Origin of the sequence: Nesterenkonia lacusekhoensis (genome assembly GCF_017876395.1) — a bacterium.
GTDB lineage: Bacteria > Actinomycetota > Actinomycetes > Actinomycetales > Micrococcaceae > Nesterenkonia > Nesterenkonia lacusekhoensis.
In genome coordinates this window covers 1,781,148-1,894,485 of sequence record NZ_JAGINX010000001.1, presented here as the reverse complement: position 1 = coordinate 1,894,485, position 113,338 = coordinate 1,781,148, and the positions used below count along the sequence as shown (strand labels likewise).

Below are 113,338 nucleotides of genomic sequence, written 5' to 3'. Positions count from 1 at the left end.
TGAGGCGTTGGAGGGATATTTCGACGACGACGGCCTGGCCGCCCAGAAGGTTCCGTTCTTCTGGGGCCGCGATCAGGAGGACCCGATCATCCCCGGGGAGAACATCGACTACACCCACCAGTGGGCCAATCAGACGGTGAGGCTCACCAAGGTGCTCTACGCCGGGGCCGGCCACGGTGTGGTGCCCCAGGAGATCGGGCATATCAACGAGTTCCTGACCCACGTGGTGCTCCAAGGTCGCGGCTGAGCGGGCCCCTGCGGCTCCGCCGCGGCTGAGCTCTCAGGCTCAGCTCAGGGCTGGTCTCCGGTGGCCACGGGCCGCTCGGGGTTGTTGGACCATTCGCTGAAGGAGCCGGGGTAGAGGACTGTCTCGAACCCGGCCAGCTCCAGGGCCAGTGAGTTGTGGGTGCCGTGGATGCCCGAGCCGCAGTAGCTGGCCACCGGCTTCTCCGGGTCCACGCCCAGGGCCAGGAACCTCTCGCGCAGCAGCTGCGGATCCAGGAAGCGGCCCTGTTCGTCCACATTCTGCGGGGTCGGGGCATTGATCGCCCCGGGGATGTGTCCGGCCCGCGGGTCATAGGGCTCATGCTCACCGGTGTAGCGGTTGTAGGCGCGCACATCCAGCAGCGTGCCGTACTCGGTGAACGCCTCGACCTCCTCGATGCCCAGCGCGGGCAGGCCGCTCAGATCCAGGGTGACGGTGCCCGGCGTCGGGGTGACCTCACCTGATTCAGTGGGGTGGCCGGCGTCGGTCCATCCGCGCAGCGAGCCGTCCAACACGCGCACATCCTCGACGCCGCCATGGCGCAGCAGCCACCAGGCGCGGGTGGCCGAGGTGGACTTGATGTCGTCGTAGACGACCACCGTGTCGCCCGGGTGCAGACCCCAGCGGCGCGCGGCCTGCTGGAGGGTCTCCGTGCTGGGCAGAGGGTGCCGTCCGGCTGTGGCGGTCTGACCGGGCTCGGCCAGCTCGCGCTCCAGGTCCACATAGACGGCCCCGGGGATATGGGCTGACACGTAGTCCTCATGGCCGTCGGGGCGGTCCAGCCTCCACCGGACGTCGAGGACCTTCGGGGGAGCGCCGCTGTCCACCAGCTCGCGCAGCTCATCCGGGGTGATCAGAGTGCCCATCTCTCTCCTCCTGAACTGTCGCCCTCACCGTGGGTGATCAATGAAACCCACCTTTCGGCCTCAAACATCGGCGTGTCGGCCCTCAGCATGGATTTTATCGATCACCCGCGGGAAAAGGGTCCGGACCTCACTCCTGGACGGGGGTGAGCTCCACGGCGGGGAGGCCGAACTCCTCGCCGTCGAAGAGCACCGTCTCCCCCGGAGCGACCTGGCGGCCGCGCCGGTTCTCAACCTCTCCGCCGACGTTCACCGCGCCCGCCTCGATCACCTCGCGGGCCAGGGCGCCGTTCTCCACGACGCCGGCCAGCTTCAGCAGCTGGCCCAGACGGATGGACTCGTCACGGATGGGGACCTCAAGCGTCTCGTCTGCACTCACCCCTTCAGTCTTGCAGAGAATCCGGCCGAGGACAGGGCCTGACCCACGCGGATATCCGGTCCGCCATATGGACATCAGTGCCGATGCCCGAGTCCGGCGGAGCTAAGGTGATGCCCATGAACGCCGCAGCCCCTGCTCAGCCGCAACGATCCCCGCTCTTCTGGGCGGGGATGTTCCTGTTCATGATCCTGTCGGGGATCGCCATCCCCGCGCAGGGGCGCGTGAACGCTGAGCTCTCTTCCACGGTCGGCGACGCCTACCTCGCGGCTTTCATCAGCTTCTTCGTGGGTCTGCTGGTCCTGGCCGTGATCGTCTTTCTCACGGCTCCCGGTCGGAGGGCTATGCGGCAGGTGCCTCCGGCCTTCCGGCGGGGCGAAGTCCGCTGGTGGTACCTGCTCGCCGGCGCTGTGGGTGGTTATTTCGTGCTGGCGCAGACCCTGACCATCGGGATGATCGGCGTCGCGGTGTTCACTGTGGTTGTGGTGACCGGCCAGACGATCGGTGGGCTTCTCTGGGACCGGATCGGGCTCGGCCCCGGCGGTCGTCGCCAGATCACGCTGATGCGTTGCGTCGGAGCTCTGCTGACGGTCTGTGCCGTCATATGGGGCGTCTCTCCGCAGCTGACGGTGGCTGACCGTGGCCTGGCGTGGCTGCTTCTGGTGCTGCTGCCCTTCTCCGGCGGCTTCCTGCAGGCCGGCCAGCAGGCTCTGAACGGCAGGCAGTCGGCTGCATATGGCAGTGCTCTGCCGGGTGCCTTCTTCAACTTCGCCTCCGGCAGTGCTGTGCTTCTGCTCACGTGGGTGACCGTCTCGCTGCTCCAAGGTGGTCTCGGTGTTCCTCAGCTCTCGACCACCTGGTGGCACTATCTGGGTGGGCCGTTGGGCATCGTGTTCATCGTCCTCGGTGCTCTGTTGGTCACCCGTGTGGGCGTCCTGCTGGCTGCGATGGGCATGATCGCAGGTCAGCTGATCGGCTCACTGCTGCTGGACCTGGTGGTCCCGGCGCCCGGAAGTCTGGTCACCACGGCGACGGTGTTGGGCACAGCGCTGACTCTGGTGGCCGTTCTCATCGCCTCTCTGCCGGACATGAGGCGCGCTGGGCGGTAAGCTTGCCTGCGGCGTCGGGAACCTCGGCGCCGCAGGATTCGAAGACCACCGCATACCGTCACCTTGGAGCACCGCCCTATGGCCAAAGAGACCGCACTCGACAAAGTGATCGCCCTGGCGAAGCGCCGCGGCTTCGTCTTCCAGTCCGGTGAGATCTACGGGGGATCGCGGTCGGCCTGGGACTACGGCCCGCTGGGCACCGAGCTCAAGGAGAACATCAAGTCTGAGTGGTGGCAGTCCTTCGTGCGCGGCCGCGGCGATATGGTCGGCCTGGATTCTGCGATCATCCTTCCCCAGCAGGTCTGGCACGCCTCCGGCCACGTCAAGACCTTCTCCGACCCGCTGGTCGAGTGCACCCAGTGCCACCGGCGTCACCGCCAGGATCACCTGGAGGAGGCGTTCGAGGAGAAGAAGGGTCGCGCGCCATCCGGTATGGAAGAGATCGTCTGCCCCGACTGCGGCACCCGCGGCTCCTGGACCGAGCCTCAGCAGTTCTCCGGGCTGATGAAGACCTATCTGGGACCGGTGGACGATGAGAAGGGCCTGCACTACATGCGCCCGGAGACCGCTCAGGGCATCTTCGTGAACTTCTCCAACGTGGTGACCTCCGCGCGTCAGAAGCCGCCCTTCGGCATCGGCCAGATCGGTAAGGCGTTCCGCAACGAGATCACCCCCGGCAACTTCATCTTCCGGACCCGCGAGTTCGAACAGATGGAGATCGAGTACTTCACCCACCCCGAGGAGGCCGCCCAGTGGTTCGATCACTGGGTGGAGGCCTGCTACACCTGGTTCACCGATCTGGGCCTGAACCCGGACCACCTGCGCAAGTTTGATGTCCCGGAGGAGGAGCGCGCCCACTACTCGGCCGCCACCATCGACCTGGAGTACCGCTTCGACTTCCAAGGCTCCGAGTGGGGCGAGCTGATGGGCATCGCCAACCGCACCGACTACGACCTGGGCTCCCACATGGAGGCCTCCGGCGCGAAGCTGCAGTACTTCGACCCGAAGACCGAAGAGCACTACACGCCCTACGTCATCGAGCCCTCCTTCGGTCTGACCCGCGCGATGATGGCCTTCCTCATCGACTCCTACACCGAGGATGAGGCCCCCAACGCCAAGGGCGGCGTGGACACCCGCACCGTGCTGAAGCTCCACCCCAAGCTGGCACCGGTCAAGGCGGCCGTGCTGCCGCTGTCGAAGAAGGCGGAGCTGGCTGAGCCGTCGCAGCGGCTGGCGGATCAGCTGCGCAAGCACTGGAACATCGACTACGACGACGCCGGTGCCATCGGCCGCCGCTACCGCCGCCAGGACGAGATCGGCACCCCGTTCTGCATCACCGTGGACTTCGACACCCTCGAGGACCAGGCGGTGACCATCCGCGACCGCGACGAGATGACCCAGGAACGTGTGGCCCTGGATCAGGTGCAGAGCTACTTGGCGGCCCGGCTTCTGGGCTGAGGCTGACAGAGGCGAGACAGGGGCCCGGGCGGCGCGGAGCGGCTGTACCGGGTGATCGCCGAACGAGCCCGCTGTGCCGGGGTTCAGCGCCGGCACAGCGCGAGCGGCGAACGCTTTGCGTCATGTTACGCACAGGTTTAGACTCGCTGAGCTGTTAGAGAACTGTCGCACCCAAAGGACCCGCGATGAGCACCACGCCCGAGGAGACATCCTCCCGCCTCGCCCTCGATTCCGGACTGACCGTCCGCCCCTGGGCAGAGGGCGATGACCTCAGGCTCCTCGAAGTCTGGGGAGACCCGGAGAACCCGATGCATCATGCCGACCGCGGCCTGCTGCGTCCTTCGTCCAACGAGCCCTGGTCACGCTGCATCGTCGCCGAGCATGAAGGCGTCCCGGTGGCCGCCGCCACGATCTTCCGCTCCTCGCTGCACCCGGACCGGCTCTCCTTCTACGCGGAGGTCGCCCCTGAGCACCGCCGCCGGGGTGTGGCCGCTCAGCTGCTCGAGATCCTCGAGGCCGAGCTGCCCAACTGCGGCACGCAGAACCTCAAGGCCCGGGTGGCCAAACACTCGGCCGCCCAGTGCTTCCTGAAGGACAACGGCTTCCAGAAAGTCCAGCGCTCCCGCCGCGTCACCGTCCAGCCCGGAGCCCTGAAGCTGCCGGACCTGGATGCGGCTCAGCTGGACCTCGAGGACCTGGCCACCGGCTCGGTGGAGCTGTCCCAGCTGGTCGCAGAGTTCTACAACGCCGTCCACGAGTGGGACCGCGCGGAGATGACGGTGGGCAAGGCGCAGCAGCTGCTGCTTGCTCCCGAGACCGGCGCCTCGGGCGCCGTCGTGCTGCGCGATGTCTCGGCCCAGGGCGCCAAGCCGATCCTGGCCTTCGCGGTCAGCTACACCGCTGAGCGTACGGAGGATCCGGCCGATGTCCTGCTGGGGTGGAACCCGGAGCTGGACGAGGAGCAGGCCGGCTCGGCCGCCCGCGCGCTGTTGGCCCTGGTCTCTGCCCGCTACCCGGTCACTGTGGAGGTGGACGACTCCATGGGGCCGCTGAAGCAGGTCATCGACGAGCTGACCGACAACGGGCTGGCCGATTCTGACTTCGATGCCCTGATCTACGTCCGGGATCTCAGCACCTCCTGAAGCGGCGGTCTCGGGCACACGCGTGTTCCTCAGGGAACGACGGCGACTGCTCGTCTACTCTGAAGTTCCAAGCCCGTTACCTTCCCCGGAGGCGATGACCTGTGTCCCGCAGCACGAAGAAAGAGCAGCGTGCCGCCTCTCGTGCCCGGCAGAAGCAGGCCCGCAGGTTCGAAGAGCGTGAGCAGGTCTCCGGCGAGATCAGGACTCCTGCCGACATCACCGCCAAGCGGGCCAGGCGCAGTGCGGTGGCTCCTGCCGTCCAGGCCAAGCCCGCGCCCAAGACCCCTGCCAGCAGCAGGACCCTGGTCCCGGAGAGGACCTTCTCCGGGCGACTGATCGTGCTGACCCTGGTCACCCTGGTGGTCATCTCCTTCCTGGTGCCCACCGTCCGCACCTATTTCCAGCAGCGCGCCGAGATCTCCGAGCTGGAGGCCGACATCGCCGAGGAGCAGGAGCTCCAGGCCGAGCTGGAGACGGACCTGGCCCGCTGGGAGGATCCCGACTACGTGCGGCAGCAGGCCCGTGAGCGCATCAACCTGGTCATGCCGGGGGAGCGGCAGTACCACGTGATCGGCGAGCCGGAGATCTCTTCCGACATCCCCGAACACCATGAACCCGGCGAGGTCCGCACCGACCTGCCCTGGGGAGACGCCCTGTGGGACTCGCTGGTCCGAGCCGCCTCCGAGGATGAGCCCGCGGACGATGAACCCGCAGAGGAGCCAGCGGCTGAGGATGCCCCGCAGGACACCGCCGATGCCGCCCAAGACCCCAGCGCAGGAGAGACACATGACTGATCGCACCCCCACCCAGGAGGACTTGGACGCCCTCTCTCTGCAGCTGGGACGACCGGTGCGCGACGTCGTCGAGATCCCCGCCCGCTGCCGCTGCGGCAACCCGCTGGTCGCAGCCACCGCACCACGGCTGAGCAACGGGATCCCGTTCCCCACCACCTTCTACCTCACCCACCCCACCATCACGGCGGCGGTCTCCCGTCAGGAGGCCGAGGGGGTCATGGCCGAGATGTCACAGCGTCTGCAGGAGGACGAGGAGCTGGCGGGACGGCATCGTCAGGCCCATGAGAACTATCTGCAGGAGCGCGAGCGCATCCGCGAGGCCGCTCAGCTGGAGCCGGTCTGGGAGATCGAGGGAATCAGCGCAGGAGGCTACCCCGAGCGGGTCAAATGCCTGCACGTGCTGGTCGGCCACTCTCTGGCCGTAGGCCGGGGCATCACGCCGCTGGGGGATGAGGGCCTGGACCTGATCGCCGAGGAATGGGCCCCGCAGGTGTGCACGTGTGCCACCGCCTGGGACCACGAGGCAGAGATCCCCACCCGCGACCTCAGCCGCCACGTCCGTCGTCTGGAGCAGGAGAGCACAGATGGTTGAAGCAGGTGTTGCCCAGGCAGCGGCCCGGAGGACTGCCGCCATCGACTGCGGAACCAACTCCATCCGCCTGCTGATCGCCGACGTCGTCGACGGGGTGCTGACCGATGTGGTCCGCGAGATGACAGTGGTCCGCCTGGGCGAGGGCGTGGACCGCACCGGAGAGTTCTCCGCCGCCGCCCTCCAGCGCACCTTCGCCGCCGTGGACCGCTACGCCGAGCTGATCCGGCACCACGGTGTGGCGGCCCAGAACATCCGCTTCGTGGCGACCTCCGCCTCCCGCGACGTGGAGAACCGCGACGAGTTCGTCGCCGGCGTCTCCGCGCGGCTCAGCAGCGAGGAGCATACGGTCGTCCCTGAGGTCATCCCGGGCAGCGAGGAGGCCGAGCTCTCCTTCTCCGGAGCGGCCGCCACCCTGGCCACACATCTGGAGGGTCGTCGCGTGCTCGTGGTGGACCTCGGCGGAGGATCCACCGAATTCGTCCTGGGCACCATCGCCCGCGACGACTCCGGACGGCTCAGCGCAGAGGCCGGCCCGGCGCTCTCGACCGACATGGGCTGCGTGCGCTTCACCGAGCGCCACCTGCATTCGGACCCTCCCACGCAGGAGGAGATCTCCGCAGCGCGGGCCGAGATCCGCCGGTTCCTCGAGGAGGTGGGCCGGCACGTCCCTCTGGAGCAGGCCGAGGCGGTGGTCGGCGTCGCCGGGACTGTCACCACCATCACCGCCCACGCGCTGGGCCTGGAGAGCTACGATCCCGACCGCATTGACTCCACCGAGCTCAGCATCGATGATGTCCGGAATGCGTCGCTGAGCCTGCTGCACGCCCCCCGGGATGAGCGCGCGCAGCTGCCCTTCATGCACCCCGGCAGAGTGGACGTGATCGGCTCGGGCGCGCTGATCTGGAGCACAGTACTGGAACACATCCATGAGATGACCAGCGGCCGTGTGACCGCTGCAGCGGCGTCGGAGCATGACATCTTGGACGGGATCGCGCTGTCCGCGGGCAAGGGAGAAGGATGAACGGAAAGATCAAGCAGACCGCCGGTCTGGCTGCAGCGGCGGCTCTGCTGACTCCGCTGGCCTCGGCGCCCTCGGTGGTCAACGCTCCGGAAGCCTCTGCCGATGCCTGGCGCGACACCCAGTACTACCTCGAGGACTACGGGATCGAGGACGCCTGGGAGACCACCCGTGGTGAGGACGTGACCATCGCGGTGCTGGACACCGGCGTGGACAGCGACCACCCCACTCTGGAAGGCGCAGTGGTCGACGGCACCGACATCTCGGGAGCCGGCGACGGCGACGGCGGACCGGTCGAGGACCAGATGGCGGCATGGCACGGCACCTCTGTCGCCTCGCTGGCGGCCGGACGCGGCCATGAGCCCACTGACGACGAGGTCGAGGAGGCGCCCGGAGAGGGCGGCACCGGCGAGTACGAAGACCTCAGTGACGAGGAGTGGGAGGAGGTCCTCGACGAGCTCGAGGAGGACTTCCAGGAGATCTACGGCGACGACTGGGAAGACATCGTCCAAGACATCTACGGTGAGGACTGGCGCGAGGAGATCCGTGATGACCTCGAGCAGATGGGGACCTCCGGCCTCAAGCAGATGGGGGCCTCCGGCCTGACCGCCGAGGGCCTCGCCCCGGCCACCTCCGGCGCGGTCGCGTCGCAGGCACCGGCCCCGGCCGATGAGGAGGACGAGGAGTCCGGTGGCGACGGCGATTCCAGCGATGAGGGCGGCGATGACGACGACTCCGGTGGGCTCATCGGAGTGGCTCCGGAGGCCGATGTCCTCAGCGCCTCCCTGCTGCTGGCCGACTCCAACCCGCACGGTCCCAACGCTGATGACCAGATCGCCGAGGCCGTGGTCTGGGCCGTGGACAATGGGGCCGACATCATCAACATGTCCGTCGGCTCGGGCACCCAGGAGTGGCCCGAGTCCTGGGATGAAGCCTTCCTGCACGCCGCGGAGAACGACGTGCTGGTGGTCGCCTCGGCCGGAAACCGCGGCTCCGGCCATATGTCGGCCGGCGCGCCCGCCACCATCCCCGGCGTGCTGACCGTGGCCGGGCTGGACGAGGACCGAAACATCTCCCAGGACGCCTCCACGCAGGGCATCGCGGTGGACATCGCGGCCGCCGGTGAGCGCGTCCCCGGCGGTGACCTCGACGGCGGCTACCACCTGTGGGACGGCACGTCGGCCGCAGCGCCGATCGTCTCCGGAGCCGCGGCCCTGGTGATGGCCGCCCACCCGGACCTCAGCGCTCCGGAGGTCATGCACCGTCTGGTGGAGACCGCCGATCCGGAGGACGGGGACGACGGCATCGACCCCGAATACGGCCACGGTGTGCTCAACGTGGACCAGGCGGTCAACGGTGAAGACGTCCCGGAGTTCGACGAGAGCGACTACGGCACGCTCGAGGAGTGGATCCGCGTGCACCGCCGCGATGATGACGCCGCCGGCGGCCACGAGGACATCCCGGAAGGCTCCAGCGTGGAGGCGGGGCCGGCGGGCGATCCGCGCGAGCGTCCCCAGGCCGCCGACGCACAGACCGTCCAGGACTGGGCCGGGCCCGCTGTGCTGGGCGTGGCAGGCCTGCTCGCCGTCGCGGTCATCGCCGTGGCTGCCGTGCACCTGAGCTCACGCCGTAAGGGGTGAGTTGGGGTGCGGCCGTCTGTATTAGGATGGCGCACATGGCAATCTCGCAGAAGCTCTCAGAGAAACCTCGTGTCCTGATCGTCGGCGGCGGCTACGTCGGCCTGACCGCAGCCAAGCTGCTGCAGAAGAAGGTGAAGGCCGAAGGCGGTGTGGTCACCATGGTGGACCCGCTGCCGTACATGACCTACCAGCCCTTCCTGCCGGAGGTCGTCGGTGGCCACATCGAGGCGCGCCATGCTGTGGTCAACCACCGCAAGCACCTGAAGGACACTGAGATCCTCACCGGCAAGGTCACCTCTGTGGACCCTGAGGCCAAGGTGGCCGTGGTCGGCATCGGTGACCCGGAGCAGGGCGAGGTCGAGAGCGTCGAGGTTCCCTACCAGGACATCATCATGGCCGCCGGTGCGACCACCCGCACCTTCCCGATCGAAGGGCTGGCCGAGCAGGGCATCGGTCTGAAGACCATCGAAGAGGCGCTGAGCCTGCGCAACCACATCCTGGAGCGCATCGAGACAGCCTCCACGATGACCGACGAGAAGGCCAAGTCCCGTGCTCTGAGCTTCACCGTGGTCGGCGGCGGATTCGCCGGCGTCGAGGCCATCGCTGAGATGGAGGACATCGTCCGTGCCGCGGTTGACCACAACCCGCGCCTGAGCCAGTCGGATGTGCGGATCGTGATGGTCGAGGCCATGGGTCGGATCATGCCCGAGGTCTCTGAGGAGCAGGCCGAGGGCGTGGTGGAGCACCTGCGCAGCCGCGGCGTCGAGGTCCTGCTCAACACCTCCCTGGGCTCCGCCGTCGACGGCGAGCTGCAGCTGATCAACATGGCGGACAAGTCCGAGATCGACCGGTTCGAGGCAGACACCCTGGTCTGGACCGCCGGCGTGGCCGCCAATGCAGTGGCCAAGTCCTCCGGCTTCCCGGTCGACGAGCGCGGCCGCATCAAGGGCTCTGTCACTCTGCAGATCACCGATGACGAGGGCAAGGCTGTCGAGGGGGCTTGGGCCGCCGGCGACATCGCTGCGACTCCGGACCTCACCGGCAAGGGGCCGGGCGGGTTCTGCGTCCCCAACGCCCAGCACGCCGTGCGTCAGACCAAGCAGCTGGTCAAGAACCTGCTGGCGGCACGCTATGGCGAGGGCACAGTCGAGGAGTACAAGCACGAGTCTCTCGGCGCCGTCGCAGGCCTGGGTCTCTACAAGGGCGTGGGCAACCCCATGGGCATCAAGCTCAAGGGCTTTCCCGCATGGCTGGCTCACCGCGGCTACCACGGCTACGCGATTCCCACTGTGGAGCGCACTGTCCGTGTGGCCGGCGGGTGGATCAACGAGATGCTCTTCGGCCGCGACTTCACTGCTCTGCGGGATCTGGAGACCCCGCGCCGACAGTTCGAGGAGGCCGCAGGCGGCGGTAAGAAGAAGGACAAGGCCGCCAAGTAGGTCCGCTCAGCGGGAGCTGATACACAGAACATCCAGGGAAGCGGGTCGTCTCCGGGCGGCCCGCTTTCTGCCCCTATAGCCCAACTGGCAGAGGCGGCGGACTTAAAATCCGTTCAGTCCGGGTTCGAACCCCGGTGGGGGCACGATCAAGCCGAAGGCAGTGCCTGACAGAGCGGGACACCTGGCACATATAGACTGCGGCCTGTGCCACGCCCCTCGCTCCGCGACGTCGCCGCACAGGCCGGCGTCTCCGTCTCTCTGGTCAGCTACGCCCTGAACGGGAACGGGCGGGTCTCCGAGGAGACCCGCGGCAGAATCCTGCAGGTGGCCGACGAGCTGGGCTACCGCGGCAACCGGCATGCCAGGATGCTGCGCACCGGACGGGGCGTGGACATCGGGGTCATCATCAGGAACCTCCGCAACCCGTTTTTTCTGGACGGCCTGGCTGCGATGGAGGAGCAGGCCCGGGACGAAGGGCGTGCGGTCCTGGTCACCAACTCCCAGTACGACCTGCAGGAGCAGCAGGACCTGCTGGCCCATTTCGCCCAGCTGGGTGTGGGCGGCATCGTGATCGCTCCCATCGGCGGGGCTGAGCCTCTGCGCGAGTGGATGCAGACTCATCCGCAGATCGGCGTGGTGGCGCTGAACCTGGATATGGGAGACGAGGAGTCGGCCGCGCCGGAGGGCCTGTCGACCATCAATCCGGACCACGTCGCGGTGGTCTGTGAGGCCCTCGCCCATTTCCAGGAGCGCGGCCACCGGAGGATCGACTTCATCGCCGCTCCGGCCGAGGCGGCCGCAGATGCGGTGCGGGAGAAGGTCTTCCAGCAGGAGTGCGGCCGACGCCGCCTCACCGGGCGGATCCTGCGCTCAGCTCTGCGGCCGGAGGTGGTGGAGGAGCTGGTGGTGGAGGAGCTGCGCAGGCGCGTCCTGGACTCTTCGCACCCGGAGCACCCTTGTTATCTGCTGAACAGCGATCACCTCGCCGTCGCCGTCTATGGGGCGGCGGCCCGTCTGGGTCTGCGAGTGGGGAGGGATGTGAGCGTCATCGGACATGACGACCTCCCGACGTCGGCCCTGCTCGCACCGGCGCTGACCACCGTCGCCTTCGACCGCGCCCGCATCGGGGTTGAGGCCCTGCGCCTGCTCCGCGAGGAGCTGGTGGAGCGCCTGGTGTTGCCGGTGACCCTGCGGCGGCGGGACTCCGTGGCCGATCTGGCCTGAGCCGCCCTCCTGCGGGGCAAGCTTCATCTCTGCGACCCGTGCCGTTCGCTTTCTCTTCACTCTGTGCTGAAACGTTTGAACTCGCGCAGGACGACTGCGCAGGAGCCTTCTGCTCCGACCCGACATTCTGATCACCGCACAGGAGACAGCTATGCGCCGCCCAGCCACCACTGTCAGAACCGCAACCGTCGCCTCTACCTCTTTCGCAGCCCTTCTGCTCCTTTCCGCATGCGGGGGAGGGGAGGACGATTCGGTCTCCGCAGAGCTGGAGCACGAGTCCGACGGCAGCACCGTCATCACCTACAACAGCCCCGCCGAGTGGGCGAACTTCGGCGAGGTTCTCACCGAGTTCTCCGCCGCCTCCGGGATCGAGGCGCCCAACGATCCGAAGAACTCCGGCCAGGCTCTCTCCGCGCTCCAGACCGAGGCCGCCAATCCGGTGGCCGACGTCGTCTATGTGGGCATCGCCTTCGCCGGACAGCTGGAGGAGGCCGACCTCCTCCAGTCCTACACCCCCGCCGGCACCGAGGACCTCGACGAGGACAGCAGATCCGAGGACGAGTTGTGGCACACGGTCCACTCCGGGACCGTGGCCTTCCTGGTCAACACCGATGCACTGGGCGATGTCCCCGTCCCCGAGTCCTGGGAGGATCTGCTCGACCCGCAGTACGAGGGCATGGTCGGTTATCTGGACCCCTCCCAGGCGGCCGTGGGCTACTCCGTGGCCACTGCGGTCAATCTGGCTCTCGGCGGAGACCTCGACGACTGGCAGCCCGGCCTGGACTACCTGGAGGAGCTCTCCGAGAACGGTGCCGTGACCCCGGCGCAGACCGCCACTGCCTCGCTCTCCCAGGGAGAGATCCCCATCCTGATCGACGCCGACTTCAACGGCTATAACCTTCAGGAGGAGGGCAGCAACATCGAGGTCGTCATCCCTGCCGAAGGCAGCCTCGAGATCCCCTATGTGGTCGGCCTGGTCAACGAGGCTCCGCAGCCGAACAACGGGAAGAACCTGCTGGACTTCTATTTCTCCGAGGACGGCCAACGGCTCTTCTCCGAAGGCTTCATGCGCCCGGCCGGCGGCGAGTTCCCGGAGGAGCTTGAAGGGCAGGTGCTGCCGCCTGAGGAATACGAGCGCGCAGAAACCGTGGACTACGCGCAGATGGGCGAGGTCCAAGAGGAGTTCACCGAGATGTATGACCAGCAGGCGCGCTGAGCCGTGACGGTCTCACCACGATCCCTGGGAGCCGGTCGCCGGCGCGGGCTCAGAGGGAGTCCGGACGCCCGCTTCGCCTCTCTGCCGGCGGCGCTGCCCGGCATCCTGGTGCTTCTGGTCTTCGGAGCGGTTCCGCTGGGCATCCTCACGCTGACCGCACTGGGCCTCGGAGCCGCCGGGAGCGGTGAGGAGCCGGGGTTCACGCTGGGACACCTCCTGCAGGTCTTCGCCGACCCCGGGCTGCGCACCGAGCTGTGGAACTCTGCGTTGGTGGGCATCGGCTCGGTGATCATCATGCTGGTGGTGGGGGTCCCGCTGACCCTGGCCATGTCCCGGCATGAGCAGAACCGTCCGGTCTCGGTGCTGGTCAACGTGATCTTCACGCTGCCGATCGCCCTGCCCGGGATTGTGGTCGGCTTCTTCACCATCCTCATGCTGGGTCGGACCGGGTTGTTCGCGCAGGCCGGTCCGGCCTTCGGAGGGATGGCCTATGCTCTGCCGGGCATCTTCGCGGCCTACATCTACTTCTCCTTCCCTCGGGTCATCGGTCCGTTGCGGGCCGTGATGACCTCCTTCGACCACTCCCTGCTGGAGACCGCCCGCACTCTGGGCGCCTCCAGGGTGAGGACCTTCTTCACCGTCTCCCTACCGATCGTCCTGCCCGCGGTGGTCGAGGTTCTCGGCACCGCCGCGGCGGTCACCATCGGCGGCTACGGCACCATCGCGACGCTCTCGCAGGGGGAGCGGCTGCTGGCGCTCTCCGTTGCCGACGAGCTGTCCAACCACTACCAGGTGGCCTCGGCCTCGGGCCTGGCCATCGTGCTTGCCCTGCTGGCCGCAGGGACACTTGGGCTGTCCCGCTCCCTGGCCCATCTCCTGGAGAGGAGCAGACGATGAACACCGTCGGCATCCGTATCGCCGTGACCCTGTGTGTGGTCTTCGTGCTCTTCCCGGTGCTGCTCTCCTTCGCAGCGGCCACCAGCGTGAACTCCGCCCAGGGGCTCTGGGGCGACGGATTCACCGGCGAATGGTTGGCGACTGCCTGGGAACAGATCCGTCCCACGCTGGGGCGCAGCGCCGTCGTCGCGGCGGCAGTGGTGGCGGCCAACCTGGTGATCGGCGGGCCGTTGGCCATGTGGATCGCCCGCAGCGGCTCCGGCCTGAGGCATGCGGTGTCCTTCCTGGCCACGTTGCCTCTGGCGGTGCCCGGCATTGCGCTGAGCATCGGGCTGATCACGGTCTACCCTGAGCTTCGGCCCTCGGGGCTGCTGCTCTTCGCCGGGCATGTGCTGCTGACCCTGCCCTTCACGCTGGCCGCCCTGGTGCCGATCTTCGCCGACCGGGAGCTGCGTGCCTGCGAGGATGTGGCCCTGAGCTTGGGGTCCTCCTCTGCTCGGGTGCTGGCCACGGTGACGGTACCGGTCAGCGCCGCCGCCCTGGCGCAGGCGGTGATCACGACCTTTGCGCTCTCCTTCGGCGAGTTCAACATCAGCTTCTTCATCAACCCGCCCGCGACGCCGATGGTCCCCTTCGCGTTGTTCGACGCCTACTCCACCCAGCGGCTGGAGCTCGCCTCTGCGAAGACCATGCTGTTCATCCTGTGCATCGTGCCGGTGCTGCTGGCCGTCATGCTCTTCCAACGCTCCAGTCGATCCCAGAAAGGGCCCACACCGTGACCGAAGAGACCTCCGCCGGACTTGTGATCGAGGGCCTGTGCGTCGACTACGACGGCATACGTGCGGTCCATGATCTGAACCTCCACGTCCCCGCCGGCGCCACTCTGGCGATCGTCGGCCCCTCCGGCTGTGGCAAGAGCACCGTGCTGCGCGCCATCGCCGGACTGATCGGGTCCTCGCAGGGGAGCATCCGGCTCGGCGGCCGAGAGCTGACCGACATCCCGGCCACCCGCCGGAACATCGGGTTGGTGCCGCAGAGCTACGCGCTGTTCCCCCACCTGAGCGTGCGCGGGAACATCGAATACGGGCTCCGGGCCAGGGGCGCGGACAAGGAAGCCCGCCGGCGTCGTGTGGACGAGCTGCTGGCCTTCACCGAGCTGGAGCGGTTCGAGCACCGCAAGCCTGCCCACCTCTCCGGAGGTCAGCGGCAGCGCGTCGCCCTGGCACGGGCCATGGCCATCGACCCGGACGTCCTCCTGCTTGATGAGCCGCTGGCGGCCCTGGATCCGCAGCTGCGCAGCGGCATGCGGCGGCAGCTCATCGAGCTGCTGGACGCCACCCGGAGCGTGAACGTGATCGTCACCCATGACCGTCATGAGGCCTTCGCCATGGCTGACACGGTTGCGGTGATGAGGGAGGGCCGCCTGGTGCAAGCCGGGGGTCCGCGGGAGCTGTGGGATCGTCCCGCCGACGGCTTCGTCGCCGACTTCCTGTGTGATGCCGCCATGTTCGAGGCCACGCTCACCGAGCACGGTGTGGAGGCGCTCGGCGGATCCTGGCGCATCCCCTACACCAGCTTCGACGACGTCACGCCGGACGCCGTCGGTCAGCAGGCCCGCCTGCTCGTCAGGCCCACCTCGGTCACTCTGACGCCGGCCGCCGGCACGGAGGTACTGCCGGCCGGCAGTGCTGAGGCGAGGGTCCGCCAGGTGGAGTTCACCGGAGAGGCCACTCTGGCTCAGCTGGAGCTGGACGGCCGGAGCATCACAGTCCAGACCGAGCTGCCCGTCACCAAGGGGGAGCACGTGCACATGACGATCAGCCGACGCGAGGGCGTCGTGCTGGTGGGTGAGGAGAAGTAGATGACGCTGACCGTGGAGATCCTGGGGAGCAACGCGACGGCCCCCAGTGCGGCAGGACCGGCCTCGGGCTACCTGCTGCGCACTGAGGCCGGGATGGTCTTGGTGGACGCGGGTCCCGGGGTGATGGCCGAGTACGTCTCCCGGCACAGCCTCTCCGACCTCCGAGCCATCGTGGTGACGCACCTGCACGCGGACCACTCCCTGGACCTGATGGCATTCGCCTACCGCTGGACCTTCCCGGAGCGGCTGCCCCGGATCCCGCTGTACCTGCCGGAGGAGGACCTCCCGCGGCTGCGCGCCTTCGACGCCGTCTTCGGGATCGACACCCTGCCGGGCATGGAGAGCCCGACCCATGCAGCCTGGGACGTCCGCGGCCTCCGTCTCGACGGCAGCGCGGAGGAGGGCTGGGAGGAGCTGGGCCTGCAGCTGCGCTCCTACCGGGCGCATCACCCGGTGCCCGCCGCCTGTCTGCGCTTCAGCTCCGTCGCTGAGGAGGCCGTGGTGGCCTTCTCCGGGGACACCGGCCATTGCGAGGGTCTGCTGCAGGCCGCGCAGGACGCGGACGTGTTCATCTGTGAGGCCACTTATCTGAAGGCGGATCCGCAGGCCACCGACGGCCATGGGCACCTGACGGCCCGCATGGCCGGGGAGGCCGCAGCCCAAGCCGGGGCAGGGCATCTGGTGCTCAGCCACTTTGGGCTGGACGAGATGCGAGCCGTCGCAGGGGAGCACGTCGCGGAGGTCTTCGACGGAACGGTCTCCGCGGCCGAGCGGGGTGCGGTCTACGGCCCCGGACGCGTCACAGTTTCGTAAATTCTTCTCGCCCAGGGCGATCGGAGGCCCCTCTGCGGCATAGATCACCTGCTGTGGGCGTTAGACTCTGCAGAAACGCGAGCTGTATCCGCCATCCGGTGGGTACTCCGCAGTACGAGGCCTTCTCAACAGCCCCGACAAGGAGTACGGTCACACGATGTCCAACCCGATCTTCAACTCTCAGGCGTTCCCTGATCAGTTCAACGAGCAGAAGCGCGACCGTCGCCGCTTCTACATGGACGATCAGGGTGTGCGGGAGCAGCAGCAGCCCTCCCAGGGCCAGCCCTTCGCTCAGCAGTACGGCATGCCCGGCCAGGCACAGACTGCCGGCCAGCGCGGTGGTGCCGATCCGCTCGAGCAGCAGTACGGTCTTCCGGACGCCGCCGGATCTCAGGGCGCCCCGATGACCTATGACGATGTCATCCGCAAGACAGTGACCTCCTTCGCCGTCCTGCTGGTCGGCGTCGGCCTGGTCGTGACCCTGGGGGCCTTCAGCCCGGGAGCCATGATGCCTCTGATGCTTCCGGCTCTGATCGCCGGCATCGTGCTGGGCTTCGTCAACGCCTTCAAGAAGGAGCCGAATCCCGGCCTGATCCTGGCCTACAGCTTCACCCAGGGCGTGGTGCTCGGCGCCCTCACCATGGTGCTGGAGATGCAGTTCCCCGGCATCGCCCTGCAGGCCGTGCTGGCCACGCTGGCGGTCTTCGGCACAGTGCTGGCCCTGTTCAAGTCCGGCAAGGTCCGTGCCACCCCCAAGCTGAACAAGATGTTCATGGTGGCAGCTATGGCCTACCTGGTCTTCAGCCTGATGAACCTCGGCCTGATGATCTTCACCGACGTCGGCGGCATGTTCGGCCTGCGTGAGGGCTGGCTGGGTCTGGCCATCGGCGCTCTAGCCATTCTGCTGGCCACCTACTCGCTGGTCCTGGACTTCACCAACATCCAGGAGGGTGTGCAGGCCGGCGTCGCACAGAAGTACGGCTGGGCCGCAGCCTTCGGTCTGACGGTCTCCCTGGTCTGGCTCTACATCGAGATTCTGCGCATCATCGCGATCGTACGTTCGATGGCGGACTGACCACGTACACTGCTCAGCTGATCGACGGCGGGTCCGCCTCACGCACCACCGGTGCGGGGCGGGCCCGCCGTTGTCTGTATCGAGATCCATGTCAGGATAGGAACTATGAGCGAGAACACCGTCTCGGATACCGCGCCCGACAGGACCGCCGCCCAGGAAGATCTCCAGAACGGCCTCCAGCAGGGGCCCCCGCAGAAGAGCGATGAGGAGCGTCTCCAGGAAGACATTCCCTGGGGCGTACGCATCGCCGCGGAGTGGTCCTGGCGTGCCATCGTCGTCCTCATCTTCGCCGGTGTGCTGATCTGGCTGCTCAGCTATGTCTCGCTGCTGCTGATTCCGCTGATGGTGGCGGCTCTGTTGGCGACGCTGCTCAAGCCGCTGCACTCGCTGCTGCGCAGGATGAAGATCCCTGAGGTCTTCTCCGCGATCACCACGATCCTGCTCTTCCTGACCTTCGTGTTCGGCCTGCTCTGGCTGGTGGGCCAGGAGATCGCGCAAGGCTTCGCCGATATGGCCGATCAGGTCACCGAGGGTGCGATCGAGCTGGTCAACATGGCCGATGACGTCGCTCAGGGCTTCGGCATCGACATCTCTCCGGACGAGTTCCAGTCCTGGCTGCGTGAGGCCCAGAGCTTCGTCAGTGAGAACTCTGACGCCATCCTCGGCGGGGCGATGGCCGTAGGCTCAGTCGCCGGCAACCTGACCATCGGCGGCATCCTCGCTCTGTTCACCCTGATCTTCTTCCTGGCCGACGGCCGTCGGATCTGGGACTTCGTGGTGAACTTCGTCCCGCGCAAGCACCGTCCGGCCATCCACGGCGCCGGCCGCAAGGGCTGGAAGGCGCTTGGGACCTATATGCGGGTCCAGGTCTTCGTGGCCGCCGTGGACGCCGTCGGCATCGCTCTGGGTGCCTTCATCCTCGGGGTGCCGCTGTGGTTCCCCATCGGTGTGTTGGTGTTCCTGGCCTCGTTCATCCCGATCGTCGGTGCCGTGGCCACCGGAATCATCGCCGTGCTGCTGGCTCTGGTGGCCAACGGGCCGGTGAACGCGCTGCTGATGCTCGGCGTCGTGCTGCTGGTCCAGCAGATCGAGTCCAACGTCCTGCAGCCGATCGTCATGGGTAAGGCAGTCAAGCTCCATCCGCTGGCCGTGGTCCTGGCAGTGACCGCCGGCTCCTCGCTGTTGGGCATCGCCGGCGCGCTCTTCGCCGTGCCGGTGCTGGCCTTCGTCAACAGGGCCACCCAGTACATCGCCAAGGAAGAATGGCGCAACGATGATCTCGCCCTGCAGATGGAGCGAGAACAGAAGGAGGCACTCGTCCTCCAGGAAGCCGCCAGGCAACAGCAGGAGGCCAAGGATGAGGAGGCTCTGACAGCGCTGAAGCGAAGGATCAAGGAGTCGGTGCCGGGGCTGGACCCGGATAAGCCGGCGTTCTCCCGGCGCGGAGGCGTCTCCGGAGCTGACCGGTCTCCGATGGCGGAGGGGCCGCTGGAGCAGGAGCTCGACCCACAGCAGAAGGCTGACCTCCCCAGCGGAGTCACCGGGGCGGAGGCGGCGGCCTCTCAAGCACGCAGCAAGCTCGAAGAGCGCGAAGACGCTCAACAGGAGGAGAAGGACAAGCATGACCGCTGAAGCACTGACAGTGCCCGGGCAGGACCTCAGCGTCCAGCTCGACGACATCCGCTCGGCGGCCGAACTCCTGGACGGCGTCATCGTCAAGACCCCCATGGACCATTCGCGCGCTCTGGGCCGGATGATGGGTGCCACCGTGCACCTGAAGGCGGAGAACCTCCAGCGGGCCGGATCCTTCAAGGTCCGGGGGGCCTACGTGCGCATGGCTCGGCTATCGGCCGAGGAGCGGACCCGCGGCGTCGTCGCGGCCTCAGCCGGCAACCATGCCCAGGGCGTGGCACTGGCAGCGAATAAGCTCGGCATCCATGCCACGATCTTCATGCCCCGCGGGGTCGCGCTGCCCAAGTTGGCGGCCACCCGCGACCACGGCGCCGAAGTGGTCCTCCACGGCTCCTCCGTGGACGAGTCGCTGGCCGAGGCGCAGCGCTATGCCACAGAGACCGGCGCAGTGTTCATCCATCCGTTCAACAGCAACGACGTGGTGGCCGGTCAGGGGACCATCGGCTTGGAGATCCTGGACCAGAACCCGGAGGTGGACACCGTCCTGATGGGGATCGGCGGGGGAGGGCTGCTGGCCGGAACCGCCGTCGCGCTCAAACAGGAGGCGGCCCGCCGCGGACGCGAGATCCGGATCATCGGTGTCCAGGCGGAGAACGCGGCCGCCTATCCGCCCTCGCTGGCCGCTGATGCCCTGGTGCCGATCAAGGGAGTCAAGCGCACCATCGCTGACGGCATCGCCGTGGGCAAGCCGGGCGAGATCCCGTTCGAGATCATCAAAGACCTGGTCGACGATGTGGTCACCGTCAGCGAGAACGCGATCGCCCGGGCGCTGATCTTCCTGCTCGAGCGCTCCAAGATGGTGGTGGAGCCGGCCGGTGCGGTCGGCGTCGCGGCCCTGATGGAAGGCAAGCTGGAGGAGCTGGGGCTCACTGGAGACCAGGCGCCGAAGGACATCGTCGCGGTGCTCTCCGGAGGCAACATCGACCCCATGCTGATGATGCGTGTCATCCAGCACGGTCTGGCCGCGGCCAGCCGTTTCCTGCGGCTCAAGATCATGCTGCAGGACCGTCCGGGTGAGCTCTCCACCATCTCCCGGCTGATCGCGGACACCGACGCCAATGTGACCGGTGTGGACCACAACCCCATCGGCAGCGATCTGTCCATGGGCGATGTCTCCATCACCATCACGATGGAGACCAAGGGGGAGGAACACTCCCAGCAGGTCCTGGAGAACCTGCGCAGCGACGGCTACGAGCCCCTGGTGATCAGCTGACAGGCGATTCGAGCGGGGTTTTGGCCCTTATGACGCCGTTTCAGCGCTCATAAGGGCCAAAACCCCGCTCGAATCGCCTGAGGAAGGCTTCCCCGGACAGACGCAGGCCCCGGATCGATACTCTGATCCGGGGCCTGCGTCTGTCTGAATGCTGTCTCAGCCGGTGAAGGGCTTCACCGAGACGATCTCCACCGGGATGTCCTTGCCGTTGGGGGCGGTGTAGGAGAGTGTGTCACCCTCCTTGGCGCCGTCGATGGCCTGGCCGATGGGAGAGTCCTTGGAGTAGACGTCCAGGTCCGAGTCGCCGGCGATCTCCCGGTTGCCGAACAGGAAGGTCATCTCATTGTCCGCGATCTTCGCGGTGACCTGCATGCCGGGCTCCACCACGCCGTCGTCGGCGGGGGCCTCGCCCACGTAGGCGTTCTCCAGGAGGTCGGTGAGGTAGCGGATGCGGGCCTCAGCCTTGCCCTGCTCCTCCTTGGCGGCGTGGTAGCCGCCGTTCTCCTTCAGATCGCCCTCTTCGCGGGCGGCTTCGATGCGGTCAACGATCTCCTGGCGGCCGGGGCCGCTCAGGTGCTCCAGCTCGGCCTTCAGGCGGTCATAGGCCTCCTGGGTCAGCCACTGCGCGTTCTCGTCAGTCTCAGGGGTGTTCGTCGACACTCTCATCGTCTCCTTGTCATCACCATGCAAAACGCCCCGCCCGGGAGGACTGGATCCGGACCCTTGGCGTCCGGATGTCTGCCCCGGCGGGGTGGTTGCTGCGTTCCACTCATGCTAGTTCGGCTGGTGAGGAACCTCAACGCGGCCGCGTTATGTTGCGGCGGTTTTCGGCCAGGAGCGAAGCCTTCAGGCCTCGTGTTCCCAGCAGCTGTCCACGATGCCGGAGACGCCGCGGGACTCGGTGCGCAGGTCGGTGCGGTAGTACTGCTCGCGCTCCGCCTGCGTCTCGCCCTCATGTGGGCCGATGGTAACGATCTGGTGGCCGACGATGGCGTAGGAGTCGTCCAGGACTTGGATGCTGCACTGGACGGTGGCGTCGAAGTCCTTGGCGACCTCATAGTCGACCGAGGCGGAGGTGTCGGAATGAATCGTGTACCCGACGTCTTTATAGGAGAGTTGGCCCACCGCATTGCCGATGGTGAAATAGAGCGCCGCGGCGAAGGACAGCACCAGCGCACCGATGATGAGCCAGCGCTGGGTTCGGGCTGACCGGCCCTTCTTCGGGGCGCCGTAGCGTGCGGTGAGGTTCTCCGGAGAGGCTGTCTGGCTCATCAAGACTATTCTAAGGGGTTATGCGAGTGACTCAGGTGCCCGAGTCGGAGGGGCTGCGGCTGCTGGCCGTCCACGCCCACCCGGATGACGAATCCTCCAAGGGTGCGGCCATGATGGCCGCCTACGCCGCTGCCGGCGCTGAGGTGATGGTGGCCACCGCCACCGGCGGTGAGCGGGGCGACCTGCTCAACCCGGCGACCGGGGAGAACCCCCACTGTCACCGGGATCTTCCGGGGGTCCGCCGCTTGGAGATGCAGGAGGCGGCCGAGGCCCTGGGCATCCAGCACGTCTGGCTCGGGTTCGCCGACTCCGGGCTCCCGGAGGGCGACCCCATGCCGCCGCTGCCCTTCGACTCCTTCGGGACCCTGCCCCTGGAGCAGGCCTCCGCCCCGCTGGTCCGCCTGGTGCGCCGCTTCAAGCCTCATGTGATCCTCGCCTACGACGAGATGGGCGGCTATCCGCACCCGGATCACATCATGAGCCACAAGATTGCCGTAGAGGCCTACCACGCCGCCGGCGACGCCGAACGCTACCCCGACTGCGGCGAGGCCTGGCAGCCCCAGAAGCTCTACTACGACCGCGCATTCAACCCCGCCCGGTTCCGCGCCATCCACGACGCCTTCCTGGCCGCGGGCCAGGAGTCCCCGTACGAGGACCGCATCGCCTGGTTCGAGGAGGCCGACTGGCGCACCAAGCACGAGGTCACCACCCAGGTGCCCATCGGGGACTTCCTGGACAGGCGCGACGCCGCCCTGCGCGCCCACCGCACGCAGGTGGAGCCGGACGGGTTCTTCTTCGCGACGCCGAATGACTTCCTGCGCGAGGTCTGGCCCTACGACGACTATGTGCTCATCGACTCCAAGGTGGAGACCCAGATCCCGGAGTACGACGTCTTCGCCGGGCTGCGCTGAGCCTGAGGCCGAATCCAGGCGGCTTCGCCGGGCGGGCCGATGGGGCGTAGAATGGGCGCGTGATGATTCTTCCAGCGCTGACACAGTGGTGGCCCGGCGGGGGCGGCGGAGAGACACCTGAGCTGCGCCCCGGGCTGGAGGAGTCGGACATCACCCCCGGCATCGCCGGCTTCCTCTTCACCGCGCTCATGGCCTTCCTGCTGGTCATCGTGGTGCGTGACCTGGTCAAGCGCATGCGCCGGATGAAGTACCGCAGTCAGATGGAGTCGGAGCTCGCGGGCGAGGAGGCCGAGTTCCCCGGTGAGCTCACCCCTGCGGAGATCAGCGAATCCCAGCAGAAGGCCCGGGACGCGGCCGCCGCACAGCGGTTCGGGACGCAGAAGACAGCCGAGGACAGCCAGGGCTGACCGGCATGGGACAGCGGCTGGCGCAGACGCAGTCCGCCTATCTGCGCCAGCATGCGGGGAATCCCGTGGACTGGTGGCCCTGGTCCGCGGAGGCCTTCGCAGAGGCCCGGCGCCGGGATGTCCCCGTCTTCATCTCCATCGGCTACGCCGCCTGCCACTGGTGCCATGTCATGGCCGGAGAGTCCTTCGAAGACCCTGAGATCGCCCGGCTGCTCGGTGAGCGGTTCGTGGCCGTGAAGGTGGACCGTGAGGAGCACCCCGACGTCGACGACGCCTATATGGCGGCCGTCCAGGCCATGACCGGCCAGGGCGGCTGGCCGATGAGCATCTTCACCACCGGCTCGGGACAGGTCTTCCACGCCGGCACCTATTTCCCTCCGCGTCGCCGCAGCCAGGTCCCCTCCTTCACCGAGGTACTCGACGCCGTCCACACCGCCTGGACCCAACGCCGGGAGGAGGTGGAGCGGTCTGCGGCGCAGATCGCGGCCTCGCTCGGCGCGCAGCGCCGCCAGCAGGCGGAGATCGCCACGGTGGTCGAGGCCGGCTCCGCAGAGAGCCCCTGGCTCGCGGCAGAGCCCTTCCGCAGGGTGCTCGACCAGGCGCTGGAGGCGCTGGCGCAGCAGGAGGACACCGTCCACGGAGGCTTCGGCGCCGCGCCCAAGTTCCCGCCTTCGCCGCTGCTGGGCTTCCTCCTGGAGGAAGGTGCGCACCGGCCGGACGGCCCCGCCGCAGGGCTGGCGATCCGGACCATGGAGGCCATGGGCCGTTCCGCCCTCTTCGACCAGGTCGAGGGCGGCTTTGCCCGCTACGCGACCGACCGGGCCTGGTCCCTGCCGCATTTCGAGAAGATGCTCTATGACAACGCCCAACTGATCGGGCACTATGCACGCCTCAGCGTCCATCCGGCCGCCGGGGAGGAGCAGCGCGACGACGCCGAGCGCATCGCCCGCAGGAGCATCAGCTGGCTGCGGCAGCGCCTGCTGCTCGGCCCTGAGGGGGAGGGGAGCCCCGGGCTGCTCGCTTCCTCCCTCGACGCCGACACGGTGGATGAGGACGGAACGCATCACGAAGGTGCCACCTACCTGTTCAGCGACGCGGAGGTGCGCGAGGCCGCGGAGGCCGAAGGATGGGGCCTCATGCGGGCCACCCTGATCGCGGAGATGAACCGCGGGGTGCCCGCCGACGAACACGCCCTGGCCTCCGGGGCGCCGCTGAACATCACCGAGCACACCCCGCGGACGCTGCACTTCGACGCCCCGCTGAGCCCTGCCGAGCGGACCCTGTGGGAGAAGGTGCTGCCGGAGCTGCGGCGCCGCCGGGCCGCCCGCCCCCAGCCCGCCCGGGATGAGAAGGTGGTCGCGGCGTGGAACGCCCAGGCGGTGGCCTCTCTGGCCCAGGCCGCCGCGCTCTGGGAGGATGCAGACCTGCTGGAGGAGGCCGAGCAGCTGGGCCGGCGGCTGTGGGCCGTCCACGTGGAGGAGGAGCCCTCCGGCAGGTCGGCCGCGGTGTACCGGACCTCCTACGGCGGGGTCCGGGGAGACCGGCTGGGCACCCTCAGCGATCACGCCCAGGTGGTCAACGCCTGCTTCGCCCTCTCCTCCGCAGGGGCGGGGGAGGCCGCCGGATGGGCGCGGCGCGGTGCGGCCGTCCTAGATTTCACCCTGGACCACTTCGTGAGGCACGGCGGGGAGGAGGGCGCCCCGCTGAGCCTCCTGGAGAGCCTGGACGAGGACGGGCTGCTGACCCAGGCCCAGCACGGCGGTGACGCCCAGGCGAGTCCTTTCGACGGTCCTGAGCCCAGCGGCGTCGCGGCCCTGGCCCAGGTGATCCAGACGGCGGAGGCCCTCCAGACCGCTGAAGGGCTCCTCCCGGCGGAGCTGCCGGTCCGGGCTGCAGAGATCCTGAACCATGTGCCCTTCGCAGCTCCCAAGGCCCCGCAGCTGGTGGGAGCCAGCATGCTGGCCGCGGCACGGGCCGCCCGCCAGTCGCCTGCCTTCTGGGTCCTCTCCGGCACGGAGCAGGATGTGGCGGAGGTCCGCCGTGCCGGCGCGCTGTACGGGATCCCGGTGGAGCCGGTGCCGGACGGCGTCGTGGGTGAGGGGGAACGGTTGCGGCTGAGCGTGTGTCTCAATGGTCAGGAGTCCATGGTGTGCCTGCCTCCGGTGGGCTCGGTCCAGGAGGCGCTGGAGAAGCTGGTCTGAGGTCTTCAGGCCGGGACCGCTTCACGGGCGGCCAAGGTTCGGCGGACCTCGGTGACCGTGCGGCGGAAGCCGTCACGGGCGCCCTGGTCGAAATGTGTGTGCCCGTCGTACTGCAGCGCCACCTTCTGGGACAGGTAGGCGGCGTCGGCCGCTGGGGAGCGGGGGTCCTGCGGATCGGCCGGGACCTGGAGCCTCAGGCTCGGGCAGGCCCGCCTGGACCAGAGCCAGGCGCATACGGGTCTCCTGGACCGAGTCTGCGCCGATGCGGACCTGCTGCAGCGCTTCGCCGGCGAGAGACCGGCCCCGGACATGCGGGTGGAGGGACAGGTGGGCGGCGATCCTCTCGAGGCTGCTGTGCGGTGTGCTGCGGTCCTCATACCGTCTCCGTGGGATCCGGACCAGGGCATCTCCCAGGCAGATCAGCTCATCGAGCCGCAGCAGGGAGGCACACTCCAAGAACGTCCGTTCCGGGCCGCCCGCGGGGAGCCCGTCCAGCACGGTGCGGAGCTCTCCGGGGAGCGGCCTGGCGCGGTGCGGGATGAGGTTCTGCCTGCGGACCGGTGAGGCACCGTGCCTGACGGAGAGATGGAGAGCTGACGCGAACCGGCGCGGCACGGGGAGTCCCAGGAGGTGCGCAGTGGTGGTGTGTGAGACCCAGGCCCCCGGGTGGTCGGCTGTGACGCCCCTGGCCCGCAGCAGCCCCGCGGAGAGGGGCCGCCCCGGAGGGATGCTGGGAGAGGAGAGGCCGGACGCATGTCCCCAGCCTGCCGGGTCCGCCGGATTTCCGCGGCGGTTCTCCACAGGTTGGGCTGTGGGGCTTTCTGCTGTGTACAGATAAACCCGGAATTCCCGCCTGAAGAGCGCGTATGGCGGGTCTACCTGTACACAGCGGTGCGCAGCAGCGGATCTGGGCCCGCGCTCACCCCAGGAGGGCGAACATGATCGCGATGTAGTGGCAGATGAAGCCGACCAGAGTGCAGGCGTGGAAGAGCTCGTGGAAGCCGAACCACTGCAGCGAGATGTTGGGCCGCTTCAGCCCGTAGAACACGGCCCCGATGATGTAGGCGGCGCCGCCAGCGCACACCAGGATGGCCGCCACCAGGTCCGCGGCGAAGAAATCACCCAGGAAGACCAGCGCGGAGAGGCCCAGCACGCAGTACAGCGGCGTGTAGAGCCACCGCGGGGCGTGGGTCCAGAACACGCGGAAGGCCACGCCGCCCAGCGCGCCCACCCACACGCTGGTCAGCAGGATGGTCCGCTGCGGATCGTCCAGCAGCGCCAGAGTCAGCGGGGTGTAGGTCCCCGCGATGATCAGCATGATGTTGGTGTGGTCCAGCCGCTTGAGCACCAGGGCAGTCTTCGGCGACCAGCGCCCCAGGTGATAGGTGGCCGAGACTGCGAAGAGCAGCAGCCCGGTGAACGCGTAGATCACCGAGGCCCAGCGCAGAGTTCCCGACGGCGCCAGCGCGATCAGCACGATGCCCGCGGCCAGTGCCAGCGGCACCATTCCGGCGTGCAGCCAGCCTCGCATGCGAGGTTTGAGCGGGATGTCGGAGTCGAAGAGGCGATCGGCCGGGGCCACACCGCCTTCGGGCTGAGCCTCCTCCGAGGCGGCGGCGTCTGTGGGCCGCTGGTGGGAGGCCGCGGCGCCGCGGCGGTGCGGGTCCTCAGCTGAGGTGAAGTCTGTCTGATCGGTGTCTGTCTGATCCGGGGAGCGCTCATCGTCGGAGCGCTGATCCTGCGGGCGGGCCATACACCGATTCTACGCCGCCCTAGTGACTGCACAGTAACAAAGGGGGCGAGCGTGACCCGCAGACTCCTCTTGTAGGGTGGGCGGCGGAGCAGCGGGCAGAGGCGAAGGAGAATCGATGGGGCTGCGGAACCTGGCCTATACGGTCTATGAGCGGCGCGTCAGCCGTGCCCTGCCCAAAGAACGGCTCCCGCAGCACATCGGCGTCGTCGTGGACGGAAACCGCAGGTGGGCCAAGATCGCCGGCACCCCGACGGCGGACGGGCATCTGGCCGGTGCGCATAAGATCGTCGAGTTCATCGACTGGTGTGCCCAGCTGCGCATTCCCACGGTGACCCTCTACATGCTCTCCACCGACAACATGAACCGCTCCGAGGCAGAGCTGGAGCAGCTCATGGAGATCATCGGCGACACCCTCGATCGGCTGGCGGAGTCCCGGCCCGGCGGCCGCAGAGTCGAAGTCCACCCGGTGGGCCAGCCGGAGCTGCTGCCCGAGCCCCTGGCCGCCAAGCTGTGGGACGTCACCACAGCCACCGGTGCCATCCCGCAGGTCAGGCCCGCCGAGCGGGGTCGCGGTCCGGCTGAGGAGACGGCGGTGCACGTCAACGTGGCCATCGGCTACGGCGGCCGGCAGGAGATCGTGGACGCGGTGAAGTCGCTGCTGCGCGACGCCGAATCCTCCGATAAGAGCCTCAGCGAAGTCGCCGAGGAGCTCACTCCCGGGGAGATCTCCGAACGGCTCTACACCCGCGGCCAGCCCGACCCGGACCTGATCATCCGCACCTCCGGCGAGCAGCGGCTCTCCGGCTTCCTGATGTGGCAGTCGGCCTACTCGGAGTTCTACTTCGCCGAGGCTCTGTGGCCCGACTTCCGCCGCACCGACTTCCTGCGCGCCCTGCGTGACTACGCCCAGCGCCAGCGCCGCTACGGCAACTGATCATCATCTGACCAGCTGCCGCAGCGACCGCTGAACCGGCCGACCAGACCGGCCCGATCAGGCCGGCAGGTGGACTCAGTCGGCCAGCAGCTCGGTGACCAGCGCGGCGATGCGGCTGCGCTCGGAGCGCGAGAGCGTCACGTGGCCGAACAGCGGATTGCCCTTGAGGATCTCGACCACGGCGGCGACGCCGTCGTGCCGGCCGACCCGCAGGTTGTCGCGCTGGGCGACGTCGTGGGTCAGCACGATCTTCGAGTTCTGCCCCATCCGGGACATCACGGTCAGCAGTACGTTCTTCTCCAGGGACTGGGCCTCGTCGACGATCACCCAGGAGTCGTGCAGGGAGCGGCCGCGGATATGGGTCAGCGGCATCACCTCCAGCAGACCGCGGGCCATGACCTCTTCGAGCACGTTCTCGCTGACCAGTGCGGAGAGCGTGTCATAGACGGCCTGGCCCCAGGGGTTCATCTTCTCGGCCTCGGTGCCCGGCAGATAGCCCAGCTCCTGGCCTCCCACGGCATAGAGCGGACGGAAGACCACGATCTTCTTGTGCTCCCGGCGCTCCAGGACAGCCTCGAGACCGGCGCAGAGGGCCAGCGCGGACTTCCCCGTTCCCGCGCGACCTCCCATGGAGACGATCCCGACCTCACGGTCCATGAGCATGTCGATGGCCAGGCGCTGCTCGGCGCTGCGTCCGTGGACGCCGAAGACGTCGCGGTCGCCGCGGACCACCTGGATGTACTTCTTGGAGCAGGAGTCTTGGTGGACCCTGCCCAGCGCTGAACCCGTCGGCCCCTGGATAACCAGGCCGGTGTTCGTCGGGAGCGACTCTGCCTCCTCGATGTCGATGCGCTCGCCGTCGTAGAGGCCGCTGATCTGCTCCTCCGTGGCAGTGACCTCGGCCAGGCCGGTCCAGCCGCTGTCGGCGACCCATTCGTTGCGGTACTCGTCGGCGTCGAGTCCCATGGCCGATGCCTTGACGCGCATGGGCAGGTCCTTGGAGACCACCGTGACGTCGCGGCCCTCATCGGCGAAGCTCTTGGCCACGGCCAGGATGCGTGAGTCGTTGTCGGCGCCGCGGAAGCCGTGGGGGAGCACCTCGAGGCTGATGTGGTTGAGCTCCACCAGCAGGTGCCCGCCCTGATCGTTCAGCGGGATGGGCTGGTTCAGAGCACCGTGGGTGGTGCGCATCTCATCCAGCAGCCGCAGCGCAGCGCGGGCGTAGTAGCCCAGCTCCGCGTCGTGGCGCTTCTTCTCCAGTTCGGAGATCACGACGACGGGCACGATGACCTCATGCTCGGCGAAGCGCAGGACCGCTTTCGGATCAGAGAGCAGTACAGAGGTGTCCAGGACATAGGACTTCTGAGCCAGTTCCTGCTCGAGGCTGGTGCGCTCGGCGCTCTTCTCAGTGGGAGTGGTGTTCAGCGGGGCCACAGTATCTCCAGACCCGGAAACAGAAGAAGGTCCCGACGGCGGGGCAGGTGCGTGGATGAGCTGCGCTCTCCAGCACCATGTCTCGCCGCGGAACCTTCATGTTCCCGCATCGAATCGTCGGGGTGTGGGCGGTTCGGCCCCAGGCCGGTCAGCGATGTGCCCTCCGACAGTCCGGGGCCGGACCGGCCCCTCCTGCGTTGTGCCACTGCCAACACTCGGGCCTCTCCGGTCAGGTATCTGACACCTTCAGACTAGGCACTCAGAGGGCGCGAGCGGGCAATTGCGCCGGAGTTTCTTGTGACGAACAGATGAACAGTTCGTAAGGGGGAGGAAGAGCGCCCAGCTCAGCCGAGTCGGCGTCGGGCCCTCTCCGCCTTCCGGACCTGCCGCTGGGCGCGCAGGGTGCGGGTCAGCCACAGCGCGACGACGACGCCGGCGCAGGCGCCGAAGAGGTGCCCGGTCCAGGAGACGTCGGGCTGGCCGGGCAGCAGGCCCGGCAGCATGGCCACGGCGTGGAAGACGGCCACGACGGCGGCGAAGAGGATGGCCAGCGGACGGCGTTTGGCCCAGCCGTAGACCAACAGGAAGGAGGCGAATCCGTAGATCACCCCGGAGGCGCCCACATGGGTGCTGGAGGTGCCGCCCACCCAGAGCAGCGCCCCGCCGAAGAGCCAGATCCCGGCGGTGACCCGGGTGAAGTCGCGGGAGATGATCGCGGTCATCGAGCCCAGGATCAGCCAGCTGATCGAGTTGCTGATCAGGTGCATCCATCCGCCGTGCAGCAGCGGCATGAACAGGATGCCCAGCAGTCCGGAGAGGGAGCGGGGCTGAAGGCCCAGCAGATCGTTGAGCCAGTGGCCGCCCAATGCGTTAACCAGATGGATCGCCCACATGGCGGCGAGCAGCACCACCACGGGGCCCAGGGTCCTGACCAGTGAGTCTCTGGCGTCCCGGCCGATGGAGGACCAGCTGTCGTTCTCGGTGGCGCTCATCCCTCCATGCTAGGCCGTCATCGGGTTAGGCTGTACCGCAGTCATTCTCCGGAGGCGGGTTCATGGGTATCGAATTCAGGGACGTCAGCAAGACCTATCCAGACGGCACCCAGGCGGTCCGCGACTTCAGCCTGACCATCCCCTCCCACACCGCCACGGTGTTCCTGGGCTCCTCGGGATGCGGGAAGACCACCCTGCTGCGGATGGTCAACCGTATGGTGGACCCCTCCTCTGGTCAGGTGCTCATCGATGACGAGGACATCGCCTCCGCCCATCCGGTGCGGCTGCGCCGGAGGATCGGCTATGTCATGCAGCACTCCGGCCTGCTGCCGCACCGGAAGGTCATCGACAACGTGGCCACTGTGCTGCGGCTCAACGGCTCCGGCCGGACCGAGGCGCGGAAGCGGGCGGAGGAGCTGCTCGACGTCGTCGGGCTGGACCCCGCCCTGGGGAAGCGATACCCGGAGCAGCTCTCCGGGGGTCAGCAGCAGCGGGTCGGGGTGGCCCGCGGTCTGGCCGGCGACCCCAACATCCTGCTGATGGACGAGCCTTTCGGCGCCGTAGACCCGCTGGTCCGCCTGGAGCTGCAGAAGGAGCTCAAACGCATCCAGACCGAGCTGCGCAAGACGATCGTCTTCGTCACCCATGACATCGATGAGGCGCTGGCCCTCGGGGACCAGATCGTGGTGCTTAAGTCAGGGGGTGAGGTCGCGCAGATGGGGACCCCGTTGGAGCTGGTCACCGCCCCGGCCGATGATTTCGTGGCGCAGTTCGTCGGTCTGGAGGACGGCCGCCGCACGCTGAAGGCCGTACCCGGAGAGGGCAGAGGATGGGTCGTGACCGACTCCCACGGCCGCCCGCTCGGGATGCTCGGCGACCTGCCCGGGGCCCCGGCTCCTGCGGAGGGTTGAGCATGGACTGGATCCTGCGCAACGCCCCGCGCATCGGGGAGCTCGCCCTGGATCATCTGGCGCTGAGCCTGCCGGCCGTGCTGACCGCGTTCCTGCTCTCGGTCCCGCTGGCGGTGCTGGCCAACCGGCTGCGCCTGCTGCGTGAGCCGATCATCTCCGGAACCGGCCTGCTCTACGCGGTGCCCTCCCTGCCGCTGTTCATCGTGCTGCCGGTCATCCTGGGCACCGGGGTCCGTGACGCCTTCAACGCGGTGGTCGCCCTGACGCTGTTCGGGATGGCGCTGATGGTCCGCTCCGCGGCCGAGGGGCTGGACGCGGTCTCCGAGGACGTCCGGCTGGCGGCCACCGCGCAGGGGTATTCGCGCTGGGGACGCTTCTGGACGGTGGACCTGCCGCTGGCCGGGCCCGCGCTGCTGGCGGGCCTGCGGGTGGTCAGCGTGAGCACCATCAGCCTGGTCACGGTCAGCGCGGTGCTGGGCGTGCAGTCGCTGGGCTCGCTGTTCACCGACGGCTTCCAGCGCGGCATCGTCCCCTCCATCCTGGCCGGCGTCGTGATGACCGCCCTGGTGGCTCTGATCCTGGACCTGTTGCTGATCCTGGTCGGCCGCACGCTGATGCCCTGGAGGCGAACCTCTGGCAGGACGGAGGGGGCTGCGGTATGAACCATCTGATCGAGGCCTTCCAGCTGCTGCTGGAGTCCGATACCTGGTCAGGGCCCTCGGGCCTGGGCGCGCGGGCTCTGGAGCACCTGCGGTACACGCTCATCGCCGTGGCGCTCTCAGCCCTGATCGCCCTGCCCGTCGGGCTGGCCGTGGGCCACTTCGGCCGTGGCAGAAACCTGGTGGTGATCAGCACCGGAGCGGTGCGGGCCCTGCCCTCCCTGGGTGTGCTGACCCTGGTGGCGCTGTTCGTGGGGATCGGCCTGACCGCGCCCATGGTCGCCCTCATCGCCCTGGCGGTGCCCTCGATCATCGCGGGCGCCTACTCGGGGGTGGAGTCGGTGGACCCCCGCGTGGTCGATGCCGCACGGGCCCAGGGGATGAACCGCTGGCAGGTCCTCCTCACCGTCCAGATCCCGCTGGGGCTGCCGCTGATCATCGGCGGCATCCGCCTGGCGGTGCTGCAGGTGGTCGGCACGGCGATCCTGGCCGCCTATGTGGGGGCAGGCGGGCTCGGAGCGCCGCTCTTCCTGGGGCTGCGCACCTACGACTATCCGCTGCTGCTGGCCGCCTCCATCGTGGTCATCGCCTTGGCGGTGGTCCTGGATATAGCCTTCGGCACTGTGCAGAGAAGCATCCGAGATCTGATGAGAGGACATGCATGATGCGAACATTCACCAAGGAGTGGGTGGGTCTGGGCATCGCAGCCCTGGCGCTGACAGCCTGCGGCAGCGACGACCCGCTGGGCGGCGGCTCGGAGGAGGACGGCAGCGCGGCAGAGGGCACGCTGGTCGTCGGCTCCCAGCAGTACTACTCCAACACCATCGTCGCCGAGCTCTATGCCCAGGTGCTCGAGGACGCCGGGTACGACGTCGAGCGGGAGTTCGAGATCGGCCAGCGCGAGGTCTATATGCCGGAGCTGGAGGCGGGGGAGATCGACGTCTTCCCCGAATACACCGGCAACCTGCTGCAGTACCTCGACGGCGACTCCGAGGCCTCCACCTCCGAGGAGGTGGAGGCTGAGCTCGAGACCGCACTGCCGGAGGGCCTCACTGTGCTGGCTCCGGCCGAGGCCACCGACCAGGACAGCTACACGGTGACCGCTGAGTTCGCGGAGGAGAACGGCCTGGAGAGCATCGCAGATCTGGCCGAGCTCGAGGATCTCACCATCGTCTCCAACTCCGAGTTCGAGACCCGGCCCTATGGTCCTCAGGGCGCCAGTGAGGTCTACGGCGCGGAGATCAGCCTGCTCGCCGTCGAGGACTCTGGCGGGCAGCTGACGCTGAACGCGCTGCTGGATGGGGAGGCTGAGATCGCCAACATCTACACCGCCGACCCGGCCATCGAGGAGAACGACCTGGTCGTGTTGGAGGATCCGGAGGAGCTGATCCTGCCGCAGAACCTCTTCCCGCTGGTCTCGGAGAACGTGGATGAGCAGGCCCAAACGCTGCTGGAGGAGCTCAGCGCCGCGCTGACTCAGGAGGAGCTGCTGGAGCTCAACGCCCGGAGTGTGGACGAGCAGGCCTCTGCCGAGGAGGTCGCCTCTGCGTGGCTTCAGGAACAGGGGCTGGTGGAGTAGTGCCTGAGCCGAAGCCAGACGCTCTGCTGTAAGGAGACTGTCTCCTCGCCGAAACGCTGATGAAACAGTCGGCCTATACCTTGAGGATCGTTTGAAACGAATGTTTCTCGAAGGGATGGCCGATGACTGCCGTGACCACTGTCAGTTCGAAGGCGCTGGGGGAGGAGTCCCTGGCGCCCCAGACGATGCGGATCATGGGGAAGCCCTCATATCTCCTGACCTGGATGGGCGGATGCGTATCCATCGGCACCTTCACCATGGGCTCCTCGCTGGTGGGGACGCTCACGCTGGTCCAGGCCGGCGTCGCCATGGCGGTCGGCCGCCTGGTGATCGCTCTGGGCCTGGCCATCAACGGTGCCGCCGGTCACCGCTACGGCATCCCCTTCATCGTCCAGGCGCGCAGTGCCTTCGGATTCGCCGGGACCAAAGTGCCCGGTCTGGTCCGGGCCCTGCCGGCGCTGCTCTGGTACGGCTTCCAGAGCTGGATCGGGGCCGCCGCGCTGAACATGGTCAGCGAGACGCTCTTCGGCTTCAGCAGCATCGTGCTGTTCTTCATCCTCTTCCAGCTGCTGCAGATCATCCTCTCGGTCACCGGCTTCCAGGGCATCAAATGGCTGGAGAACATCGGAGCGGTGTTCATCCTCTGCGCGCTGGTCTACATGTTCTTCAGCGTGGTCGACCGCTACGGCGCAGAGCTCGGTGAGGCGCTGAGCACTGAGGGGACCTGGGGCTTTCCCTTCTGGTCGGCGACCATGCTGTTCCTGGGCATCTACGCAACCATGATGCTCAACGTCTCGGACTACTCCCGCGAGCACACCCGCGGCTCCGGGCCGGGCGTGATGGTGAGCCCCTACTCGCTGGCCATCCTGCCGGTGACCCTGTTCATGGGACTGATCGGCCTGATGGTCTCTCAGGCTACCGGCGCGGTCGATCCCATCGACGTCTTCGCCGATGCCGTGGACAACCCGCCGCTGCTGGTTATCACGCTGCTGTTCATCGCCTTCGCCCAGGTGACCACCAACGTGCTCAACAACGTGGTCCCACCCACCTATGTGCTGATGGAAATGTTCGGCATGAAGTACCGAACCTCCGCGGTGCTGGTCGGCCTGCTGGCACCGGCGACCTTCCCGTGGCTGCTGGTCCGTGATGAGTCCGCCGACGGCCTCCAGGTGTTCGTCCAGACCTATTCAGCCTTCCTCGGGCCGATCTTCGCGGTGATGGTGGTGGACTACTACGTGATCCGGCGGCGCCGGCTTCACCTGGATGAGCTGTACGATCCTTCCGGGCCCCTGCGTGGAGTCAACTGGGCCGCGGTGATCGCAGTCGCAGTCGGAGTGCTCTGTGCCGCACCCTTCTCCGATGTGGGCTGGTACATCAGTCTGATGCCGGCCGCGGCGGTCTACTGGCTGCTGATGAGAAAGTGGTCCGGAGCCGCGCGGTTCCGTCCGCAGGAGACGGGCCCGCAGGAGACGGTCTCGGAGGAGGCTGGGTCGCAGGAGGTCGAGCCGCCGGCGCAGGACACTGCGCCCCGCCCACACGTCGAAGAGAGAGCAGGTTCCTGATGCGCATACTGGTGGTCAACGTCAACACCACAGACTCGATGACCCAGGCGATCGCCCAGCAGGCCCGTGGAGCCGCCGCCGAGGGAACGGAGATCGTGCCGCTGACCCCGCGCTTCGGGGCGGAGTCGGTGGAGGGCAACATGGAGAGCTACCTGGCCGCCGTCGGAGTGATGGATGCGGTGGCCAGCTATGGGCAGGACTTCGACGCCGTCATCCAGGCCGGCTTCGGCGAGCACGGCCGGGAGGGTCTCCAGGAGCTCGCACGGCACCAGTGGTGGACATCACTGAGGCCTCGGCGCATATGGCCTCCCTGCTGGGGCGGAGCTACTCCGTGGTCACCACGTTGGACCGCACCGTCCCACTGATCGAGGACCGGCTGCTGCTGGCGGGGTTGGACCGCCGTTGCGCCTCCGTGCGGGCCTCAGGGCTCTCGGTCCTGCAGCTGGAGGAGGACTCCGCTGCGGCCGTGCGCGCCATCGCCGAACAGGCGAAGCAGGCCGTGGAGCAGGACGGCGCAGAGGTGATCATCCTCGGATGCGGCGGGATGACCGGACTGGAGGAGGCCGTGCGCGAGGCCGCCGGCACTCCGGTGGTGGACGGCGTCGCCGCCGCGGTGAAGCTGGCTGAGTCTCTGGTCAGCCTGGGGCTGGAGACCTCGAAGGTGCGGACCTACGCCGCGCCGCGGTCCAAGCGGGTCACCGGCTGGCCGTTGGCCTGAGGCACCTCGGCGGGCTGGATGTGGCGCACGGCGTCCAGCCGCTCCACGTGGAAGTCTCCGGGGCGGTGGTGCCGGCAGAATCCACCGCTGGGGACCTGCCGCAGGTAGGCAGCCATCTGGGCCAGCTCGGCGGGGGAGAAGTCCTCGGCGCGGCGACGCTTGGCCGGGGCCCGGCGCTCGGAGTCCTCGGCAGCGGCCTGGTCCCGCGGAGCGATCTCCAGGCCGAAGACGTCCTCCAAAGCCTTCACGTAGTCCTCAGTGCGACCTTCGGCGGCCAGCTCCCGGGCGCGGACAGTGGGGGTATGAAGCAGCTTCCGGACGATCTTCCGGACGGCGAACTCGACCTCCTCGGAGGCGCCGGTGCAGCCGTGGTGCTTGCGGACCTTGGCCATCTCCTCATCCAGGACCTGCTGAGTGTGCTGGCGCAGGGCCACGATGGCGTCATCGGCGCTGCGCTCACGGCGCTGCGTCAGGTACTGCTGGACCGAATCGGCGACGACGGCGCGTGCCTCGTCCACAGACCCTTCGGTCTCGGCTGGGGCGGCCATCTTCACCGACTCCAGCGTGATCAGCTCGACGCCGTCGAGGTCAGCGACCTCCGGGGTGAAGTCATGGGAGAGCGCCAGGTCCACCACAGTCAGGGGAGCGGTGCGTCCACCCTGCTCGGCGGGCTGGCCCAGCCCGGCCAGAGTGCGGATCTCTCCGGCGGTGATCTGACGGTTGCCGCCGGAACAGCCGATGACCACATCGGCGCTGCGGAAGGCCTGGCCCAGATCCTCCATGGCCAGGGGGCGGATGCGGTCCTGGGCCTGGAGGGCCTCAGCGCGCTGGGCCACGAACTCTTCGGCGCGGCCGGAGCCGGAGAAGACAGCGACCTCGCCGACCCCGCGCTCCACCAGCTGGGCCAGTGACGTGCCGGCATAGGCGCCGGTGCCGATGAGCACCACTGAGGCGCCCTGGTAGAACTCAGCGGCGTCGCCGCGCATATCCCCGGCGATGTCCAGGGCCACCGAGACGATGGACCGGCCGCGGGATCCCAGCGCTGTGCGGGTGCCCACGTCCTTGGCCGTGCGGGTGGCGGTCTCGAAGAGCTTGGTCAGGTTGCCGGAGACCGTTCCTGCGCTCTGCGCCTCTGCCAGGGATTTGCGCACCTGGCCGGCGATCTCGCGCTCGCCGATGACTGCGGAGTCCAGTCCGGCCCCGACTTCGAAGAGGTGGCTGACGGCGTCGTCCTCCACCAGGGTGCGGAAGGAGGAGGCGATGGTCTCGCGGGTGAGTCCGGAGGACTCGGCCACAGCGTCGATGAGCTGCTCGCGGGCGGAGTCGACGTCATCCGGGCGGTCCGAGGGGGCCTCGGCATAGATCTCGAGCCGGTTGCAGGTCGCCAGCGTCACGGCAGGCACATCGACAGAACCGGCCACAACGGCCGCTCCTGAGCTGAGGGTTCCCACGGTCTCGAGATCGAGATCCGAATGGGTGGCGACGAGAGAGAATAGAGTCACGACGGCGTCCATTCTACGTCCGGAGGGGCTCTGCGTGGTAATGCGCGCAGGGCGTTACGTCCCCGGTGATCGCCCCCGGCGATCGGGCAGCGGTGATCGGGCGCCCGGGACCAGCGCCTCAGGGGCCAGAGCCTCAGGGGGCCAGTGCCTCAGGGACCCGCGGGTCGCCAGGTCTCGCAGGTAGGCTGGAGATATGACTCGACTTCCCGACGATCACCCGTTGGTGCGCGGAATCACCGCCGATGCCCCTCTGCTGAATCAGTACCGCGGAACCCGCACCGCCGCCGGGGAGCAGCAGGTGCCCTCCCGCCGACCCGTCTGGTTCATGCGCCAGGCCGGCCGTTCGCTCCCGGAATACCGCGCCCTGCGCGAAGGCACCACCATGCTGGACGCCTGCCTGGACCCGGAGATGGCCGCGGAGATCACGCTGCAGCCGGTCCGCCGGCACGACGTCGACGCCGCCATCTTCTTCTCCGACATCGTCATCCCGCTGCGCCTGGCCGGCATCGACGTGGAGATCAAGCCCGGTGTGGGCCCTGTGCTCGGCTCCCCGGTGCGCACCCGTGCCGATGTGGAGGCGCTGCCGGAGCTGGACGAGGCCGCCTTCGCTCCCATCGCTGAGGCGGTGCAGAAGACGACGGCCGGGCTGGAGGCGCTGGCTCAGGAGCAGGGACGCTCCGCGGTGACTCCGCTGATCGGTTTTGCCGGGGCTCCGTTCACCCTGGCCGCCTACATGGTGGAGGGCCGCCCCAGCCGTGATCACCTCGGCCCGCGGGCGATGATGCATGGGGACCCGGAGACCTGGAACGCTCTGGCGGCGTGGGCCGCCGACGTCTCCGGACGCTTCATGCGCGCCCAGGTCATGGCCGGGGCCTCGGCGGCCCAGCTCTTCGACTCCTGGGCCGGGTCGCTGGGCCGCGAGGACTATGCCGCCCATGTCCAGCCGCACTCTGCGGCCGCCTTCTCTCATGTCACTGGTCTGGGCGCTGAGCAGGGTGTGGAGGTTCCCCTGATCCACTTCGGCACCGGGACCGGAGACATCATTGATCTGATGCGCGACGCGATCACCGAGGGGGCCCCGCAGGGGTCCGGCGCGAGGCCTGCGCCCGGTGAGGAAGGCTCCGACCGAGGTGCGGCTCATCCCGTCGTCGGTGTCGACTACCGGCTGAACCTGACCGAGGCCGGACGCCGCGTGGGTGCTGAGACTCCGCTGCAGGGCAATATCGACCCGGCCCTGCTGACCGCCCCCTGGGAGGTGTTGGAGAACCACATCCGCCAGGTGGTGGCATCCGGCGCCGGTGCGGCAGGACATGTGCTGAACCTGGGCCACGGTGTGCCCCCGGAGACCGATCCGGAGGTGCTGACCCGCGTGGTGAGCCTGATCCATGACATCGGCTACGAGGGCTGAATCAGCCGCAGCGGCCCGCACGGCCGTGGTCGGCGGCGGGATCGCCGGCCTGGCCGCGGCCTGGGAGCTGGCGCGCGCCGGCGTTCCGGTGCGGCTCTATGAGGCCTCGGACCGGCTGGGCGGGGCCATCGCCCCGCATGTGCTGGCCGGAGTGGAGGTCGACGCCGGAGCGGAGGCCTTCGCCACACGCTCCACTGCGGTCCCGCAGCTGATCGAGGAGCTGGGGCTCAGCGACCAGGTGGTCGAGCCCAACCCCGACGGCGCCTGGCTGCAGCTGCCCGATCTGGCCTCCCCGCTGCCGGCCACCGGCATCCTGGGGATCCCGGCCGATCCGACGGCCGCCGAGGTGGTGGCCATCCTGGGTCAGGAGGGTGCTCGGCGCGCGGCCGAGGATCTCAGCCGACCGATGCAGGACTGGACGAGCGTCGCTGCTGGGGCAGGGGCTGGCGGCGGCGCGGCCGGCGTCGGGAGCCCCAGTGTGGGTGCGGTCGTTCGTGACCGGATGGGCCAGGCGGTCCTGGATCGACTGGTGACCCCGATCGTCTCCGGAGTGCATTCGGCCCACGCTGATGACTTGGACATGAGTAATGCCGCCCCCGGGCTCTTCGAAGCCATGCTGGAGCAGGGCTCACTGGCCCGTGCCGTGGCGCAGGTGAAGGCCGCCGCGCCGGCCGGCTCGGCGGTGAACTCGCTGGAGGGCGGGCTGAAGACCCTCGTGGCGGCACTGGAGCGCAGGCTGCGCGAACTCGGCGTGGAGATCCGCGCCGGCGTCGCCGTCACTGATCTCTCCGTCCTGGATGCTGAGCACGTGATCCTGGCTGTCGACGGCCCGCAGCTCATGCAGCTGGCCGGACCCTATGCGGATCTGCCGCAGCGCGGCACGGAGCTGGGACGCGGCGTCGCGCTGGTCTCTATGGTCCTGAAAGCCCCGGAGCTGGACGCCCGGCCGCGCGGCACCGGCATGCTGGTGGCGCCCTCGGTGGAGGGCGTCGGGGCCAAGGCGATGACCCATATCTCGGCGAAATGGGATTGGGCCTCCCGCGCACTGACGCAGGCGCTCGGGGAGGGGCATCACCTGGTCCGGCTCTCCTATGGGCGTGTGGACGATGACCTCGCCGCCGGTGCGCTGGGCTTCGCCTCCTCGGACGAGCAGCTGCTTCAGGCGGCCGCCGCCGACGTCGGAACGCTCTTCGGTCTGCCCGTCTGGAGGGGACAGATCCTGGATGCCGATGTGGTCCGCTGGCAGAAGGCCCTGCCCCAGGCCTCGGCCGGGCATCAGCAGCACGTGGCCCAGGTGCGTGACGCCTTGGCGCAGAGCTGGGGCGCGCAGAACCGCTCCGGCCCGAAGCTCTACGCCGTCGGATCCTGGTTCGCAGGAACCGGATTGGCCCGGGTGATCCCTGATGCTCGTGCCGTCGCTCGGCTTATTATGAATGACTCATAATTCGGCTAGAATCGATGAACCGGTCTTCTACTGCCCGTAGAAGACCGGTTCCCGGTAGACTCTTCCCGCCATCATCCGGACCATTTGGAGGCAGTATGAGCTACGGCAGCAACGCCGTGAGGACCGCTGAGGATGTCAATTCCTCAGGCAAGGACTGGTACACCCTGTACGCCGTCTTCAAGCGCGCCTCCTGGCGCGGCGGGCTGACCGGACAGGGCCGGATCGAGACCACCACCCCCAAGGACAAGCACGTCCGGGAGTTCGATGAGGTCATCGGCTCTCTGGTCGGAGGCGGCCTCGGTTCCGATGACGACGCCGTGGAGCTGCGCGGCGTCTATGACGTCTCCGGCATGCGCGCCGACGCTGACATCATGGTCTGGCTGACCGGGCATCGGGCCGAGAAGCTCCAGAAGGCCCTGCGCGAGGTGCATCGCACGACCCTGCTGCGCCAGACCGAGCTCGCGTTCTCCGCCATGGGGGTCCACCGCACTGCCGAGTTCGCCCGTGCCCACGTCCCCGCCTTCACCTGTGGTGTCGACGCTGAGGATTGGCTGGTGGTCTACCCCTTCAACCGCAGCTACGACTGGTACCTGATGGATCCTGCCAAGCGCGGCGCCCTGCTGCGCGAGCACGGGCTGCTGGGCCAGGAGTTCCCCTCCGTGCTGGCCAACACCACCAGCGCCTTCGCGCTGAACGACTGGGAGTGGCTGCTGGCCCTGGAGGCCCCGCAGCTGACCGACCTGGTGGACATGATGCGTAAGCTGCGCGAGTCCGAGACCCGCTATCACGTCCGTGACGAGACTCCCTTCTACACCGGGCGCCGCTTGAAGACCACGGACGAGATCATCGAGGTTCTGCACTGATGACCACTGCCTACAACTATGACGCGATCCTGCTGGCCTCCTTCGGCGGCCCGGAGGGTCAGGATGATGTCATCCCCTTCCTGCGCAATGTCACTGCCGGTCGCGGCATCCCGGACGAGCGTCTGGAGGAGGTCGCCACCCACTACCGCGCCCACGGCGGCGTCAGTCCCATCAATGAGCAGAATCGTGACCTGCTGGACGCCCTGGAGAAGGAGCTGTCCCAGCGGGAGATCGATCTTCCCCTCTACTGGGGCAACCGCAACTGGGATCCCTACTTCCCGGCGGTCTTCCAGAAGATGTACGAGGACGGCCACCGCCGCGTCCTGGTGCTGGTGACCTCGGCCTACATCGGCTACTCCAGCAACGACCAGTACCTGGAGGACTTCGACAAGGCTTTGGCCGAGACCGGTCTGGACGGCGCGCTCGAGGTGGTCAAGGTGCGCGAGTTCTTCCACGACAAGGCCTTCACCGCACCCAACGCCGAGTTCCTGGCCGCGGGCATCAACGATGTGCGCTCCCAGCTGGAGTCGGCCAACGGCGCGGGCCATAAGCCCGGCGGCAGGATCAAGGTCCACTGGGTGACCCACTCCATCCCGACGGCGACGGCGGAGAAGCAGGGTCCGGCGCGGATCCGCGAGCTCTTCGGCACCGACGTCTACACCGCTCAGCACCAGGCCATCGCTGATCACCTGATGAGCACTGTGCCTGAGGCCGAGGGCCTGGAGCACCAGATGGTATTCCAGTCCCGCTCGGGCGACCCGCGCACCCCCTGGCTGGAGCCGGACATCAACGACCAGATCGAGGAGGACGCGCAGGACGGTGTGGACGGCGTCGTCGTCATGCCCTTCGGCTTCATCTCCGATCACATGGAGGTCATCTGGGACCTGGACACTGAGGCTCAGGAGACCGCCGAGGAGAAAGGCCTGGCATTCCATCGGGCGCCGACCACCGGCATCCACCCGGCCTTCGTCTCCGGGCTGGTGGACATCATGGGCGAATACATCACCCACGACGGCGAGCCCCTGGCCTCCGGTGAGCAGACCGTTCCGGGCGACTGGTCCGACCTGACCGGCGAGGGCGGCTGGGGAACCCCGGTCGAGACCCAGCAGAGCTGAACCCGGACGGCGTCGGCGAGGGCCGGCATCGCAGCAGAACTGATCAACCCTTGTGTGGGCACTTTCAGGTGGTATGAGCTGTCTGGCACGGCTCATTCCGCCAGGAAGTGCCCACACAACGAGGAGGAGGAGAGTCCATGGAACAGTTCCGCGTAGGGACCCGCGGCAGTCGGCTGGCGCTGACCCAGACGACGACGGCGGCTGCGGCGCTCTCCGACCACGCACAGCTCGACTATGAGCTCATCACCATCCGCTCCGAAGGTGATGTCCTGACCGGTCCGCTGGCTCAGATGGGCGGCACCGGTGTCTTCGCCACCGCTCTGCGGCAGGCGCTCTTCGACGATCGCTGCGATGTGGCGGTCCATTCGCTGAAGGACCTGCCGGCCAAGGATCTGGAGGGCCTGAGCATCGCCTCGGTGCCCCCGCGCGAAGAGGTCCGCGACGCTCTCTGCGCCGCCGATGACCTCACTCTGGAACAGCTGCCCGACGGTGCGAAGGTGGGCACCGGCTCCCCGCGGCGCGCTGCTCAGCTGCTGGCCGCCCGGCCGGACCTGGACGTCGTAGACATCCGCGGCAACGTCGGCACCCGGTTGGCCCGAGTCCGTGGCCGTGAGGATGCTGCGGAGAAGTCGCCGCAGGCTCCTGAGGCGCAGCGCGGCGACCTGGACGCCGTCGTGCTGGCCGGTGCCGGACTGCTGCGCCTGGGCCTGGAGGACCACATCTCCGAGCTGCTGAGCCCTGAGGTCATGCTGCCCGCCCCAGGTCAGGGCGCTCTGGCCGTGGAGGTCCGCGAGACGGACGCGGATCTGGCCACCCCGCTGGGCCAGGCGTTGGCGCTGACCGAGGACCTGCCCGCCCGGCTGGAGACCACTGCGGAACGGGCGCTGCTGGAGCGGCTCAACGCCGGCTGCTCGGCACCGATCGGAGGACTCGCGCAGTTCACCGAGGAGCCTGACGGCGGCTCGGTGCTGCGTCTGGAGACCGTGGTCTGCGCACCCGACGGCTCGCAGGTCCAGCGCGCCGGGGCCGAGGTTCCCCTGGAGGCCGGCGCGCCGCGCGACGCCGCCATGGAGCTGGCCCGAGGCCTGGGCCGCCAGGTGGCCGAACAGCTGTTGGCTGAGGACACCGGGCTGCTGGAGCACGTGGTGGACGTATGAGCCTGAGGCTGGACCGGCAGAGCGTGAGGCCCGGGAGGCAGGGCGTGCGGCGAGACGTGTCCGGAGGGTGCTGGTGACTCGCATCCTGCTGACCCGCAGGCCCGCCCAGGCCGGCCCTCTGGAGGCTGAGCTGCGGGAGGCCGGCTTCGACGTCGGCTTCCTGCCGCTGACCGCTCAGCGGCTGCCCGAAGACCGGACCGAGCTCACTGCTGCGATCGAGCGGCTGGAGCAGGGTGATTTCACCGTGGTCATGCTCACCAGCGGAAACACTGTGCGCTCCCTGCTGACCGCCGGCTGGTCCGGGGATCTGCCGGAGGACACGGAGGCGGCGGTGACCGGCCCCGGCACTGCCCGTGTGCTGCAGGAGCTGACCGAGATCATCGACCCGTGGATGCCCACCCGTGAAGCCTCCGCCGAGGGGATCCTTGCCGAGATTCCGCACCCGCCCGAGGACGACTGTCAGCTGCTGCTGCCCCAGTCGGCTCAGGCTCGGCCCCGTCTGGCTGAGGGCCTGGCGGAGCTCGGCTGGGAAGTCACCACGGTGACCGCCTATGAGACGGTCCCGCTGGATGCCGCCCCGCTGGATGACCCGCTGGGTGCCGCCCCGCTGAGCACGGGAGCCCCCGGCGTCGGGAGCTCTGCCGAGCCGGAGGGTGACGTGCTGCTGCTGACCAGCTCCACCGCCGCCCAGGCCGCCGCTCGGCTCCGGCTCCCGGCGCATCTCCGGCTCTTGGCGATCGGGCGTCCGACGGCGAAGACCATGGAGGAGCTCGGCCTGCCCTGTGCCGGGGTCCTGCCAGAGATCAGTGCCTCCGGAGTCCGTCAGGCCCTGGCTCGCTAGCACGCACCTCCTCCTAGACTCGCCCCTCCTACTAGACTGAGGCCCATGGCTTTCCCCTCTGACCGCCCCCGCCGGCTGCGGCGGACCCCAGCTCTGCGCCGCCTGGTCGCCGAGACCCGCCTGCACCCGGCCGACTTCATCCTGCCGGTGTTCGTGCGCGAAGGGCTCAGCGAACCCGCTCCGATCAGTTCCATGCCCGGGGTCGTCCAACACACCGAAGCCTCCCTCCTCGACGCCGCCGAGGAGGCCCGGGGCCTGGGTCTCGGCGGCATCATGCTCTTCGGCATCCCGGCTCAGCGTGACCCGCAGGGCAGCGCAGGGCTGGAGCCCGAAGGCATCCTCAACCGCAGCATCCGCGCGGTGAAGCACCGCGTGGGCGACGAGCTGCCGGTCATGGCTGACCTCTGCCTGGACGAGTTCACCGACCACGGTCACTGCGGCGTGCTGGACTCCTCGGGAGCCGTGGACAATGACGCGACCCTCGAGATCTACGCGCAGATGGCCGTGGTCCAGGCAGAGTCCGGCGCCGACGTCGTCGCTCCCTCCGGGATGATGGACGGCCAGGTGGCCGTGATCCGCCAGGCTCTCGATGAGGCCGGCCACCAGGACATCCCGATCCTCGCCTATGCCGCGAAGTACGCCTCCGCCTACTACGGGCCCTTCCGTGAAGCCGTGGACTCCCAGCTGCAGGGCGACCGCCGCCAGTACCAGATGGATGCGCCCAACCGGACCGAGGCCCTGCGTGAGGTGGAGCTGGACCTGGCCGAGGGCGCCGATATGGTCATGGTCAAACCTGCCGCGGCCTATCTGGACATCCTGGGCGATGTCGCCGAGGTCAGCGACGTGCCGGTCTCGGCCTACCAGGTCTCCGGCGAGTACGCGATGATCGAGGCGGCGGCCGCCAACGGCTGGGTGGACCGGCAAGCAGTGGTCATGGAGTCGCTGATGGCGATCCGCCGCGCCGGCGCCACCAGCGTGCTGACCTACTACGCAGCTGAGGCCGCCCGCTGGCTGCGGTGATCGTCCCTGGCGGATCGCGTACCCGATTCTCAGGAATGGAGCACGCGATCCCTGCATTCCCCACATTCCGGTACGCAATCTCATGCGGTGCGTCCACTGAAAGGATCCGATGACTTCCAACGCTGAACTTCACGACGCCGCCCAGCAGCTCATGCCCGGAGGCGTGAACTCCCCGGTGCGCGCCTTCGGGTCTGTGGGCGGGACCCCGGTACAGATGGTCGCCGGTGATGGGCCCTACCTGACCGACGCTGAGGGCAGGCGCTACGTGGATCTGGTCGGATCCTGGGGACCGGCTCTGTTGGGGCACCGGCACCCCGCGGTGATCGAGGCGGTCCACACTGCCGTCGACGCTGGCCTGGGCTTCGGCACCTCGCACCCCTCTGAGGCGCAGCTGGCGGAGCTGGTCCGCGGCCGCGTGCCCGGAGCAGAGATGATCCGCATGGTCTCCACCGGCACGGAGGCCACGATGACAGCCATCCGCCTGGCCCGCGGCGCGACCGGCAGGAACCTCGTGGTGAAGTTCGCCGGCTGCTACCACGGCCACTCGGACGGGCTGCTGGCCGCCGCCGGTTCCGGTGTGGCCACCCTGGGACTGCCCGGATCCGCCGGCGTGACCCAGGCGCAGGCCTCCGAGACCATCGTCATCGACTACAACGACCGCTCGGCACTGGAGCAGGTCTTCGCCGAGCACGGTGAGAACATCGCCGCAGTGATCACCGAGGCCACCCCGGCGAATATGGGCGTGGTACCCCCTGAGGAGGGGTTCAACGCCTTCATCCGTGAGATCACCTCACGTCACGGGGCCCTGATGATCTTCGACGAGGTCATGACCGGCTTCCGCATCACCGACGCCGGCTATTGGGGCGCCTCCGGCCGCGAAGAGGGCTGGGAGCCGGATCTGTTCACCTTCGGCAAGGTCATCGGCGGGGGTCTGCCGACGGCCGCTCTGGCCGGGCGCCGCGAGGTCATGGAACACCTGGCACCGACCGGCCCGGTCTACCACGCAGGCACCCTCTCCGGTAACCCGGTGGCCATGGCCGCCGGCGTGGCGACGCTGGAATATGCCACGGCCGATGTCTACAGCCATATCGACCAGAAGGCCCAGGTGGTCGCCGACGCGCTGACCTCAGCGCTCTCCGACGCCGGGGTCGACCACACCATCCAGAAGGTGGGCTCGCTGTTCTCCGTGGCCTTCGGCACCTCGGCCACGGGAGTCCATAACTACGCGCAGGCCGGGGCCCAGGAGGCCTTCCGCTTCGGCCCGTTCTTCCACTCCATGCTGGAGCAGGGGGTCTACCTGCCGCCGAGCGTCTTCGAGGCCTGGTTCCTCTCGGGAGCCCACGACGACGCCGCCGTCGGGACGATCCTGGACGCGCTGCCCGCCGCCGCTCAAGCTGCAGCTCAGGCCCAGCCCGCCTGAGTCTCCTTGACGACAGGCGATTCGAGCGGGGTTTTGGCCCTTATGACGGAGCTGGGAGCTCCATAAGGGCCAAAACCCCGCTCGAATCTATGTCTGGGGCTCTGGCGGCGGAGTGTTCAGGCGGTGAGCTCGGAGTTGCGGTTGGGGTCCTTGCTGAGCACCAGCTGCACGGGGGCGATGACCACGGTGGCGATGACCAAGCAACACAGAGCGAAGATCCACCATGTCTCAGACACGCCGGCGAGCAGCGGGAGTACGAACATGATCAGGCCGAAGAAGGCCGCGTACATGGCGAAAGCCGGAAGGGCGGGGAATCCGCCCCGCTCCTGGAGGCCGTGGGCACGGAAGAAGTACTTCAGGGCGAACCAGAGCCCCGGCGCGAGCACGGCAAGCAGTGCGACAGGCAGCCACCACAGCTGCTCATGGGCCTCAGTCAGCAGCCGCCCTGTCCCGAAACTGAAGCAGATGATGGTGAGCGCAAGCGTCAGCAGCACCGCCGCATAGCCGTCGTGGGGCGATCCCAACGCTGGCTTGCGCGGAGGCTCCTGGACTGACTCAGCGAGAGATGGCGTCTGTTCGGGGCGGTGGTGCTGCTCCGTGGCCATATCTCCACGCTAACCTGGCACTGTTCAGAGGGGCCAGGCTCCGCTGATGACGGCGTCGGGCTTGGTCCTGCGCAGGTAGGCCTGGAAGTCGGCGGCCTGTTCGGCCTTCCACCGGATCTGCAGCTCATGTAGCTCCTCGGCGCGGATCTGCAGCTGCGGATACGCCGCCGCCATACAGTCGGCCACCTGGACAGCGGCTTTGGCGTCTGGGGCGGCCGAGTGGGCGTCATCGAGCAGCACTTCGTAGACCCCGCACAGGTCGCTGAGGGTGCGCTTGCCGCGCCGGTACTTGTCCACCTGCTTATCGATGACCAGCGGGTCGATCACCGGGCTGGGATGTGGAAACCCGACGCCGTGCCGCGCCGCCTCCTCCCGGAGAACCGTCAGGTCATAGGGGGCGTTCATGACAACCACAGGAGTGCCCTGTTCGAACTCCGTGGTCAGGGCGCCGGCCAGTTGGGCGACCGCCTCGGCGGCGGGCAGGCCCTCTGCCACGGCACGTTCGGTGCTGATGCCGTGGATCGCCGTGGTCTCGGCCGGGATCTCCACCCCTGGGTTGACCAGCCACTCGCGGGTACGAACCGTCTGCTCGCCGTCCGGGCCGGCGTCGAACTCCACCAGTGCGGCGGAGACGATCCGCGCGGTCCTGGGGTCACGGGAGGTGGTCTCCACATCGAAGCCGACTCTGCGGCCGGTGTGCCAGGAGTCGCTGCCGGAAGGGAGGTCGAAGAGGGCCTGTTCGGTCATGAAGACCACCGTAGCCTCTGGCGGGGACATGGTCCGGCGACGAGCCGAGCAGGTCTCGGATCCGGGCTGCGCCGTCGGTCACGCAGCCATGTCCGTGCCCTCTGATTGAATGGTTCCCATGACCAGCCCCGTGCAGGAACACGCCGTTCTGGACCATCGTGCCGATGCGTCTCAGCAGGAGATGCTGCGCCGTGCCGCGGACCCCGATCGTGGTCCTCTGCTCGTCTACGGCGGTCCCGGGGCCGGCAAGTCGGTGCTCGCCGTCGAGCTGGCGCTGCGCTTCCTCCGTGAAGGCCATGATTCGCGGCGGCTGCTGATCCTCTCGCCCACCCGCAGCACCTCGGCGCTGCTGCGCGACGCCGTGGAGTCGCGTTGGGCGGAGATCTCACCGGGAGCTTCGCTGAGCGAACAGCCCTCCCGGTCCTTCGCCTCCTATGCCTTCTGGATCCTGGGGGAGGCGCGCCGCCGCAGGATCCTCGACTTCTCTGCCCGGCAGCCCCGTCTGCTCTCCGGTGCGGAGCAGGACCGCATCCTCCGGGAGATCCTCGAGAACCTGCAGCAGGAGGCCGCGGGGGAGTCCTGGCCCGCTGAGCTGCGTGAAGCCGCCGAGACCGACGGGTTCCGCAAGGAGATCCGTGAGCTGCTGGACCGCGCCACGGAGTACGGGGTCTCACCGGAGCGGCTGAGCGAGCTGGCCGAGGAATGCTCACGTCCGGAATGGGGTACGGCCGCCGACATCTACGAGCGGTACCTGAACCAGCTCGACGCCGAATCCCACGCCGATGCCTTCGACCCGGCCGGACTGATCAATGAGGCCTGCCACATCCTGGAGACCAACCCCTCCTTCCTGGAGGACGAGCGGATGCGTCTGGGCTGTGTGATCGTCGATGACCTGCAGGAGGCAAGTCCCACGGTCTACCGGCTGCTGCGCCTGATCGGTGCGGGACGGCCGGTGACCGCCTTCGCCAACCCCGACGCCGTCACCCAGGGCTTCCGCGGCGCTCGCCCGGATAAGTTGGGCAGCTGGGCGGCCCGAGTCCGCCGCACTGTGGCCGGAGCCGGCGAACCGCTGAACCCGGAGCTGGACTCAGCCGTCCTGCTGGAGGACGGGACAGAGGTGGTCCGCCGCAGCGGGTCCGGCTCGATGGTCCCCGACGAACAGGGTGGCCTGCCTGGACATCCCCCCGAGATCCTGGCGCTGTTGGAGGATCACCGTGCCTCCGGCGCCGTGGGCTCGGTCTATGCGCGCACCATCCGTCGGATCGCGCCGGGGAAGTCAGCCGCGGCACGGGAACCCTGGATCGAGGTGCTCAAGGAGCACAGCGGGGAGGAGGGGAGCCCAGCCCCGCGGACTGCGGTGGACGCCGTCGTGGTGCCCAGCGACTACCAGGCGGAGCAGTTCATCCTTCAAGAGGTGCTCGACCGGCATGACCGCTGTGACGTCCCGCTGGGTCAGATCGCGGTGATCGTGCGTAACGGCACTCTGGCCCAGCGGATCGCCCGGGTGCTGCAGGCCCAGGGCGTCCCCATCCGCCAGCAGATGAGCGAGGTCATCCTGCACGAGGAAGCCGCGGTGGAGCCGCTGCTGGAGGTCCTGCACTGGGCGACGGTGAGCGCAGCGCGGCTCCCCGAGAGCAGTGTGGAGGAGTGTGGTGCGCACGAGCGCGATTCGCACGATCCCGGGGAAGATGAGACCCTCGCGATGGACCTGTCTCAGGTGCTGCGCCTGCTCACCAGCCGCTACGGCACAGCAGACTCGCTGACGCTGCGGCGCATCCGCCAGGTGCTGCTGCGCGCTGAGCGTCAGCGTCTGGCCGGTGCCCGAGGACCAGAGTCCCAGCAGCAGGATCTCGAGCCGCGGAGTTCGGATGAGCTCATCACCGCTGCCGCCAATGACCCTCAGGACCCCACGTTCCTGATCGCCGCGGAGGAGGCCCCGGGCCTGCTCTCCGGGCTGCGCCGGATCAGCCGCATGCTCGAGGCCGCCGCGCTCGCGGTGAAGCAGAACCCGCAGGGGGTCGGCGCCGAGGAGATTCTCTGGGCTGTCTGGTCGGCGGCGGGGCTCTCGGACACCTGGGCCGAGCTCACCCGCCAGGCTGGTCTGGAGGGTCGCCGCGCGGACCGGGATCTGGATGCCGTGATGGCGTTCTTCCAAGCCGCCGAGCGCTTTGTCGATCAGAACCCGGGGGCGCCGGCGGCGGCCTTCGTCGACCACATGGAGCGTCTGGAGCTGCCTATGGACACCCTGGCGGAGACCTCCTCCGCCGAGGATGCCGTGGAGATCCTCACCCCAGCCACGGCCGCGGGGCGGGAGTTCGACACCGTCATCCTCTCGGGTCTGCAGGACGGCGTGTGGCCGAACCTGCAGCCGCGCGGTGAGCTCTTGGGCAGCAACCACCTGGTCGACGTCATCGAACAGCGGGCAGGTCGCGAGTCCACCAGCTCGCTGGTCAAACGTATGCAGGTCCTCCAGGACGAGTATCGGCTCTTCGCCACAGCGGTCTCCCGGTCCGCGGCACGGCTGTTCGCCGTCGCCGTCGAGAACTCCGAGGACAGCCCCAGCATGTTCCTGGACCTGGTGGTCCCCGCCGACCAGCGCCGGGAGCGGGCGGCGGCGATTCCCCGGCCGGTGACCGCACCGCGGCTGATCGCTGAGCTGCGCCGCTTCCTGGAGGACAGCCATCGTCAGGAGCTGGAGGAGGGTCAGCCCTACGCCGAGGACCACCACGCCCAGACCGAGCGCAGCAACGCGGCCCGGGCGCTGGCCACCCTGGCCAGGAACGGGCTGAACGGCGCCCATCCGGACCAGTGGTGGGGGCTGGACCCGATCAGCAGCACCGGTCCGCTGCTGGAGCCGGAGGAGGAGATCCGAGTCTCGCCTTCGAAGGTCCAGACCGCTGTGGACTCGCCGTTGCAGTGGTTCACCCAGACGGTCGGGGGAGTGGAGCCCACCGATTTCAGCCGCATGCTCGGCACCCTCATCCACGAGATCGCCGAGGACCACCCTCGGGAGATGAACCCGGAGAAGCTGGAGGCCGTGCTTGCCGAACGCTGGCATGAGCTCGGACTTGCCGAAGGCTGGGAAGCTGACGCTGACCGTCAGCGTGCCGAGGCGATGGTGGAGAAGCTGACGCTCTACCACGCCTCTGTGGTGGATCAGAAGCGCCGAGTCCTCGCCCGGGAGCTGGACGTGGAGGCCACTCTGGAGCTTCCGGTGGAGGGCGAAGAGCGCACTGCACGCATCCGCGGCACCATCGACCGGGTGGAACGCACCGAGGACGGGCGCTTCTACGTGGTGGACCTGAAGACCGGGCGCGGCAAGCCCAGTGCGGACCAGGTTCCCCGTCATGGGCAGCTGGGCACCTACCAGCTGCTGGTCAGCCTCGGTGCCTTGGAGCCGGCGCTTCAGCAGGAGCACATCGACGCCGAGGGCATCCACGGCAGCGCCGGGGCGGCCCTGCTGCATGTGGGCACCCCGGTGAAGAAGAACGATGTCCAGGAACAGGCCCCCGCCGACGCCGAGACCGACTGGCCGCGCGAGCAGATCACTCATGCCGCCCAGGTGATGACCGGAGCCAGCTTCGAAGTCCGTCATCAGCCCACGCAGGACGAATGCCAGGCGGGCGTGCTCTGCCCCCTGTGTGCCGGAACCAAGCAGGTGACCCAGCCATGACCACAGCTCTTCAGACCTCCGCGGCCCAGTCCCGCTCTGCCCCGATGCGCATCAGCGCCGACGAGATCGCCGACCGCCTCGGGGCCCATCGGCCCACCGCTGAGCAGCGTGCGGTGATCGAAGCCCCGCTGGAGCCGACATTGGTGGTCGCCGGAGCCGGCTCGGGCAAGACCGCGACGATGGCCGACCGCGTGGTCTTCCTGGTGGCCAACGGATGGGTGCGCCCGGATGAGATCCTCGGGGTGACCTTCACCCGCAAGGCCGCCGGCGAGCTGCGTGAACGCATCACCCGCCAGCTGAAGAGGCTGGTGGATGCGGAGCTGATCGATCCGCAGGAGCTCATGCCCGAGCAGGAGGACCACGGGGAGGTCCAGGACCTGGACGGGCTGCTGACCCCGGCCATCTCCACCTATCACTCCTACGCCAACAGCCTGGTCAGCGAATACGGGCTGCACATCGGGCTGGAGCCGGAGACCCAGCTGATCGGCGAAGCGCAGGCCTGGCAGATGGTCTCCGAGCTGGTCAGCGGCTACGAACGGGGTCAGGCGCTGGTGGAGGCCGGGGCCCGGGCCAGCACCGTGGCTGACAACGTCCTGCAGCTGACCTCCGACTGCGCCGAGCACCTGGTGGAGCCCGACGCCGTCGCCGCTGCCCTGGATGCCGAGCTCGCCCGGGTGGAGGCGCTCATCCAGGCCGAGGCGAAGAAGCCCAACAGCGGCCAACAGGGTCTGATCGATACGCTGCGGCTGCGCCGGGAGACCGCCGAGCTGGCCCAGCGCTACCAGCAGACCAAGCTCCACGGCGATGTCATGGATTACGGAGACCTGCTGCGCTTCGCGGCACGGATCGCCGCCGAGGTGCCCTCGGCGGGGGAGTCGGAGCGGGAGAAGTACTCGGTGGTGCTGCTGGACGAGTTCCAGGACACCTCCTACGCCCAGCTCGAGCTCTTCAGCAGCCTCTACGGCACCGGGGCCACCGGGGCAGGGGCCGGTCACCCGGTCACGGCTGTGGGAGACCCCAACCAGTCGATCTATGGCTTCCGCGGAGCCTCGGCCGGGCAGCTCTTCGACTTCCCGCAGAAGTTCCCGCGCATCGACCCCGAGTCGACAGAGCTTTCGCCGGCGGCCACCCGTCAGCTGACAATCGCCTGGCGCAACGGACGCCATATCCTCTCCATGGCGAATCAGCTGGTGCTGCCGTTCACCCAGAACGCTGAGCATCCGGAGAAGCCGTGGCACCGCAGCACAGCGCACCTGCGTCGACAGTTGAAGCCGCTGATCACCCCAGACCGCGGCGGCGTTGTGCCCCCGAGCGCCGTGCAGGACGGAGCGGTGCGCTGCGGCTGGTTCGCCACCGAGCAGGAGGAGGCCCAGGCGGTGGCCGGGCAGATGGCTGCGGCCATGGCGGCCTCGGAGGAGGAACAGACCTATGCCGTGCTGGCCCGGACCCGGGCTCAGCTGGAGACGGCGGCCGCGGCACTGCGCCGGCAGGGGATCCCCTATGAGTTCCTCGGACTCTCCGGACTGCTGTCCACCCCGGAGGTCGCCGAGGTGCTGGCCTATCTGCGGGTGATCGCCGACCCCAAGCGCTCGGACGCCCTGCTGCGGATTCTGGGCGGTGCGCGCTATCGGATCGGTCCGCGGGACCTCTATGCCTTGGGTCGGGCGGCCAAAGGCCTGGAGAGCTGGCGGCGCAAGGCCTCGGCGGGGAATACCGGCGGAGCCTCTGAGGCGGAGGACGCGGATGACCGCTTCTCCGAGGTGACGCAGGAGCTGGAGGAGATGGCTTCCCTGGTGGAGGCCTTGGACGCGCTGCCGGACGACCCGTCGAAGGCGGTGGAACGCTATGGCTTCACCGAGGTGGGTGCTCAGCGTCTGGTCCGGGCGCGGGACGGCCTGCGCTTGCTGCGGCAGTTGGGTTCCCTGGATCTGGGGACGCTGATCCAGCGGGTGGTCTCGGAGACGGGACTGGACGTGGAGGTCGCGGCCCGGCCCTGGGAGGAGCAGCATCATGCCACCCGCCAGCTGGATGCCCTGATCGAGCAGGCGGAGAGCTTCACCAGTACGGAGGGGCGTGCGGATCTCTCCAGCTTCTTGGAATGGTTGGAGGCCGCGGAGAAGAAGGAGCGCGGCCTGGAGCAGGCCCAGGCGGACCCGCGTCCCGGGGCGGTCCAGCTGCTGACCGTCCACGCCTCGAAGGGCCTGGAGTGGGATGTGGTGGCCGTGATCGGTATGCGCGAGGGCAAGTTCCCCTCCAAACAGACTGATCGCTGGACCACGAACAACGGCCAGCTTCCCTGGCCGCTGCGCGGAGACGCCGCGTCCATCCCGCAATGGGACTCGGAGCAGGAGACTCTACAGTTCTGGGGGTGCTCGGCCGGTGTCGGGACGTCCAAGAAGTATGAGGGCAGCATTTTCAAGGCCGACTGTGAGGAGTTCAGTCGGGAGGAGGAGCGGCGGCTGGCCTATGTGGCGGTCACCCGCGCCAAGTCGCTGCTGATCTGCACCGGCGCCTGTTTCTACGGAGCGGCCGGGGGCGATGAGCCCTCAGAGTTCCTTCTGGAGGTCCGTGAGGCTGCTCAGGCACTCGACAGCGACGTCGGCGAACTCGGCTGGGCAGAGGTGGAGGACAAGAAGTCCAACCCGTTCAAGGACCATCTGGTGGTGGCTCAGTGGCCCTATGACCCGCTGGAGCCGTTGGCCGCGACCACCTTTGAGGTGCAGAAGGCCGATCCGGAGGATCCGAAGTCAGTCGATCAGCGCAAGGAGCTACCCGAGGAGTCGGGGGTTCCTGCAGGGGCAGTGGGTCGGCGTGAGCCGATGCGGCGTGCCGCGGAGCTGGTGCGCCGTGAGCTTGAGCGTCTCGACACCGAGACCCAGGCTGCAGAGGGCCCAGCCGAGGGCCGAGACGAGCAGCCTACCTGGCAGCAGGAAGCGCTGTGGGTGATCCGGCGCGCCCGTCAGCAGCAGGCCGGGCTGGAACCACCGTCGCTGCCAGGGCATATGAGCGCCTCGCGCTTCGTGAGCCTGGCCCGCGATGCTCAGGACGTGGCCGAGCAGACTCGTCGTCCGGTGCCGCGCAGGCCGTCTGCAGAGGCCCGCCGCGGCACGGTGGTGCACTCCTGGGTGGAGGAGTTCTACGAGACCCGTGCGGCCTTCCCAGAAATCGAAGAGCCGATGCGCGGCGACGAGGAACTGGATGTGGTCTTCGACCTGCCGAAGGCACGGGAGAACTTCCGGGCAAGCCGGTGGGCGCAGCGGCAGATCTTCGCCATGGAGATCCCCATCGAGACCTCGGTGGGTGGAGTGATGCTGCGTGGTCGGATCGACGCCGTCTTCGGCAGTCATCCTGATGGTTCCGACGTTGACGTGGCCGCCCATGAGCGCTGGGAGAAGCTTCCGCGCGCGGAGCGCAACCAGCAGATGCGTCGGTGCAGCTGGCAGCTGGTGGACTGGAAAACCGGCCGCGTCCCGCAGGGGGAGGAGCTGCGCACCAAGCAGCTGCAGCTGGCGATCTACCGCCTGGCATTCAGCCGCCTCTACGAGATCCCGCTGGAGCAGATCGAAGCCAGCTTCTTCTACATCGACCACGGAGTCGACCTGCCGGCAGAGAACCTGCCCAGCGAGGAGGAGCTGGAGGCGATCATCACCAAGGCGCAGAAGCACTTCGGGTGAGCGAGATCAGCTGAGCTTCCTCAGGGACGCCTCGATCTCCTCGACCACGGTCGCAGGATCCTGGTGCTCCCAGAATCGCAGCACGGTCCATCCGTCCCCTTCGAGGAGGGCGTTGGATTCCGCATCACGGCGTACATTGCCGGCGATCTTCTCCTCCCAGTAGGAGAGGTTGGTCTTCGGCATGACGAAATGCTCCGGGCAGCGGTGCCAGAAGCAGCCATCGATCAGCACCGCGAGTCTCTTACGGGTGAAGGCGATGTCGACGGTGCGGCGCCTGTCGGCTGTGAGCGGCCGGTGGTTCACCCGATAGCGCCAGCCTCGGGCATGCAGGGCGGCCCGCACGAGCAGCTCCGGCCGGGTGTCACGGCCGCGGTTGGCCTGCATGCTCAGCCGCGCGTGGACAGAGCTCGCCCAGGAGCTGCGGTCTCCGGCAGAGCCCTCCATGCAGCTCAGACCAGGAGAGACTCTTCCCGGAGCGGCTTTGGCGAGACGTCGTTCATGTTCCGCTCGGCGGTTGGGTAAGACTTTCCGAGGAACGTCCGGAACAGCGCCTCGAAGATCACACGCGCGCCCTCCACTGGCACCGCCATGCCGATCTGTTTGCGCACACTGGCCGGTCCTCCATGGAATCGGAAGTCATTCGGGAAGCTCTGGAGGCGGGCACGCTCCCGGTTGGTGAGAGCACGCGGCTCCTCCCAGTGGTACATGTGGGTGCCGCCTCCGCCGGACCCGGTGACGGTGTAGCTGGGCTTATCGGACTCCAGGCGCCGGTAGATGTTGCTCAGCGTCGCGCCCTTCACATTCAGGCGCAGCTGCTCATCCTCCTGGAGCAGCTTGGCGTTGAACGCGTTCTCCCCGGGGGCGATCAGCTTGAGCCGCTCCACAACGGTCTGATTGTGGCGCGGAAGGTCGTGGTTGGGAGCATCGGCGGGGATGTCGGCGAACGCCTTCTCCACCGAGATCGGCTCGGCCGGGGTCGTCGGAGCGGGCACCTGGAAGCGGATGTGCTCGGCGAGGTCGCCCCGGATGCCGACGATGATGATCCGGCGGCGCTTCTGCGGGACGCCGTACTCCTCGAAGCGGTAGATATGGGGCACCAGGTGGTAGCCGTGGTCGCCCGCAGAAGCCATCGCCTCGAGGATCTTCTCCAGGGCTCGGCCGTCGTTGGAGCTGATCAGACCGGTGACGTTCTCCGCGACGAACCACTTGGGCTGGTGAGTCTTCAGAACTTCGACTCCCTGCTCATACAGCGGCCCGAATTCGCCGTCGAGGCCCCGGTGCTCACCGATCTGGCTGAAGTCGTTGCAGGGAAACCCGAAGGCGAATCCGTCCACGCGCACAAGGCTCTTGGGATCGATCTCACGGACGTCGCCCGAGATGAACTCCGTGGGCCGGATGTTGGCTCGGTAGGTCTTCTCGGTGTCGGGGTGGAAATCGTTGGCCCACTGGTGGATCAGCGAGATCTGCTCGCCCGTCTCCCGGCTGACATCTTGAGCGGCCTGCCATGCGCCGAGGGCCATCCCACCGGGACCGGAGAAGAACTCTCCCATCCTGAATGTATGGTGCATGGCTACTCCTCTGTGCGGGGCGGACGTCGTTCACCATGCAGCCTATCCGGAGCCGGGGACATGGTTCCGTGACACCACCGGGATTCGGCTACATCCTAACGTCTGAAAGCCCTGGTCACGTGCGTCACACAGCGAGATGGCACAGATCCATGTCCGAGGGAGCGGATATCGTCATCGTGATCGCTCGACCAGAGAGAGGGGACGCCCGTGACCAGCACTGAGACTGCCTCGGAGAAGTACCGCGAGGCTGCGCGGCAACAGGTAGAGATGATTCTGCAGCGGGATCGGGTCTCTCGGGTGGAGGCCTTCCGCAGAGCCGCTGACCAGTTCGGCGATCTCGGAGAGCTCGGAGAGGCGATCCAGCAGCTCTGGGATCAGTATGAGCAGGGGCTCCAGCTCGTCCCCACCAGCGAGAGTCAGATCCTCGATGAGAAGGTCGGCACCTGGTATGAAGGACCCCGCGAGGAAGAGGGCTACATCTGGGGCCGGCTGCGCCGCAGGATGGAGTCCGGCGGCCTCCGCGGCGCGGTGGATCAGATCGACAAGCATTCCACGGAGATCGTCGAGCGGCTCGCAGAGCCCGCGGCAGCGGATGCCCGCCGCCGCGGCCTCGTCATCGGCTACGTCCAGAGCGGCAAGACGGCCAGCTACGCCTCCGTGATCGCGAAGGCCGCTGACGCTCAGTACAAGATGGTCATCGTTCTGGCAGGCATCCACGGCAACCTCCGGAAGCAGACACAGATGCGCCTCGACTCCGACCTCGGGGTGGACGACGGCGCCTGGTACCGCATGACCGACGAGACGGCCGACATGGGCAAGGAGGCTGCCAACGCCAGAAGCCTGGTGAACAGCGGCCAGCGTCTTCTCGCCGTGGTCAAGAAGAACAAGACGAGGCTGCAGAACCTGGAAGCATTCCTCCGCGAGATTCCCGAAGAGCGGCGGCGGGACTACCCGATCCTTATCCTCGACGACGAGTCCGATCAGGCCTCGCCGGACTCAGCGGTGAAGGACGAAGAGATGTCCACCATTCACGAGAAGCTCCGCGACATCTGGTCTCTGGTGGGCAACGGAAGCTATGTCAGCTACACGGCCACGCCCTTCGCCAACCTCTTCATGGAGCCGGACTCGCCCGGGTCCCTCTACCCCAAAGACTTCATCCACGTCCTGCCTGAGCCGAAGGGCTACTTGGGGACGGCTCAGCTCTTCGGCTCCACGATCCGCAACGCTGATCCTGAGCACGGCGACGACTATCTGGATGTCGTGCGCTCGATCTCCGATGAGGACCGTGCCCGGGTGGTCCCACCCTCCAAGCGGAAGGGAGAGCATGCTGAACCCTTCGAGCCGGATGTTCCGCCGTCCCTGGAGGACGCCATCGTGTGGTTCATCCTCGCGACCGCCATCCGGCGCTTCAGGGGACAGGAGGACAAGCACTCGAGCATGCTGGTGCACACCACGCATAAGGTGGAGCCTCATTTCGCCCACAGGGACGCAATCGTCGAGTTCCTCGGTCAGCTGCGCGACGAGGTCAAGGTCCACGAGGACCTCAGCCGATTCCAGAGGATGTTCGTGGAGGAGGGAGACCGAGTCTCCGAGCTCCAGCCGGAGGACGCCGATCAGCTGACCTTCCGCCAGCTCGAGGGACCCATCCGAAGCGCTCTGACCGCAGTGCGCGTCTACGTGGACAACGGCTCGGAGAAGGAGGAGGAGAGGGTCTCCTACCGGGACAAGCCCCTGACCGCCATCATCGTGGGAGGCACGACCCTCTCCCGAGGCCTCACCCTCGAGGGTCTCTTCGTCTCCTACTTCGCGCGGCGCTCCGCCACCTATGACACCCTTCTCCAGATGGGCCGGTGGTTTGGCTTCCGACCGGGCTACGGCGACCTGGTCCGCCTGTGGCTCAGCGAGGGGCTCGCCGGCGACTATCAGTTCCTCGCAGACGTCGAGGCTCAGGTCCGCCAGGACATCGACATCATGCGTGAGAATGGGCAGACCCCCGAGCAGGTGGGCATCCGCGTCCAGCAGCACCCGGGGCGCCTCAGCATCACCGGCGCGGGCAAGATGAAGCATGTCGAGACTCTCCATCTCGGTCTGGAGGGACGGCGCGTCGAGACCAACACCTTCGACACCCGTCCTGAGATCCTGCGTGAGAACCTGCAGACGACCAGCGCCTTCCTCGGCTCCATGGCTGAGAGCGGACACTCGCCGGTGAAGGCTGCTGACGGCGGGTCCATCGTCTTCGAGGGTGTTCCCTACGAGGGCGTCCGCCGCTTCCTCGAGGGATACCGGCCGCACCGGACGCATCGCCTGCTCGAGGATGGTCAGGTGCTCCAGTGGCTGGACAAATGGGATTCAGAGGTGACGAAGGGCAGGATCCCCGCCGCGGGCCGTGAGAACCTCTGGAACGTCGTGGTGATGAGCGGCGGTCGCGATGCCCGATGGACGGCCGCCGGGCACGAGGTAGCGACGGTCAACCGTGCTCCGCTCCAGGAGGGCAAGAAGCCGAGCTCAATCTCGGATGATCCTGACGCAGTGGGGATCCGCGCGCTGATGTCGTCGCAGGATCATCTCGCGGACCTGCGGATTCTGAAGGAGGCCGGAACACCCGGATATGAGTCCCTACCGTCGCGCTGCTCTGAGAAGGAAGCCGCTGAGTATCGGCGGAGCCTGGCATCCGGGCGTGGACTGCTCGTCCTCTACCTCGTCGACAAGGATTCTGAGCCGCGGCAGAAGAAGGAGCAGACGACTCGTACGAAGATGAAGGCGGAGGATCATATCGCCGGATTCGGCATGATCTCACCTTCCGATCCGACGGGGCTTCAGCGTGACAACGAGGTCTACGTCGGGGTCGTCCCGCACTGGACCGAACCGGAGGAGGACGAGGACGAAGCTCCATCGCTGTTCGTTGACGATGAGGGTGACTACGTCGGAGAGGACCTCTCATGAGTCTCGCAGCCAATGTCGATCAGGCGTTCGAGCGAGCCGCCGGTGCAGGACCGGGGACTGTGCTCTCCGACGGAGGAGACGTCTTCAGCGTCGTCCCGGTGAGCGTCGAAGGCTCGGCGGAGGCCTTCTACCTCGCCACAGATGGGACGAACAGGGCGATCGCTTTTCTGAAGGTGGCGGAGAGCCGTGCCCGGGCATTCCGGATCAGCTCGGTGATCGACGTATCGGTCATGCAGATGCGCCTCTCCTCGGAGGGGGAGGATTCCTCGGGAAGCCATTTCCTGAAGCTGGAGTGCGAGCTGCCCACGCTGGACCTGGCCTTCCGGCGCTTCCTGGAGGACATCAGAGTGCGGATCGTCGATGGCGCTTCCGCAGATGGTGCTGTGGCGGAGGCGGCCCGGGACTGGCGGCGCCTCCTGGAGATGGCGAAGAGGCCCAAGACCGTTCCTGAGCTCGCTGCGATCTTCGGAGAGTTGAAGATGCTCCAGATGCTCGCTGAGGTGCACGGCCCCCAGGCAGCTGCATGGTGGAAGGGCTCAGACCGGGAGCGTCACGACTTTCGCAGCGACGCTGCGCGGATCGAGGTCAAGACCACGACGCAGGTGGGCGGGGACCGGGTGACGGTGCACGGTCTCGGCCAGCTGGACCCCGCCGGTCATGCCGTCTGCCACCTCGCCCTCGTCGAGGTGGAGGTCGCCCCTGAGGGTGACAGCGTCGACTCGCTCGTGCAGCGGCTGCTCGCTGTGGGCATCCCTGAGCAGCAGCTGACCGAGGCGCTGGAGGCATCCGACTATGTGGTGGGCAACGCGGAGCACAGCACCACGCGCTTCGCCGTGCGGCAGATCCGTTGGTGGCCCATCACAGAGGACAGCCCGGGACTGAAGGCTTCGCGCATCGACGGAGAGCTGCTGCTGGGAGTCTCAGACGTGACGTTCCAGATGTCGTTGGCGGCACTCGGCTCGCCGCTGACCGATGACGAGGGGCAGGCGGCGCTCAGAGCATTTGGGGAGGAAGCACGATGATCGCAGGGGTGACAGATCGCCGGGGCAGCCCGCTGGACCGGTACTCCAAACAGCACGACCACGGAGCGGTCAGCGGTCAGGGGCTCGGACGGCTGATGGGAGCGACCAAGCTCACCGTCGTCGAGCTACTCGTCCGAGAGACGATCCAGAACACCTGGGACGCGCGGTTGGAGGGCCGGCGTCCGGAGTATGGCGCATTTGCGCGCTTCATCCCTGAGCCCAGGGCCAGGACGCTGCGCGAAGAGGTATTCAGGGCCCTTCCGCCGACGTCGCCCCTGGAGGAGTCGCTGCGGCGTGCGAACTTCGCGACCCTCGAGGTCTACGACCGAGAGACAACCGGACTCGACGGACCGCTGGACCCGCGCAGCGACGCTGTGGACCACACCTCGAACTTCGTGAAGCTCGTCTTCACCATCGGCTCCACCAAGCAGGCGGGATCCGGAAGCGGAGGAACCTATGGGTTCGGCAAGACGGCCGCCTTCACCGCGGGAGCCTCCCGTTCGGTCGTCTACTGGACGGTCTGCCGGAACCCAGAGGGCGAGCTGGAGCACCGTCTGATCGGGGTGTGCCATGGAGACGACTACTCCGACGGCGGACACCGCTATACGGGAGTCCACTGGTGGGGTCGGATGAACGGCGGCTCCGGCCTGTCTCCCATCGTCGGGGAGGAGGCGAAGGCTCTCGGCGAGAAGCTCTTCTCCCGTCATTTCCAAGAGGGCGAGACCGGGACCTCGATCATGGTGATCGACCCGCTGGTGGCCAAGGAGGCCAGCGACGAGTCGGACGATCCGGAGGAGCACCATGAACGGCGCTTCGAAGGAGCAGGGCGGGTGCAGAACCGAGCGGACCTCATGGAGCTGCGCCGTCAGGTCGCCGCTGCCGCTGCCAAATTCGCCTGGCCCAAGCTGACGCCCCTTCCTGAGACGGGACAGCCTCCGATGAAGTTCCACATCGGCGGAGACGACGATCCCGATCCGGATGTGATCGCAGGAGCCCCAGACTTCGAGGCCTATAAGCACACGCTCAACGCACTGCGTGAGCATCAGCGCAAGGACGCCGCGGCTGAGTCGCAGACTACGATCCCCACTGCGGACGGGCAGCTTCTGAACATCGTCTGCTATCCGATCCGACGTCGCGGAGAAGGTCGGCTCCTGCATATCGGTGACCTCGCCGTGGCCCGGCAGCATCGGCTCATCGATCCGGGAGCTGACCATGACGCCCTGGCGACCAATGCGCTGTGCAATATGCGGCACGATGCTGAACTCGTGGTGGAGTATCTCGAGCGTCAGGAGATCGATGCGGATGCCTGGAACTGGTACGCCGTGTTTAAGCCGCGTGCGGAGTTCGATGCGCACTTCGCAGATGCTGAGCCTCCGGCCCATGACAGCTGGACCGCCGGTCACGCCACCGATCAGGAGGCGAGCATCACGGTCCAACGGGCGCAGCGCAGCGTGGATCAGAAGCTGAAGGAGTTCCTGCGCAGGCGTCGGAGCACGCCCAAGGTGGCCGGGCAGTCGACTCTGCGGGTGGCAGAGACTCTGCGCGGGTTCGTGCCGGAGACCATGACGGAGGACGCCGGCAGCAGCCGGAGCCGGCGGTCGACCGCTGGCCGGGATCCGAGGAACGGCCGGAAGGAGCTGGTCGTCCTGACCTCTGCCTCGCCGGTGGACGGAGTCGACGGCAGGCAGACCTTCGCCGTCGAGCTCGATGTGTCCGGAGATGATCCGTCGAGCCCGATCGGGCTCGCCCTGGAGGTCAGGGCACGCAGCGCTGTCGGCTACGAGGAGCTGGAGGAGCAGGATGTCCGCATCTGGCCTGTGGGATCGGAGGCGGTCACCCGAGGACCGCGGCACCAGCGTCAGGTCGAGCCGGGGGAGCGGGTGAGCCTCCGGGTCGAGGTGCCCCGCGGAACCGCCGTCGACCTCAACGTCACCGGAGAGAAGGTGACCGCTGATGCCTAGACAGGTCCTGTATCCCTACGCGCGTCTCTCACCTGAATCGGTGAGATGGTCCAGGTGGGGCTTCACCGTCGGAGACCAGATGGTCGTCGCGGAAGAGGTCGAGGAACATCTGGATCTGCACAGTGAGATGCACTTCAGCCTGTCGACCCTGATCGACGCTTCTTCGCTCGAGACAGCCGGCTATGCGCCGGAGCAGGTGCAGGTCGTCGGAGAGCTTCTGTCACCGGACACGAACCTGCGCCGAGTCGCCAAGAGCGGGCTCTCCTACGACGCTCACGGCAATCTCGGTGCACGCATCGGTATCTCTGCGGACGGGGCCGAACTCGGCCAGGAGATCCTCCTCGACGCGACGGTCATCGCTCACCATGACAACGCCGACTTCGGTCTGCCGGTGAGGCTCCAGGAGCGCCGCCGTCAGAAGATCACGGTGGGGGACAGGTCGCGCTTCCCGACAGTGGCCTATTCCTTCTCCGAGCTGCGCATGGCACAGGCTCCGTGGTTCCTGGAGGTGGACGCCTCTGAGCCGGAGGCTCCGATGAGCGTCCATGCGAAGCTGCACCTGAACACCGATTTCGAGGTGGTCGGGGCTCTCCTCGAAGGTTCCGCCCCGTCGGCGGTGGAGGCCTCGATGAAGGTCGATGTGGCGCGAGCGCTCATCCGGGAGGTCCGGTCCCTGGTGGACATGCTTGCTCGCGGCGATGCGATCGAGCGGTCCATCGAGCGCCATCCGGAGTCGCTGGTGGCGGCCGCCGACCAGATCGCCCGGAGCTGCATGTCGACCGGTCTGAAGGAGGCGCTGAAGCTGTTGGACGAGAACCCACGTGAGTTCGAGATGCGTCTCAGCGCGGGAACCGGCTACTGGAAGGGTGGTCTGTGATGGACGCTGGAACCGAAGCGCTGCTGCAGCGCCGGCTCAAGCCGGAGGCGGTGGAGCTGCGCTGGGCGGCTCTCCAGGACGGGCAGGTTCCTGCGCCGCTGGCTGTGGAATCGGATGAGTACACCGTGGATCCCACTGGCGGGACCGCCGTCGACGATGCCCAGCTGAGCGCGTTCAGGGCGGCTGTTCTGGCTGAGCTCGATGGAGTGCGCGGCGATGCGACCCGCGAGTTCGACCATCGGATGTCCCTGGCGCTGCGCAGGCACCTGCGCATCCTGCCAGCCGAGGCGGGGCGCGGCGACGTGTGGGACTACCTGACCTTCGTCGTCTTTCCTGATCTGGTCATCAGCCGCTTCGCGCCGAAGACTCGGGAGAGGTACAGGGGAGACAGCCGACGTCATGCTCTGCGCCGGCTCTGGCGGCGTGGACTCGTCCTCTCGCCACGGTTCCTCGGCGGCGACCACGGATTGGCGGAGGATGAGTTCGTGCAGATCTTGGAACGCCAGACGACCAGCCTCAGCCCGGCTCTGTCCGATGCCGTGGCCTCAGCGATCGTCGGCAGCGGCCTGACAGGAGGGGAGCGCCGTGAGTTCGCACGGCGCCTGATGAAGATCATCACCTACCGCACTGGCATGTACTGGCTCGGGGATGAAGACTCTGAGGCGCTCTCTCGGTTCGTGGATGCCTGCGCCGCGGAGGTCACACCCAGCAGCGAACCCTCCTGACCAGGCGCTTTCCGGTTATGCATGCGGTCGACTTCCGGTTTTGCATGGACTTGAGTTCCCGGTCTGCATGATCCCGTTACCGGATCTGCAGGCCTTTCGTTACCGCGTTTGCAGGGTTTTCGTTACCGGATCTGCAGATTCCCACGGTCTGCAGTCACCCGGGCGGGCCCACCAGGCAGGTCCGCACCCACCGGACCACTCACACCTTCTCGCCGGCCCGCTTGGTCAGGTAGATCGCATACAGGGTGATCACCAAGCCGAGCACAGCCGTGGTCGCACCGGCGAAGGCGGGGGCGCGGTAGCCCCAGCCGGCGGCGATGACTCCGGCGCCCATCATGGCGCCCATGGCGTTGGCAGCGTTGAACGCGGAGTGGTGGAAGCTGGCTGCCAGCTGCGGGGCCTTCGGGGCGGTGTCGATCAGGTGGGTCTGCATGGACGGGCCCAGGCAGCTGGCCGAGGAGCCGATCAGGAACAGTAGCAGCACCATCAGCCAGGGGATGTGGGCCACCAGTCCGAAGATCAGCATGAACGTGGCCACCAGGGCGATCGCGACCAGCACAGTGCCCAGCACTGACTTGTCCGAGGCCCAGCCGCCCACGAAGTTGCCGACCACCATGCCGAAGCCGAAGATGAACACCACCCAGGGCAGCACGCCTTCGCCCAGGCCGGTGACCTCCACCGTGATGTGGGAGATGTAGGAGTAGATCGCGAACATCCCGGAGAAGCCGACCATCGCCAGGGCGATGCCCACCCACAGCCGTTGGTTGGCCAGGCCGCTGAGCTCTCCGCGCATGGAAGCGCCCCGCGGGGCCTGCTGACGCGGAGCATAGACCCACACCGCCAGCATGGTCAGCACTGCGATCAGTGCCACCGCTGCGAACATCCAGCGCCAGCCGAAGGCCTGGCCGATCGCGGTCACCACTGGCACACCGGTCAGGTTGGCGATGGCGATCCCGGAGAGCACCACGGCGATCGCGCGGGCCCGCTTGGCCGGCCCGGCCATATGCGCGGCCATCAGCGCCGCTGTCGCAAAGTAGGCACCGTGGGGCAATCCGGAGAGGAACCGGCCCAGGAGCATGGACTCGAAGGTGGGTGCGAAGTAGCTGAACACGTGAGCACCGGCGAACAGAGCCAGCAGGAACAGCGCCCACGACTTCCGCTCCCGTTTGGCGCCCAGCAGGGACAGCACGGGGGCGCCGATCACCACACCGAGCGCATAGAAGGTGACCAGCATGCCGCCCTGGGCATTGGTCTGCTCGTTGATCTCGCCGAACAGGTCGGCCACAGCCTCGCGCTGCAGCCCCATGATGGCGAACTCGGTGACCCCGACCGCGAATCCTCCGACAGACAGCGCCAGGATGGCCAGGGCGATCTGCCGACGAGACATCCGCGGTTCGTCGAGATGCTCAGTGGTCTCCTGAGGAGGTGTCGGCTGCGCCAAGAAGTGTCCCCTTGCGGTGGTCGAGGTGGGTGGAGGCGTGGAACGTCTGGCACCAACCACAGCTCTGTGGGGATCATTCCCGCCCACGGCGGAACGTGAGGAATGCTACTGAGGAGGGCGCAGGCCCGGATGCCGCGAGTAGATGGACTCGCCGCCGGCCTCGGTCTCCTCGGTCTCCTCGGCCGCCTCAGCCGCCGACTCAGCAGAGCGTGCCGAGTTCGCCGACTGGGCCGGGAAGAAGTTCTTCTGCTTCGCCCGCTGCTCGGTCTGCTGATCAGGCTGGATCGGCAGCGATCCGGAGGTCGTGGCGGGCTCCGAGGCTGCCGCAGCCTCCTCCTCAGAGACTCGCGGGATGGCCCCGGTGGGCTCCTCCTCAGCAGGCACGGCGGGGAATTGACCGGTCGGCTCGTCATCCGGGTCGATCCAGCGCCCCTGGGGGACTTGGGGCACCTGGCCGGTGGGCTCGCCGTCGGCGTCGACCGCCTGCCTCTGTGTCGACCTGTCCTGTGTCGACTCGTCCTGCGCCGGCTGATCCTGCGCTGGCTGCTGCGCCGCGGACTGGTCGGCGGAGGAGTCGGTGATCACCGCAGGTTCGGCGTCGCCCTCGCCGGACTCAGCCCATCCGCCATGGTCGGCGACGGTGGCGTGGGCCCCGATCCGGGCCACCGGACGGGAATCCTGAGTCTCAGCAGGTGCCTTGACCTCTTCCTCCATGGGGGTCAGTGCGATGGGCTGACCGCCGTAGGTCTCGATGTCTGAGGCCAGCTGGTTCAGCAGCCCCAGCGCCTCATCCACCATCTCCTGGTTGTCGGTGGCCTTGCCCCGCACCAGCCACTGAGCCAATGCGAACTCCGCGGTCAGGGCGGCGCGGCGCATCAGGCAGGGATCGGGCGTCTCGGAGCGGTGCTGGCTGTAGGCCTGCAGCACCTGGTCCCGGAAGGCCGGTGCTCCTACGGCGGTCAGCCAGGCGAAGTCGTCGGCAGGGTCCCCGATGTGCAGATCGGTCCAGCCGGTCACGGCGACCACGCGCTCGCCCTCGATCAGCAGGCTGTCCTCGTGCAGGTCCCCGTGGGTGACGGTGGGTTCGAAGTCCCAGAGCTGCTGGTCCTCCATCGCGTGCTCCCAGCGCCGCAGCAGCAGCGAGGGGATCTGGCCTGTGGTGGCCGCCTGGTCGAGCTCGTTGAGGCGGCGCTGGCGGTAGCGCTCAGCCGAATAGCGCGGAAGGTCGGCGTGATCCACCACCGAATCGCTCAGGTCGTGGATCGCGGCGATGGTCCGTGCGATGTCATCGATCAGCCCGGCCGGGCCGTGGGTGAGCTCGGTCAGCCCCATCGAGGCGCCGGGAAGATGGTTATAGACGAAGGTGCGCATCTCGCCGCGGCGGACCGCACCGGCCACGCTGGGGACGCGGAAGGGAAGTTCGGCACGGATGGCGGTGGAGAAGCCGCGCAGCACCTGCAGCTCGGTCTCCAGGCGCATCGCCGCCTCCTGATGCTGAGGGGAGCGGATGCGCCACCGGTTGCCTTCGGCGTCGTGGACGATGGCAGCGGTGAAGTCCCGGGCGTCGTCAGCTGCTGCGGCCACCCCGGTGGGGGAGAGCCCGGGCACGGCTGCAGTGGCCATGGCGGCCAGTTCCATCGAGTTCCATCGCACGTCCACCAGCCTATGGGGCGTCATCCACAGAACGGGGGATTTCTGCGCGGGTGTCCCTCGGTGAGCGATACCGTAGAGGGATGCACTCTTCCGCCGGACTGTTCGCCCTGCCTCTTGCCGCACATCAGATCGATCGTCGGGATGCGGACAGGCGCCGGCAGGGCTGGCTGGATGAGGTCTGGTCTGACCCGCAGACCCGCGTGCTGCGGCTGAGGGACCGGAGCACACCGGTCAGCACCGACGACGCCGGCTCGCTCGCCATCCGCTTCAGCTCACCCTCGGAGATCGCAGCCCAGCCGCCCGAGGGGGCGGTCTACCTCGGCGAGGTCCAGGCCGGCGGCCCGGAGCTCCGCAGCCACGTAGTCGCCGTCCCGACGCCGGCCGCGGACACCCAGCCCGAGGCGGCGTCCCCGCCCGCCTCAGCAGCCCAACCCACCTCAGCCGAGGGCCCGGAGGACTGGGCTGATTTCCGGATGATCGGTGCGGCGCTGAATCCGATCGACGCCGCTCTGTTCACCCAGGCTTTGGCGGTCACCGCCTGGCACAGCTCGGCGCCCTTCTGTGCCCAGTGCGGCCACCGCACCGAGGTGCGGCACTCCGGCTGGATACGCTTCTGTCCCGGCTGTGAGGCCGAGACCTTCCCGCGCACGGACCCAGCGGTGATCACCGCCGTCGTCGATGACCAGGGGCGGATCCTGCTCGGCTCGGCCCACCGCTGGGAGGCCCATCGGTTCTCCACCTTCGCCGGCTTCGTGGAGGCCGGAGAATCTATGGAGGAGGCGGTGCTGCGCGAGGTCGGCGAAGAGGCCGGAGTGCGGGTCCGCTCCGTGCAGTACATGGGCTCCCAGTCCTGGCCCTTCCCGCGCTCGCTGATGCTGGGCTATATGGCGGTGGTCGAGGACCCCCGCCAGGCCTGCGCCGATGATGACGAGATCCGAGAGGTCCGCTGGTTCACCCGCGAGCAGCTGCATCGTGAGGTCGCCGCGGAGCGGCTGCGGATCCCACCCAGATCCTCGATCTCGCGTGCGCTGATCGACCACTGGTACGGCGGCGACGTCGCTCAGGACGAACCGGTCGCTGCCGAAACAGCCGAGCCTGACGAACCTGCCGGCACCGCTGAACCCCTTGCTGCCGAGACCTCCGAGGAGATCCGATGACCGCTGAAGAGGTGCTCGAGGGCCTCGACGAGGAACAGCGGCAGGCCGCCTCCACCCTGACCGGGCCGCTGTGCATCCTGGCTGGAGCCGGCACCGGTAAGACCCGTGCCATCACCCACCGGATCGCCTACGGCGTCCGGGCCGGGGTCTATGACCCTCACCGGCTGTTGGCCGTGACCTTCACCGCTCGGGCCGCCGCGGAGATGCGCTCCCGGCTGAACTCCCTGGGTGCCCCCGGGGTCCAGGCGCGTACGTTCCACGCCGCGGCCCTGCGTCAGCTGCAGTACTTCTGGCCGCTGGCCATCGGCGGCACGATGCCGCAGATCCTGGACCATAAGGTCCGTCTGCTGGCTGAGGCGGCCCGGCGTCTGCACATCACTACTGACCGCGCCTCGCTGCGCGACCTGGCCGGTGAGATCGAATGGGCCAAAGTCTCCACCCTGACCCCGGACTCCTACCTGGAGGTGGCAGAGGAGGGCGCCGGCCGTCCTGAGCCTGGGGGAGTGGATCACCGCACCTTCGCCAAGCTCTACCAGTCCTATGAGGATGTGAAGCTGGATAAGCACCTGATCGATTTCGAGGATGTGCTGCTGCTGACCGTGGGCATCCTGGAGGACGATGAGCGCGTGGCCGCCCAGGTCCGCCAGCAGTACCGGCACTTCGTGGTGGACGAGTATCAGGACGTCTCCCCGCTGCAGCAGCGTCTGCTGGATCTGTGGCTGGGCGGGCGCGAGGAGATCTGTGTGGTCGGCGACGCCGCCCAGACCATCTATTCCTTCACCGGTGCGACTCCGGACTTCCTGCTGAACTTCACCAGTCGCCACAAGGACGCCACCGTGGTCAAGCTCATCCGTGACTACCGCTCCACACCGGAGGTGGTCCAGCTGGCCAACACTCTGCTCTCCGACCGCACCCGGGAGCAGGCCCGACTCACCGACCCGCCGGCCTGGCCGGACCCGCTGCGCCTGGTCTCCCAGAAGAGCCACGGCCCCACCCCGCAGCTGACTCAGCACGCCGAGGACGACGCCGAGGCCTCCTGGATCGCTGAGCAGATCGGTGTGCTGCAGCAGCGTGGGGTGCCGCTGAGCGAGATCGCAGTCCTCTACCGCACCAACGGTCAGTCCCAGGCCTTCGAGCAGGCCCTGGCCCAGGCCGGCATCTCCTATCAGCTGCGCGGCTCGGAACGGTTCTTCTCCCGGGCCGAGGTCCGGGAGGCGCTCGCCGCGCTGCGCACCTCCTCGCTGGTGGAGGAGGGCGGGGACACCGTCCCGGAGGCGGTGCGCGCCGTGCTCTCCTCCCACGGCTGGCGGCGCGAGGCTCCGGAGACCACCGGTGCCGTGCGTGAACGGTGGGAATCCATGGCTGCTCTGGTCTCGCTGGCCGACCAGCTCGACGCCGAGCGCGAGGACTTCACCATGAAGGCCTTCTTGGCAGAGCTGGAGGAGCGTTCGGCCGCCCAGCACGCCCCCACGGTGGAAGGCGTGACCCTGGCTTCGCTGCACTCGGCCAAGGGCCTGGAATGGGACGCGGTGTTCCTGGCCGGCCTGAACGAGGGGCTGATGCCCATCACCTTCGCCAAGGAGCAGAAGGAGATCGATGAGGAGCGTCGTCTCTTCTATGTGGGGATCACCCGTGCCAGGACCTACCTGTCCATGTCCTCGGCCAGCTCTCGGCATTCGGGGGGACGCGGCAAGCGCCAGCCCTCCCGATTCCTGCGTCCGCTGCGCCAGGAGCTCGGCCTGGAGGAGCCCACGCGCCGCATCGCCCCGAGCTCAGGCTCGAAGAATCCCAACTCCTCGGCGCGATCCAAGAAGACAGCTACCTGCTCCAGCTGCGGGACTGTGCTCAGCGTGCCGACAGAGGTCAAGCGCCGTCGCTGCTCCGAATGTCCGGCCCGCTACGACGAGGCCCTCTTCGAGCGGCTGCGTGAGTGGCGCTCCGCTCAGGCCAAGGAGCTGGAGGTCCCGGCCTTCATGGTCTTCACCGACGCGACGCTCGAAGTCATCGCAGAGAAGCGTCCGCGCTCGGACGAGGAGCTGCTGAAGGTCCCCGGCGTGGGCAGGAGCAAGCTGGAGAAGCATGGAGAATCGGTCAAGCAGGTGCTCGCCGACTCGCTGTGACAGCCCGGCAGCGGGACGGCGGATCAGCCGAGCAGAGGCCGTTCAGCTGGCTGAGCGGATCAGCTGTTCCCCTGCTGCCGCTGAGCGAAGCTGACGCCCTCCAGGAAGGCGTCGGCCTCCTTGGTGCGCGGATACCGCTCCACCAGACGGCGGAAGGCTGGGCCGTGGCCGGACTCGATCAGATGCGCCAACTCGTGGACCAACACCCCGTCCTGGACCCAGCCCGGCATCTGCTTCAGGCGTGATGAGAGCCGGATGGTGCCCTGGGACGAGGTGGTGGATCCCCACCGCGAGTTCTGGCGGTCCGACCAGCGCACGCTGACCGGGCGGACGGCGTCGTCGAAGTACGTCGCGGAGAGCTCCAAGGCCCGTCGCATCAGATCCTCATCGCTGCGTCCGGAACCGGAGGCCTTCTTCCGCAGCTTCTGTTGGAAGGCGCGGGCATGCTCCTCCAGCTGCCCCTTGCCCAGGCGCAGCGGAACCCGCAGGCGCAGCGTCCCACCCACCAGGTCGGCGCTGATGGTCCGCTTGCGCTTGGCCGACCGGATGACGATGACCTCCTGGCCATCGATCATCTGCCGTTCTTCACCTTCTCTGTACGCCATGGGGACCAGCCTAATTCTCGAGCCTGTGGACAACCGGACGCAGCAGGAGCCCGACTCTGCCACGATGAGGTCATGGACCTTCACCCACGACGTCGGCTGGCCGCAGTCCTGGTGGACGGCTTGGGCCCGGTGGGCGCGCGCACCGCGCTCGCCCTGGCCGAGGCCGGCGTCGGGACTCTGCTGCTGCGCGACGGCGCACCGGTCACCGCCCAGCAGGTGGGGGACCCGTACCTGAGTATCCACCACGGACTGCCGCGCAGCACGGCTGTGAAGGATCTGCTGGACCGCGCGGCACACTCCGCCAGAGCTGAGGGAAGTCCTCCTGCGGTCGTGGAGTGTCCGGGGGACATGCGCCCGGTGGGAACCGATGTCTGCGTGCTGGACCTCGGCCTTCAGAAGGACCTCAGTATTCAGGAGGACCTCGGCCTGGCCGCTCAGCACGCCAGTCTGGTCATGCCGGTCACCGGCGGCCCCTCGGTGGGGGAAGCGATGATCGGTCCGCTGATGGCCCATCCGGCTGCGTCCCAGCCGGCTGCGCCGGAGGGCTTCGCCTGCGCAGGATGCTGGGAACTCAGCGCCGGACCGGATCCCCGTGATCAGAGCGCCAGTGACCAGACCAGCGTCGACCAGACCACCGGTTCCCGGGGACAGTCCGGAGAGGATCGGCTGCTCCACCAGATCGCCGCCGGACTCATCGCCCGGCAGCTGCTGATCCTGGTGGAGGCGCAGCACCGGCCCGCGCTCGCTGAGCACAGCCTGGTGCTCACCGCCGACGGCGGAGCGGACCGGCGTCCGGCCCCGGTGCACCCGGAGTGCCCGTGTCAGCTGGTCTCGCCGGAACCCTTGCCGTCGTAGCCGCCGTCGAGCAGCTTCTGCAGCTCCTCGTCGATCTTGGCCGACTCCTCTTCCCGCTCCTTGCGGCGGGTCTGGTAGCCCTGCGGGTCGTCCAGGTCCTGCTCATCCGGCTGGACATCCGGGTGGGACCAGACATCGTCGCGTCCGGACATGCCCTCGCTCTGGCGCAGGTGGGCCCACAGTGCGGCGGCGTCGTGGAGACGGCGCGGCCGCAGCTCCAGGCCGACCAATGCGGCGAAGGTGTTCTCCGCCGGTCCGCCGGTCGCGCGGCGCCGGTTCATGGTCTCGCGCAGCCTGGGCAGCGACTCCAGATGCTCGGCCGCCTGCGAGACGACGTCGTCCACCCAGCCCTCGATCAGGGCCAGCGTGGTCTCGATCCGCTTCAGCGCCGCCTCCTGCATGGGGGTGCGCTCCGGGGTGAACAGGCCCTCGCCGAGGACATCCTGCATAGCCTGCGGGTTGCTGGGGTCGATCTGGGAGGCGGCCTCTTCGATCCGGCTCATATCGATGTGGATGCCGGCCGCGTACTGAGCCACGGCGTTGAAGAGATCCTGCTCCAGCCAGGGGGAGCGGCTGAAGAGCCGCATCCGGGCGGCCTCGCGCAGAGCCAGGAACAGCAGGATCTCTCGGGGGTCGACCTGCAGGCCCTCGCCGAACTCGCGGACGTTCTTGGGCAGCAGCGCCATGGAGTGGCCGGCCAGCGGAAGCCCGATGTCCGAGGATCCGTGGACCTCCTTGGCCAGCTCGCCCACAGCCTGACCCAGCTGCATGCCGAAGGCCATGCCGCCCATCGATTCGATCATGCCGGTGATCTGCTGGGATCCGGCGCCGCCCATCATGGACGCGATCTCCGGAGGCATCGAGCCGCCCTGCTCATCCAGCTGCTCCTTCAGCGCGCCCGAGAGCGCCTTGGAGACGGATTCGGCGACAGGTTCGGTCAGCCGCTTCCAGGAGTCGAAGGTCTCCTCCACCCACTGGGCGCGGGACCAGGCGTGGCCGATGGCACCGGGGCTCTCGAAGGCTGTGGCTCCGTCGAGCCACATCTCGGCCAGGCGCAGCGCGTCATCGATCTCCCGACGCTCGGCGGAGGAGACGCTGGGATCGTCTCCGGAGGCGGCCTGGCGGGCTGCCTGCCGCGCCATGGTCCAGTTGACCGGGCCCTGGTCCTCCTCCGAGGGGTTCTGCATGGCAGAGAACATCGCCTGCACCTGGCCCATGATCTGCTGCATCATCTGCGGGTCCATGGGCATGCCCATCTGGGAGGGGTCGAAGCCCGGGGGCATGCCGGGGAAGCCGCCGGTCTGATCGCCGGATCCGCCCTGTCCCTGGCCTGGGTTTCCGGTGAAGCCCATGGAGGGGCCGCGGCCGGCGGAGCCGCCGGCGTCGGCGTCGTCTCCCTGACCGGGCATCTGGCCCCCGAAGAGCTGCTTGAAGAACTCCTCCATGGGGTCCTGCGGGTTCTCGCCGTCGCCGGATCCCTGGTTGTTCCGGTTGTTCTCGCTCATCGGACGCTCCCTGCTCGTGGTCGATTCGCAGATGGATGAGACACCAGCGTAGCGAGGGCGCAGGGCCCCTGTCTCTGCGCGGATGCCCCAGTTCGCCAGGGGATGAAGGTCAGTGAGAGAATGTCGCAGATCACTATGTCCGAGCGCCCAGAGACCCCTGCCTCCCCGTACGGCTCCTTCGTGCGTGCGCCCAGCGCAGAGCCGCCGACGACGCCCTCGCGTTCCTGGACGCTGCGCCGGACGGTCAAGACCGCGGCCGGCCTCTCGGCTCTGGTTCTCGGGCTGACCTCCCTGACGCTGCCCAGTCCCTATCTTCTGGAGGCTCCAGGGCCCATCTTCAACACCACCGGTGAGACCGAGGATGAGCCTGTGATCACGGTGGAGGGCGCAGACACCTATGACACTGAGGGCACACTGAGCCTGACCACCGTCTACGTCAGCGGCGAACCGACCAATACGGTGCGCGTCCCCGATGTGGTGGCCGGCTGGCTCTCACCGAGCACCGACATCATGCCTCATGAGCTGGTCTACCCCTCCGGCACCACCGCCGATGAGGTGCAGCAGAGGAACACTCAGGCCATGGCCAGCTCTCAGGATCTCGCCCTGGCGGCGGCTCTGGAGGAGCTGGGGATGGACTACCGCCAGCAGCTCGACATCCTGGACTTCGCCCCAGAGGCTGAGGAGGCCGGCGCCGCGGAGGTCCTCCAGGTCGGAGACCAGGTCGTCGCCGCTGGGGGAGAGGAGATCACCGGTCTGGAAGGTATGCGGGCGGCGGTGAACGATGCCGCAGGTCAGCCGGTAGAATTGACGGTGATCCGCGACGGCGAGGAGATCGACGTCGAGGTCCCCACGTATCAGGAGGCCGACGGCGAATATTATGTCGGCATCATGCTCCAGGGAGACTTCGATTTCCCCGTGGACGTGGACATCCAGCTGGAGAACGTGGGCGGACCTTCCGCCGGTCTCATGTTCAGCCTGGGGATCGTGGATGCGATGACCGAGGAGTCCATGACCGGCGGCGAGCAGTGGTCCGGGACCGGAACCGTGGATCCGGACGGGACCGTCGGGCCCATCGGGGGCATCGCCCAGAAGGCGGTCGGATCGCAGGACCAGGGTGCTCAGCACTTCCTGGTTCCGCGGGACAACTGCGCGGAGCTGGAGGGCCGAGTCCCTGACGGGCTGCAGACCTACGGCGTCGAGGACGTCGCCGAGGCTCGGCAGATCGTCGAGGCGGTCCGCGACGGCGACGATGACTTCCTGGCAGGGCTGGAACCCTGCGGAACTGAATAGGCAGCACTGAGACCGCAGCACCGAGAAAGCAGCACCGAGACTGCTGCACTGAACATCGCACTACTGAATACGGCAGCACCAACAACCACACCACGCGTCCCGGCTCGCACCTGGTCCGGGAGGCGAAGAGAGGGTAGACGTGAGTTTCTCTCAGGGATTCGGTTCATCGAACCCCTTCGGAGGGTCGGGGAGCCTGTTCGGCTCCGGCTCCGGCAGGAACAACGATGACGACAGCGGCTCCGGCCGCGGAGGGTCCGGCGGCGGCTTCGGCGGCTTCGGCGGAGGGGGCGGCAGCAGCGACTCCGGCGAACGCACCGGCCCGCGCCGTCCCTCCGCGCTGATCATCACCATTGTGATCATCGCGGCGCTGATCGGTGCCTTCATGGTCTTCTCCGGCTTCTACGCGGAGATCCAGTGGTACAACCACCTGGGCTACTCCGAGGTCTTCTGGACCGAGCGGCTGGCCCGGATCAGCATCTTCGTCGTCGCCTTCCTGCTGATGGGCTTCCTGGTCTGGCTGAGCCTGTGGCTGGCGTTCCGGAACCGCCCGCAGAATCTGAGGGGCCAGGTCAACGATTCGGTGGCCCGCTACCAGAAGTCCTTGGACTCCATGCGGCGTCTGGTGATGCTGGGTCTGCCTGCGCTGATGGGTGTCTTCGCCGGCACCACCGCTCAGGGCGCCTGGGAGACGGTGCTGCTGTTCATCAATCAGGAGCCCTTCGGCGCAGCTGATCCGGAGTTCGGCCTGGACTTCGGCTTCTTCGTCTTCACCCTGCCCTTCCTGGGCTTCCTCAACGGCTTCCTGATCTCAGCGGTCCTGGTGGCCGGTATCGCCGGCATCCTCTGCCACTACCTCTACGGCGGCATCCGGATCGAACAGTCCGGCAAGTTCGTCGTGGAGAAGGCCGCCCGCTGGCACATCGCCGTCACCGGTGCAGTCTTCCTGCTGCTGCAGGGCGTGAACTGGTGGATGGACCGCTACGCCACGCTGCAGGATCAGGGCGGCAACTGGGCCGGTGCCATGTACACCGACGTCAACGCGGTCATCCCCGCACAGACCATCCTGGCGGTGGCCGCGGCCGTCGTCGCACTGGTCTTCATCCTGACCGCTGTGACCGGCCGGTGGCGCTTCAGCATCATCGGTGCGGCCATGCTGGTGGTCACCGCCGTCATCGGTGGTGCGCTCTACCCGTTCCTGGTCCAGGAGTACCAAGTCCAGCCGTCCGAGCGGACTCTGGAGACCCCCTACATCGAGCGGAACATGGAGATGACCCGCTTGGCCTACGGTCTCGATGAGCTCGAGCAGAGCGACTACGACGCCGAGATGGTGGCCGAGGAGGGGGCGCTGGCTGAGGACGGCGCCAACACTGAGAACATCCGTCTGCTGGACCCGAACCTGGTCTCTGCGGCCTTCGGCCAGTTCCAGCAGTTCCGTCAGTACTACTCCTTCCCGGAGACGCTGAGCTTCGACCGCTACGACCTCGACGGCGACACTCATGACACCGTCATCGCCGCCCGTGAGGTCAACGTCGCCGACGATGCCTCCTGGGTCAACCAGCACCTGATCTACACCCACGGCTACGGCCTGGTGGCGGCCAACGCCTCCACGGTCACCCCGGAGGGCCGGCCCGACTTCACCCTGCAGGGCATCCCCACCCACGGTGAGCTGGCCAGCGACGAGGACTACGAGCCGCGCATCTACTTCGGGGAGAACTCCCCGGAGTACTCGATCGTGGGTGCCCCCGAGGGTGCTGACCCGATGGAGCTGGACCGCCCGGCATCGGCCGACTCGGACCAGGACACCGTCTACACCTTCTCCGGCGACGGCGGGCCGTCGGTGGGCAACATCTTCAACCGGCTGGTCTATGCGATCCAGTTCCAGTCCCCGGAGATCCTGCTCTCCGGCGATATGAACGAAGAGTCCCAGATCCTCTACGACCGTCAGCCCAGGGAGCGTGTCGAGAAGGTCGCACCGTTCCTGGAGGTCGATCAGAACATCTACCCGGCGATCGTCGGTGACCGGGTGAAGTGGATCGTCGAGGGCTACACCACCTCGGACGCGTTCCCGTACTCGACCCAGCAGCAGCTGGAGTCGGCCACCACGGATGCTCTGACCCAGGGCGGACAGGTGCTGACCGGCAACGTGAACTACATCCGCAACTCGGTCAAGGCCACTGTCGATGCCTATGACGGTTCGGTGGAGCTTTACGCATGGGACACCGAGGACCCGATTCTGCAGTCCTGGGAGAACATCTTCCCGGGCACTCTGCAGCCCTACTCGGAGATGAGCGCCGAGCTCATGGATCACGTCCGCTATCCCGAGGACATGTTCCGCGTGCAGCGCGCCCTGCTGGGTGAGTACCACGTGACCGATCCGGGCACCTTCTACGAGGGCAACGACGCCTGGTCGGTTCCGGACGATCCGACCAGCGAGGGCGAGAACTCGGTGGCCCAGCCCCCGTACTACATGACTCTGCGGATGCCGGAGCAGGAGGAGGAGAGCTTCTCCCTGACCGGTACCTTCATTCCGCAGGTGGCTGAGGGTGCTCAGCAGCGCAACGTGCTCTACGGCTTCCTCGCCGCCTCCGGCGACGCCGGCACCGGCGAGGACGGCGTGAAGCACGACGACTATGGTCAGCTGCGTCTGCTCGAGCTGCCGCGTGACACCGCAGTTCCCGGCCCGGGCCAGACCCAGGCGAACTTCGACTCCAACGCGCAGATCTCCCAGCAGCTGAACCTGCTGCGTCAGGGAGCCTCCGAGGTGATCAACGGCAACATGATCACCCTGCCCGCCGGCGACGGCATCCTGTATGTCCAGCCGGTCTATGTCCAGTCCACCGGCACCGCGGCGGCATACCCGGCGCTGCGCCACGTGCTGGTGGCCTACGGCGAGGAGGTCGGCTTCGCCGACACCCTGGGCGAGGCGCTGGACCAGGTCTTCGGAGGCGAGTCCGGCGCTGCGGTCGCTGAGGGCGCCGGCGTCGAGGGTGAGGCTGTCGACGACGACCTCGAGCTGCCTGAGGGCGAGGAGGGCGCCGTCGAGGACGGTGCCGAGCAGGAGCCGGCCCCTGAGGAGGACGAGGAGGCTGCCCCTGAGGAGGAGGACGAGGAGCAGGCCGATGCGCCGGCAGCCGGAGACGGCGACCTCGACTCCATCCGTGACGAGGTCCTCGACGCCTGGGAGGACTCCCAGGAGGCCTTCGAGACGGGAGACTGGGGCGCCTACGGCGAGGCCCAGGAGCGCCTGTCCGAGGCCCTGGCTGAGCTCGAAGCGCTGAACGGCGAGTGACGATGTCGAGCGGTGCGGTCAGGATCACATCCTGGCCGCGCCGCTCGATTTTGCATAACGTTCATAAGCTTGTAAGCTATATAAGTCCCGCTCAGGGAAACCCAACGCGGGGTGGAGCAGTTCGGTAGCTCGCCGGGCTCATAACCCGGAGGTCGCAAGTTCAAATCTTGCCCCCGCAACGAGAAAGAAGAAGGCCCTCGCCAGTACGGCGGGGGCCTTCTTTGTGTCGGGGCCTGAATCGTCCCTCAGAGGGGACGGCGGACCTCCTCGGCGGCTCGGCTGACCAGGGCCTCCATCGTCTCCGCCAGCAGGGACCAGCCCTCGGAGCCGCGGCGCATCACCATCAGCACGGTCCGCACCGGCGCGCTGGGCCCGGAGAGCGGCACTCGCACGACGCCGGAGTGGGTGGGTGCCATCCGCGGCATGAAGGACACCCCCAGCCCCGCCGCCACCAGAGAGGAGACGGCGGTCCAGTCCTGGGCGTGATGGCCCTCTGAAGGCGTGAATCCCGCTTTGGCGCAGTGTTCCAGGATCTCCTGTCGAGAGCCCTGTCCGGGGGAGCCGAGAATCCATCGCTCGTCTGACACCTCCACCAGGTCGATGTCCCCGTGCTCTGCCGCCAGCGGATGGTTCTGGGAGATGATCAGGTCCACCGGCTCGACCACCAGACGGCGCACGGTGAAGCGCGGATGGTCCGTGGGCGGAGTGTGGGGGCCGGCCGGCATCACCACCAGGTCCGCCTCCCGGGAGACCAGCAGCCGTTGGGCGTTGGCCGGCTCCGCCTCCCGCAGCAGCCAGGTGCTCTGCGGGTGCTGCTCCTGCCAGGCGGCCAGTGCGGGCACCGCGATGGCCGAGACCGCGAAGACATGGGCAGCGATCCGCACCTGACCGACCTGTGGGTCAGCCGCATCGAACAGCGCGCTGCGGGCACGCTCCTCAGCGGCATGCAGATGCGGCGCCTCCCGGACCAAGGCCTGGGCGGCGTCGGTGAGCTCCACCTGCCGTCCCCGTCGTCGCAGCAGAGGGGTTCCCAGGTCTGCGGAGAGCCGCTGCAGCTGACGCGAGATGCCGCTGGCGTTGCGTCCCAGGACATCGGCGGCTGCGTTGACTCCGCCGTAGTGGGAGACGGCCTCCAGCAGGGGCAGGGCATCGTCGATCAGTCGGGCGGCCATGGCCCCAGTCAACCATTGCACACCCGGCAACGGAATGCCCTGCATCAGTGCCGTGGACGAGAACAGAGCTGCTCCGTCATGGTGGTCGCCGTGGAAATTCTCTGTGCAGTCCTGGCCGCGGCGATGTTCGGCGCCGGACACTATATGAGCGGCACCGCCAGCAGGCGTCGGGGCCCGGTCGCAGTGGCCTACTGGACCCAGTTCGGCGTGGTGGCCGTGGCGCTGACGCTGCTGTTGGCCCAGCCTGCAGAAGGCTGGGACACGGCGGCACTGCTGTGGGGTGGGGCGGCCGCTGGGGGCGGCGTCGTCGGCTCCCTCTGCCTGTACGCGGCGCTGTCTCGGGCCACCTTCACTCTGGCAGTGGGCGCTTCCACAGTGACCACTACGGTGACTCCGGCGCTGGTGGCGCTGGTCTTCCTCGGCGAGCAGGCCTCACCGCTGCGTCTGGTGCTGGTGGCGCTGTCCATGCTGACGGTCTGGCTGCTGGTCTCTCAGAAGCGCGGAGAAGGTGTTGCGGTGGTGACGTCGCCGCTTCCGGTGATCACCGGCCCGATCTCTGTGGTGGACGGTGTGAGCCAGGACGGCGTCGTCGGCGTCGACAGTTCCGGCAGCCTAGGCCACGCTCAGAGCGGGGATCGGCGCGGCCCTCGAAGTTCGGAGCACAGCACGAGGCCGGGCGCTCCGCCGTCCTCCCGCTCCGGATGGAGCGCTGCCGCGCTTCCCCTGGCGGGAGGACTCGGCTACGCCGTGGAGCTGGTGGGCGTCGCCCAGATTCCGCAGCAGAGCTTCACCCAGGGGTTGGCCGCCTGGGCCGTGGTCTCCTTGGCGGTGATGCTCGTGATCTTCATGGTCCGAGGCGGGGGAACGTCGATCGCGCGTCGCAGCCGACTGGTTCCGCGCGGCCGCGACGGGGCACTGGTGGTGCTGGCCGGCGGCTTCAGCGCAGCCGGGATGATGCTGTTCCATCTGAGCGCTGCCGGCATCGGGCTGGCGACCACTTCAGCGGTGGTCGCGGTCTACCCGGCAGTTCCCATCCTGCTGGCAGTGGTGATCCTGCGCGAGAGGCCCAGCATGCGCGGCTGGGCGGGCTTGGCCTGCGCGGCGGTGGTCGTCGGACTCGGAGCGCTCAGCACTCTCCTGCAGGGCTGAGACAGCAGCGCGCCGGCCCCGGACATCGGAGGGAGCATTGTTAGCGTAGAGCCGTGCTCTCCCGATCTCTCATGCCAGGTCTTGTCGCTGCTTCAGCTCTGCTGCTGGTCAGCTGTTCCGGTGGTGCCGCGGCTGAACCGAGCACGGAGCAGACTGCCGAGACCTTGAGGTTGGATCGCGGCCCGGTGACGGAGAGCAGCACGGCCGATGATCCGGAGCAGACCACGGAGTTCAGCCTGGATGAGCTCATCGATATGGACCTGGAGGCCTTCAGCTCCTCCGAGGTCTCCTGGGAGCAGCGTTACCAGCTCTTCTGGCACTATGCCGATCTCAGCGACGCCTATGCGGACTATTTCGCTCCGGAGGAGGGCCTGGACGCCTATAACCCGGCAGAGGTCGCGGACCCGGAGGACTCTCCGGAGCAGATCCTCCACCAGCATTGGTACGCCCAGCAGCTCTCACAGCTGGGGGAGCTGATCGCCGAGGACCACGGTGGCACGGACACGGCGCTGAAGCTGGCCTTCGTGGTCGACGAGCCGGTGGTCGAGGAGATGGAGGAGGAGCTCGAAGAGGCTGAGACGGATGCCCCTGCCTTCCAGCTGGAGAGCCGCTACGACCTCCAGGACGCCGAGGAGTGCCTGAGGCCGCCCGAGGGCATGGACACTGAGGTCCCGGCTGATGAGCAGAACTGCTACGAGATCGACTTCGAGATCCTCCAGGGAGAGGCCACCGAGCAGGCGCCCTATTTCCACTGGACTGAGTTCGAGACCGCCGACGGCGAGGACGCCGGCTTCTGGGACCGCTCCACGCTCCACTGGCTCTGAAGCTCTGAAGCTCTGAAGCTCTGCAGCGCTGAAGCCCTGGAGCGCGGCCGGAGGCCCGGATCACTGCAGGTCGATGCTCTCCCGAGCCATGAAGAAGCCGTTGCCGGTCTGGGTGTTCCAGCACTCGAATCCTGCCTGTGAGGACGTGCAGGCGAAGTCGCCGCTGGCGGCGGACTGCCCATAGTCGAGCTGGCTGGGCTGAGAGCTCACCGTGCCGCCGCAGGAGGTCTGGGCTTCGCCGTCCTCGCCGACGGTCACTGTGACCGGCCCGTCACAGTCTTCGGGAGCGTCGAAGTTGTACTCCTCGATGGTGCAGGAGACGGAGTCGCCGCCGACCTCGCAGTGGATGTTCTCCGAGGGGGCGGAGAAGGCGCTCATCTCTGTCGCATCCTCCGGCGCGGGGCGGGCCTCGTCCTCAGCGGCCTCCTCGTCGCCGGCCTCGTCCTGGTCGGCGGAGTCCTCCTCGGGAGCCTGCTCTCCTTCCTGGGCCTCCTCGGGGGCCTGTTCGGCGGCGTTATCCTGCTGAGGCTCGTCATCGTCGCCGAAGAGCTGCAGAGGAAGCAGGAAGAGCGCAGCCGCCACAGCTGCCACCAGCACGATGCCCATCACGATGAAGAGGCAGCAGCCGGCGCCGCCGCGGCGACGCTCGGCACGTTCCTGCCCCGCATGCTCCGGTGCGGCATAGCCGGCCCAGTGCGCCGCCGGCTGCTGCTGGGCAGCCGCCGGGTAGGCCGCAGCTGCGGGGTACATCGGCGCTGCCGGATAGTAGGCGGATTCATCCTCCGGGGCGCCGTCCTGAGCCCGGACATGTTCTTGGAAGGTGCCGGTGTCGGCGTGCAGCGGAGGCATCGCCTGGGTGGCAGCGGCACCGCCGGAGGCAGGCATGGTCTGGGTGGCGTCTCCGCGGCGGCGCAGGGCGGCGTCGATCTGAGGGTCTCCCAGGCTGGCGAGCCAGTCCACCAGCTCCGGGTAGGTGTTGGGGTTCTCGGCGATCAGCGGTCGCAGCTCCGGGTGGTCTCCAGCGAGCTCGTAGAGTTCCTCGTGGCTGGTCGTAGGGTCTGCCGCTCGTGATGCCGGGTCCGTCATGGAGACCATCATGCACTATCCGTCTGGGACTCGCAGAACGATAGGCTTCATGAAAACTCCCTGTTTCCGCCCAGAGATGAGGGGTACAGACACACGATGCATCGACCTGCTCTCCGCACTTCCGCACCGCTGGTGTTCGGGGCTCTGCTGCTGACCTCCTGCACCCAGGCCCCGGAGCCCGAGGCGGTCGAGGAGCCCGTCGACCAGGCGTCCTTGGAGGAGTTCCTCAACGAGCACGACGACGTGCTGGCCGAGGAGGCCGTGGTGATGGTGCTCCGTGACGGACAGACCCACACCGCCTCCACCTCGGGGGCGGATGAGGACACTGTGTTCGAGCTGGCGTCATTGTCCAAACCGATGACCGGCATGCTGCTGGCCGACGCCGTCGAGCGTGGCGAGGTGGATCTGGACGACCCGGTGCAGGACCACCTGACCGAGCTGGAGGGCACTGAGGCCGGGGAGGTCACCTTGGAGGAGCTGGCCACCCACACCGCGGGGCTTCCTCTGGTGCCCGAGGCCGACGGCTTCGCCGAGCAGGACCGTCAGGCGCGGAACGCCGGGGAGAATCCCTACACGGTCACCACTGAGGAGCTGATCGGCCTGGCCGCGGAGCAGGACGTGGGGGAGCGCGGCCGGTACGTCTATTCCAATCTGGGCATCGCTCTGCTGGGCCATGCCCTGGCCGAGCAGGCGGGCACGTCCTATGACCAGCTGCTCCGCCAGCGGCTGACCGGCCCGCTGGACATGGAAGATACCACCACCTCCGACGCCGAGGGCCACCCCTCCGACGAAGATCTCATCCAGGGCTATGACAACACCGGCGAGGTGGAGGACTTCGGCTCGGCGGCCTTCAGCCCTGCCTCGGCCTCCCGGGGTACGCCGCAGGACTATCTGCGGCTCATCGAAGGGATCTTTGATGAGACCGCGCCGGGCAGTCAGGCGGTGGAGCCCTCGGAGATCCACCCGGAGATGGGCTTGGGCTGGCATCTGGAGCCCGAGGGCTACGCCTGGCACAACGGCATCTCCAACGGCTACGCGACCCTGGCGGCTCTGGATCCGGAGACGGAGACTGCTGTGGTGCTCTTCTCCAACTATGGGCAGGAGAACAGCGTGCTCGGCATGGACCTGCTCGAGGACATCCTCGACGCCGCCGACTGAGCTCAGGCGCCGCCGGCCATCTCCACGAAGAGCTGATGCAGGCGAGTGTCCTCGGTGAGCTCTGGGTGGAAGCTGGCGCCGAGCAGCCGGCCCTGGCGCACGGCCACCGGGCTGCGCTCGCCGTCGGTGCCCTGAGTCCCGGCCACCTCTGAGGCTGCCAGGACTTCCACACCCTCGCCGAGCTCCTCGATCAGCGGGGCACGGATGAACACCGCTGAGAGCGGATGCTCCTCGCCGGGCAGACCAGCGACGGCGAGATCCTCGGTGAAGGAGTCCAGCTGGCTGCCGTAGCCGTTGCGGCGCACCCGTACGTCCAAGCCCCTGATGCGCTCGAAGCCCTCCAGCGCCTCGGCGTCGGCCACCGACTCGGCCAGAAGGATGAGGCCGGCACAGGTGCCGAAGACGGCCATACCGGCGTCGTGCCTCTCCCGGACGGCCTCCATGAGGCGCACCGGCGCGGCCAGCCGTGCCATCGTGGTGGACTCTCCGCCGGGGACCACCAGGCCGTCCAGGCCCTCGAGCTCAGCGGGGCGGTGCACAGTGCGCACCTCAGCCCCGGAGGCGGCTAAGGCCCGGACGTGCTCGGCCACGGCGCCCTGCAGGGCCAGCACGCCGATCTGCGGTGCGGTCATCGTTCAGTTCTCCTCACAGACGGGATCGCCCCGCGTTCTTCCTGAGAATCGGCGGCGGATTCGAGTGGTTGTCGCAACAACAGTGAACTCAGCTGGTCGTGAGCAACTCTTTCATGCGGTCTGCGGGACTGTCCCATCCCAATGTCTTCCTAGGCCTGCCGTTGAGCTTGTTCGCGACCAGCTCCAGATCCTCTGGGCCATGGACTGAAAGATCAGTTCCCTTAGGGAAGTACTGGCGAAGCAACCCGTTGGTGTTCTCATTCGATCCCCGCTGCCAGGGTGAAGCCGGGTCACAGAAGTAGATCGGAAGATCAGCAGCCACGCTGATCGTGTGATGAGCGGCCATCTCGGCTCCCTGATCCCACGTCAGCGAACCGCGAAGATGCTCAGGAAGCGTCTTCATCCGCTGGGTCAGCGCGGCCGCGACCGTCTGGGCGGTGTGATCACCAGGAAGATGGCAGAGCATCACAAACCGGGTATGACGCTCCACCAAAGTCGCGATCGCGGACTTACTGTCAGCACCGATGATCAGGTCTCCTTCCCAGTGCCCCGGCACTGCCCGGTCCTCGACCTCAGCAGGACGCTGGCTGATCATGACCATCTGCCCACCCAGACTCCGGGATCTGCGCTGGTCACCGGCAGGCTTGCGCATCGCCCGACCAGTGCGCAGCGCGGCTTGGACTTCACGCTTCAATCCACCACGAGCCTGTAGGTACAGGGCCTGGTAGATCGTTTCGTGGCACACACGCATCTCCTGATCTTCGGGGAACTCTTCAGCGAGCTTTCCACTGATCTGCTCCGGGGACCATTCCAGCTGCAGCTTGTCCCAGACGTAGGCGAAGATCCGGCTGCCAGGCACCAGTTTCCTGGGCTTGGGCCGTGCCCGCCGGTCGACGCTCTGCTGATGAGCGAGGTACGGGTGGTAGAGGCCTCTGTGGCTGTTGCGGGTGACCTCTCGGCTGATCGTTGAACGGCTCCGTCCCAGCTCAGCAGCGATCTGAGCGTAGGAACAGCCTCGTCGCAGCAGGTCAGAGATCGCGAGTCTGTCTGCCGCGTTGAGGTACCGCCGGTGAGTCGCGGGCGCGGCGGGATCAGGGAAGGTGCTGTGCATCTTCTTGTTATACCCATTGGGCGCACTCTGACGGTCCCAATTCCGCGCCGATCGCGCAGATGCACCGACTCGTTGGGCAGCCTCTGCACGGCTGAATCCCTCTAACCGCAGTCGATGGTACTCATCTCTGCGTGGATGCGCCCGGCCGGGACGTACCAGGTGATACATCCCGGCGGCTCTGACCCAGTCAGACAAGGTCCTGGCAGAGACTCCGGTCTCAGCTGCGACTGCAGCTAGGTTTGGGGTCTGGCCGAAGCGGTGAAGGCAGTCAGCCTTCACCGCTTCGGTATAAGGCTCTCCTCGGGAGGGTTCGCGTGCGGGCATCGCAACTCCTGAACGGTCAGGTCGTTGCGACGTTCACTAGAACCCGAGGGCGATTTCGCACCGTTTTCGGGAAGAACGCGGGGCGATCGCCCACGGTTCAGCAGGTTCAGCGGATCTCAGCTCACCAGCCGCGTTCGGCCAGGCGGTGCGGGGCGGGCAGGTCGGAGACGTTCAGACCGACCATCGCATCGCCCAGTCCCTTGGAGACCTCGGCGAGGACGGCCGGGTCGTCGTAGTAGGTGGTGGCCTTCACGATCGCCTCGGCGCGGGCCGCCGGGTTGCCGGACTTGAAGATGCCCGAGCCCACGAAGACGCCGTCGGCGCCCATCTGCATCATCATGGCGGCATCGGCCGGGGTGGCCACGCCGCCGGCCACGAAGAGCACCACGGGCAGCCGGCCGTCCCGGGCGACCTGCTTGACCAGCTCGTAGGGGGCCTGCAGCTCCTTGGCGCGGACGAAGAGCTCGTCCTCGGCCAGGGAGGTCAGCTGAGCGATCTCCGCATTGATGGTGCGGATGTGCTTCATGGCCTCGGAGACGTCACCGGTGCCCGCCTCGCCCTTGGAGCGGATCATGGAAGCGCCTTCTGTGATGCGGCGCAGCGCCTCACCCAGGTTGGTGGCACCACAGACGAACGGCACCGAGAACTTCGACTTATCGATGTGATGGATGTAGTCAGCGGGGGAGAGCACCTCGGACTCGTCGATGTAGTCCACCTTCAGGTGCTCCAGGACCTGGGCCTCGACGAAGTGGCCGATCCGGGCCTTGGCCATCACAGGGATGGAGACGGTGTCGATGATCCCGGAGATCAGGTCCGGGTCAGACATGCGGGCCACGCCGCCGGTGGCGCGGATGTCGGCGGGGACGCGCTCCAGGGCCATCACGGCGACGGCGCCGGCCTCCTCGGCGATCTTGGCCTGGTCAGGGGTGACCACGTCCATGATGACGCCGCCCTTGAGCATCTGAGCGAGCCCTTTGTTGACGGTGCCCTTCTCAGCGGCGGGCGCTCCGGTGGCGGCGGGGGCTGTATCGGTCACAGGGGTCTCCTCAGGCAGAACAATGGGGTACGGAAGGTCCGTACCCCATTGTTGCAGAAGCGTCTCTGCGAGAGATCAGCTCTTGTCGTTTTGCGACTCGAGGGCCTCCAGGTCAGCGGCGATGTCTTCAGCGCTGACACCGCTGCCGGACTCACCGGAGCCGATGGCCTGCCGGTCGGGGGAGGGGCCCTTCAGAGCGGCGAGGCGGGCTTCGACCTCTGCCTGCTCACCCAGGTCCTCGAGGGATTCGAACTGGGCGTCCAGGGAGGAGGAGGCGAGCTCGTTCTGACCGCGCACGCGGGCCTCCTCGCGGCGGATCTTCTCCTCGAAACGGCCCACCTCGGAGGTCGGATCCATGACGTCGATGGACTTGACCGCGTCGTGGACCTGGGACTGGGCGTGGGCGGCACGGGAGCGTGCGACCAGCTCGTCGCGCTTGGAGACCAGCTGCTGGCGCTTGGACTTCATCTGTTCCAGGCCGGACTTCAGCTTCTCCACGATCTCGCGCTGAGACTGGATGGTGGGCTCAGCGGTCTTGGCGGAGGACTCGGACTCCATCTGACGCTGGATGGCCACTTTGGCGAGGTTGTCGAACTTGGCGGTGTTCTCGGAGTCGCCGGCCTGACGGAACTCATCAGCCTTGCGGGAGGCGGCCAACGCCTTCTGGCCCCAGGACTGGGCGGTCTCCAGGTCCTCCTTGTAGTCGTCCTCCATCATGCGCAGATTGCCGATGGTCTGGGCGACGGCCTCCTCAGCCTCTGCGATGTTGTTGGTGAAGTCCCGGACCATCTGGTCCAGCATCTTCTCCGGGTCTTCGGCGCGGTCCAGCATCGCGTTCACATTGGCGCGGATGAGCTGGGACATTCTGCCGAAAATCGACTGCTTGGACACAGTGATCACCTTTCCTCGTGGGCTGCTGCGCCGCGGCCTGTGGAAGGCCCGCGGCTCACAGTTCGATTCTTTCCTCTTCGGGCTGATGCGTCCAGTGGTGCAGAAGTCTCAGCGCCTGATCCTCAGAAGAACCCGCGACGCCGGCGCGGCCGCATGCGCACGCCTCTGCGTCCGTAGCCCATGCGGTAGCCGCCGCCGAATCCGCCGCCCAGCGGGCCGCCTCCGAAGCCGCCTCCGTAGCCTCCACGGTACCCACCGCCGAAGCCGCCTCCGAAGCCGCCTCCGTAGCCGCCGCCCACGGGGTCACGGCCGGCGACGCCTCCGCCCATGGCGTTCATGTTGGTCTCGGCCGATTCGCGCTGGGCGATCTGCGCAGCCTGGACTGCCAGGGTCTTGGCCTGGGATGCCATCTCCAGTGCGCGGGAGGGCTGGCTGTCGGCGAAGCTCTGCGCCTCGGAGAGGCAGCGCTCCGCCTCGGCCAGGCGGGTGCGGGCCGTGTTGCTGGTGAAGCGTCGGCGAGAGCGCATATAGTCCACGGAGGACTGGACCTGGTTGCGGGCGGTCAGCAGCTCCGCATCCAGAGTCTCGCGGGCCCGCCGGTCTTTGGCCTGGAGATCTCGCACGGAGTTCAGCGGCTCATCCAGCTCGCGGTGAGCCAGCTCGAGGGACTGCAGCAGCTCCAGCGGATCGATCCGCTCCTCGGCGGAGAGCTCCCGGCGAACCCGCGCCGCGGCAGTCTCTGCGGCGGCGATCGGGCCGGCCAGCTCGGGGGCCTGGCCGGCGTCACGGATGGCCCGAGCCTGGGCGAGGTCCTGCTCTGTCTGGGCCAGCCCCACATCGAGGTTCCGCCGTGCCTGCTCCAACCGCTGTCCGTGCTGCTCCATGGAGCTGATGAGATCGGCTGCGTCGCCGGCGGCCTCTTCACCGTGGTGGATCGAGACCACGGCGTCACTGGTGCTGCCGGCGTGGGCGGAGCCCCGGGCGGCGTCGCGGGCATGGGAGGCCTGCTGCAGAGCCTCGGCAGACTGGGTCAGGTTGTCGCGGAACTGCGTGAGCGCATCCTCGCTGTACTTCTTCTCCAAGGTGGGCAGCTGGGACTCCACGTTCTCCCGACGGGCGGCGAGGTCGCTCAGCTGGCGGTTGAGCTGCTCGAGGGCGGGGCGCGGGTCCCGCTCCAGGTTCCGCATCCCTTCGAATTCCTTGCGGTGGGCCTCTAGGGTCTCGTGGATCTTCTCGCAGTTGGCGAAGATCCGCTTCACCAGCTCCCGAGCCTCATGCTCCTGCTCGGGCGGCTCGCGGTCCAGCTGGTGCTGCAGACGGAACGACTCGCTGAGATGCTCGTGGGCCTGGGCGATGTCCTGCTGAAAGACGGCCACCTCCTCCTCGCCGTAGGAGGCTTGGGCGAAGAGCACCTCCTGTTCGGAGGAGCGGACGGCGTCGTCGGCTGCGATGAGCATGGTGCCGGCCTCTTGGCGCAGCGTCTCCAGCGGAGCGGTGTCCAGCCGATCCGGCTTCTCTGAGGCCTCCCCGGACATCTGCTGCGGGCCGGGCCGGCCGATGATCCTCTGCTGCTTCTTGCCGCCGGAGAGCCATACCGCCCCTATGCCGATCAGCGCCAGCACCGCCGCTCCGATGAGAAGTGGGCCCACCAGTATGGCCCCGACCGGCATCGGAACACTGGTGATCAGGGAGCTGGGAAGGGCCTCGGTCAGCATGGCTTTGAGTGTATAAGCAGGGTCTGACATCGTCCATGGACAAGCAGGGAGGCCCCTGTTGAGCTTTAGAGGACATGTTCAGGAACTATCCGGGAACTTGTCGACGTTGTCACAGGGAGCCAGGGCACAATGGATCTGCCGACTTCTCGAACGAACTGCCGAATCAGGTGTTGCTATGACTTCAGACCGCAACGAACCCCACGAGGACGCACCCCGCGATCCCCAGGACGTCCAGCCTCCCCGGCCCGACGCCGACAGCCCCGGGGAGGCTGAGCACCAGCCTGAGCGGACGGGGCACCAGCCTGAGCAGGAGAGGCGGCTGCCCGGCGAAGAGCCTACGCAGCGGATCTGGCAGGATCAGCCTCAGGAGGGCGGTCTGGGCGGTCCCGCAGCAGTCCACGGCTCTGCGGAGGAACATCGCCAGCCTGCTGAGGAGCACCACCACTCTGCGGAAGAGCACCGGCCTCTGCCGAGCTTCTCGCCCTATGAGGCCGGCGAGACGAACCCACAGGCACATCACGGTGCGCTCCAGGGTCACACCTACGGCGGCGGCACGCCGCAGTCCTACCGAGCGCAGCAGCCTTACCAGGCACAGCAGGGCTACCCAGGGCATGAGAGTCACCCACCTCAGCAGGCCCCCGACCAGCACGGCGGGGCACAGCACGGCGGGGCACAGTACGGCGGCGCACAGTACGGCGGCACCCAGCACGGCGCGGCACAGCAGGGGTGGGAGAACCAGGCCGCGACGCCGTATGGTCCGCCGGTCACACACACCTACCCGGGCCAGCCGGGTCAGGATGTCCACCCCTCTTATCCTCCGCAGCAGCCGGAGGCACCCAAGCGGAGCATCGGCGTCGGAGGTTTCATCGCCGGCATGCTGGTGGCCGCGCTGGTGGGCGGCGGCGTGGCTGTGGGCTGGGACGCGCTCTCCGGTGACGGCGTGGCCGCTCCGGGCGGCGGCATCGAGATCAACAATCCGGAGAGCGCCACGGAGGTGACAGCGGCCGCGGCGAAGGCATCGCCCTCAGTGGTCACGTTGGCGGTCTCGGCACAGCAGGGTTCGGGCTCGGGGTCGGGCATCGTGCTCGATGACCAGGGCCACGTGCTCACCAACACGCATGTGGTCACCCTCGGCGGTCAGACCAGCAGCGCGGAGATCTCCGTGCAGACCCACGACGGCTCGGTGACCTCTGCCGAGGTGGTCGGCACCGACCCGCTCAGCGACTTGGCCGTGATCCAGCTGGAGGACACCAGCGGCGTCACTCCGGCTGAGATGGGCAACCCCGGAGAGCTGAACGTGGGCGATCAGGCGATCGCCATCGGCGCTCCGCTGGGACTGGAGGGGACGGTGACCGACGGCATCGTCTCCACGCTGAACCGCACCATCTCAGTGGCCTCTTCCGATGCCGGTGATGAAGAGACCGAAGCGGCTCCGGAGGAGCCTGAAGAGGGCGAGGAGGACCCGGAGGGCTTCGAGTTCTTCTTCCCGGATCAGGACCAGGCGCCGACCCAGGGGTACATCCACCTCAACGTCATCCAGACCGACGCCGCCATCAACCAGGGCAACTCGGGCGGTGCGCTGGTGGACGGCGAGGGCAACATCATCGGCGTCAACGTGGCGATCGCCTCCGCCGGAGGGGGAGGACAGATGGGCCAGACCGACGCCGGTTCCATCGGCGTGGGCTTCGCCATTCCGATCGACTATGCCCAGCGCGTGGCCGACGAACTCATCGAGAACGGCGAAGTCTCTCACGGACTGTTGGGCGTCCAGGTGCTGGATTCCAACGCGGAGGGCCTGGATCCGGAGGATGCGATGTTCCGGCAGGGCTTCACCAACGGCGCGCTGATCGACAACATCCCAGAGGGGTCGCCCGCCGGCGAGGCCGGTCTGCAGGAGGGTGACCTGATCACCCATGTCGATGACACCCCGGTCTCCGATGCCAGTTCGCTGACCGCAACTGTGCGTGAGCACGCCGCAGGCGATAGCGTCACGGTGACCTATGTGCGCGACGGCCAGTCGCATGAAGCAGAGGTCACTCTGGACGGCATGTGAGAGATACGGAGAGCATGGAGACACAACTGAAGAGCCCGGACGAGCTGATCGAGGGTCTGGGCATGGAGAGGCTGTTGGCCTTCGCCGCCCACCCGGATGATCTGGACTTCGCTGCGGCAGCCACCGTTGCGGCCCTGGCCGAACGCGGGGTGGAGGTCACCCTCTGCCTGCTCACCGCCGGCGACGCCGGCGGCTTCGAGCTGGGACGCGACGCCGAGGAGATGGCTGCGCGTCGGCGGCAGGAACAGCTGGACGCCGCAGAGATCCTGGGGATCCGCCAGGTGATCTTCCTGGACGAGCGCGACGGTTTCGTCGAACCCACCCTGGAGCTGCAGAAGAAGATCGTACGGGTGATGCGCCAGGTGCAGCCCGATGTCGTCGTCTCCTGTCACCCGGAGCGGGCCTGGGACCGGCTGCAGAAGTCTCACCCGGATCACATGGCCTGCGGTGAGGCAGTCGTCCGGGCCAGCTACCCCGCGGTGGAGAATCCCTTCGCGTTCCCCGAGCTGCTCGAGGAGGAGGGTCTGGGGGCCTTCAGGATCAAGTCGCTGATGCTCATGGGGGCGCCGTCGGAGCGGATTCAGCTGCGCGTCGATGTCACCGGTTATGAGGAGAAGAAGCTGGAGGCGCTGCGCCGCCACTTCAGTCAGCACCCGGATCCGGCGGGCATGGAGCACTACGTCCTGGAGAAGATGGTCCAGGCGGCTGAACGCTCTGGCGCGGATGGCCGGTCGGCGGAGGAGTTCCATCTGGTCCACGTCAACGCTGGGGATACGATCTCAGGCTTCTGAGTCAGGTGCCTGACCTGCGGCATCCGTGTGGTGCGGCGGGTTCTGCACGGCAGGCAGATGTCCTAGGGTCGTGCTGATCAAGCACGTGGATCCGAAAGGACGGCATCCGATGGTCTCGCAGTTCGGATGGCGATTCTGGCCGGTGGTCTGGGGTGCAGTCGGTGCGCTGTCCGCCAGCCTGATGGCGTGGGGCGCCTATACCGACCTGGCCTGGGGATGGTTCTCTGCCGCCGTGATGCTGCTGATGGTGCCGGTTCCGGTGGTCTACGCGGTCTGCTGTCACCGCGGAGTTTCACCTGAGGGAGGCATCGGAGAACCTTCCCGGTTTCAGTTCAGGGTGGCCCGTGGTGTTGCCTGTGCGCTGTGGGTGCTGCTCGCCGCGGGTGTGCTGGCATGGATGGCCTGGGGGTCGTCTGAGCTGTCTCTGTCGGCGTCGGCGATGCTGATCTGGGCCCTCTCTCTGCAGGAGCTCCGCGTGGTGCACATCGTATGGGCGCTGCGCCGGCGGAGCGAGGAGGAGAACGCCGGGGTGGAGCATGCGGGGGCGGAGCCGGCTGGTGAGGGCGGCGTTTAGGAGTTTGTGACGAGGATGCCGTCCTCGTCGCTCCAGAGAGTGGCCCCGGGGCGGAAGTGCACTCCGCCGAACTCGAGGTCGATGTCGAAGACCCCGTGACCGGCTTTGGCCGACTTCCGCGGGTTCGAACCCAGGGCCTTCACGCCCAGATCCAGCTGAGCCAGAGCAGCGCGGTCCCGGACTGCTCCGTTGATCACGACGCCGACCCAGCCGTTGGCGATGGCGGATTCCGCGATCATGTCGCCCATCAGCGCCGACTCCAGGGAGCCTTCGCCGTCGACGACCAGCACATGGCCCTCGCCGGGGGTGTTGAGAGTCGACTTCACCAGTCCGTTGTCGCGGTGGCACCGAATGGTGCGGATCGGGCCGGTGAACTTCGTCTTTCCGCCCAGGTTCTGCAGCTGCAGAGAGAGGGACTGCAGATGCTCGTCAGTGTCGAATAGGTCGCATGTGGAGAAATCTGAATCGCTCATGGGTACTCCTGATCTGTGATCGGCAGCATGGTGAATCAATCTCGATTACAGCATGTTCTGTTCCCGTTCGATGATCTGTGACGGAAAAGAGGCTATTTTTCAACCTCCCCTGTGAAGCCTGTCCACAGGCGGCGCAGGGGTATTCGCTTTATGCGTAGACTCCCTGACAGTACGCGACCAGAGTGAGGGACTGTCACGGCAGTGGTGCCTCGATGAGTGAACGGATGACGACGCAGATGGGTATGGATCTCAGGCTCCGCGGTGTGGTGGGTGCGATGGCCGCTGGCGTGTTGATAGGTGGATTGGCCGGCTGCGGCGATGACACCGAGGCTGACGCAGCTGAACAGACCGGCGCGGCTGAAGGGGCCGGAACGGCAGAAGGCGCTGAGGCGCCTTCCGGAGAGAACAGCGACGGCGCTGATGGTGGCGCTGGCCAGGCCGAGGAGGCTGACGAGCCCGAGCCGGTCCCGGCGTCGTCTGACGGCCCGGCGGAGAACTGGCCGGAGCCGGAGGTGCCCGAGGAGGCCTCAGAGCGCACCGAAGAAGGTGTGGAGGCTGCGCTGCAGCATTGGTTCGAAACCCGCCAGTATGCTCGAAACACTGGTGATACTGCGCCTCTCGAGGCTGCTTCGACCGAGAATTGTGCGTTCTGCCTGGATCAGGTGGAGCAAGTAGAGAGTGCTTTCGAGCAGGGCTGGTACGTTCAGGATCTCGATGAGGTAACTCAGACCACCATCAGTTTTGACGGAGAGTACGGCGCGCAGGTCGCATTTCTTATCACTCAGGCAAGCTACGAGGCGTACATGGATGGTGAATTGCTCGGTGAAAGTGAAGCCCAGGAGGAGATGGGCTGGAGTGCGGCACTCACACACACTGACAACCGCTGGGTGGTTGCTGATCTTGTGTTCGTCGGTGGAAATACTGAAAATGAGGAGGCCGACGGATGACTTTCCGAGGTTCGTCAGCGCTCCTCGCTGTTGGCGCGATCGTCATGGGGACCGGCATCTTGCCGCTTCATGCCGCAACAGCCGAAGAGGACATGCTCGCCGATATGGACGAGCGCTCTGTGTCCGTCGAGATTGAGCGAGACGTCCACATGGGGGACGCGCCCGGGGAGCCGCCGTCTGGCAATCCAGGTCAGGGCTCTGGCGAGGCCGGAGCAGGCTCGGGCGGAGGCACCGGTGGTGGATCTGGTGCCGAAGGCGGGACCGGCGGCGGTTCCGGTGGAAGTGCTGGTGGCGGCAGTGATCAGGAGGCCGGCTCCGGCGGAAACGCTGGAGGGGTCGGCGGCATCGCGGAGCAGATCTACGCGCAACCGCCAAGCCTCCACAACTGTCATGATGACGGCGAGGTCACCAGCAGCGACTGTCTCGAGGTGATCAGGACGACCTGCGGCGCGGTGGAGATCGCCATGGCCGGTGCCTGCGAGCAGGTCGTCGAACAGGAAGCACCGAGCGCGCCAGACCAGCCAGCCGCGGAACCCCAGCCGGACGAGCCTGTCGAAGAGGACGAGCCGGAGCCGCTGCCGGTGATCACGGAGGCTGATTTCGCGGAACTCCCCATCGATGCGGCGTCAGTCGGCTTTGAGCCGGAGCTTCAGGGCTTCGGGTTCCTGGACAGCCACACCAATGTCTTCGCCGAGTCTGAGACCCAGGTTCTGACCGAGGAGATGCTCGGCTATCAGGTCGACATCCGGGCGATCCCGATCGAGTATCACTTCGACTACGGGGACGGCGGCACCACCAGCTCCTTCGATCCAGGCGCCGCCCTGCCGGACTACGATTCCGCCGGCTACGCGGTCGATAAGACCGACACCCAGACAGCTACGAGCCACGTTGGCATGACCCCCTAATTTCGGTCCACGAGTTATGAGAGTCGCACTAGCGCCCGACGCTCCGGGCAGGAAAACTGGTGTGACCATGACAAGCAAGAGAAGACGCCATACCCCGGAACAGATCATCCGGAAGCTCCAAGACGCTGAGAAGCTCCAGGCAGAAGGCCACGACGTCGCCGCCACCGCCCGCGAACTGGGAGTCACCGAGGCCACCTACTACCGGTGGAAGAACCAATACGGCGGGCTCAAAGCCGAAGACGCCAAACGGCTGAAGGAACTTCAGAAGCAAAACGACCGGCTCAAGAAGCTCCTGGCCGAGGCGGAGCTGGAGAAGGCCGCGCTGAAGGAGCTGGCGGAGGGAAACTTCTAAGCCCGGACCGGCGCCGAGCAGCTGCGCGACACCTGATGGCCACCATGGGCATCAGTGAACGCAGAGCCACCGCGCTGGCCGGGCTTGCCCGATCCGCCTTCCGCCGGGCACTGAAGTCTGAGAACGCTGGTGATCCTGATGCTGGGCTGCGGGCCTGGCTACGGGCTTATGCAAAGGACCACCCGCGCTGGGGCTACCGGCGGGCCTATCATGATGCCCGAGCCGAGGGCTGGGCGGTCAACCATAAGAAGGTCCAGCGGCTCTGGCGTGAAGAGGGCCTGCGGGTTCCGGTGAGACGTCGACGCAAACGCGTGGGGTCCTCCACCGCGGAAGCCCCGCAGGCGGACGCGCCGAATGTGGTGTGGGCGGTGGACTTCCAATTCGACGCCGATGAGACGGGCCGGGCGATCAAGATCGCCTCGATCGTCGATGAGCACACTCGCGAATGCCTGGGCGGGATCGTGGCCCGCAGCATCACCGGTGATGACCTCACCGCCCACCTCGACGCTATCGCCGCTGACCGGGGGCTTCCAGAGGTCCTACGGTGTGACAACGGCCCGGAGCTGATCTGCCACGCGATGGCCGACTGGGCCGGGGAGGTCACGGGGATCCACTACATCCCGCCGGGTGCGCCGTGGCGCAATGGGTACGTGGAGTCCTTCAACAGCAGGATCCGGGATGAGTGCCTGAACATCACCAGCTTCTGGTCTTTGACCCATGCTCGGGTGATCATCACGGATTGGAAGAAGGAATACAACACCATCCGGCGCCACTCAGCGCTCGGGTACCGCAGCCCGGCTGAGTATGCTGAAATCTGTACCCATTGAAGAAACCGCGGCCCGCATAACGCGTGGACCTACTTCCGGGGGCAACCCAACGTCTACACCGCCACGGGCACCTACGGAGTCACCATCGCCACCGACTACATCGGTGAATACCGCGTGGACGGAGGCGAGTGGATCGCCATCCCGGGCCAGGCGACCATCGCATCCAGCCCAGGCAACGCCGACATCTGGAGGATGTCGTCCCGAAGCGTCGGCGGCGAATGTGAATCCCAGGACGCCTGGGGCTGCAACGGTCCCGTCGAACTCGAGCCCGGCGACGAGCCTCCCGCCATCTTTGAGGATCAGTACGACGAGAGCGGCAACTGGACCGGCTGAGCCGCCAGCATTGTCCGCCAGCGCTGCCCACCTGCGTTGTGTGGGCACTTCCAGGTGCTCTGAGCGTGCGGACAGGGCGCATTCCATACGAAAGTGCCCACACACCGTGCCTCAGCCGGTCGGCCCTCAGGCGCCGTCCTCTGTGGTCTCCGGACCATCGGAATCCTCCGCACCGTCGGAATCCTCCGCACCATCGGTATCACCTTCGGCGTCGTCGCCCGCAGCGTCCTCCGACTCCTCCGGCGCGTCTTCATGCAGCGGCAGCTCCGCCATGACCTCGCCCAAAGGGCGCTCCTCGCCGCGGATCTCCTCCGCAGTGATCTGCACATGGGAATAGCTGGAGATGTTCCGCAGGGAGATGATCTCCTCCTCGAGTTCGGAGGAGGTGAAGTTGCCCAGCGAGCTCGGGGCCCGTTGGTCGGCCGAGAGCAGCCAGACCTGGTAGGTGTGACCGTCCAGGGTGGCGACGTCCTCGAAGTCCAGGTAGGCGACGTCCTCCTCTTCGGAGATCACGGCGTGGCCGGTGCCCCCGCCGGCGAGCTCGATGTCTTCCACCGTGCGGGCATCGTCGGCCCCGTCGGCGATGGTTTGGACGTCCTGGCCGGCGGTGAAGCGCCAGATCAGCAGGACGGCCAGGAGGATGACGACCACCAGGCCGGTGACGATCATCCACCGCTTCATGATGGGGTCGCGCTTGGTGGTCTCCTCCGTGTGGGCGGAGAACTCTTCGACCATGCTCATGCCGACTTCACGGTCGCGCAGGTCGTAGAGGATCTCGTCCAGCAGCTGTCCGGGAGGGACCACCGGGTGAGCGGAGAAGATCTCGGCCAGGGTGCGCCGTGCCGCCAGCACTCGCGTATCCCACTGCTGGGAGGTCTCTTCGTCGGCGTTCAGCGCCGTCTCGTCCAGCAGGGCGCGTTCGCGGTCATCGATGGCATCGAGTGCGTAGAGCTCGGCGAGTTCGACCAGCAGGCCCTTCTCCAGATCCGCCGAGACGTGGTTGGTGAAGTTGCGGTTGACCGCGCCTCCGCGCTCCACGTCCTTCCTGGTGACAGCGGCCCGCAGGATGGGGTCGGCGTCGGTCTCTCGGGAGTCGCGCTGCGCGTGCAGGCGGGTCATGCTGTCGCGCAGCCGTGACTTCACCGTAGGCAGCGCCGAGTCCACGGCGTCGGCGATCTGCTGGTGGGTTCCGCCGGCCAGGTAGCTCAGCGCCACCGCCTGGGTCTGGGCGTCGGAGAGGGTGGTCAGGTCGTCGAGGATCTCCTCCGGCAGGCCGGCCACGCCTCCGCCCTGCGACTCAGGCACTGCCGAGAGGCTGATGGGTTCGGCCAGGCCCTCACGGAAGCGCTCGACCATGATGCGGTGGGCCAGTGGAACCAGCCATTCCAGGACCAGCTCGTACTCACTCGGGCGGTAGGCATCCTGCTCGTCCTCCGGGGAGTTCAGGTGCTCCTCAGTCAGTGACTGGGAGGCGGCAGTCTGCAGGCGCAGGTCCCGGGCGCGCTCGTCGGCCTGCTCCCACAGGTGCTGGTAGACGGCCACTGTGGAGTAGTAGGCGCCGTCGGGATGCTCGTGCATCAGCAGGGCCAGTCCGTAGACCACATCGGAGGTGGCCTCGTAGAACGCGGCGAACGAGGATTCATCGCCGTGAGCGGTGCCGGTGAGCAGCTCGCTCAGCGTCAGCGGCTCGGTCGGCTCGTCGGCGGTCTCAGGCTCGTCGGCAGTCTCTGCCTCGTCGGAGTCTTCCTCACCGTAGTCTCCGGCCACAGCGTCGTCGGCATCGGCGCTCTCCTGAGGCTGGGCCTGCTCGTCGTGGCCGACCCGGTCCTGCAGCTCCTCGGAATCGGTCTCCGGGAACTCGTCCGGCTGGTCATCGCGGCGGCTCGGGGAAGGGGTCTCCATGCTGTGCGAGTCTAGCGATCTGAGCTGGACACCCTCTTGATCAACACCCTTATGGCGAGGAGGAAGCTCAGACGGCCCCGGCGAAGTCGTTCTGCCGCCAGGCCTCGTAGACCGCGATGGACACGGAGTTGGCCAGGTTCAGCGAGCGCCTGGAGGGCAGCATGGGGATCCGCACCTTCTGTGTGATGCGCGGGCCCGCCTTCACGGACTCGTCCAGACCCACAGACTCCCGGCCGAAGAGCATCACATCACCGGGACGATAAGTGATCTGAGTGTGGCCGATGGTTCCCTCCCCGGTGAAGGCGAAGACCCGCGGATGCTGCTCGGCGGGAATCTCGGTCTCGAGCCCGAGCGCCTGGTAGGCGGCCTCCAGGCTGGGGTGGACGGTCAGGACGGCCAGGTCGTGATAGTCCAGTCCGGCGCGGCGCAGCTTGGCATCGGCGAAGTCGAAGCCCAGCGGCTCAGCCAGGTGGAGTTCGACGCCGGTCACCGCGGCCAGGCGGATCAGGTTGCCGGTGTTGCCGGGGATCTCCGGCTGGTCGACGAGTACGCGCAGGGGTGCGGGGGAGGGTTCGTCTGCAGACACGCAGAACAGTGTAGAGGGTGGTCAGTCTGGCATGCCGAGCGCGCCGCGGCAGAGACCCGCGGGCGCGCAGTACGCGCGTCAGACGACGTCGGGGGTGGCCAGCTGGTCGCGCAGGGCGGCGAGCAGGCGGCGGTCCACCACATTGGCCCGCTCGGAGACGGCCAGCTCGGCCAGCACGCGGCGCACCGCGCGGCCCGCGGCCAGCGGCGCGGATCCCGCAGCTGGCTCCACCACAGGGCTGAGCAGGCTGCCGTCGGTGGAGAGCAGCATCATCTGGTGGCTGATGGTCAGCACCGGTTCGCGTCCGTACTCTGCGGCCAGCCGCTGGGTCAGCGTCTCCCGGAGCCGGCGCGCCTGGGCGGCGAGGTTCGGCAGAGCCATCGCCCGTCCGCCGGCACGCAGCGTGCGTCCGTCCCAGGAGGCCGCTGAGGCGGCGACCTCGTGGACTCCGAGCACGACCAGCGCATCGCCGCAGACCAGCACATGCTCGGCCCGCTCTGAGCCGCGGGGCGCCCGACGCCGGCCCTTCCGGTCGGCCGCGGCGGGCTCCAGGTGCACGTCGTTGAACAGTCGGGCCGCCGGCAGCTCCTCCAGCACGTGCTTGGTCAGCAGCTCGACGCTGCGGCGATGCCGGCGCTGCGTCTTTCCGCCGCCGAAGAGTCCCCGTGAGGCGAACTGCCCGTGGACCCGCTGGCTGGTCAGCGGCAGGGACAGGGGCTCAGGAGTGGAGAGATCAGGTTCATAGACCGGCGGCCTCAGCGCTGCCCCGGAGGGCTTGGGCGGGCCGCCTCGGCGCCCACCGGGGGAGTGGGCCGTCCCTGAGGTGGAGGCGGTCCAGGTGCGGCCTCTGGCGTAGGTTCCGCCGTTGAGGCCGAAGTCCTCTTCGGCAGTCGGGCCTGCGGGATCGACCCCGCCGCGTGCCCGATCGTAGGCCGAGCGTGACTCCTCTGAACCGAGGGCCTCCCAGGCCTGCTGGACCCGATGGAACTCTTCGGCCGAACCGCCCTGATCAGGATGGGTCTGGCGCATCCGGCGTCGGTAGGCGGCGCGGATCGTCTTCTGGTCGGCGTCGGGGTCTACGCCCAGCACGCTGTAGAAGTCCGGGGAGGAGCTGCCGGTCGGGTTGGTCATCGAAGAGTACGATACCGCTCAGCCGTCCCGGGGGTGCCGGTGGTGAGTAAAATCGGGGTCACGATGACATACTTCGATCACGCCGCGACCACTCCGGTGAAGCCGACCGCTCTGCGCGTGCTCACCGAGCAGATGCCGCAGCTGAGCAATCCCTCCTCGCTGCACGGTTCAGGCCGACGGGCTCGGCTCGCCGTGGACTCTGCCCGTGCCCAGCTGGCCGAGGCCGCGGGCGCCCACCCTTCGGAGGTCATCTTCACCTCCGGCGGCACCGAGGCGGACAACCTGGCGATCAAGGGGCTGTGGTGGCAGCGGCGTTCCGGTCAGGACGGAGACTCCCGACGCCGGCGCATCCTGCTGCCGGGCATCGAACATCACGCCGTGCTGGACACCGCCGAATGGCTGGAGGCCAAGGAGGGCGCGGAGCTGGTGATGATCCCCGTGGACGCCGAGGGTGTGGTCGAGCTGAGCAGCTTCGCCGAACAGCTTCGGCGCCTGCTCTCGGAGGAGCCGGAGAGCATCGCTCTGGTCACCGCCATGTGGGCCAACAACGAGACCGGCGCGGTGCAGCCGGTGGCGGAGATGGCCCAGCTCTGCCGCGAGCACGGCGTCCCGTTCCACACCGATGCGGTCCAGGCCTTCGGCTCTGTCGCCGGCGACGGCGGCCCGGTCAGCTTCTCCGCCTCGGGCGCCTCCACGATGGCGATCACCGGCCACAAGATCGGTGCTCCGGTGGGGATCGGCGCTCTGCTGGTCCGCCGGGATGTGGCCCTGACCCCGGTGCAGCACGGCGGAGGGCAGGAGCGCGACATCCGTTCCGGGACGTTGGATGCCGCGGGCATCTGCGCCTTCGCCGCAGTGGCCGAGGAGACGGTCAGCGGCACCGAGGCCGAGTCTGCACGCCTCGCCGAGCTGCGGAACCGCCTGGTGGAGGTCGTGGACGGCGTCGAGGGGGCGACTCTGCGTGGGCCGGATCCGAGGATCAGCCCGGCCAAGCGGCTGCCGAACAATCTGCACATCACGGTGGACGGGGCCGAAGGCGACTCCCTGCTGTTCATGCTGGATATGGCCGGCTTCGACACCGCCACCGGCTCCGCCTGCACCGCCGGGGTTCCGCGGGCCTCTCATGTGCTGCTGGCCATGGGGCTCACAGAGGAGGAGGCCCGCGGGGCTCAGCGCTTCTCCCTGGGCCACACCACCACGGAGGAGGACGTGGAGAAGCTGGCCGGTGCGCTGCCGGGGATCATCGCCCAGGCTCGCGACGCCGGCCGCAACTCCCGGCGCTAGGTCCAATGGCCCAGCGCCCCGGGCCGCGACCGAGCACGCTCAGTCGCCGTAGCGGATCTCCACGCGTCGGTTGGCGGCGTAGGTGCTGGGGTCTTCCGGATCCTCGGTCACAGCGGGTTCGCTGTCGCCGAATCCCTCGACCTCCAGCGTGAGGTCGCTGCGCTCCTGTTCGAGGACCTCGGCCACGGCCTCTGCTCGGTTCTCGGAGAGCACCTGATTGTCGAAGTCGTACTCCTCGGGCACCGGGTTGGAATCGGTGTGGCCGTGGACCTGGACGGTGGCACCCTCGGGGACATCGTCCATGAGTCCTGCGATCGTGCTGCCGGCTCCGGACGGGATCTCCCACTCCATGGCGGAGAAGAGGATGTCGGTCTCCAGGACGATCACGTCGTCTTCCTCGGAGTCTCCGCCGAGCTCGTCGATGAAGTCGGTGGCGTCATAGCGCTGGGTGAAGTCCTCGGCGTCCGGCGCGTAGATGAACTCCTCGGTGGAAGGCTGCCCTTCGGGCCTTTCGGGCGGGCCCCCGGGGAACTCCTCCTCATCGGCTGCGGCCGGGACCGTGGTGCTCAGCAGCAGGCCTCCGGTGAGGATCAGGGCTGCCAGCGGGCGGGCGGTACGGCGGGCGTGACGCTCACTCATCGTCGTCCTCGGCAGCCTCGTCCTCATCCTCGTCGCCGGAGCCGCTGTGATCAGCAGGGGAGTGGTCGCCCCACTCGATCTCGACATCGCGGAACTCCGGGGCGCCCGGCACCACAGAGACATCCACAGTGTCGATGTCATCTTCCGGGGTGGGGACATAGGCCCACATGGTCAGTGTGTCGCCGGAGTGGACGTGGACGTCGACGTCGCTGGCCCACGCGTTGTCCGACCGTGTGACCCACCCGCCTCCGGAGCGTTCCGGGATCTCCACCGGCACGTAGTACGCCTTGAGATTCTCTCTGTCGCTGACCACCGGGAGCAGGTAGCTCATGATGTTTGCGTTGTTCGGGTTGTGCATATCCTCGACGAAGTGGGCGGGCTCGCCGTCCTGCTCATACTCCGGGGTGAAGGTGACAGTGATCAGCATGCCCCCTTCGCCCACCTCGACGCCGTGCAGGGCCATCGTCATCTCGCCCTCGGTGGGGCCGGTCATGGCGTAGGAGTGGCCGAGCGGCGCCGCCTGAGCGAGGACCTGCCTCCCGCAGGAGAGTCCGGCAGCGATCTCCGCGGGGCCTCGCTGATCGAGAGCGTCTGGGAGGAGGCCTCGCTGACCGAGGGCGACCTCTCCGGGCTCACCGTGGCCGAGTCGCGGCTGAGCAGGCTGAACATCCCACATCTGCAGGCGCCCCGCTCCGGCTGGCGGGATGTGCTGCTCGAGGACAGTCGCATCGGCGTCGTGGAGCTCTATGACGCCGTGCTCTCGGGAGTGAAGCTGGCGTCTGCCAAGCTCGACCTGATCAACCTGCGTGGTGCCGAGCTGCGAGATCTCCTCATCGAAGGCTGCGCCCTTGGGGAGGTCGACCTGACCCAAGCGAGTGCTCACCGCGTGGCACTGCGCGGAACCCGGGCCGAGACTCTGGTGCTGACCGGGCTGCGCGCCCAGCATCTGGATCTGACCGGGGCTGAGATCGGCCGGATCGTCGGCCTGGAGGGTCTGCGCGGTGCGGTGGTGACCTCCCAGCAGCTGCTCGAACTCGCCCCGGCGCTCGCGGAGCACCTCGGACTGGAGGTCAGCGGCTGAGCGGGATCTCCACCTGCTCGGCGACATCTCACCTGACTTACGGCGTCTGAGATGTCGTCAACCTGGTAGAGATCTGCCGCCAGAGTCACCTGAGTCGCCCCGTCCGCCCAGCTTCCTCAGCTGTTGATCTGCTCGGTCAGAGCCTCGGCGGTGCCGAGCACGCGGGTCAGCGTGCGCAGCGTCGAAGCCTCATCGAGGCCCGCAGCTCGGGGCCCAGCAGGGCGCTCGCGGTCGGCTCCGCAGAAGGTGGTCAGCAGGAAGGACTCCAGCGACGACGCCGGCATGCCCAGGGCCTGCCAGGGCTCGATGAGCCGCGCAGCCAGGGAGCTGACCTGCGGCAGCGTCTCCCGCCCGGTCTCATGTGACCTCAGCACCCCGGCCAGCCACTGCGTACCGGACTCGGTCAGCTCGGCCACCTGTTCCCAGGCCTCGCCGCCCAGGCTGGTGACCGGCAGCCCGAAGCCTTCCACTCGGGAGGCCTCGCGACCACGGAAGTCTTCGACATGCTCACTCTGCGGAGCCTCGCCCAGGTCCAGGATGACCTCATCGGCGCCGGCGGCGCGCAGCGCCTCCACGACGACGCCGATCATCATCCGGGTCTCATCCCGGGGCAGGGAACGGATGGTCCGGTAGCCGCTGACAGTGGGCACCTCGCCGCGGCGGACCCGGCCGTAGTGGGTCTCGCAGAGCACCACGCTCAGCGTCTGAGCGGTGCAGGCCCGGCGCACATGCTCCACATGGGAGGTCAGTCCCGCGGCCATGGACTCGGCCAGGTCGCGGCGAGCCCCATGGTCCACCAGCACCTTCTCACCGGAGGGCAGGGCCAGCTGGGCGGCCAGACTGACCGGACCCAGGATCTCCAGCTTCAGCGCAGAGGAGTCCTCACCGTGGGTCTCAGCCCGCTCGCCGCGCACATCGGCCAGTGTGTCCACATCGGCGCGCAGCAGCTGCGCGGCGCGCTGGTGGTCAGCCCCCGGGCGCTGGGTCAGCCGCCACCCGTAGGAGGTCAGCTCGCCGTAGAGCTCGGAGAGCTGCGCGATGGCACGGCCCAGCAGCGTGGCATGGTGTCCTCGCTGAGGCAGCTCCGGCAGCGCAGTCAGATGAGGGGCCGGCGTCTCGGCGCTGAGCAGCTCCGCGGCACGGCGGAGATCGGTGCCGGGGAAGGTCCCGGCCGCGGCGGCACGCAGGCTCATCGGTCGGCGTCGGGGTTCTGCGCGGGGTTCTGTGCTGGGCTGTGCCCGGAGGTCTGTGCGGAGGCGGAGATCGCCTGGTGGTGGCGGATGACCTCTTCGATGATGAAGTTCAGGAACTTCTCCGCGAACTCCGGGTCCAGCTGGGCGTCCTCGGCCAGGCGCTTCAGACGAGCGATCTGGTTCTTCTCCCGGGCCGGGTCCGCCGGCGGCAGCTGGTGGGCGGCCTTGAGCACACCGACCCGCTGGGTGGCCTTGAACCGCTCAGCCAGCAGATACACCAGCGTGGCATCGATGTTGTCGATCGAGGAGCGCATGGACAGCAGCTCCTCGAACACCGCGGGCTCCACATATGAGGCGGCATCGCCGGCACGTTCTTCGCTCGAGCTCATGACTCCAGCCTACCGACTCATCGCCGCCGATTCCGCCTGCTCAGGCGGGCTGGTAGTTCTTCGAGCGGGCGGTGTCGATCGTGGCCTGACCCAGCACACGGGTGCCCTGATACATCACCGCGGTCTGGCCCGGAGCCACACCCTTCAGCGGCTCCTCCAGCTCCACCACCAGACGGGGCGAACCGGCCTCCCCTGCGTGCTGTCCGGCCGGTCCCTCCGCATCGTCCTGCTCCACGCGGGCGCGCGCCGGGACGGGGTCCGCGTGGGCGCGGATCTGGAGGTCGATGTCGAACCAGTCCCCGGTGCTCGCCTCTGCCACGGGCAGCCCCGCCCAGGAGACGCGGATGCCGGTGATCCGGTCGATGTCCAGCAGCTCCCGGGGCCCGGCCACCACCGTGTTCTCCTTGGGGCGGATCTCCAGGACGAAGCGCGGCTTGCCGTCCGGGGCCGGACGTCCCAGCTTCAGTCCGCGGCGCTGGCCGACGGTGTAGGCCTCGGACCCCTCATGCTCACCGATCTGTTCGCCGTCCTGGTCCAGGATGGGCCCGTTGGTCATCTCGATCTGCTCGGCCAGCCAGCCTCGGGTGTCGCCGTCGGGGATGAAGCAGATGTCGTGGGAGTCGGGCTTCTTCGCCACGGAGAGTCCGCGCTCCTCGGCCTCGGCACGCACCAGGTCCTTCGAGGGGGTGTCGCCCAGCGGGAAGTAGCAGTGGGCCAGCTGCTGCTCGTTGAGCACGCCCAGGACATAGGACTGGTCCTTGGTCCAGGTGGCGGCCCGGTGCAGCTCGCGGTTGCCGTCGGCGTCGGTCAGGATGGTGGCGTAGTGGCCCGTGGCCACGGCGTCGAAGCCCAGCGCGATGGCCTTGTCCAGCAGCGCCTCGAACTTGATCTTCTCGTTGCAGCGCATGCAGGGATTCGGGGTGCGTCCGGCCTGATACTCGGCGATGAAGTCATCGACCACATCGGCTTTGAAGCGTTCCGAGAAGTCCCACACGTAGAAGGGGATGCCCAGCTTCTCGCAGGCGCGCCAGGCGTCCGAGGAGTCCTCGATGGTGCAGCATCCGCGTGAGCCGGTCCGCAGGGTTCCGGGCATGCGCGAGAGCGCCAGGTGCACGCCCACCACCTCGTGGCCGGCGTCCACGGCGCGGGCTGCTGCGACGGCAGAGTCCACGCCGCCGGACATCGCTGCTAGAACCTTCATACCCTCCAGGTTCTCACAGCCGGGCTTCCGGTTTCAGAGGGCTATCGCCCGGATCACAGGGGCGCCGACGCCGTGCCACCGATGAAGACGCCGTGGCACCTCTGGACGGAACCCGCTCAGACGTCGTCCTCGTGCCCGCGGCCTTCCCAGGCCCGCGCGAGGTAAGATTCGAAGAGATGGTCGTTGAAGCCCACGTTGCCCGCGCCGAAGTCGCCCTCGTTGAGGGCGTGCCGAGCCTCGTCCGTGAGGTCCTGCCAGCCGATCAGAGGCTGCTCCCCGCCTTGGGTGCTGCTGAGCCAGACGGTGTGGTTCAGCGGCCAGGTGTGGAAGTAGGCCGCCTGGGGCCGTCCGTCGGGTGCCGTGTTGCTGCTGTCGGGCTCGACGGCCCGCGCCTCGCCGTGCTGGTAGTAGGACAGCTGGGTGATCTGCGGATCCGCGGCGTCCGGATCAACAGTGCTCAGGTCATCGCAGGGAGGTGACGAGCAGGCGGGCAGGCCGCGAACGGCCGTTGAAGGTTGAGCGGATGAAGGCGTCTCAGCGCCTGATCAGAGACGTCCGGTGGCCTTGAGGCGGATGTAGGCATCAGCCAGCTGGGGCGGCAGGTCATGGGGCGCGGCATCCACCACTTCGACCCCGAGCGATCCCAGCTGAGTCTTCATCGCCTCCCGCTCGATGAGCGAGCGTTCTGCCGCGGCGGCCCGGTAGGTGTCCTCCACAGTGCCGCGCGCCGCGGCTCGCCGGTCCAGGTCCGGGTCCCGGACGGAGGCCACGAGCACCAGGTGCTTCTCGGTCAGCGCCGGCAGCACCGGAAGCAGCCCCTCCTCCAGGGCGCCGGAATCCAGAGAGGTGAGCATCACCACCAGAGAGCGTTGGGAGGTCAGGGCCTTCACATGGGCGGGAAGGCGCGAATAGTCGGCCTCCACCAGTTCGGGCTGGATCCCTGACATGGCGTTGACCATCTGGTTCAGCAGAGCCCCGGCGGTGGAGCGCACGCGTGGACCGGTGGTGCGGTCGAAGCTGAAGAAGTCCACTCGGTCGCCGGCCCCGTCGGCGAGCACACCCAGCAGCAGGGCGGCCTCCATGCCGGTGTCCAGGCGCGGTTCGTCCTCCACCCGCGCCGCGGAGGTCCGGGAGGAGTCCAGACACAGCACCACACGCCGGTCGCGTTCGGGCCGCCAGGTCCGCACGACCAGGTCGGAGCCATGACCGGTGTGGCCGGCGGTGCCGCGTTTGCGAGCCGTGGCTCGCCAGTCGATGGAACGGATGTCGTCACCGCGCACATAGTCGCGCAGCGAGTCGAACTCGGTGCCGGCGCCGCGCAGCTGCACAGCGGTCTGTCCGTCCAGCTCACGCAGCCGCTGCAGCTTGGAGGGCAGATGCTTCCGGGACCGGAACGGCGGCAGCACACGCAGAGTGTGGGCCACCTCGTGGGTGACCTGACGCCCGGCCATCCCCAGCGGCCCCACCGAACGGATCGCCACGTGCCGGCTGCTCAGCTCGCCGCGACGCTGCGGCATCAGAGCAGTGCGGATCCGCTGCTCCGAGCCGCCGGGGATGTCTGCGGCATGGATGGGTTCCGCCGCACCGGCTGTGGGCTGCCATCCGTCTTTGACCGACCCGCGCAGCCGCCGGGACCCCGTGTTGTGCAGAACGGTCTCCGCTGCGGCCGCGTGCTCCAGCCGGACCGCTTCGGTGGGGATGCGTTCCACCCGCACCGCTCGTGGGGAACCCGCGAGCAGGAGGTCGGTCAGCGCCAGCAGCGCCAGTCCCAGCAGGCACAGCCAGATCGTGGCGGCGCGCGGAACCAGCACGACGACGGCGCTCAGCGCCAGCGCCGTGTACAGCAGTCTGCGGGTCAGGACCATGGGGCGTGATCAGCGGGGCACGGGGACGGTGGTCAGGATGCCCCGGAGCAGGTCGTCCACGCTGACTCCGTCCATCGAAGCCTCCGGGGAGAGGGAGACGCGGTGGCGCAGTGCGGGCAGGGCGAGGGCTTTGACGTCGTCGGGGGTCACGAAGTCTCGTCCTGAGAGCCAGGCCCAGGCTTTGGAGGCATTCATCAGAGCGGTGGCGCCTCGCGGGGAGACGCCCAGCTGGAAGCTCGGAGCCTGGCGGGTGGCTCGGGCGATGTCCACGATGTAGGCGATGACCTCCGGCGCCACTGTGGTCTGCCAGACCGCCTGACGGGCGGCCAGGACGTGCTCGGCACCGGCGATGGGTCGGATGCCGGCGTCGGCCAGGGACGACGGGTTGAACCCGGCGGCATGGCGACGGATGACCTCGATCTCCTCGCCGCGCTCGGGCAGGGCCAGGTTGACCTTGAGCAGGAAGCGGTCCAGCTGCGCCTCGGGCAGCGGGTAGGTGCCCTCATATTCGGTGGGGTTCTGCGTAGCGGCCACCAGAAAGGGCTCCGGGAGCTGGCGGCCGACGCCGTCCACGCTGACCTGCCGCTCCTCCATGGCTTCCAACAGTGAGGCCTGGGTCTTGGGTGGGGTGCGGTTGATCTCGTCGGCCAGCATCAGATGGGTGAACAGCGGACCTTCGCGGAAGGAGAAGTCTCCGGTGGAGGAGTCATAGACCAGCGAGCCGGTCACGTCGCCTGGCATCAGGTCCGGGGTGAACTGGACTCGTTTGGCGTCCAGGCTCAGTGCCGCGGAGATGCTGCGCACCAGCAGCGTCTTGGCCACCCCGGGGACGCCTTCGAGCAGCACATGGCCGCGGGTCAGAAGGCCGATCAGAACACCGGTGACGGCGCCGTCCTGTCCGACCACCGCCTTCGAGACCTCCTGGCGGACACGGTGGAAGGTGTCGCGCAGCGCGGCGTGGTCCACCGGTGCAGCATGGTCCGCCGGTGCGGCGTAGTCCACGGATGCGGTGCGGGCGGGAGGCGCTCCCGCTGTGCTCTGCTGCGGGACCGGCTGAGGGGATTCGGCGGTCATTCAGTTCCTTTCCCTGGGCGCATGGCCGAGCCGCTTCAGGAGGTCGTCCTCGAAGTCGGCGAGCTGCTGCCCGAATCGTACAAGGTCGGTGTTCCTGCGGATATGGGTGATGTCGAAGAGCTGCCGGGTCTCGTGGACGGAGCGCCCGGTGTGTCGGGCGGCGGCCTCTGTGATGACCGCCTCCGCGGGGGACGGACCCAGCCGCAGCGTCCTCGCCAGGCGCAGCAGAGCCGCGGCACGCAGCGCACGGGCCGAGGCGTGGACCGCATCGGCGTTCTGGTACATCCGGGCGCGTCCCTCAGCCGCCTCGGAGGCCGGAACCTCCACCGGCAGAGGCTCGACGATGACTGGACCGTGCCGCCGTCCCTGGACCAGCATCAGCAGAAGGCCGCAGATCAGCAGCCAGACAGTCAGCGGGATGGCCCAGTCAGGCAGCAGCTCCGTGGGGGAGGCCCACTGTCCGTCACCGGCGGCGTCGGCACCGGACGGGGTGTACCAGACCAGATCCTCGCGCTGACCCAGCATCTGCAGTGCCAGAGCGGCATGGCCCTGCGTCACGATCTCCCGGTTGGTGAAGGCATCAGGGGCTCCGAAGAGGATCCCCTGCTCGGTCTCGACCAGGGCCGATCCGGCATCTGGATGCTGCGGGCTCAGCGGGAAGCAGCTGCCGCCCCGGCTCAGATCGGTGCGGAAGACCTCCCCGGTGGTCTCCAGGGACTCGGCGCTCTGCGCGGCCTCGATCGCGCAGTCCTCTCCGGCCTCCAACAGCATGGTCTGGCTGCTGGTCGCCTGCGGGTCCTCGCTGATGGGCAGCACCTGAGCCTGCTCGTCGCCCAGCTGAGCCAGCAGCATGGCGTCCGGGCTGATCCAGATCACCGGATGCCCCTGGGCATGCTCGGTCAGCTCTTCGACTGTGTCATCGCTGGGCTGGTGCAGCGAGGAGTGCAGCACGACGACGGCGGCCTCCGGAGTCTCCTCCAGCTGTGCGGCAGCCTCTGCGCCCGAATAGGTGCGATGCAGTTCGACCCCCTGATCCTCCAGAGTGCGGGCCAGCGCGGCGTAGCCGTCCAGAGCTGTGTTCTCGAGGCCGTAGCGTTCGGTGTCCTCAGTGCTGATCAGTTGGACCGCGAGGGTGACGATCGCTCCGAAGACCAGCAGGAGCAGCCAGAACTGCCACCGCTTCAGCGTTTGAACCAGAGCATCGAGAGTGCCGCGGACGGTGCTCGTCTGAGCGGGCTGGTCGGCTGCGCTCATTCGGGCACCACCAGCCGGGCCGCACGGTGGGCTGCGCCGTGGCTGAGGCTGGGCTCGGTCCGGCGCAGCGTCTCCTCCAGCTGGCGCAGCTGCTCCATGTCCTGGGCGGACAGAGGCCGGCCGCCGTAGTGGGAGAGATTGAAGAGCTCACCGCAGCGATGCAACGCCTCAGCCTGTTCGGGGAAGAGACCGCCGACGGCGCGGGCCGCCTCGGAGGCGGTGCGCCCGGCCTGCTCGGAGAGCAGGTCCCGTTCCTCGGCTGAACGGACCACGGCGCGGAAGAGATCCCGGAAGGCGTCGTCGAACCTCTCGGCTCCGAGGTGTGCTCCGGCACGGCCCCGCAGATCCTCAGCACTCAGACCGGTCTCCGCGTTGAGCAGCTCGTCCGCGACGCCTCCGGCGCGCTGCAGGCGAGGCCTCACCAACAGGATGCAGAGCACGATGGCCGCCGCCAGCAGCGCCACGAGCACCAGCGGCCCGTAGGGGATCTGGACGCCTCCGATGCTCAGCGCACGGTCACCGAGCCAGGCCAGGACGGCGTCGATCGCATCCCGCAGCGGACCCGTGAAGGCCCGCTGGTATTCGGGGTCGGCGAGCTCTTCGCGCAGGAGCTCCTGAGCCTCATCGCGGGAGGGTTCCAGAGGAGGCGAGCCCATCGATCACCTCGGGCGGCCGAAGTCGTCATGTCCGCCGTCGTCATCGCCGCCGTCGGGCCGACCGTAGGGATTCTGCCCATAGGGGCTCTGTCCGTATGGGTTCTGGCCGTACGGATTCTGGCCGTAGGGCGGCTGAGCCTGCGGCGGCTGGCTGTACGGGTTCTGTCCGTAGGGATTCTGCCCAGAGGGTGGCTGAGCAGGGCCCGGCTGATACGGAGCCTGGCCCGGGTCCGGCTGGTAGGACCCCGGCTGGTAGGACCCCTGCTGGTATGGGCTCGGGGCATACGGCCCCGACTGACCTGCGGCAGGCTGGAGGCGGCCCAGGTGCTCCACTGAGGCTGGGATGATCCTGCCGTCGTCGGGCGAGTGCGGAGCCGCGCCGAGCAGGGCCACGTCAGCGGCCTCCTGACGGAATCGGCAGTTCAGGTACATCGTGGCGACGATGCCGCCCCACAGGGCCATCATCAGGGCCGTCATCACAGAGTCGAGGAGGCTTGAGATCGCGAAGACCACAAGACTGGTGGTGCCTCCTGAGGCGGGATCCTCGGCACCGAAGGCGAAGGCGCCGCCGAGGCCCATCAGCAGCATCGAAGGCACGGAGATGATCATGGCCAGGGCGATGAGCATCAGGCCCAGCAGCAGGACAGTGCCCATGTTCGGCCACCACATGCCCCTGTTCAGGCTGAAGGAGCGGCCGATGGCGGCGACGGGGCCTTTGTCCTCGACCATGATGGTCACCGGGGCGTAGAGCAGCGCGGTGGTCACCCACAGCATGGCGAACAGGAGCACCGGCAGGGCCAGAAGTCCCACGATCACCCCGAGGGCAGGGGTGTCGGCGGCCACGAACCCGAAGAAGAGCGCCAAGGCCATGACCACGAGGAACAGAGCGATGAGGCCGAGCACGGAGACCACCACGTAGTGGACCAGCAGCGGCAGGAACCGGCGGGCCCGCAGGCTCAGCGCCTGACCGAATCCGGTGCGGAAGCCGTAGGCGGCGCGCAGCGTGGGCAGTGCCACCGCGGCCCCTGCGATCAGGATCAGCGCCTGGCTCAGCACAGCAGTCACCAGGGAGAGGATGACGAACTCACCGGCTGCGACGGTGTCCATCATCAGCTCCGGATCCTCCATGGCCATCGGATCCAGGAACATCCGGGTCATACCGTCGCTGCCGGGGACGAGGAAGAGCAGGAGGCTGAGGAGGTAGCTCAGCAGCGCGGCGGCCAGCGGGATGCCCAGCATGGTCTTGGGGGAGTGACGCAGCATGCGGAAGCCGGCCCCGAAGACGTCATTGAGCTGCATCCGCCGGATCGGATAGACCGAACCGGGGGATGCCGCAGTGGTCCCCGGCCGCCCGCCGGGGTAGAGAGGCTGACCCGCTGCTGTCATAGGGCCTCCAATGCTGTTGCCGTGCGCCCGTACCCGTGCAACTCTACAACTCTCATATATTCTGTGGAGGGCCCGCACCCGTGGAGGAACAGGAGAGTTGATGAAAGCCCAGATTCTGGTCGTCGACGACGATGAGGCCCTCTCCGAGATGATCGGCATCGTCCTGCGCAACGATGGTTTCGAACCGACGTTCTGCGCGACCGGTGACGCCGCTCTGGAAGCTTTCCGCTCGGCCAAGCCGGATGTGGTCCTGCTCGACCTCATGCTGCCGGGCAAGGACGGGATCGAAGTCTGCCGGGAGATCCGCGATGAGGCTGACACTCCCATCATCATGCTGACCGCCAAGTCGGACACCGCCGATGTGGTCCGGGGTCTGGAGGCCGGCGCCGACGACTATGTGCCCAAGCCCTTCAAGCCGGCTGAGCTGGTGGCCCGTGTGCGCGCCCGCCTGCGTCCCTCCGAGGGTGCGGCGGGCCGCCCGGAGAACGAGAAGCTGCAGATCGGTGATCTGACCATCGACGTCTCCGGACACGAGGTCCGTCGCGGGGAGACCAAGATCCCTCTGACCCCCTTGGAGTTCGACCTGCTGACCGCACTGGCCAAGAAGCCCTGGCAGGTCTGGAACCGCGAGATGCTCCTCGAAGAGGTGTGGGGATACCGGCATCAGGCCGACACCCGACTGGTGAACGTCCATGTCCAGCGCCTGCGCTCCAAGGTGGAGAAGGATCCGGAGAACCCGGAGATCGTCCAGACGGTCCGCGGCGTCGGCTATAAGGCCGGAGGGCAGGGCTAGCCATCTCTGAGACAGAACGCGACGGCGCCGCCAGCTCTCGGGCGGTGGCCA

At 67.8% G+C, this 113,338-nt stretch carries 100 protein-coding genes, 2 tRNA genes and 1 pseudogene (2 of these 103 only partly in view); 65 read left to right on the top strand and 38 right to left on the bottom strand.

Annotated features, from left to right (window positions below; genetic code table 11):
* On the top strand, positions 1–247 hold the end of the coding sequence (locus tag JOF45_RS08905) for an alpha/beta hydrolase (protein ID WP_210049165.1). The gene continues 425 nt to the left of window position 1, outside the view; 247 of the gene's 672 nt are visible here — the last part of the coding sequence; the start codon falls outside the window, past its left edge; the stop codon is at positions 245–247.
* 44 nt (positions 248–291) lie between these two features.
* On the opposite strand, the gene JOF45_RS08900 is transcribed toward JOF45_RS08905, so the two are convergent.
* Both JOF45_RS08900 and JOF45_RS13330 read right to left on the bottom strand, forming a co-directional pair.
* Positions 292–1,131: a sulfurtransferase gene (locus JOF45_RS08900; RefSeq protein ID WP_210049163.1), complete on the bottom strand. Its 840-nt coding sequence runs from the start codon at positions 1,129–1,131 to the stop codon at positions 292–294.
* Positions 1,132–1,258: 127 nt separating this feature from the next.
* Positions 1,259–1,507, bottom strand: a complete 249-nt coding sequence (locus JOF45_RS13330; protein WP_342591447.1) for an RNA-binding S4 domain-containing protein — start codon at positions 1,505–1,507, stop codon at positions 1,259–1,261.
* Between the two features lie 116 nt (positions 1,508–1,623).
* Between JOF45_RS13330 and JOF45_RS08890 the strand changes: the two genes are divergently transcribed.
* The 18 genes from JOF45_RS08890 (at position 1,624) to ilvA (ending at position 20,687) form a co-directional block, all read left to right on the top strand.
* Complete coding sequence (locus tag JOF45_RS08890; RefSeq protein WP_245324187.1) at positions 1,624–2,613, top strand: DMT family transporter; 990 nt, start codon at positions 1,624–1,626, stop codon at positions 2,611–2,613.
* A gap of 78 nt (positions 2,614–2,691) precedes the next feature.
* On the top strand, positions 2,692–4,071 hold the full coding sequence (locus JOF45_RS08885; RefSeq protein ID WP_210049159.1) for a glycine--tRNA ligase: 1,380 nt from the start codon (positions 2,692–2,694) through the stop codon (positions 4,069–4,071).
* A gap of 185 nt (positions 4,072–4,256) precedes the next feature.
* Entirely contained in the window at positions 4,257–5,213 is a 957-nt protein-coding gene (locus tag JOF45_RS08880; protein WP_210049158.1) for a GNAT family N-acetyltransferase, read from the top strand.
* 101 nt (positions 5,214–5,314) lie between these two features.
* Complete coding sequence (locus tag JOF45_RS13630) at positions 5,315–6,007, top strand: FtsB family cell division protein (RefSeq protein ID WP_210049157.1); 693 nt, start codon at positions 5,315–5,317, stop codon at positions 6,005–6,007.
* Positions 6,000–6,599, top strand: coding sequence for a DUF501 domain-containing protein (locus JOF45_RS08870; RefSeq protein ID WP_210049156.1), 600 nt, complete (start codon positions 6,000–6,002; stop codon positions 6,597–6,599). Before JOF45_RS13630 ends, JOF45_RS08870 begins: the two co-directional genes overlap by 8 nt.
* Positions 6,592–7,620 carry a Ppx/GppA phosphatase family protein gene (locus JOF45_RS08865; protein ID WP_210049155.1) on the top strand — a complete coding sequence of 343 codons (1,029 nt, stop codon included), beginning with the start codon at positions 6,592–6,594 and terminating at the stop codon, positions 7,618–7,620. The genes JOF45_RS08870 and JOF45_RS08865 overlap by 8 nt, the downstream gene beginning before the upstream one ends.
* Positions 7,617–9,257 (top strand): S8 family peptidase, encoded by a 1,641-nt coding sequence (locus tag JOF45_RS08860; protein WP_210049154.1) that lies wholly within the window; start codon positions 7,617–7,619, stop codon positions 9,255–9,257. The genes JOF45_RS08865 and JOF45_RS08860 overlap by 4 nt, the downstream gene beginning before the upstream one ends.
* A gap of 35 nt (positions 9,258–9,292) precedes the next feature.
* Positions 9,293–10,696 carry an NAD(P)/FAD-dependent oxidoreductase gene (locus JOF45_RS08855; RefSeq protein ID WP_210049153.1) on the top strand — a complete coding sequence of 468 codons (1,404 nt, stop codon included), beginning with the start codon at positions 9,293–9,295 and terminating at the stop codon, positions 10,694–10,696.
* A 69-nt stretch (positions 10,697–10,765) separates the two neighbouring features.
* A tRNA-Leu gene (locus JOF45_RS08850) sits at positions 10,766–10,839 on the top strand.
* A 61-nt stretch (positions 10,840–10,900) separates the two neighbouring features.
* Positions 10,901–11,920, top strand: coding sequence for a LacI family DNA-binding transcriptional regulator (locus JOF45_RS08845; protein ID WP_210049152.1), 1,020 nt, complete (start codon positions 10,901–10,903; stop codon positions 11,918–11,920).
* A gap of 151 nt (positions 11,921–12,071) precedes the next feature.
* Positions 12,072–13,136, top strand: a complete 1,065-nt coding sequence (locus JOF45_RS08840) for an extracellular solute-binding protein (RefSeq protein ID WP_210049151.1) — start codon at positions 12,072–12,074, stop codon at positions 13,134–13,136.
* Positions 13,137–13,139: 3 nt separating this feature from the next.
* Complete coding sequence (locus JOF45_RS13320; protein WP_210049150.1) at positions 13,140–14,033, top strand: ABC transporter permease; 894 nt, start codon at positions 13,140–13,142, stop codon at positions 14,031–14,033.
* Positions 14,030–14,812 (top strand): ABC transporter permease, encoded by a 783-nt coding sequence (locus JOF45_RS08830; protein ID WP_210049149.1) that lies wholly within the window; start codon positions 14,030–14,032, stop codon positions 14,810–14,812. The genes JOF45_RS13320 and JOF45_RS08830 overlap by 4 nt, the downstream gene beginning before the upstream one ends.
* Positions 14,809–15,894 carry an ABC transporter ATP-binding protein gene (locus tag JOF45_RS08825; protein ID WP_210049148.1) on the top strand — a complete coding sequence of 362 codons (1,086 nt, stop codon included), beginning with the start codon at positions 14,809–14,811 and terminating at the stop codon, positions 15,892–15,894. Before JOF45_RS08830 ends, JOF45_RS08825 begins: the two co-directional genes overlap by 4 nt.
* The gene (locus JOF45_RS08820; protein ID WP_210049147.1) at positions 15,895–16,707 is read left to right on the top strand and encodes an MBL fold metallo-hydrolase; all 813 of its coding nucleotides are present in this window, start codon (positions 15,895–15,897) and stop codon (positions 16,705–16,707) included.
* 157 nt (positions 16,708–16,864) lie between these two features.
* A complete protein-coding gene (locus JOF45_RS08815; protein WP_210049146.1) occupies positions 16,865–17,782 on the top strand; it encodes a Bax inhibitor-1/YccA family protein in 918 nt (305 codons plus the stop codon).
* A gap of 105 nt (positions 17,783–17,887) precedes the next feature.
* Complete coding sequence (locus JOF45_RS08810) at positions 17,888–19,414, top strand: AI-2E family transporter (RefSeq protein WP_210049145.1); 1,527 nt, start codon at positions 17,888–17,890, stop codon at positions 19,412–19,414.
* Entirely contained in the window at positions 19,404–20,687 is a 1,284-nt protein-coding gene (gene ilvA / locus JOF45_RS08805; RefSeq protein ID WP_210049144.1) for a threonine ammonia-lyase, read from the top strand. Before JOF45_RS08810 ends, ilvA begins: the two co-directional genes overlap by 11 nt.
* A gap of 156 nt (positions 20,688–20,843) precedes the next feature.
* Here ilvA and greA read toward each other — a convergent pair whose 3' ends face one another.
* Together greA and JOF45_RS08795 are read right to left on the bottom strand one after the other, a co-directional pair.
* Positions 20,844–21,353 carry a transcription elongation factor GreA gene (greA, locus tag JOF45_RS08800; RefSeq protein ID WP_210049143.1) on the bottom strand — a complete coding sequence of 170 codons (510 nt, stop codon included), beginning with the start codon at positions 21,351–21,353 and terminating at the stop codon, positions 20,844–20,846.
* A gap of 180 nt (positions 21,354–21,533) precedes the next feature.
* Positions 21,534–21,959 (bottom strand): DUF4307 domain-containing protein, encoded by a 426-nt coding sequence (locus tag JOF45_RS08795; protein ID WP_210049142.1) that lies wholly within the window; start codon positions 21,957–21,959, stop codon positions 21,534–21,536.
* A 20-nt stretch (positions 21,960–21,979) separates the two neighbouring features.
* Here JOF45_RS08795 and mca point away from each other — a divergent pair, with 20 nt between their 5' ends.
* The 4 genes from mca to JOF45_RS08775 all read left to right on the top strand — a co-directional run bounded on the left by mca (position 21,980) and on the right by JOF45_RS08775 (position 26,042).
* Positions 21,980–22,870 carry a mycothiol conjugate amidase Mca gene (mca, locus tag JOF45_RS08790; RefSeq protein ID WP_210049141.1) on the top strand — a complete coding sequence of 297 codons (891 nt, stop codon included), beginning with the start codon at positions 21,980–21,982 and terminating at the stop codon, positions 22,868–22,870.
* A 59-nt stretch (positions 22,871–22,929) separates the two neighbouring features.
* On the top strand, positions 22,930–23,277 hold the full coding sequence (locus JOF45_RS08785) for a hypothetical protein (protein WP_210049140.1): 348 nt from the start codon (positions 22,930–22,932) through the stop codon (positions 23,275–23,277).
* Between the two features lie 5 nt (positions 23,278–23,282).
* Positions 23,283–25,478 carry a thioredoxin domain-containing protein gene (locus tag JOF45_RS08780; protein ID WP_210049138.1) on the top strand — a complete coding sequence of 732 codons (2,196 nt, stop codon included), beginning with the start codon at positions 23,283–23,285 and terminating at the stop codon, positions 25,476–25,478.
* Between the two features lie 327 nt (positions 25,479–25,805).
* Positions 25,806–26,042: a hypothetical protein gene (locus JOF45_RS08775; protein ID WP_210049136.1), complete on the top strand. Its 237-nt coding sequence runs from the start codon at positions 25,806–25,808 to the stop codon at positions 26,040–26,042.
* Between the two features lie 355 nt (positions 26,043–26,397).
* Here the strand turns inward: JOF45_RS08775 and trhA are convergent, their stop codons facing one another.
* Positions 26,398–27,231, bottom strand: coding sequence for a PAQR family membrane homeostasis protein TrhA (gene trhA / locus JOF45_RS08770; protein ID WP_378579252.1), 834 nt, complete (start codon positions 27,229–27,231; stop codon positions 26,398–26,400).
* Between the two features lie 115 nt (positions 27,232–27,346).
* Here trhA and uppS point away from each other — a divergent pair, with 115 nt between their 5' ends.
* Complete coding sequence (uppS, locus tag JOF45_RS08765; RefSeq protein WP_210049134.1) at positions 27,347–28,165, top strand: polyprenyl diphosphate synthase; 819 nt, start codon at positions 27,347–27,349, stop codon at positions 28,163–28,165.
* Positions 28,166–28,240: 75 nt separating this feature from the next.
* Here uppS and phoH2 read toward each other — a convergent pair whose 3' ends face one another.
* Together phoH2 and JOF45_RS08755 are read right to left on the bottom strand one after the other, a co-directional pair.
* Positions 28,241–29,536, bottom strand: a complete 1,296-nt coding sequence (gene phoH2, locus JOF45_RS08760) for an RNA 5'-3' helicase PhoH2 (RefSeq protein ID WP_245324649.1) — start codon at positions 29,534–29,536, stop codon at positions 28,241–28,243.
* Positions 29,537–29,943: 407 nt separating this feature from the next.
* Positions 29,944–30,591: a rhomboid family intramembrane serine protease gene (locus tag JOF45_RS08755; RefSeq protein ID WP_210049132.1), complete on the bottom strand. Its 648-nt coding sequence runs from the start codon at positions 30,589–30,591 to the stop codon at positions 29,944–29,946.
* A 62-nt stretch (positions 30,592–30,653) separates the two neighbouring features.
* Here JOF45_RS08755 and JOF45_RS08750 point away from each other — a divergent pair, with 62 nt between their 5' ends.
* From JOF45_RS08750 to JOF45_RS08725, 6 genes and pseudogenes are all read left to right on the top strand, one after another.
* Positions 30,654–31,502 carry an ABC transporter ATP-binding protein gene (locus tag JOF45_RS08750; RefSeq protein WP_210049130.1) on the top strand — a complete coding sequence of 283 codons (849 nt, stop codon included), beginning with the start codon at positions 30,654–30,656 and terminating at the stop codon, positions 31,500–31,502.
* A gap of 2 nt (positions 31,503–31,504) precedes the next feature.
* Positions 31,505–32,164 (top strand): ABC transporter permease, encoded by a 660-nt coding sequence (locus JOF45_RS08745; protein ID WP_210049129.1) that lies wholly within the window; start codon positions 31,505–31,507, stop codon positions 32,162–32,164.
* Positions 32,161–32,826, top strand: coding sequence for an ABC transporter permease (locus JOF45_RS08740; protein WP_210049127.1), 666 nt, complete (start codon positions 32,161–32,163; stop codon positions 32,824–32,826). Before JOF45_RS08745 ends, JOF45_RS08740 begins: the two co-directional genes overlap by 4 nt.
* The gene (locus tag JOF45_RS08735; RefSeq protein WP_210049125.1) at positions 32,823–33,740 is read left to right on the top strand and encodes an ABC transporter substrate-binding protein; all 918 of its coding nucleotides are present in this window, start codon (positions 32,823–32,825) and stop codon (positions 33,738–33,740) included. The genes JOF45_RS08740 and JOF45_RS08735 overlap by 4 nt, the downstream gene beginning before the upstream one ends.
* A 122-nt stretch (positions 33,741–33,862) precedes the next feature.
* Positions 33,863–35,302 carry an NCS1 family transporter gene (locus JOF45_RS08730; RefSeq protein WP_210049124.1) on the top strand — a complete coding sequence of 480 codons (1,440 nt, stop codon included), beginning with the start codon at positions 33,863–33,865 and terminating at the stop codon, positions 35,300–35,302.
* A pseudogene (locus JOF45_RS08725) lies at positions 35,302–36,020 on the top strand (aspartate/glutamate racemase family protein). The gene JOF45_RS08730 and the pseudogene JOF45_RS08725 overlap by 1 nt, the downstream one beginning before the upstream one ends.
* Here the strand turns inward: JOF45_RS08725 and JOF45_RS08720 are convergent.
* Positions 35,972–37,522, bottom strand: a complete 1,551-nt coding sequence (locus JOF45_RS08720) for a glutamyl-tRNA reductase (RefSeq protein ID WP_210049123.1) — start codon at positions 37,520–37,522, stop codon at positions 35,972–35,974. The pseudogene JOF45_RS08725 and the gene JOF45_RS08720 overlap by 49 nt on opposite strands.
* A gap of 193 nt (positions 37,523–37,715) precedes the next feature.
* Between JOF45_RS08720 and hemE the strand changes: the two genes are divergently transcribed.
* The 8 genes from hemE to hemL all read left to right on the top strand — a co-directional run bounded on the left by hemE (position 37,716) and on the right by hemL (position 46,790).
* Positions 37,716–38,930, top strand: coding sequence for a uroporphyrinogen decarboxylase (gene hemE / locus JOF45_RS08715; protein ID WP_210049122.1), 1,215 nt, complete (start codon positions 37,716–37,718; stop codon positions 38,928–38,930).
* The gene (hemG, locus tag JOF45_RS08710) at positions 38,908–40,374 is read left to right on the top strand and encodes a protoporphyrinogen oxidase (RefSeq protein ID WP_210049121.1); all 1,467 of its coding nucleotides are present in this window, start codon (positions 38,908–38,910) and stop codon (positions 40,372–40,374) included. Before hemE ends, hemG begins: the two co-directional genes overlap by 23 nt.
* Before the next feature lie 95 nt (positions 40,375–40,469).
* Complete coding sequence (gene hemQ / locus JOF45_RS08705) at positions 40,470–41,237, top strand: hydrogen peroxide-dependent heme synthase (RefSeq protein ID WP_210049120.1); 768 nt, start codon at positions 40,470–40,472, stop codon at positions 41,235–41,237.
* Positions 41,237–42,352, top strand: a complete 1,116-nt coding sequence (locus JOF45_RS08700) for a ferrochelatase (RefSeq protein ID WP_210049118.1) — start codon at positions 41,237–41,239, stop codon at positions 42,350–42,352. The genes hemQ and JOF45_RS08700 overlap by 1 nt, the downstream gene beginning before the upstream one ends.
* Positions 42,353–42,489: 137 nt before the next feature.
* A complete protein-coding gene (gene hemC / locus JOF45_RS08695) occupies positions 42,490–43,509 on the top strand; it encodes a hydroxymethylbilane synthase (protein WP_210049116.1) in 1,020 nt (339 codons plus the stop codon).
* Positions 43,510–43,582: 73 nt separating this feature from the next.
* Entirely contained in the window at positions 43,583–44,350 is a 768-nt protein-coding gene (locus JOF45_RS08690; protein WP_210049115.1) for a uroporphyrinogen-III synthase, read from the top strand.
* A 45-nt stretch (positions 44,351–44,395) separates the two neighbouring features.
* The gene (hemB, locus tag JOF45_RS08685; RefSeq protein ID WP_210049114.1) at positions 44,396–45,370 is read left to right on the top strand and encodes a porphobilinogen synthase; all 975 of its coding nucleotides are present in this window, start codon (positions 44,396–44,398) and stop codon (positions 45,368–45,370) included.
* Positions 45,371–45,479: 109 nt separating this feature from the next.
* The gene (gene hemL, locus JOF45_RS08680; RefSeq protein WP_210049113.1) at positions 45,480–46,790 is read left to right on the top strand and encodes a glutamate-1-semialdehyde 2,1-aminomutase; all 1,311 of its coding nucleotides are present in this window, start codon (positions 45,480–45,482) and stop codon (positions 46,788–46,790) included.
* A 116-nt stretch (positions 46,791–46,906) separates the two neighbouring features.
* On the opposite strand, the gene JOF45_RS08675 is transcribed toward hemL, so the two are convergent.
* Together JOF45_RS08675 and JOF45_RS08670 are read right to left on the bottom strand one after the other, a co-directional pair.
* On the bottom strand, positions 46,907–47,395 hold the full coding sequence (locus JOF45_RS08675; protein ID WP_210049112.1) for a hypothetical protein: 489 nt from the start codon (positions 47,393–47,395) through the stop codon (positions 46,907–46,909).
* 24 nt (positions 47,396–47,419) lie between these two features.
* Positions 47,420–48,142: a 3'-5' exonuclease gene (locus tag JOF45_RS08670; RefSeq protein WP_210049111.1), complete on the bottom strand. Its 723-nt coding sequence runs from the start codon at positions 48,140–48,142 to the stop codon at positions 47,420–47,422.
* Between the two features lie 118 nt (positions 48,143–48,260).
* Between JOF45_RS08670 and JOF45_RS08665 the strand changes: the two genes are divergently transcribed.
* Positions 48,261–51,815, top strand: a complete 3,555-nt coding sequence (locus JOF45_RS08665) for a PD-(D/E)XK nuclease family protein (protein ID WP_210049110.1) — start codon at positions 48,261–48,263, stop codon at positions 51,813–51,815.
* Positions 51,812–55,489: an ATP-dependent helicase gene (locus JOF45_RS08660; RefSeq protein ID WP_210049109.1), complete on the top strand. Its 3,678-nt coding sequence runs from the start codon at positions 51,812–51,814 to the stop codon at positions 55,487–55,489. Before JOF45_RS08665 ends, JOF45_RS08660 begins: the two co-directional genes overlap by 4 nt.
* A 6-nt stretch (positions 55,490–55,495) precedes the next feature.
* On the opposite strand, the gene JOF45_RS08655 is transcribed toward JOF45_RS08660, so the two are convergent.
* Positions 55,496–55,933, bottom strand: coding sequence for a very short patch repair endonuclease (locus JOF45_RS08655; protein WP_245324186.1), 438 nt, complete (start codon positions 55,931–55,933; stop codon positions 55,496–55,498).
* Positions 55,934–55,938: 5 nt separating this feature from the next.
* Positions 55,939–57,057 (bottom strand): DNA cytosine methyltransferase, encoded by a 1,119-nt coding sequence (locus tag JOF45_RS08650; protein ID WP_210049107.1) that lies wholly within the window; start codon positions 57,055–57,057, stop codon positions 55,939–55,941.
* 207 nt (positions 57,058–57,264) lie between these two features.
* On the opposite strand from JOF45_RS08650, the gene JOF45_RS08645 reads away from it, so the two are divergent.
* The 5 genes from JOF45_RS08645 to JOF45_RS08625 are packed head-to-tail and all read left to right on the top strand — an operon-like array spanning position 57,265 to position 64,585.
* Entirely contained in the window at positions 57,265–60,000 is a 2,736-nt protein-coding gene (locus tag JOF45_RS08645; protein ID WP_210049106.1) for a Z1 domain-containing protein, read from the top strand.
* On the top strand, positions 59,997–61,022 hold the full coding sequence (locus JOF45_RS08640; protein ID WP_210049104.1) for a PD-(D/E)XK motif protein: 1,026 nt from the start codon (positions 59,997–59,999) through the stop codon (positions 61,020–61,022). Before JOF45_RS08645 ends, JOF45_RS08640 begins: the two co-directional genes overlap by 4 nt.
* Entirely contained in the window at positions 61,019–62,983 is a 1,965-nt protein-coding gene (locus JOF45_RS08635; RefSeq protein ID WP_210049102.1) for a hypothetical protein, read from the top strand. Before JOF45_RS08640 ends, JOF45_RS08635 begins: the two co-directional genes overlap by 4 nt.
* Positions 62,976–63,860 (top strand): hypothetical protein, encoded by an 885-nt coding sequence (locus JOF45_RS08630; RefSeq protein WP_210049100.1) that lies wholly within the window; start codon positions 62,976–62,978, stop codon positions 63,858–63,860. The genes JOF45_RS08635 and JOF45_RS08630 overlap by 8 nt, the downstream gene beginning before the upstream one ends.
* A complete protein-coding gene (locus JOF45_RS08625) occupies positions 63,860–64,585 on the top strand; it encodes a DUF6339 family protein (RefSeq protein WP_210049099.1) in 726 nt (241 codons plus the stop codon). The genes JOF45_RS08630 and JOF45_RS08625 overlap by 1 nt, the downstream gene beginning before the upstream one ends.
* A gap of 199 nt (positions 64,586–64,784) precedes the next feature.
* Here the strand turns inward: JOF45_RS08625 and JOF45_RS08620 are convergent, their stop codons facing one another.
* Both JOF45_RS08620 and JOF45_RS08615 read right to left on the bottom strand, forming a co-directional pair.
* A complete protein-coding gene (locus JOF45_RS08620; protein WP_245324185.1) occupies positions 64,785–66,026 on the bottom strand; it encodes an MFS transporter in 1,242 nt (413 codons plus the stop codon).
* A 105-nt stretch (positions 66,027–66,131) separates the two neighbouring features.
* Positions 66,132–67,679, bottom strand: coding sequence for a phosphotransferase (locus JOF45_RS08615; RefSeq protein WP_210049098.1), 1,548 nt, complete (start codon positions 67,677–67,679; stop codon positions 66,132–66,134).
* Between the two features lie 80 nt (positions 67,680–67,759).
* Between JOF45_RS08615 and nudC the strand changes: the two genes are divergently transcribed.
* Positions 67,760–68,836, top strand: a complete 1,077-nt coding sequence (gene nudC, locus JOF45_RS08610) for an NAD(+) diphosphatase (RefSeq protein WP_210049097.1) — start codon at positions 67,760–67,762, stop codon at positions 68,834–68,836.
* Positions 68,833–70,956, top strand: a complete 2,124-nt coding sequence (locus tag JOF45_RS08605; protein ID WP_210049096.1) for an ATP-dependent DNA helicase UvrD2 — start codon at positions 68,833–68,835, stop codon at positions 70,954–70,956. Before nudC ends, JOF45_RS08605 begins: the two co-directional genes overlap by 4 nt.
* A 59-nt stretch (positions 70,957–71,015) precedes the next feature.
* Here JOF45_RS08605 and JOF45_RS08600 read toward each other — a convergent pair whose 3' ends face one another.
* Positions 71,016–71,561 carry a M48 metallopeptidase family protein gene (locus tag JOF45_RS08600; protein ID WP_210049095.1) on the bottom strand — a complete coding sequence of 182 codons (546 nt, stop codon included), beginning with the start codon at positions 71,559–71,561 and terminating at the stop codon, positions 71,016–71,018.
* 72 nt (positions 71,562–71,633) lie between these two features.
* Here JOF45_RS08600 and JOF45_RS08595 point away from each other — a divergent pair, with 72 nt between their 5' ends.
* Entirely contained in the window at positions 71,634–72,416 is a 783-nt protein-coding gene (locus JOF45_RS08595; protein WP_210049094.1) for a hypothetical protein, read from the top strand.
* Here the strand turns inward: JOF45_RS08595 and JOF45_RS08590 are convergent.
* Complete coding sequence (locus JOF45_RS08590) at positions 72,383–73,921, bottom strand: zinc-dependent metalloprotease (RefSeq protein ID WP_210049093.1); 1,539 nt, start codon at positions 73,919–73,921, stop codon at positions 72,383–72,385. The two genes, JOF45_RS08595 and JOF45_RS08590, sit on opposite strands and share 34 nt — an antisense overlap.
* 135 nt (positions 73,922–74,056) lie before the next feature.
* Between JOF45_RS08590 and JOF45_RS08585 the strand changes: the two genes are divergently transcribed.
* From JOF45_RS08585 to JOF45_RS08575, 3 genes are all read left to right on the top strand, one after another.
* Positions 74,057–75,211 carry a YlbL family protein gene (locus JOF45_RS08585; protein ID WP_245324184.1) on the top strand — a complete coding sequence of 385 codons (1,155 nt, stop codon included), beginning with the start codon at positions 74,057–74,059 and terminating at the stop codon, positions 75,209–75,211.
* Positions 75,212–75,350: 139 nt separating this feature from the next.
* On the top strand, positions 75,351–78,500 hold the full coding sequence (locus tag JOF45_RS08580) for a UPF0182 family membrane protein (protein ID WP_210049090.1): 3,150 nt from the start codon (positions 75,351–75,353) through the stop codon (positions 78,498–78,500).
* A 105-nt stretch (positions 78,501–78,605) separates the two neighbouring features.
* Positions 78,606–78,679 (top strand) — tRNA-Met (locus tag JOF45_RS08575).
* 66 nt (positions 78,680–78,745) lie between these two features.
* Here JOF45_RS08575 and JOF45_RS08570 read toward each other — a convergent pair.
* A complete protein-coding gene (locus JOF45_RS08570; protein WP_210049088.1) occupies positions 78,746–79,672 on the bottom strand; it encodes a LysR family transcriptional regulator in 927 nt (308 codons plus the stop codon).
* Positions 79,673–79,762: 90 nt separating this feature from the next.
* On the opposite strand from JOF45_RS08570, the gene JOF45_RS08565 reads away from it, so the two are divergent.
* Complete coding sequence (locus JOF45_RS08565; protein WP_210049086.1) at positions 79,763–80,821, top strand: hypothetical protein; 1,059 nt, start codon at positions 79,763–79,765, stop codon at positions 80,819–80,821.
* A gap of 185 nt (positions 80,822–81,006) precedes the next feature.
* Positions 81,007–81,645: a hypothetical protein gene (locus tag JOF45_RS08560; protein WP_210049085.1), complete on the top strand. Its 639-nt coding sequence runs from the start codon at positions 81,007–81,009 to the stop codon at positions 81,643–81,645.
* Positions 81,646–81,705: 60 nt separating this feature from the next.
* On the opposite strand, the gene JOF45_RS08555 is transcribed toward JOF45_RS08560, so the two are convergent.
* Positions 81,706–82,743 (bottom strand): variant leucine-rich repeat-containing protein, encoded by a 1,038-nt coding sequence (locus JOF45_RS08555; RefSeq protein ID WP_210049084.1) that lies wholly within the window; start codon positions 82,741–82,743, stop codon positions 81,706–81,708.
* An 84-nt stretch (positions 82,744–82,827) separates the two neighbouring features.
* Here JOF45_RS08555 and JOF45_RS08550 point away from each other — a divergent pair, with 84 nt between their 5' ends.
* Complete coding sequence (locus JOF45_RS08550; protein WP_210049083.1) at positions 82,828–83,889, top strand: serine hydrolase domain-containing protein; 1,062 nt, start codon at positions 82,828–82,830, stop codon at positions 83,887–83,889.
* 2 nt (positions 83,890–83,891) lie between these two features.
* On the opposite strand, the gene pdxT is transcribed toward JOF45_RS08550, so the two are convergent.
* The 5 genes from pdxT to JOF45_RS08525 all read right to left on the bottom strand — a co-directional run bounded on the left by pdxT (position 83,892) and on the right by JOF45_RS08525 (position 89,598).
* Complete coding sequence (gene pdxT / locus JOF45_RS08545; protein WP_210049082.1) at positions 83,892–84,521, bottom strand: pyridoxal 5'-phosphate synthase glutaminase subunit PdxT; 630 nt, start codon at positions 84,519–84,521, stop codon at positions 83,892–83,894.
* Between the two features lie 88 nt (positions 84,522–84,609).
* Positions 84,610–85,800 (bottom strand): IS30 family transposase, encoded by a 1,191-nt coding sequence (locus JOF45_RS08540; RefSeq protein WP_425352351.1) that lies wholly within the window; start codon positions 85,798–85,800, stop codon positions 84,610–84,612.
* A gap of 277 nt (positions 85,801–86,077) precedes the next feature.
* On the bottom strand, positions 86,078–86,992 hold the full coding sequence (pdxS, locus tag JOF45_RS08535; protein WP_342591446.1) for a pyridoxal 5'-phosphate synthase lyase subunit PdxS: 915 nt from the start codon (positions 86,990–86,992) through the stop codon (positions 86,078–86,080).
* Positions 86,993–87,067: 75 nt separating this feature from the next.
* The gene (locus JOF45_RS08530) at positions 87,068–87,883 is read right to left on the bottom strand and encodes a PspA/IM30 family protein (protein WP_210049081.1); all 816 of its coding nucleotides are present in this window, start codon (positions 87,881–87,883) and stop codon (positions 87,068–87,070) included.
* Between the two features lie 122 nt (positions 87,884–88,005).
* Positions 88,006–89,598, bottom strand: a complete 1,593-nt coding sequence (locus JOF45_RS08525; protein WP_210049080.1) for a TPM domain-containing protein — start codon at positions 89,596–89,598, stop codon at positions 88,006–88,008.
* Between the two features lie 175 nt (positions 89,599–89,773).
* Between JOF45_RS08525 and JOF45_RS08520 the strand changes: the two genes are divergently transcribed.
* From JOF45_RS08520 to JOF45_RS08510, 3 genes are all read left to right on the top strand, one after another.
* On the top strand, positions 89,774–91,651 hold the full coding sequence (locus JOF45_RS08520) for a trypsin-like peptidase domain-containing protein (protein WP_210049079.1): 1,878 nt from the start codon (positions 89,774–89,776) through the stop codon (positions 91,649–91,651).
* Between the two features lie 14 nt (positions 91,652–91,665).
* Positions 91,666–92,442 (top strand): PIG-L deacetylase family protein, encoded by a 777-nt coding sequence (locus JOF45_RS08515; RefSeq protein ID WP_210049078.1) that lies wholly within the window; start codon positions 91,666–91,668, stop codon positions 92,440–92,442.
* Positions 92,443–92,512: 70 nt separating this feature from the next.
* Positions 92,513–93,016, top strand: a complete 504-nt coding sequence (locus tag JOF45_RS08510) for a hypothetical protein (RefSeq protein WP_210049075.1) — start codon at positions 92,513–92,515, stop codon at positions 93,014–93,016.
* On the opposite strand, the gene rraA is transcribed toward JOF45_RS08510, so the two are convergent.
* Positions 93,013–93,489, bottom strand: coding sequence for a ribonuclease E activity regulator RraA (rraA, locus tag JOF45_RS08505; RefSeq protein ID WP_210049074.1), 477 nt, complete (start codon positions 93,487–93,489; stop codon positions 93,013–93,015). The two genes, JOF45_RS08510 and rraA, sit on opposite strands and share 4 nt — an antisense overlap.
* A 212-nt stretch (positions 93,490–93,701) precedes the next feature.
* Here rraA and JOF45_RS08500 point away from each other — a divergent pair, with 212 nt between their 5' ends.
* The 4 genes from JOF45_RS08500 to JOF45_RS08485 all read left to right on the top strand — a co-directional run bounded on the left by JOF45_RS08500 (position 93,702) and on the right by JOF45_RS08485 (position 96,853).
* The gene (locus JOF45_RS08500) at positions 93,702–94,436 is read left to right on the top strand and encodes a DUF6318 family protein (protein WP_210049073.1); all 735 of its coding nucleotides are present in this window, start codon (positions 93,702–93,704) and stop codon (positions 94,434–94,436) included.
* On the top strand, positions 94,433–95,341 hold the full coding sequence (locus JOF45_RS08495) for a hypothetical protein (RefSeq protein WP_210049072.1): 909 nt from the start codon (positions 94,433–94,435) through the stop codon (positions 95,339–95,341). The genes JOF45_RS08500 and JOF45_RS08495 overlap by 4 nt, the downstream gene beginning before the upstream one ends.
* Positions 95,342–95,408: 67 nt before the next feature.
* Positions 95,409–96,520, top strand: a protein-coding gene (locus JOF45_RS08490; protein WP_210051256.1) for an IS3 family transposase whose coding sequence is annotated in 2 segments (ribosomal slippage) — positions 95,409–95,679 and positions 95,679–96,520 — 1,113 coding nt in all. Because the reading frame shifts where the segments join, the coding sequence is not laid out codon by codon here.
* A 114-nt stretch (positions 96,521–96,634) separates the two neighbouring features.
* The gene (locus tag JOF45_RS08485) at positions 96,635–96,853 is read left to right on the top strand and encodes a hypothetical protein (RefSeq protein ID WP_210049071.1); all 219 of its coding nucleotides are present in this window, start codon (positions 96,635–96,637) and stop codon (positions 96,851–96,853) included.
* 126 nt (positions 96,854–96,979) lie between these two features.
* On the opposite strand, the gene JOF45_RS08480 is transcribed toward JOF45_RS08485, so the two are convergent.
* From JOF45_RS08480 to JOF45_RS08470, 3 genes are all read right to left on the bottom strand, one after another.
* Positions 96,980–98,755 (bottom strand): anti-sigma factor domain-containing protein, encoded by a 1,776-nt coding sequence (locus tag JOF45_RS08480; RefSeq protein WP_210049070.1) that lies wholly within the window; start codon positions 98,753–98,755, stop codon positions 96,980–96,982.
* Positions 98,756–98,822: 67 nt separating this feature from the next.
* A complete protein-coding gene (locus JOF45_RS08475) occupies positions 98,823–99,341 on the bottom strand; it encodes a tRNA (cytidine(34)-2'-O)-methyltransferase (protein ID WP_342591445.1) in 519 nt (172 codons plus the stop codon).
* A 78-nt stretch (positions 99,342–99,419) separates the two neighbouring features.
* Positions 99,420–100,472 (bottom strand): J domain-containing protein, encoded by a 1,053-nt coding sequence (locus JOF45_RS08470; protein ID WP_210049069.1) that lies wholly within the window; start codon positions 100,470–100,472, stop codon positions 99,420–99,422.
* A gap of 63 nt (positions 100,473–100,535) precedes the next feature.
* Here JOF45_RS08470 and JOF45_RS08465 point away from each other — a divergent pair, with 63 nt between their 5' ends.
* Complete coding sequence (locus JOF45_RS08465) at positions 100,536–101,756, top strand: cysteine desulfurase family protein (protein WP_210049068.1); 1,221 nt, start codon at positions 100,536–100,538, stop codon at positions 101,754–101,756.
* 39 nt (positions 101,757–101,795) lie between these two features.
* On the opposite strand, the gene JOF45_RS08460 is transcribed toward JOF45_RS08465, so the two are convergent.
* Entirely contained in the window at positions 101,796–102,395 is a 600-nt protein-coding gene (locus tag JOF45_RS08460; RefSeq protein ID WP_210049066.1) for an OmpA family protein, read from the bottom strand.
* Complete coding sequence (locus tag JOF45_RS08455; RefSeq protein ID WP_210049065.1) at positions 102,388–102,888, bottom strand: hypothetical protein; 501 nt, start codon at positions 102,886–102,888, stop codon at positions 102,388–102,390. Before JOF45_RS08455 ends, JOF45_RS08460 begins: the two co-directional genes overlap by 8 nt.
* 9 nt (positions 102,889–102,897) lie before the next feature.
* Here JOF45_RS08455 and JOF45_RS08450 point away from each other — a divergent pair, with 9 nt between their 5' ends.
* Positions 102,898–103,476, top strand: a complete 579-nt coding sequence (locus tag JOF45_RS08450; RefSeq protein ID WP_210049063.1) for a pentapeptide repeat-containing protein — start codon at positions 102,898–102,900, stop codon at positions 103,474–103,476.
* Between the two features lie 116 nt (positions 103,477–103,592).
* On the opposite strand, the gene JOF45_RS08445 is transcribed toward JOF45_RS08450, so the two are convergent.
* The 9 genes from JOF45_RS08445 to JOF45_RS08405 all read right to left on the bottom strand — a co-directional run bounded on the left by JOF45_RS08445 (position 103,593) and on the right by JOF45_RS08405 (position 112,494).
* Positions 103,593–104,669 (bottom strand): uroporphyrinogen decarboxylase/cobalamine-independent methonine synthase family protein, encoded by a 1,077-nt coding sequence (locus JOF45_RS08445; protein ID WP_210049061.1) that lies wholly within the window; start codon positions 104,667–104,669, stop codon positions 103,593–103,595.
* Positions 104,666–105,058: a chorismate mutase gene (locus tag JOF45_RS08440; protein WP_210049060.1), complete on the bottom strand. Its 393-nt coding sequence runs from the start codon at positions 105,056–105,058 to the stop codon at positions 104,666–104,668. Before JOF45_RS08440 ends, JOF45_RS08445 begins: the two co-directional genes overlap by 4 nt.
* 40 nt (positions 105,059–105,098) lie before the next feature.
* On the bottom strand, positions 105,099–106,259 hold the full coding sequence (gene mnmA, locus JOF45_RS08435) for a tRNA 2-thiouridine(34) synthase MnmA (RefSeq protein ID WP_210049058.1): 1,161 nt from the start codon (positions 106,257–106,259) through the stop codon (positions 105,099–105,101).
* A 116-nt stretch (positions 106,260–106,375) separates the two neighbouring features.
* Entirely contained in the window at positions 106,376–106,675 is a 300-nt protein-coding gene (locus JOF45_RS13770) for an NPP1 family protein (RefSeq protein ID WP_378578508.1), read from the bottom strand.
* A gap of 129 nt (positions 106,676–106,804) precedes the next feature.
* Positions 106,805–108,124: a DUF58 domain-containing protein gene (locus JOF45_RS08425; RefSeq protein ID WP_210049057.1), complete on the bottom strand. Its 1,320-nt coding sequence runs from the start codon at positions 108,122–108,124 to the stop codon at positions 106,805–106,807.
* A 9-nt stretch (positions 108,125–108,133) separates the two neighbouring features.
* Positions 108,134–109,198, bottom strand: coding sequence for an AAA family ATPase (locus JOF45_RS08420; RefSeq protein WP_210049055.1), 1,065 nt, complete (start codon positions 109,196–109,198; stop codon positions 108,134–108,136).
* Positions 109,199–110,452: a DUF4350 domain-containing protein gene (locus JOF45_RS08415; RefSeq protein ID WP_210049054.1), complete on the bottom strand. Its 1,254-nt coding sequence runs from the start codon at positions 110,450–110,452 to the stop codon at positions 109,199–109,201. It abuts the gene before it with no gap.
* The gene (locus JOF45_RS08410; protein WP_210049053.1) at positions 110,449–111,108 is read right to left on the bottom strand and encodes a DUF4129 domain-containing protein; all 660 of its coding nucleotides are present in this window, start codon (positions 111,106–111,108) and stop codon (positions 110,449–110,451) included. The genes JOF45_RS08415 and JOF45_RS08410 overlap by 4 nt, the downstream gene beginning before the upstream one ends.
* Before the next feature lie 3 nt (positions 111,109–111,111).
* On the bottom strand, positions 111,112–112,494 hold the full coding sequence (locus JOF45_RS08405) for a DUF7847 domain-containing protein (protein WP_210049052.1): 1,383 nt from the start codon (positions 112,492–112,494) through the stop codon (positions 111,112–111,114).
* A 100-nt stretch (positions 112,495–112,594) separates the two neighbouring features.
* Here JOF45_RS08405 and mtrA point away from each other — a divergent pair, with 100 nt between their 5' ends.
* Together mtrA and mtrB are read left to right on the top strand one after the other, a co-directional pair.
* Entirely contained in the window at positions 112,595–113,287 is a 693-nt protein-coding gene (gene mtrA / locus JOF45_RS08400) for an MtrAB system response regulator MtrA (protein WP_210049051.1), read from the top strand.
* 44 nt (positions 113,288–113,331) lie between these two features.
* Positions 113,332–113,338, top strand: the 5' portion of a protein-coding gene (gene mtrB / locus JOF45_RS08395) for an MtrAB system histidine kinase MtrB (protein WP_342591444.1). The gene runs 1,796 nt beyond the window's last position; only the first 7 of its 1,803 coding nucleotides appear in the window; its start codon is at positions 113,332–113,334; the stop codon falls past the right edge of the window.

What these genes read in the sequence shown, in the direction of transcription:
- JOF45_RS08655 (WP_245324186.1), bottom strand. Translation starts at nt 55,933, where the DNA reads ATGGAGGGCTCTGCCGGAGACCGCAGCTCCTGGGCGAGCTCTGTCCAC.
- JOF45_RS08520 (WP_210049079.1), top strand. Translation starts at nt 89,774, where the DNA reads ATGACTTCAGACCGCAACGAACCCCACGAGGACGCACCCCGCGATCCC.
- JOF45_RS08730 (WP_210049124.1), top strand. Translation starts at nt 33,863, where the DNA reads ATGACTGCCGTGACCACTGTCAGTTCGAAGGCGCTGGGGGAGGAGTCC.
- JOF45_RS08540 (WP_425352351.1), bottom strand. Translation starts at nt 85,800, where the DNA reads ATGTATCACCTGGTACGTCCCGGCCGGGCGCATCCACGCAGAGATGAG.
- JOF45_RS08700 (WP_210049118.1), top strand. Translation starts at nt 41,237, where the DNA reads ATGACCACTGCCTACAACTATGACGCGATCCTGCTGGCCTCCTTCGGC.
- JOF45_RS08590 (WP_210049093.1), bottom strand. Translation starts at nt 73,921, where the DNA reads ATGAGCGAGAACAACCGGAACAACCAGGGATCCGGCGACGGCGAGAAC.
- JOF45_RS08830 (WP_210049149.1), top strand. Translation starts at nt 14,030, where the DNA reads ATGAACACCGTCGGCATCCGTATCGCCGTGACCCTGTGTGTGGTCTTC.
- JOF45_RS08815 (WP_210049146.1), top strand. Translation starts at nt 16,865, where the DNA reads ATGTCCAACCCGATCTTCAACTCTCAGGCGTTCCCTGATCAGTTCAAC.
- JOF45_RS08555 (WP_210049084.1), bottom strand. Translation starts at nt 82,743, where the DNA reads ATGATGGTCTCCATGACGGACCCGGCATCACGAGCGGCAGACCCTACG.
- JOF45_RS08840 (WP_210049151.1), top strand. Translation starts at nt 12,072, where the DNA reads ATGCGCCGCCCAGCCACCACTGTCAGAACCGCAACCGTCGCCTCTACC.
- JOF45_RS08750 (WP_210049130.1), top strand. Translation starts at nt 30,654, where the DNA reads ATGGGTATCGAATTCAGGGACGTCAGCAAGACCTATCCAGACGGCACC.
- JOF45_RS08810 (WP_210049145.1), top strand. Translation starts at nt 17,888, where the DNA reads ATGAGCGAGAACACCGTCTCGGATACCGCGCCCGACAGGACCGCCGCC.
- JOF45_RS08420 (WP_210049055.1), bottom strand. Translation starts at nt 109,198, where the DNA reads ATGACCGCCGAATCCCCTCAGCCGGTCCCGCAGCAGAGCACAGCGGGA.
- JOF45_RS08480 (WP_210049070.1), bottom strand. Translation starts at nt 98,755, where the DNA reads ATGGAGACCCCTTCCCCGAGCCGCCGCGATGACCAGCCGGACGAGTTC.
- trhA (WP_378579252.1), bottom strand. Translation starts at nt 27,231, where the DNA reads ATGGCCCGCCCGCAGGATCAGCGCTCCGACGATGAGCGCTCCCCGGAT.
- JOF45_RS08515 (WP_210049078.1), top strand. Translation starts at nt 91,666, where the DNA reads ATGGAGACACAACTGAAGAGCCCGGACGAGCTGATCGAGGGTCTGGGC.
- ilvA (WP_210049144.1), top strand. Translation starts at nt 19,404, where the DNA reads ATGACCGCTGAAGCACTGACAGTGCCCGGGCAGGACCTCAGCGTCCAG.
- JOF45_RS08585 (WP_245324184.1), top strand. Translation starts at nt 74,057, where the DNA reads ATGTCCGAGCGCCCAGAGACCCCTGCCTCCCCGTACGGCTCCTTCGTG.
- hemB (WP_210049114.1), top strand. Translation starts at nt 44,396, where the DNA reads ATGGCTTTCCCCTCTGACCGCCCCCGCCGGCTGCGGCGGACCCCAGCT.
- JOF45_RS08880 (WP_210049158.1), top strand. Translation starts at nt 4,257, where the DNA reads ATGAGCACCACGCCCGAGGAGACATCCTCCCGCCTCGCCCTCGATTCC.
- JOF45_RS08625 (WP_210049099.1), top strand. Translation starts at nt 63,860, where the DNA reads ATGGACGCTGGAACCGAAGCGCTGCTGCAGCGCCGGCTCAAGCCGGAG.
- JOF45_RS08870 (WP_210049156.1), top strand. Translation starts at nt 6,000, where the DNA reads ATGACTGATCGCACCCCCACCCAGGAGGACTTGGACGCCCTCTCTCTG.
- JOF45_RS08410 (WP_210049053.1), bottom strand. Translation starts at nt 111,108, where the DNA reads ATGGGCTCGCCTCCTCTGGAACCCTCCCGCGATGAGGCTCAGGAGCTC.
- JOF45_RS08660 (WP_210049109.1), top strand. Translation starts at nt 51,812, where the DNA reads ATGACCACAGCTCTTCAGACCTCCGCGGCCCAGTCCCGCTCTGCCCCG.
- JOF45_RS08640 (WP_210049104.1), top strand. Translation starts at nt 59,997, where the DNA reads ATGAGTCTCGCAGCCAATGTCGATCAGGCGTTCGAGCGAGCCGCCGGT.
- JOF45_RS08665 (WP_210049110.1), top strand. Translation starts at nt 48,261, where the DNA reads ATGACCAGCCCCGTGCAGGAACACGCCGTTCTGGACCATCGTGCCGAT.
- JOF45_RS08415 (WP_210049054.1), bottom strand. Translation starts at nt 110,452, where the DNA reads ATGAGCGCAGCCGACCAGCCCGCTCAGACGAGCACCGTCCGCGGCACT.
- JOF45_RS08780 (WP_210049138.1), top strand. Translation starts at nt 23,283, where the DNA reads ATGGGACAGCGGCTGGCGCAGACGCAGTCCGCCTATCTGCGCCAGCAT.
- hemG (WP_210049121.1), top strand. Translation starts at nt 38,908, where the DNA reads ATGACATCGGCTACGAGGGCTGAATCAGCCGCAGCGGCCCGCACGGCC.
- JOF45_RS08405 (WP_210049052.1), bottom strand. Translation starts at nt 112,494, where the DNA reads ATGACAGCAGCGGGTCAGCCTCTCTACCCCGGCGGGCGGCCGGGGACC.
- JOF45_RS08735 (WP_210049125.1), top strand. Translation starts at nt 32,823, where the DNA reads ATGATGCGAACATTCACCAAGGAGTGGGTGGGTCTGGGCATCGCAGCC.
- JOF45_RS08755 (WP_210049132.1), bottom strand. Translation starts at nt 30,591, where the DNA reads ATGAGCGCCACCGAGAACGACAGCTGGTCCTCCATCGGCCGGGACGCC.
- JOF45_RS08675 (WP_210049112.1), bottom strand. Translation starts at nt 47,395, where the DNA reads ATGGCCACGGAGCAGCACCACCGCCCCGAACAGACGCCATCTCTCGCT.
- JOF45_RS08495 (WP_210049072.1), top strand. Translation starts at nt 94,433, where the DNA reads ATGACTTTCCGAGGTTCGTCAGCGCTCCTCGCTGTTGGCGCGATCGTC.
- JOF45_RS08600 (WP_210049095.1), bottom strand. Translation starts at nt 71,561, where the DNA reads ATGGCGTACAGAGAAGGTGAAGAACGGCAGATGATCGATGGCCAGGAG.
- JOF45_RS08745 (WP_210049129.1), top strand. Translation starts at nt 31,505, where the DNA reads ATGGACTGGATCCTGCGCAACGCCCCGCGCATCGGGGAGCTCGCCCTG.
- JOF45_RS08440 (WP_210049060.1), bottom strand. Translation starts at nt 105,058, where the DNA reads ATGAGCTCGAGCGAAGAACGTGCCGGCGATGCCGCCTCATATGTGGAG.
- mca (WP_210049141.1), top strand. Translation starts at nt 21,980, where the DNA reads ATGCGAGTGACTCAGGTGCCCGAGTCGGAGGGGCTGCGGCTGCTGGCC.
- JOF45_RS08900 (WP_210049163.1), bottom strand. Translation starts at nt 1,131, where the DNA reads ATGGGCACTCTGATCACCCCGGATGAGCTGCGCGAGCTGGTGGACAGC.
- pdxT (WP_210049082.1), bottom strand. Translation starts at nt 84,521, where the DNA reads ATGACCGCACCGCAGATCGGCGTGCTGGCCCTGCAGGGCGCCGTGGCC.
- JOF45_RS08550 (WP_210049083.1), top strand. Translation starts at nt 82,828, where the DNA reads ATGCATCGACCTGCTCTCCGCACTTCCGCACCGCTGGTGTTCGGGGCT.
- hemE (WP_210049122.1), top strand. Translation starts at nt 37,716, where the DNA reads ATGACTCGACTTCCCGACGATCACCCGTTGGTGCGCGGAATCACCGCC.
- JOF45_RS08630 (WP_210049100.1), top strand. Translation starts at nt 62,976, where the DNA reads ATGCCTAGACAGGTCCTGTATCCCTACGCGCGTCTCTCACCTGAATCG.
- JOF45_RS08740 (WP_210049127.1), top strand. Translation starts at nt 32,161, where the DNA reads ATGAACCATCTGATCGAGGCCTTCCAGCTGCTGCTGGAGTCCGATACC.
- mtrA (WP_210049051.1), top strand. Translation starts at nt 112,595, where the DNA reads ATGAAAGCCCAGATTCTGGTCGTCGACGACGATGAGGCCCTCTCCGAG.
- JOF45_RS08455 (WP_210049065.1), bottom strand. Translation starts at nt 102,888, where the DNA reads ATGACCGGCCCCACCGAGGGCGAGATGACGATGGCCCTGCACGGCGTC.
- JOF45_RS08470 (WP_210049069.1), bottom strand. Translation starts at nt 100,472, where the DNA reads ATGACCAACCCGACCGGCAGCTCCTCCCCGGACTTCTACAGCGTGCTG.
- JOF45_RS08595 (WP_210049094.1), top strand. Translation starts at nt 71,634, where the DNA reads ATGGACCTTCACCCACGACGTCGGCTGGCCGCAGTCCTGGTGGACGGC.
- JOF45_RS08465 (WP_210049068.1), top strand. Translation starts at nt 100,536, where the DNA reads ATGACATACTTCGATCACGCCGCGACCACTCCGGTGAAGCCGACCGCT.
- JOF45_RS08570 (WP_210049088.1), bottom strand. Translation starts at nt 79,672, where the DNA reads ATGGCCGCCCGACTGATCGACGATGCCCTGCCCCTGCTGGAGGCCGTC.
- JOF45_RS08860 (WP_210049154.1), top strand. Translation starts at nt 7,617, where the DNA reads ATGAACGGAAAGATCAAGCAGACCGCCGGTCTGGCTGCAGCGGCGGCT.
- JOF45_RS08445 (WP_210049061.1), bottom strand. Translation starts at nt 104,669, where the DNA reads ATGAGCCTGCGTGCCGCCGCGGCCGGGACCTTCCCCGGCACCGATCTC.
- JOF45_RS08635 (WP_210049102.1), top strand. Translation starts at nt 61,019, where the DNA reads ATGATCGCAGGGGTGACAGATCGCCGGGGCAGCCCGCTGGACCGGTAC.
- greA (WP_210049143.1), bottom strand. Translation starts at nt 21,353, where the DNA reads ATGAGAGTGTCGACGAACACCCCTGAGACTGACGAGAACGCGCAGTGG.
- mnmA (WP_210049058.1), bottom strand. Translation starts at nt 106,259, where the DNA reads ATGAAGGTTCTAGCAGCGATGTCCGGCGGCGTGGACTCTGCCGTCGCA.
- JOF45_RS08500 (WP_210049073.1), top strand. Translation starts at nt 93,702, where the DNA reads ATGAGTGAACGGATGACGACGCAGATGGGTATGGATCTCAGGCTCCGC.
- JOF45_RS08670 (WP_210049111.1), bottom strand. Translation starts at nt 48,142, where the DNA reads ATGACCGAACAGGCCCTCTTCGACCTCCCTTCCGGCAGCGACTCCTGG.
- rraA (WP_210049074.1), bottom strand. Translation starts at nt 93,489, where the DNA reads ATGAGCGATTCAGATTTCTCCACATGCGACCTATTCGACACTGACGAG.
- JOF45_RS08890 (WP_245324187.1), top strand. Translation starts at nt 1,624, where the DNA reads ATGAACGCCGCAGCCCCTGCTCAGCCGCAACGATCCCCGCTCTTCTGG.
- JOF45_RS08885 (WP_210049159.1), top strand. Translation starts at nt 2,692, where the DNA reads ATGGCCAAAGAGACCGCACTCGACAAAGTGATCGCCCTGGCGAAGCGC.
- hemC (WP_210049116.1), top strand. Translation starts at nt 42,490, where the DNA reads ATGGAACAGTTCCGCGTAGGGACCCGCGGCAGTCGGCTGGCGCTGACC.
- hemL (WP_210049113.1), top strand. Translation starts at nt 45,480, where the DNA reads ATGACTTCCAACGCTGAACTTCACGACGCCGCCCAGCAGCTCATGCCC.
- JOF45_RS08795 (WP_210049142.1), bottom strand. Translation starts at nt 21,959, where the DNA reads ATGAGCCAGACAGCCTCTCCGGAGAACCTCACCGCACGCTACGGCGCC.
- JOF45_RS08820 (WP_210049147.1), top strand. Translation starts at nt 15,895, where the DNA reads ATGACGCTGACCGTGGAGATCCTGGGGAGCAACGCGACGGCCCCCAGT.
- JOF45_RS08650 (WP_210049107.1), bottom strand. Translation starts at nt 57,057, where the DNA reads ATGCACCATACATTCAGGATGGGAGAGTTCTTCTCCGGTCCCGGTGGG.
- JOF45_RS08855 (WP_210049153.1), top strand. Translation starts at nt 9,293, where the DNA reads ATGGCAATCTCGCAGAAGCTCTCAGAGAAACCTCGTGTCCTGATCGTC.
- nudC (WP_210049097.1), top strand. Translation starts at nt 67,760, where the DNA reads ATGCACTCTTCCGCCGGACTGTTCGCCCTGCCTCTTGCCGCACATCAG.
- JOF45_RS08525 (WP_210049080.1), bottom strand. Translation starts at nt 89,598, where the DNA reads ATGCTGACCGAGGCCCTTCCCAGCTCCCTGATCACCAGTGTTCCGATG.
- uppS (WP_210049134.1), top strand. Translation starts at nt 27,347, where the DNA reads ATGGGGCTGCGGAACCTGGCCTATACGGTCTATGAGCGGCGCGTCAGC.
- JOF45_RS08605 (WP_210049096.1), top strand. Translation starts at nt 68,833, where the DNA reads ATGACCGCTGAAGAGGTGCTCGAGGGCCTCGACGAGGAACAGCGGCAG.
- hemQ (WP_210049120.1), top strand. Translation starts at nt 40,470, where the DNA reads ATGAGCTACGGCAGCAACGCCGTGAGGACCGCTGAGGATGTCAATTCC.
- JOF45_RS08425 (WP_210049057.1), bottom strand. Translation starts at nt 108,124, where the DNA reads ATGGTCCTGACCCGCAGACTGCTGTACACGGCGCTGGCGCTGAGCGCC.
- JOF45_RS08460 (WP_210049066.1), bottom strand. Translation starts at nt 102,395, where the DNA reads ATGAGTGAGCGTCACGCCCGCCGTACCGCCCGCCCGCTGGCAGCCCTG.
- JOF45_RS08865 (WP_210049155.1), top strand. Translation starts at nt 6,592, where the DNA reads ATGGTTGAAGCAGGTGTTGCCCAGGCAGCGGCCCGGAGGACTGCCGCC.